The 110291-nt window shown below is 58.3% G+C and carries 123 protein-coding genes and 1 pseudogene; 82 read left to right on the top strand and 42 right to left on the bottom strand.

Features of this window, described 5'->3' with window-relative positions:
- The first annotated feature begins 427 nt into the window (after nt 1-427).
- Genes ACZ6ZO_RS02080 through ACZ6ZO_RS02070 form a run of 3 tightly spaced genes read left to right on the top strand, consistent with a single transcriptional unit; the run spans nt 428 to nt 1523 of the window.
- A complete protein-coding gene (locus ACZ6ZO_RS02080; protein WP_465290164.1) occupies nt 428-853 on the top strand; it encodes a hypothetical protein in 426 nt (141 codons plus the stop codon).
- The gene (locus tag ACZ6ZO_RS02075) at nt 850-1137 is read left to right on the top strand and encodes a hypothetical protein (protein WP_465290162.1); all 288 of its coding nucleotides are present in this window, start codon (nt 850-852) and stop codon (nt 1135-1137) included. The genes ACZ6ZO_RS02080 and ACZ6ZO_RS02075 overlap by 4 nt, the downstream gene beginning before the upstream one ends.
- Nucleotides 1134-1523, top strand: coding sequence for a hypothetical protein (locus ACZ6ZO_RS02070; protein WP_465290160.1), 390 nt, complete (start codon nt 1134-1136; stop codon nt 1521-1523). Before ACZ6ZO_RS02075 ends, ACZ6ZO_RS02070 begins: the two co-directional genes overlap by 4 nt.
- Nucleotides 1524-1587: 64 nt before the next feature.
- Here the strand turns inward: ACZ6ZO_RS02070 and ACZ6ZO_RS02065 are convergent, their stop codons facing one another.
- Complete coding sequence (locus ACZ6ZO_RS02065) at nt 1588-1809, bottom strand: hypothetical protein (protein WP_465290158.1); 222 nt, start codon at nt 1807-1809, stop codon at nt 1588-1590.
- Between the two features lie 49 nt (nt 1810-1858).
- Between ACZ6ZO_RS02065 and ACZ6ZO_RS02060 the strand changes: the two genes are divergently transcribed.
- The 7 genes from ACZ6ZO_RS02060 to ACZ6ZO_RS02030 all read left to right on the top strand — a co-directional run bounded on the left by ACZ6ZO_RS02060 (nt 1859) and on the right by ACZ6ZO_RS02030 (nt 7896).
- A complete protein-coding gene (locus tag ACZ6ZO_RS02060; RefSeq protein WP_465290156.1) occupies nt 1859-2308 on the top strand; it encodes a hypothetical protein in 450 nt (149 codons plus the stop codon).
- Nucleotides 2309-2412: 104 nt separating this feature from the next.
- A complete protein-coding gene (locus ACZ6ZO_RS02055) occupies nt 2413-4896 on the top strand; it encodes a virulence-associated E family protein (RefSeq protein ID WP_465290155.1) in 2484 nt (827 codons plus the stop codon).
- Between the two features lie 289 nt (nt 4897-5185).
- Nucleotides 5186-5461, top strand: a complete 276-nt coding sequence (locus ACZ6ZO_RS02050; protein ID WP_465290153.1) for a VRR-NUC domain-containing protein — start codon at nt 5186-5188, stop codon at nt 5459-5461.
- Nucleotides 5442-6791: an SNF2-related protein gene (locus ACZ6ZO_RS02045; RefSeq protein WP_465290151.1), complete on the top strand. Its 1350-nt coding sequence runs from the start codon at nt 5442-5444 to the stop codon at nt 6789-6791. Before ACZ6ZO_RS02050 ends, ACZ6ZO_RS02045 begins: the two co-directional genes overlap by 20 nt.
- A 76-nt stretch (nt 6792-6867) precedes the next feature.
- On the top strand, nt 6868-7038 hold the full coding sequence (locus tag ACZ6ZO_RS02040; RefSeq protein WP_465290448.1) for a WhiB family transcriptional regulator: 171 nt from the start codon (nt 6868-6870) through the stop codon (nt 7036-7038).
- Nucleotides 7035-7316 carry a glutaredoxin domain-containing protein gene (locus ACZ6ZO_RS02035; RefSeq protein ID WP_465290149.1) on the top strand — a complete coding sequence of 94 codons (282 nt, stop codon included), beginning with the start codon at nt 7035-7037 and terminating at the stop codon, nt 7314-7316. The genes ACZ6ZO_RS02040 and ACZ6ZO_RS02035 overlap by 4 nt, the downstream gene beginning before the upstream one ends.
- Entirely contained in the window at nt 7309-7896 is a 588-nt protein-coding gene (locus ACZ6ZO_RS02030) for a hypothetical protein (RefSeq protein WP_465290147.1), read from the top strand. Before ACZ6ZO_RS02035 ends, ACZ6ZO_RS02030 begins: the two co-directional genes overlap by 8 nt.
- A 244-nt stretch (nt 7897-8140) precedes the next feature.
- Here ACZ6ZO_RS02030 and ACZ6ZO_RS02025 read toward each other — a convergent pair whose 3' ends face one another.
- Nucleotides 8141-8278 carry a hypothetical protein gene (locus tag ACZ6ZO_RS02025; protein WP_465290145.1) on the bottom strand — a complete coding sequence of 46 codons (138 nt, stop codon included), beginning with the start codon at nt 8276-8278 and terminating at the stop codon, nt 8141-8143.
- A gap of 188 nt (nt 8279-8466) precedes the next feature.
- Between ACZ6ZO_RS02025 and ACZ6ZO_RS02020 the strand changes: the two genes are divergently transcribed.
- From ACZ6ZO_RS02020 to ACZ6ZO_RS01890, 27 genes are all read left to right on the top strand, one after another.
- Nucleotides 8467-8775, top strand: a complete 309-nt coding sequence (locus ACZ6ZO_RS02020; protein WP_465290143.1) for a terminase — start codon at nt 8467-8469, stop codon at nt 8773-8775.
- A 15-nt stretch (nt 8776-8790) separates the two neighbouring features.
- Nucleotides 8791-10332, top strand: a complete 1542-nt coding sequence (locus ACZ6ZO_RS02015; protein ID WP_465290141.1) for a terminase large subunit domain-containing protein — start codon at nt 8791-8793, stop codon at nt 10330-10332.
- Nucleotides 10333-10344: 12 nt separating this feature from the next.
- Nucleotides 10345-11748, top strand: a complete 1404-nt coding sequence (locus tag ACZ6ZO_RS02010; RefSeq protein ID WP_465290139.1) for a phage portal protein family protein — start codon at nt 10345-10347, stop codon at nt 11746-11748.
- On the top strand, nt 11745-13094 hold the full coding sequence (locus ACZ6ZO_RS02005) for a head maturation protease, ClpP-related (RefSeq protein ID WP_465290137.1): 1350 nt from the start codon (nt 11745-11747) through the stop codon (nt 13092-13094). The genes ACZ6ZO_RS02010 and ACZ6ZO_RS02005 overlap by 4 nt, the downstream gene beginning before the upstream one ends.
- 21 nt (nt 13095-13115) lie before the next feature.
- On the top strand, nt 13116-13568 hold the full coding sequence (locus tag ACZ6ZO_RS02000) for a hypothetical protein (protein WP_465290135.1): 453 nt from the start codon (nt 13116-13118) through the stop codon (nt 13566-13568).
- Nucleotides 13569-13601: 33 nt separating this feature from the next.
- Nucleotides 13602-14534, top strand: coding sequence for a phage major capsid protein (locus ACZ6ZO_RS01995; RefSeq protein ID WP_465290133.1), 933 nt, complete (start codon nt 13602-13604; stop codon nt 14532-14534).
- 87 nt (nt 14535-14621) lie between these two features.
- Nucleotides 14622-14885: a hypothetical protein gene (locus ACZ6ZO_RS01990; RefSeq protein ID WP_465290131.1), complete on the top strand. Its 264-nt coding sequence runs from the start codon at nt 14622-14624 to the stop codon at nt 14883-14885.
- Between the two features lie 22 nt (nt 14886-14907).
- On the top strand, nt 14908-15354 hold the full coding sequence (locus ACZ6ZO_RS01985) for a Gp19/Gp15/Gp42 family protein (RefSeq protein WP_465290446.1): 447 nt from the start codon (nt 14908-14910) through the stop codon (nt 15352-15354).
- The gene (locus ACZ6ZO_RS01980; protein ID WP_465290129.1) at nt 15342-15668 is read left to right on the top strand and encodes a hypothetical protein; all 327 of its coding nucleotides are present in this window, start codon (nt 15342-15344) and stop codon (nt 15666-15668) included. Before ACZ6ZO_RS01985 ends, ACZ6ZO_RS01980 begins: the two co-directional genes overlap by 13 nt.
- The gene (locus ACZ6ZO_RS01975) at nt 15665-15931 is read left to right on the top strand and encodes a hypothetical protein (RefSeq protein WP_465290127.1); all 267 of its coding nucleotides are present in this window, start codon (nt 15665-15667) and stop codon (nt 15929-15931) included. The genes ACZ6ZO_RS01980 and ACZ6ZO_RS01975 overlap by 4 nt, the downstream gene beginning before the upstream one ends.
- 5 nt (nt 15932-15936) lie before the next feature.
- The gene (locus ACZ6ZO_RS01970) at nt 15937-16323 is read left to right on the top strand and encodes a hypothetical protein (RefSeq protein WP_465290125.1); all 387 of its coding nucleotides are present in this window, start codon (nt 15937-15939) and stop codon (nt 16321-16323) included.
- Nucleotides 16320-16976 (top strand): hypothetical protein, encoded by a 657-nt coding sequence (locus ACZ6ZO_RS01965; RefSeq protein WP_465290123.1) that lies wholly within the window; start codon nt 16320-16322, stop codon nt 16974-16976. The genes ACZ6ZO_RS01970 and ACZ6ZO_RS01965 overlap by 4 nt, the downstream gene beginning before the upstream one ends.
- A gap of 89 nt (nt 16977-17065) precedes the next feature.
- A complete protein-coding gene (locus tag ACZ6ZO_RS01960; protein ID WP_465290121.1) occupies nt 17066-17317 on the top strand; it encodes a hypothetical protein in 252 nt (83 codons plus the stop codon).
- 113 nt (nt 17318-17430) lie between these two features.
- Nucleotides 17431-17721: a hypothetical protein gene (locus tag ACZ6ZO_RS01955; RefSeq protein ID WP_465290119.1), complete on the top strand. Its 291-nt coding sequence runs from the start codon at nt 17431-17433 to the stop codon at nt 17719-17721.
- Between the two features lie 35 nt (nt 17722-17756).
- Nucleotides 17757-18089, top strand: a complete 333-nt coding sequence (locus ACZ6ZO_RS01950; protein ID WP_465290117.1) for a hypothetical protein — start codon at nt 17757-17759, stop codon at nt 18087-18089.
- A gap of 11 nt (nt 18090-18100) precedes the next feature.
- Nucleotides 18101-23509, top strand: coding sequence for a phage tail tape measure protein (locus ACZ6ZO_RS01945; protein ID WP_465290115.1), 5409 nt, complete (start codon nt 18101-18103; stop codon nt 23507-23509).
- A gap of 24 nt (nt 23510-23533) precedes the next feature.
- Complete coding sequence (locus ACZ6ZO_RS01940) at nt 23534-24316, top strand: hypothetical protein (RefSeq protein ID WP_465290113.1); 783 nt, start codon at nt 23534-23536, stop codon at nt 24314-24316.
- A 3-nt stretch (nt 24317-24319) separates the two neighbouring features.
- Nucleotides 24320-25168 carry a hypothetical protein gene (locus ACZ6ZO_RS01935; RefSeq protein ID WP_465290111.1) on the top strand — a complete coding sequence of 283 codons (849 nt, stop codon included), beginning with the start codon at nt 24320-24322 and terminating at the stop codon, nt 25166-25168.
- Entirely contained in the window at nt 25165-26454 is a 1290-nt protein-coding gene (locus tag ACZ6ZO_RS01930; protein WP_465290109.1) for a hypothetical protein, read from the top strand. Before ACZ6ZO_RS01935 ends, ACZ6ZO_RS01930 begins: the two co-directional genes overlap by 4 nt.
- 17 nt (nt 26455-26471) lie before the next feature.
- Complete coding sequence (locus tag ACZ6ZO_RS01925) at nt 26472-27767, top strand: collagen-like domain-containing protein (RefSeq protein WP_465290107.1); 1296 nt, start codon at nt 26472-26474, stop codon at nt 27765-27767.
- Nucleotides 27767-28078 (top strand): carbohydrate-binding protein, encoded by a 312-nt coding sequence (locus ACZ6ZO_RS01920; RefSeq protein WP_465290105.1) that lies wholly within the window; start codon nt 27767-27769, stop codon nt 28076-28078. The genes ACZ6ZO_RS01925 and ACZ6ZO_RS01920 overlap by 1 nt, the downstream gene beginning before the upstream one ends.
- Nucleotides 28079-28085: 7 nt before the next feature.
- The gene (locus ACZ6ZO_RS01915) at nt 28086-28220 is read left to right on the top strand and encodes a carbohydrate-binding protein (protein WP_465290103.1); all 135 of its coding nucleotides are present in this window, start codon (nt 28086-28088) and stop codon (nt 28218-28220) included.
- A gap of 24 nt (nt 28221-28244) precedes the next feature.
- Nucleotides 28245-28832: a carbohydrate-binding protein gene (locus ACZ6ZO_RS01910; RefSeq protein ID WP_465290101.1), complete on the top strand. Its 588-nt coding sequence runs from the start codon at nt 28245-28247 to the stop codon at nt 28830-28832.
- 70 nt (nt 28833-28902) lie between these two features.
- Nucleotides 28903-30369: a GH25 family lysozyme gene (locus ACZ6ZO_RS01905; protein ID WP_465290099.1), complete on the top strand. Its 1467-nt coding sequence runs from the start codon at nt 28903-28905 to the stop codon at nt 30367-30369.
- On the top strand, nt 30369-30626 hold the full coding sequence (locus ACZ6ZO_RS01900) for a hypothetical protein (protein WP_465290097.1): 258 nt from the start codon (nt 30369-30371) through the stop codon (nt 30624-30626). The genes ACZ6ZO_RS01905 and ACZ6ZO_RS01900 overlap by 1 nt, the downstream gene beginning before the upstream one ends.
- 32 nt (nt 30627-30658) lie before the next feature.
- Nucleotides 30659-31033, top strand: coding sequence for a hypothetical protein (locus tag ACZ6ZO_RS01895; RefSeq protein WP_465290095.1), 375 nt, complete (start codon nt 30659-30661; stop codon nt 31031-31033).
- Between the two features lies 1 nt (nt 31034).
- Nucleotides 31035-31412 (top strand): hypothetical protein, encoded by a 378-nt coding sequence (locus ACZ6ZO_RS01890; protein ID WP_465290093.1) that lies wholly within the window; start codon nt 31035-31037, stop codon nt 31410-31412.
- A gap of 345 nt (nt 31413-31757) precedes the next feature.
- On the opposite strand, the gene ACZ6ZO_RS01885 is transcribed toward ACZ6ZO_RS01890, so the two are convergent.
- From ACZ6ZO_RS01885 to ACZ6ZO_RS01870, 4 genes are all read right to left on the bottom strand, one after another.
- Nucleotides 31758-32168: a helix-turn-helix domain-containing protein gene (locus ACZ6ZO_RS01885; protein ID WP_465290091.1), complete on the bottom strand. Its 411-nt coding sequence runs from the start codon at nt 32166-32168 to the stop codon at nt 31758-31760.
- 55 nt (nt 32169-32223) lie between these two features.
- Nucleotides 32224-32541, bottom strand: a complete 318-nt coding sequence (locus tag ACZ6ZO_RS01880) for a hypothetical protein (RefSeq protein WP_465290089.1) — start codon at nt 32539-32541, stop codon at nt 32224-32226.
- Between the two features lie 26 nt (nt 32542-32567).
- Nucleotides 32568-32789, bottom strand: a complete 222-nt coding sequence (locus tag ACZ6ZO_RS01875; protein ID WP_465290087.1) for a hypothetical protein — start codon at nt 32787-32789, stop codon at nt 32568-32570.
- A gap of 324 nt (nt 32790-33113) precedes the next feature.
- Nucleotides 33114-33521, bottom strand: coding sequence for a hypothetical protein (locus tag ACZ6ZO_RS01870; RefSeq protein WP_465290085.1), 408 nt, complete (start codon nt 33519-33521; stop codon nt 33114-33116).
- A gap of 161 nt (nt 33522-33682) precedes the next feature.
- On the opposite strand from ACZ6ZO_RS01870, the gene ACZ6ZO_RS01865 reads away from it, so the two are divergent.
- Nucleotides 33683-34504 (top strand): Bax inhibitor-1/YccA family protein, encoded by an 822-nt coding sequence (locus ACZ6ZO_RS01865; protein ID WP_182386534.1) that lies wholly within the window; start codon nt 33683-33685, stop codon nt 34502-34504.
- A gap of 165 nt (nt 34505-34669) precedes the next feature.
- Here the strand turns inward: ACZ6ZO_RS01865 and ACZ6ZO_RS01860 are convergent, their stop codons facing one another.
- The 3 genes from ACZ6ZO_RS01860 to ACZ6ZO_RS01850 form a co-directional block, all read right to left on the bottom strand.
- Complete coding sequence (locus ACZ6ZO_RS01860; protein ID WP_465290083.1) at nt 34670-35044, bottom strand: hypothetical protein; 375 nt, start codon at nt 35042-35044, stop codon at nt 34670-34672.
- 1 nt (nt 35045) lies between these two features.
- A complete protein-coding gene (gene greA, locus ACZ6ZO_RS01855) occupies nt 35046-35576 on the bottom strand; it encodes a transcription elongation factor GreA (protein ID WP_182386532.1) in 531 nt (176 codons plus the stop codon).
- A gap of 61 nt (nt 35577-35637) precedes the next feature.
- Entirely contained in the window at nt 35638-36066 is a 429-nt protein-coding gene (locus tag ACZ6ZO_RS01850) for a DUF4307 domain-containing protein (RefSeq protein WP_182386531.1), read from the bottom strand.
- A gap of 95 nt (nt 36067-36161) precedes the next feature.
- Between ACZ6ZO_RS01850 and mca the strand changes: the two genes are divergently transcribed.
- From mca to ACZ6ZO_RS01825, 5 genes are all read left to right on the top strand, one after another.
- A complete protein-coding gene (gene mca / locus ACZ6ZO_RS01845) occupies nt 36162-37025 on the top strand; it encodes a mycothiol conjugate amidase Mca (RefSeq protein WP_465290080.1) in 864 nt (287 codons plus the stop codon).
- 27 nt (nt 37026-37052) lie between these two features.
- On the top strand, nt 37053-37304 hold the full coding sequence (locus ACZ6ZO_RS01840) for a hypothetical protein (RefSeq protein ID WP_465290444.1): 252 nt from the start codon (nt 37053-37055) through the stop codon (nt 37302-37304).
- Between the two features lie 228 nt (nt 37305-37532).
- A complete protein-coding gene (locus tag ACZ6ZO_RS01835) occupies nt 37533-38627 on the top strand; it encodes a 3-deoxy-7-phosphoheptulonate synthase (protein ID WP_182386529.1) in 1095 nt (364 codons plus the stop codon).
- 44 nt (nt 38628-38671) lie between these two features.
- A complete protein-coding gene (locus tag ACZ6ZO_RS01830; RefSeq protein WP_232843362.1) occupies nt 38672-39412 on the top strand; it encodes an isoprenyl transferase in 741 nt (246 codons plus the stop codon).
- A 19-nt stretch (nt 39413-39431) separates the two neighbouring features.
- Complete coding sequence (locus ACZ6ZO_RS01825) at nt 39432-39929, top strand: flavodoxin domain-containing protein (protein WP_182386527.1); 498 nt, start codon at nt 39432-39434, stop codon at nt 39927-39929.
- On the opposite strand, the gene coaA is transcribed toward ACZ6ZO_RS01825, so the two are convergent.
- Nucleotides 39926-40870: a type I pantothenate kinase gene (coaA, locus tag ACZ6ZO_RS01820; RefSeq protein ID WP_407926266.1), complete on the bottom strand. Its 945-nt coding sequence runs from the start codon at nt 40868-40870 to the stop codon at nt 39926-39928. The two genes, ACZ6ZO_RS01825 and coaA, sit on opposite strands and share 4 nt — an antisense overlap.
- 143 nt (nt 40871-41013) lie before the next feature.
- Here coaA and glyA point away from each other — a divergent pair, with 143 nt between their 5' ends.
- A complete protein-coding gene (gene glyA, locus ACZ6ZO_RS01815) occupies nt 41014-42312 on the top strand; it encodes a serine hydroxymethyltransferase (RefSeq protein ID WP_182386525.1) in 1299 nt (432 codons plus the stop codon).
- Nucleotides 42313-42552: 240 nt separating this feature from the next.
- On the opposite strand, the gene ACZ6ZO_RS01810 is transcribed toward glyA, so the two are convergent.
- Complete coding sequence (locus ACZ6ZO_RS01810) at nt 42553-42873, bottom strand: DUF5997 family protein (RefSeq protein WP_465290442.1); 321 nt, start codon at nt 42871-42873, stop codon at nt 42553-42555.
- 60 nt (nt 42874-42933) lie between these two features.
- Here ACZ6ZO_RS01810 and ACZ6ZO_RS01805 point away from each other — a divergent pair, with 60 nt between their 5' ends.
- From ACZ6ZO_RS01805 to ACZ6ZO_RS01785, 5 genes are all read left to right on the top strand, one after another.
- Entirely contained in the window at nt 42934-43563 is a 630-nt protein-coding gene (locus ACZ6ZO_RS01805) for a LysR family transcriptional regulator substrate-binding protein (protein WP_182386524.1), read from the top strand.
- Between the two features lie 218 nt (nt 43564-43781).
- Complete coding sequence (locus ACZ6ZO_RS01800) at nt 43782-45149, top strand: PhoH family protein (RefSeq protein WP_465290076.1); 1368 nt, start codon at nt 43782-43784, stop codon at nt 45147-45149.
- A gap of 154 nt (nt 45150-45303) precedes the next feature.
- A complete protein-coding gene (locus ACZ6ZO_RS01795; RefSeq protein WP_465290074.1) occupies nt 45304-46878 on the top strand; it encodes an efflux RND transporter periplasmic adaptor subunit in 1575 nt (524 codons plus the stop codon).
- A gap of 1 nt (nt 46879) precedes the next feature.
- Nucleotides 46880-47566, top strand: a complete 687-nt coding sequence (locus ACZ6ZO_RS01790) for an ABC transporter ATP-binding protein (RefSeq protein WP_182386521.1) — start codon at nt 46880-46882, stop codon at nt 47564-47566.
- Entirely contained in the window at nt 47566-48867 is a 1302-nt protein-coding gene (locus ACZ6ZO_RS01785) for an ABC transporter permease (RefSeq protein ID WP_182386520.1), read from the top strand. The genes ACZ6ZO_RS01790 and ACZ6ZO_RS01785 overlap by 1 nt, the downstream gene beginning before the upstream one ends.
- A gap of 2 nt (nt 48868-48869) precedes the next feature.
- Here the strand turns inward: ACZ6ZO_RS01785 and ACZ6ZO_RS01780 are convergent, their stop codons facing one another.
- From ACZ6ZO_RS01780 to ACZ6ZO_RS01755, 6 genes are all read right to left on the bottom strand, one after another.
- Nucleotides 48870-50393, bottom strand: coding sequence for an MDR family MFS transporter (locus tag ACZ6ZO_RS01780; protein WP_465290071.1), 1524 nt, complete (start codon nt 50391-50393; stop codon nt 48870-48872).
- Nucleotides 50386-51036, bottom strand: coding sequence for a TetR/AcrR family transcriptional regulator (locus ACZ6ZO_RS01775; protein ID WP_182386519.1), 651 nt, complete (start codon nt 51034-51036; stop codon nt 50386-50388). Before ACZ6ZO_RS01775 ends, ACZ6ZO_RS01780 begins: the two co-directional genes overlap by 8 nt.
- A gap of 91 nt (nt 51037-51127) precedes the next feature.
- A complete protein-coding gene (locus ACZ6ZO_RS01770; RefSeq protein ID WP_465290440.1) occupies nt 51128-51976 on the bottom strand; it encodes a 5-oxoprolinase subunit C family protein in 849 nt (282 codons plus the stop codon).
- A gap of 20 nt (nt 51977-51996) precedes the next feature.
- Nucleotides 51997-52662, bottom strand: a complete 666-nt coding sequence (locus tag ACZ6ZO_RS01765; protein ID WP_465290069.1) for a 5-oxoprolinase subunit B family protein — start codon at nt 52660-52662, stop codon at nt 51997-51999.
- Nucleotides 52652-53404 (bottom strand): LamB/YcsF family protein, encoded by a 753-nt coding sequence (locus tag ACZ6ZO_RS01760; RefSeq protein ID WP_465290067.1) that lies wholly within the window; start codon nt 53402-53404, stop codon nt 52652-52654. Before ACZ6ZO_RS01760 ends, ACZ6ZO_RS01765 begins: the two co-directional genes overlap by 11 nt.
- A 20-nt stretch (nt 53405-53424) precedes the next feature.
- Entirely contained in the window at nt 53425-54648 is a 1224-nt protein-coding gene (locus ACZ6ZO_RS01755; RefSeq protein WP_465290065.1) for an NRAMP family divalent metal transporter, read from the bottom strand.
- Between the two features lie 141 nt (nt 54649-54789).
- Between ACZ6ZO_RS01755 and ACZ6ZO_RS01750 the strand changes: the two genes are divergently transcribed.
- On the top strand, nt 54790-55455 hold the full coding sequence (locus ACZ6ZO_RS01750) for a GntR family transcriptional regulator (protein WP_208769030.1): 666 nt from the start codon (nt 54790-54792) through the stop codon (nt 55453-55455).
- A 47-nt stretch (nt 55456-55502) separates the two neighbouring features.
- Here the strand turns inward: ACZ6ZO_RS01750 and ACZ6ZO_RS01745 are convergent, their stop codons facing one another.
- Nucleotides 55503-56909, bottom strand: a complete 1407-nt coding sequence (locus ACZ6ZO_RS01745) for a class II fumarate hydratase (RefSeq protein ID WP_343159535.1) — start codon at nt 56907-56909, stop codon at nt 55503-55505.
- A gap of 553 nt (nt 56910-57462) precedes the next feature.
- Nucleotides 57463-58458, bottom strand: coding sequence for a class II fructose-bisphosphatase (gene glpX / locus ACZ6ZO_RS01740; RefSeq protein WP_465290062.1), 996 nt, complete (start codon nt 58456-58458; stop codon nt 57463-57465).
- A gap of 218 nt (nt 58459-58676) precedes the next feature.
- Here glpX and ACZ6ZO_RS01735 point away from each other — a divergent pair, with 218 nt between their 5' ends.
- Nucleotides 58677-59255 carry a DUF4245 domain-containing protein gene (locus ACZ6ZO_RS01735; RefSeq protein WP_182386512.1) on the top strand — a complete coding sequence of 193 codons (579 nt, stop codon included), beginning with the start codon at nt 58677-58679 and terminating at the stop codon, nt 59253-59255.
- Here the strand turns inward: ACZ6ZO_RS01735 and ACZ6ZO_RS01730 are convergent.
- Nucleotides 59252-59500, bottom strand: coding sequence for an exodeoxyribonuclease VII small subunit (locus tag ACZ6ZO_RS01730; RefSeq protein ID WP_182386511.1), 249 nt, complete (start codon nt 59498-59500; stop codon nt 59252-59254). The two genes, ACZ6ZO_RS01735 and ACZ6ZO_RS01730, sit on opposite strands and share 4 nt — an antisense overlap.
- A 12-nt stretch (nt 59501-59512) precedes the next feature.
- Nucleotides 59513-60751 (bottom strand): exodeoxyribonuclease VII large subunit, encoded by a 1239-nt coding sequence (gene xseA, locus ACZ6ZO_RS01725; protein ID WP_465290060.1) that lies wholly within the window; start codon nt 60749-60751, stop codon nt 59513-59515.
- Between the two features lie 84 nt (nt 60752-60835).
- On the opposite strand from xseA, the gene ACZ6ZO_RS01720 reads away from it, so the two are divergent.
- Complete coding sequence (locus ACZ6ZO_RS01720; RefSeq protein WP_465290058.1) at nt 60836-61798, top strand: 4-hydroxy-3-methylbut-2-enyl diphosphate reductase; 963 nt, start codon at nt 60836-60838, stop codon at nt 61796-61798.
- Here ACZ6ZO_RS01720 and ACZ6ZO_RS01715 read toward each other — a convergent pair whose 3' ends face one another.
- From ACZ6ZO_RS01715 to ACZ6ZO_RS01705, 3 genes are all read right to left on the bottom strand, one after another.
- Nucleotides 61799-62602 (bottom strand): DUF6542 domain-containing protein, encoded by an 804-nt coding sequence (locus ACZ6ZO_RS01715; protein ID WP_465290056.1) that lies wholly within the window; start codon nt 62600-62602, stop codon nt 61799-61801.
- Nucleotides 62603-62677: 75 nt separating this feature from the next.
- A complete protein-coding gene (locus ACZ6ZO_RS01710; RefSeq protein WP_465290054.1) occupies nt 62678-63757 on the bottom strand; it encodes a DNA recombination protein RmuC in 1080 nt (359 codons plus the stop codon).
- A 33-nt stretch (nt 63758-63790) separates the two neighbouring features.
- Nucleotides 63791-65182: an AI-2E family transporter gene (locus ACZ6ZO_RS01705; RefSeq protein ID WP_465290052.1), complete on the bottom strand. Its 1392-nt coding sequence runs from the start codon at nt 65180-65182 to the stop codon at nt 63791-63793.
- 106 nt (nt 65183-65288) lie between these two features.
- Here ACZ6ZO_RS01705 and ychF point away from each other — a divergent pair, with 106 nt between their 5' ends.
- Nucleotides 65289-66374: a redox-regulated ATPase YchF gene (gene ychF, locus ACZ6ZO_RS01700; protein ID WP_182386505.1), complete on the top strand. Its 1086-nt coding sequence runs from the start codon at nt 65289-65291 to the stop codon at nt 66372-66374.
- A gap of 1021 nt (nt 66375-67395) precedes the next feature.
- Here the strand turns inward: ychF and ACZ6ZO_RS01695 are convergent.
- Entirely contained in the window at nt 67396-67941 is a 546-nt protein-coding gene (locus tag ACZ6ZO_RS01695; protein ID WP_465290050.1) for a hypothetical protein, read from the bottom strand.
- 126 nt (nt 67942-68067) lie between these two features.
- A complete protein-coding gene (locus ACZ6ZO_RS01690) occupies nt 68068-68481 on the bottom strand; it encodes a hypothetical protein (RefSeq protein WP_465290048.1) in 414 nt (137 codons plus the stop codon).
- A gap of 210 nt (nt 68482-68691) precedes the next feature.
- Here ACZ6ZO_RS01690 and ACZ6ZO_RS01685 point away from each other — a divergent pair.
- Nucleotides 68692-69392 (top strand): annotated as a pseudogene (locus tag ACZ6ZO_RS01685) (ZIP family metal transporter).
- Between the two features lie 7 nt (nt 69393-69399).
- On the opposite strand, the gene ACZ6ZO_RS01680 reads toward ACZ6ZO_RS01685, so the two are convergent.
- Nucleotides 69400-70311: a DUF808 domain-containing protein gene (locus ACZ6ZO_RS01680; RefSeq protein ID WP_465290046.1), complete on the bottom strand. Its 912-nt coding sequence runs from the start codon at nt 70309-70311 to the stop codon at nt 69400-69402.
- Between the two features lie 143 nt (nt 70312-70454).
- Here ACZ6ZO_RS01680 and ACZ6ZO_RS01675 point away from each other — a divergent pair, with 143 nt between their 5' ends.
- From ACZ6ZO_RS01675 to ACZ6ZO_RS01635, 9 genes are all read left to right on the top strand, one after another.
- Complete coding sequence (locus tag ACZ6ZO_RS01675) at nt 70455-70844, top strand: DUF2218 domain-containing protein (protein WP_465290044.1); 390 nt, start codon at nt 70455-70457, stop codon at nt 70842-70844.
- A 106-nt stretch (nt 70845-70950) separates the two neighbouring features.
- Complete coding sequence (locus tag ACZ6ZO_RS01670; RefSeq protein WP_182386499.1) at nt 70951-71556, top strand: ECF transporter S component; 606 nt, start codon at nt 70951-70953, stop codon at nt 71554-71556.
- 7 nt (nt 71557-71563) lie between these two features.
- The gene (locus ACZ6ZO_RS01665; protein WP_465290438.1) at nt 71564-73024 is read left to right on the top strand and encodes an ABC transporter ATP-binding protein; all 1461 of its coding nucleotides are present in this window, start codon (nt 71564-71566) and stop codon (nt 73022-73024) included.
- Nucleotides 73021-73776, top strand: coding sequence for an energy-coupling factor transporter transmembrane component T family protein (locus ACZ6ZO_RS01660; protein WP_465290042.1), 756 nt, complete (start codon nt 73021-73023; stop codon nt 73774-73776). The genes ACZ6ZO_RS01665 and ACZ6ZO_RS01660 overlap by 4 nt, the downstream gene beginning before the upstream one ends.
- Nucleotides 73777-74256: a nucleoside/nucleotide kinase family protein gene (locus ACZ6ZO_RS01655; RefSeq protein ID WP_465290040.1), complete on the top strand. Its 480-nt coding sequence runs from the start codon at nt 73777-73779 to the stop codon at nt 74254-74256.
- Between the two features lie 349 nt (nt 74257-74605).
- The gene (locus ACZ6ZO_RS01650) at nt 74606-76186 is read left to right on the top strand and encodes a peptide ABC transporter substrate-binding protein (RefSeq protein ID WP_343159544.1); all 1581 of its coding nucleotides are present in this window, start codon (nt 74606-74608) and stop codon (nt 76184-76186) included.
- 150 nt (nt 76187-76336) lie between these two features.
- Entirely contained in the window at nt 76337-77263 is a 927-nt protein-coding gene (locus ACZ6ZO_RS01645; protein WP_465290038.1) for an ABC transporter permease, read from the top strand.
- Nucleotides 77256-78221, top strand: coding sequence for an ABC transporter permease (locus ACZ6ZO_RS01640; protein ID WP_208769044.1), 966 nt, complete (start codon nt 77256-77258; stop codon nt 78219-78221). The genes ACZ6ZO_RS01645 and ACZ6ZO_RS01640 overlap by 8 nt, the downstream gene beginning before the upstream one ends.
- Nucleotides 78222-78227: 6 nt before the next feature.
- A complete protein-coding gene (locus tag ACZ6ZO_RS01635) occupies nt 78228-79907 on the top strand; it encodes an ABC transporter ATP-binding protein (RefSeq protein WP_465290036.1) in 1680 nt (559 codons plus the stop codon).
- Between the two features lie 71 nt (nt 79908-79978).
- Here the strand turns inward: ACZ6ZO_RS01635 and arsC are convergent, their stop codons facing one another.
- Genes arsC through ACZ6ZO_RS01620 form a run of 3 tightly spaced genes read right to left on the bottom strand, consistent with a single transcriptional unit; the run spans nt 79979 to nt 81562 of the window.
- Nucleotides 79979-80323 (bottom strand): arsenate reductase (glutaredoxin), encoded by a 345-nt coding sequence (gene arsC / locus ACZ6ZO_RS01630; RefSeq protein ID WP_208769046.1) that lies wholly within the window; start codon nt 80321-80323, stop codon nt 79979-79981.
- Nucleotides 80324-80332: 9 nt separating this feature from the next.
- Nucleotides 80333-80866 (bottom strand): ribonuclease FAU-1 family protein, encoded by a 534-nt coding sequence (locus ACZ6ZO_RS01625; RefSeq protein WP_182386492.1) that lies wholly within the window; start codon nt 80864-80866, stop codon nt 80333-80335.
- A gap of 18 nt (nt 80867-80884) precedes the next feature.
- Nucleotides 80885-81562: an Rv1157c family protein gene (locus tag ACZ6ZO_RS01620; protein WP_465290033.1), complete on the bottom strand. Its 678-nt coding sequence runs from the start codon at nt 81560-81562 to the stop codon at nt 80885-80887.
- Nucleotides 81563-81857: 295 nt separating this feature from the next.
- Here ACZ6ZO_RS01620 and typA point away from each other — a divergent pair, with 295 nt between their 5' ends.
- Nucleotides 81858-83768, top strand: coding sequence for a translational GTPase TypA (gene typA, locus ACZ6ZO_RS01615; protein ID WP_182386490.1), 1911 nt, complete (start codon nt 81858-81860; stop codon nt 83766-83768).
- Nucleotides 83769-84326: 558 nt separating this feature from the next.
- On the opposite strand, the gene metS is transcribed toward typA, so the two are convergent.
- Nucleotides 84327-84500, bottom strand: a complete 174-nt coding sequence (gene metS, locus ACZ6ZO_RS01610) for a methionine/alanine import NSS transporter subunit MetS (protein WP_182386489.1) — start codon at nt 84498-84500, stop codon at nt 84327-84329.
- An 11-nt stretch (nt 84501-84511) separates the two neighbouring features.
- Nucleotides 84512-86125, bottom strand: coding sequence for a sodium-dependent transporter (locus ACZ6ZO_RS01605; RefSeq protein WP_465290030.1), 1614 nt, complete (start codon nt 86123-86125; stop codon nt 84512-84514).
- A 220-nt stretch (nt 86126-86345) separates the two neighbouring features.
- On the opposite strand from ACZ6ZO_RS01605, the gene ACZ6ZO_RS01600 reads away from it, so the two are divergent.
- From ACZ6ZO_RS01600 to ACZ6ZO_RS01565, 8 genes are read left to right on the top strand one after another with little or no spacing between them, the layout of a single operon-like run.
- A complete protein-coding gene (locus tag ACZ6ZO_RS01600) occupies nt 86346-87503 on the top strand; it encodes an MFS transporter (RefSeq protein WP_465290028.1) in 1158 nt (385 codons plus the stop codon).
- 3 nt (nt 87504-87506) lie between these two features.
- Complete coding sequence (locus tag ACZ6ZO_RS01595) at nt 87507-89084, top strand: ABC transporter family substrate-binding protein (protein WP_465290436.1); 1578 nt, start codon at nt 87507-87509, stop codon at nt 89082-89084.
- Entirely contained in the window at nt 89084-89977 is an 894-nt protein-coding gene (gene mshB, locus ACZ6ZO_RS01590; protein ID WP_465290434.1) for an N-acetyl-1-D-myo-inositol-2-amino-2-deoxy-alpha-D-glucopyranoside deacetylase, read from the top strand. Before ACZ6ZO_RS01595 ends, mshB begins: the two co-directional genes overlap by 1 nt.
- A 32-nt stretch (nt 89978-90009) precedes the next feature.
- Complete coding sequence (locus ACZ6ZO_RS01585; protein ID WP_208769052.1) at nt 90010-90378, top strand: hypothetical protein; 369 nt, start codon at nt 90010-90012, stop codon at nt 90376-90378.
- Between the two features lie 60 nt (nt 90379-90438).
- Nucleotides 90439-90762, top strand: coding sequence for a ferredoxin (gene fdxA, locus ACZ6ZO_RS01580; protein ID WP_182386485.1), 324 nt, complete (start codon nt 90439-90441; stop codon nt 90760-90762).
- Nucleotides 90762-91877 carry a succinyldiaminopimelate transaminase gene (gene dapC, locus ACZ6ZO_RS01575; RefSeq protein ID WP_465290026.1) on the top strand — a complete coding sequence of 372 codons (1116 nt, stop codon included), beginning with the start codon at nt 90762-90764 and terminating at the stop codon, nt 91875-91877. Before fdxA ends, dapC begins: the two co-directional genes overlap by 1 nt.
- Complete coding sequence (locus ACZ6ZO_RS01570; protein ID WP_465290024.1) at nt 91849-92730, top strand: pseudouridine synthase; 882 nt, start codon at nt 91849-91851, stop codon at nt 92728-92730. The genes dapC and ACZ6ZO_RS01570 overlap by 29 nt, the downstream gene beginning before the upstream one ends.
- Nucleotides 92731-92774: 44 nt before the next feature.
- Nucleotides 92775-93323, top strand: coding sequence for a GtrA family protein (locus tag ACZ6ZO_RS01565; RefSeq protein ID WP_465290022.1), 549 nt, complete (start codon nt 92775-92777; stop codon nt 93321-93323).
- A 77-nt stretch (nt 93324-93400) separates the two neighbouring features.
- Here ACZ6ZO_RS01565 and ACZ6ZO_RS01560 read toward each other — a convergent pair whose 3' ends face one another.
- The 5 genes from ACZ6ZO_RS01560 to ACZ6ZO_RS01540 all read right to left on the bottom strand — a co-directional run bounded on the left by ACZ6ZO_RS01560 (nt 93401) and on the right by ACZ6ZO_RS01540 (nt 98242).
- On the bottom strand, nt 93401-93883 hold the full coding sequence (locus ACZ6ZO_RS01560) for a hypothetical protein (protein WP_465290020.1): 483 nt from the start codon (nt 93881-93883) through the stop codon (nt 93401-93403).
- A 2-nt stretch (nt 93884-93885) separates the two neighbouring features.
- On the bottom strand, nt 93886-94104 hold the full coding sequence (locus ACZ6ZO_RS01555; protein WP_208769149.1) for a helix-turn-helix transcriptional regulator: 219 nt from the start codon (nt 94102-94104) through the stop codon (nt 93886-93888).
- Between the two features lie 179 nt (nt 94105-94283).
- Nucleotides 94284-95660, bottom strand: a complete 1377-nt coding sequence (locus ACZ6ZO_RS01550) for an amino acid permease (protein ID WP_465290017.1) — start codon at nt 95658-95660, stop codon at nt 94284-94286.
- 134 nt (nt 95661-95794) lie between these two features.
- Nucleotides 95795-97165 carry an amino acid permease gene (locus ACZ6ZO_RS01545; RefSeq protein ID WP_465290015.1) on the bottom strand — a complete coding sequence of 457 codons (1371 nt, stop codon included), beginning with the start codon at nt 97163-97165 and terminating at the stop codon, nt 95795-95797.
- A 138-nt stretch (nt 97166-97303) separates the two neighbouring features.
- Entirely contained in the window at nt 97304-98242 is a 939-nt protein-coding gene (locus tag ACZ6ZO_RS01540; protein ID WP_208769057.1) for a DapH/DapD/GlmU-related protein, read from the bottom strand.
- 136 nt (nt 98243-98378) lie between these two features.
- Between ACZ6ZO_RS01540 and ACZ6ZO_RS01535 the strand changes: the two genes are divergently transcribed.
- The 6 genes from ACZ6ZO_RS01535 (at nt 98379) to ACZ6ZO_RS01510 (ending at nt 102426) form a co-directional block, all read left to right on the top strand.
- Nucleotides 98379-99206, top strand: coding sequence for an LOG family protein (locus tag ACZ6ZO_RS01535; protein WP_208769058.1), 828 nt, complete (start codon nt 98379-98381; stop codon nt 99204-99206).
- Nucleotides 99207-100079: a dihydropteroate synthase gene (gene folP / locus ACZ6ZO_RS01530; RefSeq protein WP_465290013.1), complete on the top strand. Its 873-nt coding sequence runs from the start codon at nt 99207-99209 to the stop codon at nt 100077-100079.
- A complete protein-coding gene (locus ACZ6ZO_RS01525) occupies nt 100076-100846 on the top strand; it encodes a glucosyl-3-phosphoglycerate synthase (protein WP_465290011.1) in 771 nt (256 codons plus the stop codon). Before folP ends, ACZ6ZO_RS01525 begins: the two co-directional genes overlap by 4 nt.
- 36 nt (nt 100847-100882) lie before the next feature.
- A complete protein-coding gene (locus tag ACZ6ZO_RS01520) occupies nt 100883-101185 on the top strand; it encodes a DivIVA domain-containing protein (protein WP_182386476.1) in 303 nt (100 codons plus the stop codon).
- A gap of 131 nt (nt 101186-101316) precedes the next feature.
- A complete protein-coding gene (locus ACZ6ZO_RS01515) occupies nt 101317-101484 on the top strand; it encodes a DUF3117 domain-containing protein (RefSeq protein ID WP_182386475.1) in 168 nt (55 codons plus the stop codon).
- 75 nt (nt 101485-101559) lie between these two features.
- On the top strand, nt 101560-102426 hold the full coding sequence (locus ACZ6ZO_RS01510) for a methyltransferase domain-containing protein (protein ID WP_208769062.1): 867 nt from the start codon (nt 101560-101562) through the stop codon (nt 102424-102426).
- A gap of 11 nt (nt 102427-102437) precedes the next feature.
- On the opposite strand, the gene ACZ6ZO_RS01505 is transcribed toward ACZ6ZO_RS01510, so the two are convergent.
- On the bottom strand, nt 102438-103907 hold the full coding sequence (locus ACZ6ZO_RS01505; RefSeq protein WP_465290008.1) for a GH32 C-terminal domain-containing protein: 1470 nt from the start codon (nt 103905-103907) through the stop codon (nt 102438-102440).
- Between the two features lie 181 nt (nt 103908-104088).
- Nucleotides 104089-105261 carry a glycogen synthase gene (glgA, locus tag ACZ6ZO_RS01500; protein WP_465290006.1) on the bottom strand — a complete coding sequence of 391 codons (1173 nt, stop codon included), beginning with the start codon at nt 105259-105261 and terminating at the stop codon, nt 104089-104091.
- Nucleotides 105262-105454: 193 nt separating this feature from the next.
- On the opposite strand from glgA, the gene glgC reads away from it, so the two are divergent.
- A complete protein-coding gene (gene glgC / locus ACZ6ZO_RS01495) occupies nt 105455-106672 on the top strand; it encodes a glucose-1-phosphate adenylyltransferase (RefSeq protein WP_407926292.1) in 1218 nt (405 codons plus the stop codon).
- A gap of 598 nt (nt 106673-107270) precedes the next feature.
- Here the strand turns inward: glgC and ACZ6ZO_RS01490 are convergent.
- Nucleotides 107271-107900 (bottom strand): O-methyltransferase, encoded by a 630-nt coding sequence (locus ACZ6ZO_RS01490; protein ID WP_208769151.1) that lies wholly within the window; start codon nt 107898-107900, stop codon nt 107271-107273.
- A gap of 260 nt (nt 107901-108160) precedes the next feature.
- Between ACZ6ZO_RS01490 and sigE the strand changes: the two genes are divergently transcribed.
- Genes sigE through tatB form a run of 3 tightly spaced genes read left to right on the top strand, consistent with a single transcriptional unit; the run spans nt 108161 to nt 109783 of the window.
- Complete coding sequence (gene sigE / locus ACZ6ZO_RS01485) at nt 108161-108796, top strand: RNA polymerase sigma factor SigE (RefSeq protein ID WP_182386471.1); 636 nt, start codon at nt 108161-108163, stop codon at nt 108794-108796.
- A 60-nt stretch (nt 108797-108856) separates the two neighbouring features.
- On the top strand, nt 108857-109276 hold the full coding sequence (locus tag ACZ6ZO_RS01480) for an anti-sigma factor family protein (protein ID WP_420839187.1): 420 nt from the start codon (nt 108857-108859) through the stop codon (nt 109274-109276).
- Between the two features lie 45 nt (nt 109277-109321).
- Nucleotides 109322-109783 (top strand): Sec-independent protein translocase protein TatB, encoded by a 462-nt coding sequence (tatB, locus tag ACZ6ZO_RS01475; protein WP_208769066.1) that lies wholly within the window; start codon nt 109322-109324, stop codon nt 109781-109783.
- Here tatB and ACZ6ZO_RS01470 read toward each other — a convergent pair.
- Both ACZ6ZO_RS01470 and ACZ6ZO_RS01465 read right to left on the bottom strand, forming a co-directional pair.
- On the bottom strand, nt 109780-110088 hold the full coding sequence (locus ACZ6ZO_RS01470) for a hypothetical protein (RefSeq protein WP_465290003.1): 309 nt from the start codon (nt 110086-110088) through the stop codon (nt 109780-109782). The genes tatB and ACZ6ZO_RS01470 overlap by 4 nt on opposite strands.
- Nucleotides 110089-110123: 35 nt before the next feature.
- A partial coding sequence (locus tag ACZ6ZO_RS01465) for a transposase (protein ID WP_465290431.1) occupies nt 110124-110291 on the bottom strand: 168 nt, incomplete at its 5' end.

Genomic DNA, 110291 nt, shown 5'->3' with positions numbered 1-110291 from the left:
GATTGTGTCATCATCCCCACAGGTGACGGGAAATGCTTCCTCATCCACCTCCCCACATGGACAAAACTGTACCGGGATCGCATAGAATACCGCGACCTTTACCGGGGTATGAGTCGGCCCCGCGTCCCATCCGACAAAAACAAGACCTTCACCCCACGTAAAGGCCATGGTTGGAATGATGTGCACTACCAGCTGTTCACGGTGGAACAGGCCGAAAGAGTTGCTGAGGATATTGCGTGTGGTGACCCGCTGCCAGCGGTAACACTCCCCTTGTCGCACCATGACCTTACGCAGGTGTGGCCGTTCTTGAGTGATCTTTTAGGAGATTTGATTATATGAACTGCGAATACGAGTTTTTCAACAACGAAACCCCAACCAGCCTCGCAAGCATCGCCGACGAACTCGACGAAACAATAGGAGAACACCAATGACCAACATTCCGCAGACCAGCGTCCACCTGTCCAAAGAAGGGCTCTTCATCAACGGGCAAAAAGTCCTCGCAGGAACCGACGTCACACTAGCTCCATGCGGCGACCACACCCATGTCACCTGCACCATCTTCGCCAGGGAGTTCACCTGCGACGGCCTCCCCAAGGGCGCGAACATCACAGACTTGCGCAATATCGGCCCGCTTCCAGCACCGACTATCACGAGCATCAAGGGCTACCACACCGCCCACCCCTGGGCTGAATGGAACACCGACCACCGTGGTGTCGCGGTCAACCGCTTCGGAGAAATCATCATCCGTGACGACAGCAACGGCACAGGCCTCATCTTCAACCCCGACGACATAGACACCCTAATCAGCTACCTGCAAGCAGCAAAACAATGGTGGAAGGAGAACCCCCAATGACACCAGAAGAAGCAGAGCACTGGCACGACCACCTAGTGAAGATGGGGCACACCGAGGGGAACCCAGAACGACGCGCGTTCCACACCATCGCGGGCCTGGAATGGGAATACGGCTTCCAGTGGCTGGATATTTTCGGCGGGTGGGTGCAATTCACCCAATGGCACAAAAACCTCGCGGTAGTGGAACATGCAGCAAACCTGAAAGCACAAAACACCACAAAAGGCAAAACCCGGATTGTCCGCCGGTTGGTCAGCAAACCCAAGCCGATAGGAGGCAACCAATGAAAAAATGGCGCGTGAGGAAAAAATTTGTCGCGTGGTTCGACGACAGTCACCACGGAGTTCAATCCGGCTGGCGGTGGTGCGTCTACTCACCACACGGCGTGTCCTGGGGTAGCTACCCCACCTGGGAAGAAGCCATGGCAAAAGCCGACAGGGAGTCCCGCACCGTGACTGTCACGCTCCCGCGAGTCGGTGAGGAAGTGACAATTCCAAGCCAGTATGACGCGAAAGATGAACCACCCCTACAGGTCAGGTTCACTAACCGCATGACCTGGATATACCAACACGGCTACAAAACAGAAAGCAGTTTCATCGTCCTAGACGTTGACCAACTCGAACCCCTCGCCCTCGCACTACTCGCATACGGAACAAAAAATGGGCGCTGCTAAACGAACCAAACGCACCGTCATATGCATCCGGTGCCAAAACCTCAAACGCCACGAAGCACACGGTCTATGCAAATGCTGCTACAACCGCGTCCGCGAAGGCCGGGCCGGGGCCGAAACACTCGACCTGTACCGCGGGGGAAACATCACAATACGCGACCGCTACGACCAAATCACAGGCCAACGCAAAACAGGCCTCGTCGATCCCATCTCCAAACTCGCCGCAGGACGAGGCGGGAACCTCGTCTGCGGTCGGCGAATTAAGGACACACCCCACCACATGAGCCACGCAGAACACCTAGCACAACGCATCAGAAACACCAAAATAAGAGAACTCAATGCCCAGAACCGACACTGAAAAACAAGCCGAACAAACCGCCATAGCCAGAAAATACCAAGCAGACACCGCGAAGAAGCGAGGTCAGCGTGACGGTGTCGTCGTCACACCTGTGGAAATTGTGGACTTCCAAGTCCGGGCGGTAATGGACATGCTCGCCAAACAGGGCAAGACACTAGCAGACCCACAGGTAACGATCACCGACCCATTCGGCGGAACAGGGATATACTGCGCCCGACTCATGCAACTATCCAACCTCACCCCAAGCCAACTCGCAGACCTGTACCACCACCGAATGCGCATCATCGAAATCGACAAAGATGCCGCTGAAGTAGCAGCAAAAAACCTAGCCAACGTCTTCCTCGAAGAAACCGGACTGCTGCCACTAGGCACACCCGTCATCTGCACAGACACATTCGCACTACTCACACACGCAAAGAACACACCATGACCAACCCACTCCACGCCGCAGCCGAATAACCACCCACCCCAAGGCCCCGCCACACCAGCGGGGGCTTCACCAATCACACCACCTGGAAAGGAGCAAACACCACCATGGCCAACCGCGAACTCACCATCGCCACCGCCACCACCCGAAACACCACCAGGTGGACCAACACCCACACAACGAAACAAGACCTCACCGCCAAAGCCTACGACCCCATCACCATCGACACCACACCCGAGCAGTACACCGCCATGACCAAGGCGCAGCGCGACGAAGTTAAAGACGTCGGAGGCTACGTCGCAGGGCACCTCAAAGACGGCAGGCGCCGCAAAGGCCACGTCCACAACCGCTCGATGATCACCCTCGACATCGACAACCTCCCCGCAGACGTAGACCTCCCACAGGTGCTAGAGGAGCGCCTGGACTGCGCCTGGCTCGCACACACCACCCTCAGCCACACCAACGCCCGCCCACGCTGGCGGCTCTGGATCTGGATCACCCACAACGTCACCCCAGACGAATACGAAGCCATCGCCCGCCGAATCGCCCAAGACCTCAACCCCGGGCTCGCATGGTTCGACGCCACCACATTCCAGCCCGAGCGCTTCATGTACCAACCCTCCACCCTCAACGGCGGACAATATGAGGTCGAAGTCAGCCACGGCAAACCAGAACTAGAACCAGATGATGTGCTAGCGCGCTACGACGCATGGACCGACCTCACCACCTGGCCAGGCATCACACCCAACACCCACCCCAAAACCAACGGGAAACTCGACGACCCGAGGAACAAGCCCGGCATCATCGGCGCCTTCAACCGCGCCTACACGATCGACACCGCGATCAAAACCTTCATCCCCAACACCTACAAACCAGGCACAGTCAAAAACCGCTGGACATACACCGAAGGCACCAGCTCCAATGGCCTCATCGTCTACGACGGTGGCACACGCTGCTACTCCCAGCACGCCACCGACCCAGCCAACGACGGCCACACCCACTCACCATTCGACCTGGTGCGGATCCACAAGTACGGCGACCTCGACAACGACACCGCAGACACAATGCCGGCCAACAAAAAGCCGTCTTATTTGGCCATGCTCGCCCACGCCGAAGCCGACCCAAAAAACCGCAAGGAGAACGCCAAGCAAACCGCCACAGCTATCAACGAAGCATTCACCATCATCCCCCAGGAAGAAGCGGCTCCGGAGCCAACTGAGACGGGGAAAGGGAGAGCAGACGAGGATCCGCTCGCATGGCTCCAACACCTCGAGCCCAAACGAGGCGGCGGCTTCGCAGAAACACTCAACAACTACGAAACAATCTTCACCAATGACCCAAACCTCAACCACATCGGCTGGAACCAACACTCCAACACCATCGAAGCCCAAGACCCCACAGCACTCCCATGGCACCAACTCAAAAAAGGATGGACCGACAACGACGACGCCCAACTCAAAACCTATCTAGCACGCACCTACCAAGGCCTCTACAGCCCCACAAAAATGCACGACGCACTCCTATCAACCGCCAGCACCCGCGCATTCCACCCCGTCCGCGACTACTTCCACACCCTCCCACCATGGGACGGCATACCAAGACTCGACACACTCCTCATCGACACCCTAGGAGCCACCGACAACGAATACACCCGCGCAGTCACAAGAAAAACACTCGTCGCAGCCATCAGACGAACCTTCCACCCAGGCACCAAATTCGACACCGTCCTCACCCTCGTCGGACCACAAGGCATCGGCAAATCCACCATCTGGGCACGACTCGCAGGCCAATGGTTCTCAGATAACCTCGCCATCCACGACATGAAAGACCCAAAAACCGGCGCAGAAAAACTCGCCGGAAACCTCATCGTCGAAATCAGCGAACTCGCAGGCATGCGAAAAACCGACGCCGAACTCGTCAAAGCGTTCATCACCAGAACTGAAGACAAATACCGGCCAGCCTACGGACGCACCGTCGAAACCTACCCACGCCAAGGCATCATCGTCGCCACCACCAACGCCCAAGACGGCTTCCTCCGCGACATCACCGGGGGCCGTAGATGGTGGCCCGTCCCAGTCGAAGGAAACGCACCACTACCCGCGTACGAGCTCGACCCACACACCATCGACCAAATCTGGGCAGAAGCCCTCAAATATGAGAAGGAAGGAGAAAAACTCTACCTCGAAGGCCAGCTCCTAGCCCAAGCCCAAGCCATGCAGAAGGACAGCGTTGAAGCAGACGACCGCGTCGGAATCGTCCAAGACTACTTAGACACGCGCCTGCCACAGAACTGGGACATCATCCCGCTCGGACCACGACGCATCTTCCTTGACGGAGGAGGACTCACCGAAGGCTACCGCAGCTTTGGCGTCGGCGACATATACACCGAACGCAATAGCGTCTCAAAAATCGAGATCTGGACGGAATGCTTCGGTAGAGACATAGAAGACTTCGACCGCAGAGCATCCTACGAGGTCAGCGCGATCATGCAGCAAGTCGAAGGATGGGAAGACACCAACACTAGAGAACGCCTACCGATCTACGGCAGGCAACGTGTCTACACTCGCTCAAAAATTCGAGCCGAAAAATAAGTGGGACAAGCCGGGACAAGCGCAAGCAAACGAGCTTGTCCCACCGGGACAAGCGGGACAAGAAAAAACACTTGTCCCAAAGCTTGTCCCAGGCAAAAACTAAGCGCAAGCAGCAAAAACATCATTTTGGGACAAGCGGGACAAGAAAATTACTAGAGAACTTTAAATAGAGATTAGAGGGCAAAACACAACAAATAGCCACACAAACGCCTAATCCAGACACCTAACTAGAAAACCACGTCCGCTTGTCCCACCAACCCCCGGAAAATATCAAATTATGCTCGAAAAAATGATCGAGAAACGCTTCAACACCTCCGTCAAACAAGCCGGAGGAATGACCATCAAACTCACCGACGAACAACAAGCCGGACTGCCAGACAGACTCATCCTCATGCCCCACGGCAAACACGCCTTCATCGAATTCAAAGCCCCAGGCAAAAAACCACGACCACTCCAACAACGCCGCATTGCTCAGCTCACCACGCTAGGACACACGTGCTACGTCATCGACACAGACGACCCCACCGAACACACCAAGGTACTCAATGAAATTCTCACCGCATGACTACCAACGATTCGCGATCGACTACATCCTCGAGCACAAGCAAGCAGCAATTTTTCTTGGCTGCGGCATGGGCAAAACCATCATCACCCTCACCGCCATCGACCAACTCATCTACGACTGCTTCACCGTCCGCCGCATCCTCATCATCGCCCCGCTGCGAGTCGCCCGCGACACCTGGCCAGCCGAACTCGAGAAGTGGGATCACCTCTCCGGGCTCAGCATGGCTGTTTGCGTCGGCACACCCAAAGCCCGCGAAGCAGCCCTAGCGGAGAACGCTGACATTACCGTCATCAACCGCGAAAACATCCCATGGCTCGTCGAGAAGATTGGCAAGGACTGGCCGTTCGACATGGTCGTCATCGACGAACTATCCAGCTTCAAGTCCAACAGCGCCAAACGCTTCAAAGCCCTCAAAGCAGTCAGGCCACGAATCAACCGCATCGTCGGACTCACCGGAACACCTGCCCCCAACAGCCTCGAAGACCTGTGGGCGCCCTTCCGGCTCCTCGACCAGGGTGAGCGCCTCGGCAAATACATCACCCACTACCGACAGCGGTACTTCGACCCCGACAAACGCAACGGACACCGCATTTTCACCTGGAAGCTCAAACCCGGCGCGGAAGACGCCATCTACAAACGGATTGGAGACATGACCGTGAGCATGAAAACCACCGACCATTTGAAACTCCCGGAACTGACCACCACCACACGGCGCGTGCACCTCGATACACGAGAACGCAAGCACTATGACCGACTCAAGCGGGACATGGTCACAGCGATCGGAGATGACATCATCGACGCCGGATCCGCAGCTGTCCTGTCCGGCAAGCTCATGCAGCTCGCCTCCGGCAGCATCTACACCGACGATGAACAAAACTATGTCATAGTGCATGACAAGAAGCTCGACGCCCTCGAGGACATCATCGAAGCCGCCAGCGGACACACAGTGTTGGTGGCGTTTTGGTACAGGCATGAGCTAGAAAGACTCAGAGCACGGTTTCCTGATGGGCGGGAACTAGCCACATCACAAGACATGAGCGACTGGAATGCAGGCACCATTCCGGTCGCTTTTTTGCACCCCGCCTCGGCAGGGCACGGCCTGAACCTCCAAGACGGCGGGCACATCCTGGTGTGGCTTACCACACCATGGTCGTTGGAGCTGGTGGAGCAGACTAACGCTCGGCTCTTCCGACAAGGGCAGTCTGAGCCGGTGAGCATCATCCATTTGGCTGCGGCTGGCACCATCGACGACCGTGTCCTGCAGGCACTGAAGGCGAAAGACACTACGCAGGCGTCGCTCATCCACGCAGTGAGGGCGGCGATCAAGTAGTCATGGCTACCTGGGCTGATGACGCGGTGTGTGCGGAGGTTGACCCTGAGCTGTTTTTTCCTAGGGCGCGGGTGAGATCACCCAGACCACAGCAGCGATCAGCGCGTGTGCTTCGTGCCCGGTGAAAACCCCATGCCTGAGCTACGCCATGAGACACGACATCCAGCATGGGGTGTGGGGTGGCACGACCCCAATGGACAGAGTCCGAATCCAGATTCAACAAGCTAAGAGAGGTATCACAGCATGATCAAAGCGATCATCTACACCAGTCCCGGCTGCATGAAATGCCACATGACCCGCACCCGCCTCGCGAAAGCAGGCATGCCCGTCGAAACACGGCAAGTCAGCGACTACCCGCAGATCGTGGAAGCTTTGCGCGAAGTCGGGCAGCTCACCCTCCCATACGTGCAAATCATCGACGAAGAACCCTGGGACACCGACCTGGCCACCCGTGGCCTCGACTCCTGGCATGACTTCCGCAGCACCAAAATCAAACACTGGGAGGAGTACCTGCAGAATGCTTGACCCCACCCGGCTGCGCGCACTCGTACACCACCTCAAACTGTGTCTGGGGGAAACGCAAGCCGCGAAAGACCGACGCCGACCCCCGCCCGAGATCCGCACCGGACACCTCGGCAGGCTCGGCCCCACCGACCCACACCTGAACCCCGCAGCGTTCAGCGACTATGAGCAGATTCGGCGGGAACTTTACCGCTGGTGCTGCACATGGCGTGATGTAGCGTGCCCCACAGCCATAGCCGTCAGCAAGGAGTGGACAGGGCAGCAGTATTGCGCCTGGCTCATCGACAATGCCGTGATGATCGCAGCCCACCCAGATGCAGAACTCTTCGCCCAAGAACTCGAAGACTATGCCGGTATGCTGCTGCGATACCTTCCCGACCGACCAGTCGGCAAGGGGGAAACTCGGCAGCTCGCCGGAGCGATAATCCAGAAGCTGGAAAAAGATGGGATCACTGTGACCCGCAAAGACCTCTACAACCTGACCGAGCGAGGCCACATCACCTCTGTGAAACGTGCAGGACGGGCAACGTACCTGCTCAGCGAGGTTATTAGGTGGGCCGTGCACGCACGGCGTGACAACTGAGTAAAACCGGTGTATAATCGACGTGATGATACCTCCTACCCAACATCGGGTAAGGAGGTTTTTCTTATGCCCGAAAGCAGGTGAGTTTGTGGCCAACCGAGGAAACACCACCCAACGAGGCTACGGCCACACACACCAAAAAAACCGGCGGAAACTGCTGGCTAACCACACGGACGGTACACCCTGCCCACACTGTGGCCAACCGATGTACAAAGACCCCCAAAGGAACTTCGACCACGCACCGCTAGAGGCCGACCACGGGCAAGGCAAAGAGCAAGCCCGCATGAAAACCACACACGAAAAGCGACAGAATCACGCCACCAGGCTTTTGCACCGGCGTTGCAACCGCCAACTCGGCGCTCAACTCCGGAACGAAATCCACGGTCACACCCCGCACAAACATAACAAACCTGCATTTCAATGGGCATAAACACCACCCCCTAAGAAAATCTTAAGGGGGTAACCTGCCTGACTCACCCCGCTCGTCTGGAGTCAGGCTTTCTCTCTCTCTCTTGGGGTTTTGTGTGTTTGTGCAGGTTGCTGGGTGTATCTGTTAGGAGGTTCGGTTAGGTGGATGTGAAAGCGTTCAAAGAGTGTCTGGATATGGACATGGATCAGCTTTCTGCTATTGATCGTCAGGCGGTGGACACGGTTGTGGGGCTTGTGGATCAGATCGAGTCGGCGCGGATTGTGCTGCGCGATCTGGGTGCGGTGCTTGTGGATGATTCTGGTGGGGTGAAGGAGAACCCTGCGGCTCGTGTGGAGCGTGCTGCGTCTGCTGAGCTTCGTGGGTGGGTGAAGGATCGCCCGGATCTGTTTGGCGCTCGTAAGGCGGATCGCCCGAAGCGTGAGAGGTTTACGGGGTTTAAGGCTGTTTGATTGTGAGGTGCGGCTGTGACGTTGCTCGGTGTGCAGGAACCACGCCTTAAGTCTGTGCCTGATGGTGATACGGCCCGTGGGGATGATGCGGTGGCCTTTGCTCGTTGGGCCGGTATGACGCTGTTTCCGTGGCAGGAAGAGTTGCTGCGGGATATGTGCCGCACGGACGCTAAGGGGCGTTGGGCTGCCCGTGAGGTTGTGGTATCGCTTGCTCGCCAGAACGGCAAAGGCGAGGTGCTGGTAGCTCGTGAGCTTGCCGGGATCTATTTGTTTGGCGAGAGGGGTATTTTCCACAGCGCGCACTTCATGGATACTGCGATCGATGCGCAGAAGCGGTTGTGGGAGGTCATTGAGAGCAACGATAACCTCTTGTATTGGTGGGAGGATCACCCTGAGTATCCTGGGGTTCCTCACATGGGTAAGACTAACGGCAAGGAGAATATCACTTTCCCTAATGGGGCGATTGTGTATTTCCGCACTAGGACGAAAAAAACTGGCCGTGGTTTGTCGATTGATTTGCTGATTTTTGATGAGTGTTTTGATTTGCCGAAAGAGACGTATTCGGCGATGTCGAAGCTTATTCGTGCTCGGTCAAGGGCGCAGGCGGTTTATATTAGTTCGCCGGTGAACCGCGAGGAGCATTTTCATGGGGCTATTTTTTCGGCGAAGCGGTGGGCTGGGGTGGATGGTGCTAAGCGGGTGTTGTTTAAGGAGTGGTCGCCTGATGATGGTGATGATCCGTTTGAGACTGCGACGTGGGCGAAGTGTAATCCGTCGATGGTTGATGATGGGCCGGGGGCGCAGCTCGAGGATATTCAGGCTGATGCGGTAGCGGCTCAGAATTCCAGTGCCCTGTTGGACGCGTTTTTGATTGAGACGTTGGGTCAGGGTAAGTGGGTTCCGCGTGATTCGGACGCTGATAGTGATTTCGTGCCTATTTTTGAGCTTTCGGAGTGGGGTAAGTATGCGTTGTCGGTGCCTCCGAAGTATTCGGATGTTGCTTTGGCGGTGGAGGCTACCCCGGACGGTACGGCGTGTTCTACGGTCGCGGTTTTGCGTTGCGGGGATAGGTTCTTTTTGTCTCTGCACCCGATCACGGTGTTTGATCGTGATGAGCTTGTGGGGACGGTGTGTCGGAATGTGGAGTCGCATGACCCGGTGGCGGTTGCTGGTGATCCGTCTGGGGCGGTGTCGACGCTCATTGATCCGCTGGAGAAGCGTGGAGTTGAGTTGACCCAGTTGACTGGTGGTCAGGTGTCGCGTGCTTACGAGTTGTTTGTGACTTTGTTTCGTGAGGGCAGGATCCTTCATGACGGTGATCCGAGGTGGGTTGCGGCTTTGGAGATCGCTGAGGAGCGATCGCGTAATGGCCGGTACCGGTCGTTGGAACGATTTGTCGGTGATGTGACGTGTCTTGTGGCTGCGTCGATTGGGGTGTGGTCACTACAGGAGTTTGCGATTCCTGAGGTGGCCCCTGATGTGAAGCGTAAGAGGCGGTTTGTTGGCAGTGCTCGGCCGGTGCTGTCGGATGGTCGTGCTAGGCAGATGGCGTTTTAGGGAGGTGTGTTCGTGGCTGAGGTTGTGAAACTTCGTGAGGTTGGTCGTGCTCGTGTGGGCCGTCGCGGTTTTGTGGATGAGGACAATTGGGATTTGCGTTTTCCGCAGTCCGTCCGTGTGTTTGCGAAGATGGCCCGTGAGGATTCTCAGGTCGCTTCGGTGTTGAAGGCGGTGTGTTTGCCGATTCAGCGCGCGGGGTGGCAGCTTGACCCGAACGGTGCTGCTCCTGAGGTTGTGTCGGTGGTGTCTGAGGATTTGCGTCTGCCTGTTCTCGGGGATGATCCGAACAAGCCGGTGGCTTCGCGGGCGGGCCGAGTGTCGTGGTCGGAGCATTTGCAGCAGGCGCTGTTGGCGTTGACGTTTGGGCACATGTTTTTTGAGCAGGTGTATGAGGAACGTGACGGCCGGTTGCGGCTTCGGAAGCTTGCGCCTCGGTTCCCTGGGACGGTGCAGAAAATCCTTGTGGCTGATGATGGTGGTCTTGAGGGGATTGTGCAGCGTGGTGTTGGGTCGCTGGGTGAGGTGACGATCCCGGTGGATCGGATTGTGGCGTATTGTCATGATCCGCGTGATGCGTCGTGGGTGGGTACGAGTGTGCTACGGCCCGCGTATAAGCATTGGATGCTGCGGGATGAGCTTTTGCGTCTTGAGGCGCAGGTTCTGGACCGTAATGGTATGGGGGTGCCGGTTTATACGGGTAGTGATTTGGCTGCGGATGTTGAGTCTGATTTGGCTCATGGTCAGGCGATTGCTGAGGCTATGCGGTCTGGTGAGACGGCTGGTGCTGCGATCCCTGCGGGGGCGAAGCTCACGCTTGTTGGTGTATCGGGTCAGCTCGTGTCACCGCGTGAGGCGATCGCCTATCACGATTCTATGATCGCGCGTGTCGTGTTGGCGCACTTCCTCAACCTGGAGGGCAAGGGCGGCTCATATGCGCTTGCTGAAACCCAGTCTGATCTATTTATCCAGTCGCTGCAGACGATCGCTGAATGGATCGCTGAGACAGCGACGCAGCATATTGTTGAGGATTTGGTACGTGCAGCGTTCCCCGAGTACGCAGGGTTGTGCCCTCGTGTGACGTTTGATCCCATCGCCTCGAAGAAGGAGATCACCGCTACTGAATTGGTGCAGTTGGCGCAGGCTGGTTTGGTGGTGAAGGATAAGCCGCTTAAGGAGGATGTGCGTCGTCGTTGGTCACTTCCTGCGATGGAGTCGTGGGAGGAGACGAAGGCGCGTAATCCGGAGGCTGGGAAGAAGTCTCCGGAGGATTTGGCGAAGCTTGTGGAGACTGCGGGGCAGTTGGCTGATCGTGGTGTGGAGTTTGGTTCTGCGTTGGAGGCTGTTGGGCTTAATCCTGCGGTTGCTGACGGGGCGCCGGCCCCGGTGGAGAATCGTCGAAAGGGTTTGTTTACGTGACTGAGATTCTTATCTATGGCGACATTGGCTTTGAGGCAACTCCGGCTGGTGTCGTGGAGCAGTTAAAGGCCGCCGAGGGTGATGTGCTGGTGCATATTAATTCCCCTGGTGGGGATGTGTATGACGGTCTTGCGATTATGAATGCGTTGCGTGCGCATGATGGTCGGGTCACTGTGGTGGTTGAGGGTATTGCTGCCTCGGCTGCGTCGTTCATTGCCGTGGGTGGTGCTGACCACCTCATCGCTCGTCCTACTGCTGAGATCATGATTCACGACGCGTGGACGTTCGCTGACGGTAACGCCGAGACCCTGACGAAGACGGTGGCGAACCTTGAGCGAATGTCGGAGACCCTGGCTGGTATCTACGCAGAGAAAGCCGGTGGAACTGCTGATGAGTGGCGGGAGCGGATGCGCGCGGAGACCTGGTTTAGTGCCGAGGAGGCGTTGGAGGCCGGGTTGGTTGATGCGTTGGAGGATTCGCGGGCGAAGTCGCCTGTGAGCGCTGCGCATCGTTCGCGTGTGTTGGCGAAGTTCAAGTACGAGGGCAGGCGTGCCGCGCCTGACCCAGTGTTGGGCAGGCAGGAAGGAGTAAACATGTCTGCGTTTGATTCACTTCTCGCTAAGTTTGGTGAGGAGAAGCTTGTGGCCGCGTTTGAGCGTGTGCTGAATGAGGAGGTCACTGTGAATGTGACTGTTGAGATGGCGTATGAGCCGGTTGAGGTCGTCCCGACTGACAAGGTTGTGGTGACCCCGACGGGTGAGGTGCCTGCCGGGGTCACTTTCACGGCCGGTGAGGTGCCTGAGGGCTGGGGGGTTGAGGTCGCCGAGGACACGGGTGTTCTGACTGTGACGGCCCCGGCTGGTGTTGAACCTGGTGATGAGGTTGATATCCCTGTCACGGTCACGGGTGGTGACACGGAGGTTGAGCTGGTCGCGAAGGTTGTTGTGAAGGCTGCTGCGCCTGAGGATGAGGGTGAGGCTAGTGCCCCGGATCTTGAGGCCCCGGAGGACGGTGTTGCGGCACCTGAGACTGTGACCTTGGATATGGACACCTACAACGCCCTGAAGGATGCTGCTGCCCGTGGTTGGGAGGCGAAGGCGAAGGCTGATGATGCTGCGCTGGTCGCTGAGGTTGATCAGTGGGTAGCAGATGGGCGGATTAATCCGCAGACCCGCGCTAAGGCCCTGGGGCTGATGCGTGAGGATGCTGCTGCTGCTCGGGGCCTGTATGGGGCGATTCCGAAGAATACGATTCCGGTTCGTGAGATTGGTCATGGCCGTGATGAGGAAGTGTCTGCCAATAAGATTTCCGGCGCGGTGAACCCGTTCGCGTCGGTTCGCTACTAGAGGATTTAGGAGGCATTTGCTGTGACTAATGCTGTTTTTACGACCGGGCCGATTACTAAGGAAGTGGCTGAGAAGGTCGAGAAGTTCCGATTCGTCATGCTGGATGGGTCGGGGAAGGTGAAGCACGCTGACGGTGAGGGACTGCCGTATGGGTATGTGCGTCAGGCTGCTGCGCCTGTGGGTAAGCGTAAGGATCAGGATGTGTCTTATGGTCTCCCGCATCTGGTCGCGGTTGTGACGCATCAGGCGGTGGTTGATGTGGAGATCGACGCTGAGGGTGATCATTTGGAGCTGGAGTCTGGGGGGCCGAAGTTTAAGCCGGGCGTTCTGGTGTATGTCGGCAAGGCTGGTAAGGCTGCGGCGAAGAAGGGTGAGGGCCCTGCTGTTGGTTATGCGGAGCGTTCTGAGCAGAATGGTCGCGTGCGTGTTCACATGTTCCATCCGGCTGCGCTTGCAGTTAAGGCTGAGATGTAGTTCGGCTCTGTAGAAGGTTTTGGAGAAAAAACTATGACTGTTACTGGTGCTTTTTCGGGTGAGACTCTTACCGTCGATGCGATGGTGAAGGACCCGACGTTTATCAAGGAGCGTATCCTTGAGGATCTGGATAAGTCGTTCCTTGAGGAGGCTCTGTTCCGTAACGCGGGGCCGAATGACGGTATCGTCGCCTATGCTGAGGCAGTCGCCCCGTTCCTGAACGACGATGCTGAGGCTGTTGCCGAGTACGCCGAGATTCCTATCTCGAATCTTGATCACGGCAAGGTGAAGTCTCTGATCGGGAATAAGGTCGCTCTGGGTGTGTCTGTATCTTTTGAGCAGCGTCGGTCTAATCGGATTGATCCGGTGGCTCAGCAGGTGAGTGCGCTGAAGAACACGATGGTTCGGTCGAGTGTTCGTGCGTCGCTGGCTGCGTTTAGTGCTGCTGAGGTTCCTACCCTCAAGGTGGGTAACAAGTGGGATAGCAAGGAGGCTAACCCGCTGGGTGATATTCGTGCTGCTAAGCGCATGATTTCCCAGGCGAAGCCGAAGGATAACGATAAGGCGCTGTTCGGCTACAAGCCGGACACGCTGGTTATTGCTGAGTCGACGCTTGAGGCTGCGCTGGAGCATGAGAACACTCAGAAGTTCTTTGTTGGCAATATGGCGAATGAGAACCCGGTGTTTAAGGGTATTCTGCCGTCTGGTCTCGCTCAGCTGCGTATCGTCACCTCTTCCTGGCTTGAGGAGGATGAGATTTATGTGATGGAGGCTCAGACTGCTGGGTTCTACTCGGATTCGATTCCGCTGACGGTGACTGACCTGTACTCGCCGTACGGTGATAATGGCTACGGTGGTACTACTCAGTCTTGGCGTGTGGATGCGTTCCGTACTCGTGTTATCGCGGTTGATAATCCGAAGGCGGTTGTGAAGATCACGGGTGCGCTTGGGGATAAGGAAGAATAGAAGATGAGGGTGCGTGTTGTTGAGCCGTTCACATATCGGAATGTGGACGGTTTTTTTCGTGCCTACCTTCACCCCGGGGTTGTGTCTGTGTCCGATGAGGATGGCAGGGTGATGTTGGAGCGGGGGTTGGTGGTTGACCCGGACACTCCGGTCGTCCCGGCCCCCGCACCTGCCACTGACCCCGCGCCTGCCGTGTCGGAGCCTGAGCCGGTGGGGGACACCCCCACTGTGTCTGACCGGCCTCGTATGAGTGCCCCGCTGGCTGCGTGGCAGGGCTATGCCCGCGCCCAGGGCATTGATGTTAAGGGGCTGAAGAAGGCGGAGATTATCGCCGCTGTTGACTCCCTCTAGCTAAGGATTGGAGGCCGTGCCAATGAATGTGCTTGGCTTGGGGTCTGATGATGTGACATCTCGGCTTGCTGTCCCTGTCCCGCCTGGGGGCGAAAAGCGTGTCGAGGTGTTGCTTGAGGATGCGGAGGCGCTGATTGTTGAAGCGTTTGCGCGTCGTGGGCGTGATTTTGAGGTCGAAGCGCAGTCTTCGTCGTGGCTGTTGTCTGCTGCGCGTCGTGTGGCGTTGGAGATGGTTGCAGCCGCTGTCCTGGTGGGTGGCAGTGTTGGTCAGCGGTCTGCGTCGTCGACTACTGGCCCACAGTCTGATTCTGTGACGTGGGCTGATGTTGGTTCGGTGTCGTGGGCTGGTGTGAAGCTTACTGATGAGCACTTGTTGGCGTTGGGGCTTGTTGGTGGTGTGGCTCGTGGCCGGTTCCGCCCGCCGCTTCGTTGGCCTGAGAGGGTGGTGAGGTCGGCGTGGAGATGGTGATTCGTCGTGTCGCCCCGGTGTTTGAGAATGGCTACCCGGTTGAGGCTGTGGAGGAGTCGTTTTTTGCTGTGGTGTCGCCGGTAGGGGCTGATAGCTTTGATGACTCATCTAACGGTGTGGTTGGGGGTAATGCTCGCCAGGTGCAGGTGTTGGCCCCGGCTGGGACTGTGGTTGATGAAGGTGATGAGCTTGTGATCCGAGGTTTGACGTTCCGTGTGATTCATATTCCGTGGGATTGGTCGGTGGGGCGAACCCCTGTGCTTGCGTCTCATCGTCCGCGCATGCAGATTATTGCGGAGCGGGGTGAGGCATGAAAATCAAGTTTGATGATGGGGCGATCATGGAGCTTGTTCGTAAGTATCACTCTAAGACGATCCAGAAGGTTACCCGTGAGGTTGCGTCTAATATCCCTGATGGGGTTGAGGTGCTGACCGAAACTGGTGTGAATGAAACCGGCAGGCCTTATGGGTTGGTGACTATTGCTGAGGCTAAGGGGCTTGCTATGCAGGCGAAGCATGGGACGTTGACGCGGGCTGCGTCGGCTGCGGGGCTTACTGTGCGCCCGTATGAGGGGTGATGCGCGTGTGGCTTTATCGTGATGGTGCTGGTGCTGTCCGCGCTCGATTGGTGAAGCATTTCACCCCTGGTGAGTTGTTTTGTGAGGAGCTGCCTGCGAAGTGGACACCGCGTGATGGCCCGAAGGTGGTGGTGGTGTCGGATGGTGTGCCTGTGTCGTCCCGTGGGTGGACGCGGGAAGCGGTGAGGATCACTGTGCACTGTGGTGACAAGGTCACCGCGAACAAAATTCTACGGCTGATTGACGGCCATTTGATGAAGCCTACGCCTAGTGCGTGGGCTTTTGCTGTTAAGCCTGCCACGTCGCTGATTGTGCGCCCGGATTCCCGGCTTGGGGGTTGGGTCGCGTCGGCGGTTTATAACGTTGTCTTGAATAGAAAGAAGGTCGGATGATGTCTGATTTGGATGGCAAGAAGGGCACGATTGAGCGGAACCCGGAGAACGTGTACCCGCTGATCGATGGTCAGGTGCTGGTGTCTTTTGAGGAGGATCCGAAGATCGGCCAGGATGGGTCTTTCAATGAGGATTGGGAGACCGTCGGTATTTTGGCTGACGGATCGAAGATTGAGATCACGAAGGCTGTGGAGAAGTCCAAGGTGAAGGGTTGGGGCTACGGTGTCCTGACCACAAACCTGAAGCCTGGTGATTTGATGGCTAAGTGCTCTGTTCTGGAGCGCAATGCGACGGTGGATAAGATCGCGTGGCCGGACAAGGAAGATAAGTCGGAGGAGATTGAGTCGGCTCGGTCTGCTGCGATCCTGTTTGGTGGCGCGAAGGCTGCACTGTGCCACGTCGCGATGGTGACGACCCGCCAGGATGGCGTGATGGAGATTATGGCGACTCGCTATAAGTCGATCGCGTCGATGGAGAACATTGGCTATGGGGAGGATCCGGAGGGACGTGAGATCACGTTTGATTTCAAGCTTGGCCGTTTGAAGGACGTGTTTGATCGCCTTGAGCTGAACGCCGGTAAGGCTGCTGCTCGCAAGGTCGATCTGATTCGCTTCTCTGAGGAGGCGAATGAGGGGAAGAAGGCGGAAAAATAGATAGCCTGCCAGAAGATCATGACCGGGAACGTGAGCGTGAGCGTGAGCTCGAGCGGGATGATCATTCTGGTGGGCTGAACACGTACACGGTGAAGCTCCTTGAGGGTGTGTCATTCACCCTCGCTGTCGACGGGAAGTCGACGCGTGAGCTGGATCGTGGTGCTGGTGCTGAGGCTGTGCAGGAGGCTCTGAACGCCCTTGAGGGCGTGGAGGGTGTGACTGTGTCTGGTGATGGCTCCGAGGGCTACACCATCAAGGGTGTGCCTGGTGAGCTTACCGGTGAGGGCACCAGTTTGTTGGGTGAGTCCACGGTGGTCACCGTGGAGAAAACCCAGACTTAACCCGCTTTACCGTTTCTTAATGGCCCCGCGTTTTGTTTGGCAGACCGGCGCGGGGCCACACCAACAAGGTCTGCCAATAAGCTTTTCACACAATTCAAGAAGGAAGGTCTGCCATGACTGCCAAGAAAACCCCCGCACAGGTCGAAGCTACCGAGCTGGAGCGCGTCACCCTTAACGTCACAATCAAGGGCAAAGATGTTGAGGTCACTGCACTCACCACCCTAGATGACGCACCGATCGACGCCGCTCTTGCGTGGGAAGCTGAAAAATACACCACCGCTTTCACCTACCTGCTCGGCGATAAGCAGATGGCGAAGCTACGCGGCCTCGGCATGACCGTGCGTGACCTCATCGAGATCATCATGCCCGCATACAATGAGGCGACTGGGCTGGGGGAAGACTAGCGCTTTTTCGTCTCATTCGCTCCCGCGAGGATCTTGTGGAGTTGGATTTCGCTGACCGGGGTTGGGACTTCCGTGATTTTTACCGCCCCGGTGGTGGCGACTCCCGCATGACCTTGCGCCGTCTGCTGCTCCTGGTCGATGGGTTGGATCGGGACTCGTCGCGTTTTTGGGCGGATGTGAACGGGGTGGATAGGTTCACGAAGCTGGAGCTGATCACCATGACGGTCTATAACCTGTTCGCGGAGAAAACTCACCCACTACTCACAGCCCGTGAGGATGCGGAAAAGAAAGCGGAGTTTGAGGCGAGGAAGCAACAAATCATTGCTGCCGAGAGAGCAAGAAAGAAAGCACTCGGTGTAGAAGAATAGGGGATTTTGTCGTGTCTGCTGTTGGGTATGCATCGCTGCCGATTTCGGTTGATCTGCGTGGGATTCAGAAAAATATTCGGTCTCAGGTGCAAGGCCCGATGGAAGCCGCGTCAAAGAAGGCCGGTGATACGCTGGCGAAGGGCTTCGCGTCTGGTGTTGATGCTGCCGGGCGTGAAGTGAAACGCTTGGAGGCTTTGGAGAAAAAGGCCGCCGAGACGGTTATCTCGCAGCAGAAGAAAGTGGCTCAGGCTAAGGCTGAGGTTGAGGCCAGGGTTAAGAGCGTTGAGGCTGCTGAGAAGGCTCTTGAGGCTGCGCGTGCTGGTGGGGATGCGAAGGTTAAGGCTGCTGAGCAGGCGCTTATTAAGTTGCGTGAGTCTGGCACGGCGTCGGTTGCTGACCTTGAGCAGGCTGAGTTGAAGCTGGCTCAGGTGCGCGCGTCGGCGGATTCGTCTGTGCTGTCTAAAGAGGCGTCGCTGGAGAAGGCGAAGCAGGCGGCTACTAAGGCTGCCGAGAAGCAGGCGGATGCTGAGAAGAAGCTTGCGGAGAATCAGAAGTTCGCCACTGGGGTCAGTGGTGATTTGCTGGCTGCGACGAAGCGTCTGGATAAGGCGACGGATGAGGCTGGGCGTGGTGTTGGCCGGTTCGGTGGCGCGTTTTCTGCTTTGAAGGAGAAGGGCAGTAGTGCGCTTGAGTCTTTGAAAACCCAGATGAAGGGTTTGCCTGGTGTCGCGGTGGGTGCGGCGGCTGGGTTTGCGTCGTTCGCTGCGGTCAAGTCCACGATTATTGATGTTGGTCGTGAGTTTGAGGAGACGTATAACACTATTCGCTCCGGTACTGGTGCGTCTGGCGAGGCGTTTGAGGGGCTGAAGGATTCTCTGCGGAATGTGGCCGGGTCGGTGTCTGCTGAGGGCGGTCTTGCTGAGATTGGCACCACGTTGGCGGATCTTAATACGCGGCTTGGGGTGACCGGTGAGCCGTTGGAGGAGCTTGGTCGTCAGTTTCAGAATCTGAAGAATATTGGGTTTGAGGCTGACATTACGACTGCGTCTAAAGCGCTTAATGCTTTTGGTGTTGAGGCTAAGGACATGCCTGCTGCGATGGATGACCTTATGCGTGTCTCGCAGGCCACGGGTGTGTCTATGGATGATTTGGCTAAGGGCGCTGCTGTTGGTGGCCCGCAGCTGAAGCAGTTTGGGTTTGATCTTGGTGAGTCGGCGGCGCTGATCGGTAAGTTGGATAAGGCCGGTTTGGAGGCCGAGTCCACTATTGGGGCGATGTCGAAGGCGATGGTCACGTTCGCTAAGGATGGGCGTGATCCGCAGCAGGCGTTGTTTGAGACGACTCGTGAGATTGAGAACCTGCTTGCTGTTGGTGATGACCAGCGTGCCATTGAGCTGTCGGGGAAAATCTTCGGCACTAAGGGCGCGGGCAAGTTCATTGAGGCTGTGAAGACTGGCGCGCTGTCGGTTGATGATTTGCAGGGCAATATTGGTGTCACGACGGATACGATTAATGGGCTTGCTGCTGAGCTGGAGACCACGGGGCAGAAGTGGGGGCGGTTCAAGGACACTGCGAAGGTAGCTATTGAGCCTGTCGCGGTTGCTGTGCAGGATTTTTCTAAGCAGGCACTCGATGGGTTGATTGATGCTATTCCTCGTGTGTCGGAGTTTTTCACCGGCACTCTGATCCCGGCTTTGCAGTCAGTGGGGGACGCTTTTCAGAAAACCTCACAGTGGGCCGAGGACAACAAGGGCAAGCTGATCGCTGCTGGTACGGTGACCGCTGCTGTGCTCTCCCCACTGATTGTTGGGCTTGGTGTGAAGTGGACTCAGGCCGGGGTCAAGTCTTTGGCTGGTGCTGCGATGCACGGCAAGGCGTGGCTGATCGCCCGCCGTGACGCGGTGAAAGGCTCTCTGGCGTCGGTGAAAGCTACCGCTACGCTTGGCCTGTCGTGGATGAAGGCCGGGGCTAAAGCGCTTGCTGGTGCTGCGAAAATGGCAGCTGCGTGGGTGATTGGCTTGGGGCCTGTTGGTCTTGTTATCGCCGGTATCACTGCTGTTGGTGTGGCCCTGTGGGCGTTTTTCACCAAGACCGAGACCGGTAAGAAACTGTGGGCCGGATTCGTGGACGCGATGAAAGCCGGGTGGGAAGGCTTCACTGGCTTTTTCACAGGTGCTGTCGAGACGGTGAAGAACAAGCTCACGGAGTGGATGGATCGCTTCGAGCTGCTTAAAGTCCATGTGGAGACTAACCTTGCGCTGATCAAGGCGATTTTCACCGGTAATTGGGGTGAAATCCCGAAGATTATCGGTGACGCGTGGGAGCGCATCAAGGGTATTTTCGGTGAGGCGTTCGAGAACATCAAAACCCGGCTCGTTGAGTGGGGGCAGGGTGTCGTTGAGCGGTTCGAGGCCATGCGCGTGGGTGTTGGTGAGAAGGTCACCAACATGGTTGAGGCCACGAAGAAAAACTTTGCGGATATGAAGGACCGCGCCATTGGTATTGTGCAGGAGTTGCCTGGCAAGATTAAGGGTATTTTTGCTGATGCTGGCCGGTGGTTGGTTGATTCCGGTAAGCGGATCATCACAGGCTTGATTGACGGTATTAAGTCGATGGCTGGGCGTGTGGGTGATGCGATTCGTTGGGTGTTGCCTGACCCTGTGGAGCGGTTTGTTCCTGGTCTGAGTGTTGGTGGTGTGCTGCCTGGCTATGCGTCTGGTGGTGTGTTGCCTGATATTCCTGGTGTTCCTCGTTCGGTGCGTGACCCGATTATTGGGGTTAATTCTGGTGGTGTCCCTATCGCTAGGGTGGAGCCTGGTGAGTTCATTGTGAACCGTGAGGCCACCGCTAAGCACCTGCCGCTGTTGGCTGCTATTAACGGTGGCCGACTCAACGGAAAGCAGGGTGATCTTGGTTTGCCTCGCTACGCCGATGGTGGCCTGGTGACGGCTGATGAGCTGCTTCGGTTCTTTAAGGGTGAGCGGGTTAATGGCCAGCAGGCCTCCCGTTCACTTGAGGGGGCCACGTACGCATATGGTGGCTCTAACTGGGGTGACTGCTCGTCTACGCAGGGGCAGGGCGCACTGTTTGCGGTGGGGAAACCGGCGACGAATGGTCGTTATATGGCGACGATGGACGCTGAGCAGAAGCTGTCCGCGATCGGGTTCAAGCCTGGTCTAGGTAGTGGCCCTCGTTTTGCTGTTGGTTGGTTTAATGGTGGCCCGTGGGGTGGGCACACGTCCGGCACGATCGATTTCGGTAACGGAAAAACCATCAACGTTGAGATGGGCGGAGGCCGTGGTAATGGTCAGATCGGTGGTGGCGCAGCACCTGCTAGTCACTCCCAGTACACTGGCCACAAGCACCTGCCACTGGCTGGTGCGAGCGTGGTCAAGCCTGAGGCGATCAAGTCCACCAGTGTCGACGGTGTCACCTACCGCGACTCTAGTGGCGTGACCAGAACTGACCCACAGTTCGGTGCTGCCCAGTCCCTGTGGGAGGCCTCCAAGCGCTCCCTAGGCCTGTACGATAACGGCGGATGGCTACCTCACGGTGGTATCGCCGTGAACCTATCGGGCAAGCCTGAACGTGTGCTTGCAGCCCCTGAGCTGGCCGGTCTGAACAAGATCGGTGACGCTCTAGGTAAGCTGGTGAAGCCGTGGGAGCAGGTCGCAGCGACCACGCTTAAGGATTCCGCGATCAACCTCGGTGGCGGGTTCCTGGGACGCACTAAACTGGTGGCCGATGCTGAGAAGGGGCTTGCTGAGGTTCGTGCCCAGGTCGCAGCTGATCTGGAGGCCATCGGCAAGGCCGAGGCTGATTTGGCGAAGGCCCGCGAAGCGGGTGACCCGGAGCAGATCAAGCAGGCCGAGGCTGCGTTAGCGAAGGCCCGCGAGCATGGTGACACGGCTGCGAAGCGGATTGAAGCCGCCGAGCGTACTGTTGCTGCTGCCCGTATCCAGGCTGCTGGTGAGATTGCCCAGAAAGTCTTTGAGGGGCTTTCGCAAGCATTCCAGCAGGTGGCTGGTTTTTTGGGGCAGGTTGCCCAGTTCGCTGAGGCTGCCGAGAATACCCGCGAGGAAATCAGCAAGCTGCACCAACAGCAGGTGATGCTCCGGATTGAGGGCATCAAGGCGACTAATGATTTGCGGGTCGCTGAGTGGGATGTGGCGAAGGTTCGTCTTAAAGGTCTGCTTGCGGTTGCTAAGGCTGAGGATGAGCTGGCGAAGGCCCGTAAGGGGCACCTGGTGTTGTCCCGGTCTGGCGTGGACGGTTTGTCCCGTGCGGTGAACCGGTTCCGGATCACTGGTGCGCAGTCGATGGAGGCTTTGGGGGCGACGTTTGTCGCTAACGCTGCTGAGGTGGAGGCCGCTGAGTGGTCTTTGCAGGCTGTTCGGGCGCAGGCGAACCTGGATAACCTGGATGCTGAGTATGCTGCGAATGCTGCCCGGTTGAAGGTTGCTGAGGCGACGTTGGCGCAGGCCCAGGCTGCTGAGCTGCTTCAATTGCAGGTGTTGAAGCTGCAGGATCAGACCCAACGCCTGTATGGTATGACCTCGGGGCAGGCTCAGGGCGCGCAGGGGTTCGTTAACGGCATCGGCGGTATTTTTGGTGGCTTGGCGAAGATCATTGGCGGTTTGGCTGCTGGTGGTGCTGCGCTCGCTACCGGGAATATTCTCGGTGCCGTAACCGCTGGCGCCGGTGCGCTTGGTGGTATCCAGTCCCTCGTTGGTGGGATTGGTCAAGTCCGCGCTAATAAGGATGATTTCAAGCAGGCGTGGTCTAATGCGACCCCTGGCGCGAAGCTCGGTATGGGCCTGGGTGTCGCTGGCGGTGTCCTTGGTGGCGCTGTCGGTATTGGTGGCACGCTGGCGACCGGTAATGCTGAGTGGGCTAATGCTGGTGCGCAGCTGGGCGGTGCTTTCACCGGTGCCACTATGGGCTCGATGATGGATTACCAGAAGGCGTTTGCTGAGGCTGATGCGCGTCGAGCTGCTGAGCGTGAGCGCGAGGCACAGCTGCGTCATTCGATGGAGAATGCGCGTCTTGCTGCTGAGCGGGCCGCGCTGGATGCGAAGTACGCGATCAAGAAACAAGCGCTGGCTTCCGAGTTGGATGTGGCTGAGGTTAATAAGGCGTTGGCCGCGTCTGAGGAGGGTTCGCGTCAGCGTCAGGTGCTCGTTGAGGCTGCGCGGACTGCTGCTGAGCGTCGTGATTCGCTGGTGGCTGAGGCGAAGCGGGCTAATGATCTGCTTGGTGGGTCGAAGCAGACGGTGAATATCACTATTGATTCGTCTGATTCGTCGCAGGCTGCGACGTTGCAGCTTATTCGTGAGCTGCAGGATCGTGTGGATTCTGTGGAGTTCAATGTGACGGATAAGTCTAATTCTGCGCAGGATTATGTTGGTGCGCGCCGATAAGTGGCGTGTGGTTAGGAGGCTGATGTGTTGGAGAGTGGGCGGGCTTTGCCCCGCGTGTGGGAGGTTCGTCTGCTGTCCCCGACGGGTGATGTTTTTGAGTTGACCGATCCGGATTCGGATGTGTGGTTGGCTGATGGTGGTGTGCAGGGTTTGGTGAGCACGGTCCAGTCTCAGGCTTTTTCTGGGGTTGGTGTCATTGGTCAGGTGTTTTCCGGTCTGGTGGTGGAGCCGCTTGTGGGGTCGCTGTCTTTGCATGTGCGTGATGCTGTGGCGTTGGCGCGGTTGCGGGCTGGGTTGTCGGCGCGTGTGGAGTCGTCGTTGGTGGTGCATTCTCCTGGGTTTGGGATGTGGTCGTGTGGGGTTCGTTTGTCGGCTCCTATTGGTGCTCCTGCTCGTGATCCGTTGGATGATGGGTGGTTTGGGGTGTCGGTGGAGTTGGTTGGTGATGGTGGGGTGTGGTGGTCGCCTGTTGTGGAGGTCACCACACCCACTGTCACAGTGACGAATTTCGGCGATGTTCCAGTACACCCAAAAATCAGGTGGAAGGGGGCCGGTGGGGTAGTGAAACTCCCTTCCGGCGCGTCGTTCACCCTCCCACCCGCTAAACAGACTCGTGTGCTCGATTTGCACTCTACTGAGATGCTCGCGGTGCGTGACGAGAAGGGCACCCTTGACCGTGAGCTCTGGCTAAAGATACGAGGCCAGGTGTTACCGGAGGGGGTGCCGGTTGACGAGTCCCGCACCTTCACTATCCCTAAAGGCGCAGCCCTTGTGTGGCGCGTCGGAGTATTCGACCCTTGGAGGTAACTAGTGGCCGAGTTTGATTGGGCATCACACCGCAAGCACCGTGAGCAGGTGGCCCGCGACACAGGGGAGTGGATCGGCCTGCTGGACGAGAACGGCCAACCGATCTGTGACTGCCCCCCGGTGGAGAAAATTAACGCCCCGGCCACCCGCATGAACCCCGAGTCCTTCGAGGCCACATTCCTCGTCGCTAGCGGGGGTGTGGTGCACCAGATCATGGATGAGCTGGTGGCCGAGGGGTTGGGGGCTGTGGATGATGAGGGGCGATTGGTTCCTGCTAATGGCCCGGCTCGTTTTATCGCGGTGGAGCGCCCCGGCTTGCGTCGTCGTGTGTACCGGGTGACCCACGTGGTGGCCTCCGGTGGTGAGATGGCCCCGGATAAACTCACTGTTCATGCCACTGACATGCTCACAACGTTGATGTTTCTGCCGTGCTGGTCGATCCCCGGCCAGGTGGAGACACGGTTCACTCGCGCGGTGGGTGATTTCGGATCGCAGTTTTCCAAGCCCCGCTACTTGGCGAAGGTGAAGATGGCTGCGGTGGCGGACGGGTTCACGGTGGAGGGGCCTGCCGAGTCCACGATCCGCGACCTGATCAGGGACTCGCTAGCTGCGACGTTTAAAGCGTTTAGCGTGGTGGATCATCCGGTGCAGGTGTCCACCAGGTCGAGCGGTAAACCGTCCCCGCATGTGCTGATCCGGCCGACCGACCAGTCGATCTGGGATGAGGTGAATGCCCCGGCTGCGATGTGTGGGTGTGTGGTGGTGGCGTTCATGTGGCTGCCGGGTGACCGGATGCCGCAGGGGTTGAGACTTAGCCGGCCGACGATAGTTGTGGAGGTGGTGCAGCAATGACCGACATTGTTTTGCGGGCTGATGGTGGTCAGATGACCGTCGGTAGGAGGGTCGCTGGGTTCGTGTGGGGCCGGTGGGATGTGAACCTCCCCAACGAGGTCGAGCTGGAAAACGAGATTGATAAACGCATGGCCGAGGGGTTTCTGTACCGCCCCGAGGGCATGGGGGTGGGCCGGTTTGATCTGCTTGGTGTGCGGGCTGATTCCTCACAAACCATGGCAGTGAAAACCAACGGTGACCTTGATTATGAGCTTGGGTCGTCGAACACTGAGCAGGTGCTGGACGCTGCGGAAAAACGCGTCGACGGGGATGTGTTTTTTGAAAAAGACATCACCGCTGCTGGGCTTGGCCCTTATGTTCCTGGTGTGGATTTTCAGGAAGATGACCTGGTGGATGTGGTGATTTGGGGTAAGCGGATCACGGGGCCTGTGACTGCGATTAACGTGGTGCGTGAGCGTGGTAGCGCGGATTCGTGGCTGGTGCATTTTGGTGGCCAGCCGATTGCTGACGCTGAGAAACTGCGGTCGTCGAATGATCAGATTTGGGCTGTGATTGCGTCGGAGCGTCGGGAGGCTGCGGAGCGTATTCAGTCGGTGGAGGCGCATTCTCGTGAGACCCGTGCGGGGCTTACTGGGTCGCCTACGGGTGATTTGGAGGCGGCTGTTCGTGACCGGTCGACGCTGCTGGGTCGTCTGAAGGGCTGGTCTGATGATGCTATGCGGGCTGCGTTGTTGGCGCAGGAGAAGGTCGCGTCGTCGGCGAAGGAGTTGGCTGGGGATATTTCTCAGCTGGTGTCTAGTGCTGATTTTCGGGAGTATTCTCAGTCGCTGCAGGAGCGTTTGTGGGGTGCTCAGGGTGAGCTGAATAAGCTGAATGCGGATTTTCAGGAGCAGCAGGTGCAGATCAATGCGGCTCAGGAGCAGGTGAATGAGCAGAATCGGCGTATTACGTCGGTGCAGTCGGAGGCATTGTCCCGGATTCAGTCGCAGCAGCTGACACTGACCGGGGCGACGGAGACGCTGCAGCGGCGGGTACCGGCGGTTTTGGCCGTGTCTGGTGATTACGGCGGTAACGAATATTTAAGTTACGAGAAGTCGGGTAATGATTTGATGGTCACGGCTAAGCCTGGCTGGTCGGGTGTGTTTGTGGCGTCGATTCGGGTGTCGGCGCTGGCATCGTTTTCGGTGCACCTATCGGGCCAGGTGGGGCCTCAGCGTAGTTTTTCGTTTAGTGTCGGTGCGTTTGAGAGGTTTTCGGGCGGGTTTATTTTGATTTTGCCGTCTTAGGAAAAAAGGGGTTTGTTGTGCCTGAGTTGTTGGGTTCTTTGCGGACGGTGACGGATTCGCCGTCGTCGGTGCGTGAGGTGTGGTTGCGTGCGCCGGTGTCTCGCCCTGTGGGTGGGAGGCTTGTGTTGTCGGAGCCGGTGCGTGTGCCGGTGGGTGAGGGGGGTGATTTTCGTGTGTCGGTTGTGCCTGGCCCGGCGGTGTTGGTTTTGGTGGGGCATGATTTTTTGGCGCGTGAGTCGATCCCGCTTTTGGTGGCTGAGGACACGAAAACGGTGGCTGAGGCTGTGGGGTTGGCTGAGGATTTCACCCCGGATGATCGGGATAGGATCGCTGAGTTGGCTTCGGAGGCGTTGAAGGCTGTTGAGGAGGCTTCGGCTGCTGGTCGTGACGCTGTGAAGGCGCAGGGGCTGGCTGAGTCTGCGCGTGATGGTGCTGGTGTGGCGCAGAAAGCTGCTGAGTCGGCGCGGGATGAGGCCAAGGGTCACGCGGGTTCGGCGGGTGAGGCCCAGCGGGCTGCCGAGAAAGCACGTGATGAGGCTTCTGGTCGCGCTTCTGCTGCTCAGGAGGCCCAGAAGATGGCGGAGGCTGCTCGTGATGTGGCTTCTGGTCATGCTGATACCGCCACGCGGGCGGTGGCTGAGTTTAAGTCCTTGCCTGACACGGTGTGGTGGGATGGTGACCGGCTCACGGTCGGGGGTAAGCAGTCTGGGTCTTTGCGTGGGCCTCAGGGCGATCCTGGCAAGGACGGTAAGGTCACTTTTGAGGCGTTGTCGCCGGAGCAGAAAGCGCAGCTGAAGGGTGATAAGGGTGACCCAGGCCCGGCGGGTAAGCAGGGTGAGCCGGGTAAGGACGGTGTGCAGGGACCTCCCGGCCCGGCGGGTGAGCGGGGTAAGGAAGGAGCGCCTGGAAAGGATGGGCGCACCCCTGTGGTGTCTTTGCAGGGTGACCGGTTGACTGTGGATGGTGAGCCGGTGGGTGAGTCTTTGCGAGGGCCTCAGGGTGAGCCTGGCAAGGACGGTGCCCGTGGCCCTGCTGGCCCTCCCGGCCCTGCTGGAAAAGATGGGTCACTTGCTGAGATCAAGGGCATTTCGGATGTGCCGGGGCTTGAGACGGCGCTGGGTGAGAAGGCTGATAAGTCCCATTCGCATGAGCTGCGTGATTTTGTGGGTTTAGTGGAGGCTCTGATGGATAAGGCACCGAAGTCGGAGCTGCGGGAGTTGCAGTCTCAGGTGAATTCGGCCCCGAAGATTCAGGTGGTGTCGTCCCTGCCGTATTCCCCTGACCGGTCGACGATTTATGTGGTGACTGGCTGATGGCGGAGTTGAAGGTTGGGGGTGTGTCCCCGAGCAAGATTTTTTATGGTTCGACCCCGGTGACTGCGGTGTATTACGGTGCGACGAAGATTTGGCCTCCGGCTCCGAAGTATCCTGAGTGGTCGGAGTCTGGCTCTTATCGGGTGGGGGATATTGTGACCTACCAGGGCAAGAATTACGAGCTTATGAGACGAATTCCCGGTTTTGTCAGAGACTCTTCCCCTGGCGCGGTTAATGCGTATTTGTTTTGGCGGGAGGTCTCCCCCCCCGGTAGTACCAGCCCCAGCCCCGGAGCCGGGTGGGGGTGGTGAGCCGTGGGTGTCGGGTAAGACCTACCGTGTCGGCGACGTGGTGGCCCACAAGGGTCAGCGCTGGCGGTGCGAGCGTGAACATGTTGCGTCGCAGATCACGGAGCCGGGAGGGTTCCTGGTGTCTGAGTGGAAGCAGATATAAACAGATTAAAATAGGAGTATTTTTATGAGTGTTGAGACACTAAAACAGCAAGTGCAGGCCCTCACCCCGGCAGAATGGGGAGAGTTTTTCGGCTGGTGTGGAACCGTCGAGCACGCCAGGCGGCAAGCTCAACCACTCGTCGATCAAGCACAAGCGCAGGTGGTAGCAGAACTCCAGGACGCGGGTAAGCTCCCCAAGCCTGACGCTTTGACTGACCCCGAAAAGCTGCCGGAGGACACCTCGGACATTCCCGCGTGGGCCAACCCCCACACTGACCACAGTGCCATGTACCGGCAGGGTGATATTGTCACCCACAAAAAGCGCGTGTGGGTGTCGAATCACCCCGGCCTGAACCACTGGGAGCCAGGGGCTATGGGTGTGGACTCCCGTATCTGGGAGGACATCACCCCCAAGCCAGAACCGGAGCCGGACGACATGGGTGAGGATGAGCCATTCGAGGGGCCAGTCACCACACACTGGCAGGCAGGCCTAGAACTCAAGAAAGGCGACACCGTGACCTTCGAGGGCGCCACCTACCAGGTGTTGCAGGATCACACCAGTGCGGAGCATTGGCCACCAGACCAAGCCCACAGCCTCTACAAGGCCGAGTAAACCCTCACCAACTATGCCCTCACCGCACCATAGGTGGGGGTATTTTTCATGCCCAAAGGAGGGCAACGATTTGACAATCTTCGGTATTGACGTGTCCAGCTGGCAGGGCAACTTGGGCGCGAGTGCCTTGGCTGGTGAGGGCATCGCGTTTGGGGTGGTGAAAGCCACCCAAGGCACCACCTATGTGAACCCGTATATGGGCCAGCAAACCCAAGCGCTGCGTGACGCGGGGGCGCTCGTGGCGCAGTATCACTTCCTGGAGCTTGGCGACCCGGTGGCGCAGGCGGAGCACTATTTGCGCACCGCTGACCTGACCGTCCCGTGCGCGGTGGATGTGGAGAAAAACCCCAGCACGGGCACTATGCCCACCTGGGATGACGTGATCGCATTCCGTGACCACGTCGCCGGGCGTGTCCCCACGGTGGGCCTGTACATCAGCCCCAGCGATTACCGGGCGCTCGGTGCCCCCGACCTTACAGGGTGGGGGTGGGTGTGGGTCGCGAACTACCCCTACGCCCGCACCAACACCCCCAAGGCCCTGTACGAGATGGCACCGAAGTGGGGCTGGAAACCCCTCGGCGGGCGCACCCCTGACCTGTGGCAGTTCACTGACCGTGCGAGCGTGGCCGGCCAGAACATGGACGCCAACGCGTTTAGGGGCACGCGCGATCAGCTCGCCGCACTGTGGGGCACAAAACAGACCAGAAAGGAAACCCCAGCTGTGACAGAAAAAGTCCTTGACTACGACCGGCAATATGTCACCCAAGACACCTACTATTTTTGTGGCCCCGCGTCCTGCCAGACCATCATCGGTGAGGAAACCGGCCACTACCCGCCGGAGCACGACCTCGCCCGCGAATTGGGCACACACACGGGTGGCACTGACTGGATTGGGCAATTCCCCGCCGTCCTCAACAAACACATCCCAGGGGCCGGGTATGTGAGCGTGGAGATGCCCAGCGATCCACCAACGCACGAGCAGAAAGAACGGCTGTGGCGGGACGTGACCAGCTCTATTGACGCTGGTCTTGGTGTCGTCGCGAACATCGTCGCCCCACCATCCAACTACCCGAAAGCTGTGGCACCGTCGACTGAGTCCCCGGCCTACGCCGGTGGCACCGTCTACCACTACCTCGTCATCGCAGGCTACGCAGAAGACGCAGCGGGCCGCCGGTTCTGGGTCGCAGACAGCGGGTTCCGCCCCTACGGCTACTGGTGCTCTTTTGAGCAAATGGCCACCCTCATCCCACCCAAAGGCTACTGCTACGCCACCAGGCAAAATGAAGGAGACAATGACATGACCCCAGAACAAGGTGCTGCCCTCCATGACGCGAAAATCGCAGCACAAACCGCACACGACCGCCTCGACACCCTCGAGCGCAAAATTGATCTAATCCTGGATCAATTGGTCGGCCCAGAACGCAAAGCGGACGGCATGCCCGCGTTCACCGGCTGGAAACCAAACGGCGCGTTCCCCGGCACCCGAGGCCTACCCCTCGTCGACTACCTCACCCGAACCCTGGAAGGAAAAAAGTAATGCTAGAGAATTTGAAGCAGCCCTGGATCATTAGGCGCGCCATCTACGGCCTCGTCTCATTCATCCTTGCAGTCCTAGCCGTCGCCGGGATCATGGACGAAGCCACCATAGAAAGCGTCACCCAGCAGGCGGATAAGATCATCCCCGCCATTGTGATGCTCCTGGCGTACACGAAGACCACCCCGGCAGCAGACAAGCCAGCGCCCGTATCTGAGGCGCCGACGGGGGGCCTCGCAGACCACTACCGCGCCCCATGAGCTGGGCCGCACTCACCCACCTCCACAGGTGGGTGCCTAGGATCACCGCCCTGGTGTGGGCGGGGTTCACCACCAGCACCGCATGGGCCTACCACGGCAAGATTCCAGCACAGCTGCACGACATCGAAGCCCTTACCCCCATGCCCCTATGGGGGCTTTGGGCCACCGCCAGTGTGCTACTCATCCTCGGCGGGATAGCCCCCACCCGCCCGTACACCCGCCAGCACGACATCGCCCGCTACATGCGATCCGCCGGAATCGCCCTCGCAGCAGGCCTTCTCATGCTCTGGTCGCTCACATATTTCGACGGGGACGGGCGGTATTGGGTATCCGGCAAAAACTACCTCATGCTATCAATACTCGGCCTATTGAACGCATGGACAATCGGGAAAGACGAGGTGACCTAACATGGACTCGGCGATCATCGCAGCCATCATCGCCGGGGCCGTCACCCTCGCCGGAGGTATCCTCACCCGGCTAGGCAAAAAAGACGAAGTCGCAGCCACCCGCACATCCTCCCTCGTCGCCGCCATGGAAGCCCGGCTGCAGGGCTACGAAAAAAGGTTGGACCACGCGGAGCAGCGCATCGACTCACTCAAGGCAGAGCTGTGGCGGTTCCAAACCCACACCAACGCCCTCCGCCACGCGTTGTCCAGCGCCCTCGTCTGGATCGCCGACGCCGTCGAATGGATCAACTCCGACCACACGACCACACCCCCAACCCCACCAGACTCCGCCGCATGGACAGCCCTCGTGAAAGGCGCCTCAACCGATCTGGACAACTAACACCCCCTAGCCATGACAGGCTAGGGGGCCATTTTTTGTGCCTAACCCACCAATCGGCAAGATCATTCCGATTCTGGCTCACCCGTGCGCCACACCTGCACACTCGGCCGATCGTCAACCTCCGCACCCCGCGCCCCCGCCGTATGCGGCTGAATAAAAACAGGCTTCCTAAGCTTCCGACCCTTGCCCCAAGCCTGCTGCCTCCAATGCCCCGCACCGCCACAACAGCATCATCTAGCGCATCATCCCGCGCATCAATCGCGGCCTGAAACCCCTCAGCAAGCTCCACATACCCGGTGTGGGCCTTCTCCACAATGAACGGCAAATCGTGTGGCGTCCAGGGCATTAGTCCACCCACCTCGCAGTGACCGTAGGGGCCTGAATCATCGCATGACCCACCACCACCCGCCACCAAGACGCAGGCAGAACCCGCCCCGACCGGGTGACATGCCACCCGTGATGCCACACATCCACCGGCCCCGGCGCGTCCATGATCCTGTCCACCCACTCCACCGACTCGGTGATCACAGCATCCAGCTCGATCATCGCCCATGTGGGTGCCTCGTGCGCCTCCCACCGCTGCACCGTCCGAAGATTAATCCACAGGTAATTGGCGAAGTCTTTTGCTGATAGTCCAAGGGCTTCCCGCCTGACCCGCAGCAGGACACCTGGGTGTGTGCCGCCATCGTCCGGGGTGAGTCTGTCCCCTGTGCGTGGTGTGGGGGTGGTGGTGTGTGGGGGTGGGGTAAAGCTCATGATAAATCTCCTAGAGATGGGTGTGCCCCGCCGTAGTGCGGGGCTGGTGTGGTGGCTAGTTGTCTTCGTCGGCCTCTGCAAGCTCGGCTTCGGCTTCCTCCGTGAGGTCTGCCAAGAATGCTTGCCACTGTGCCCGCCCGAAAGCAGCGTCCAGGGCCGGCCAATCCTGCGTGGTGGTGGAATCAGCCCAAGGGCCGGTTGAGGTGTCACCCAAGGCGATGGAGGCCTTCCTGGCGTTGAGGCTGTATCCGGCGATGATCTGGCGGCCGTCCTCCAGGTCAGCGACGATGAGGCCCATCATGCTGCCGGACTGGTCGAAACCGTGTGGGGCTGGGGTGAAGGTGATGGTGTTGAGGTCAATCTTGGTGGACATTGTGGGTTTTCCTTTTCTGGTGGTTGTTAGAAGTTGCTTGGCAGCCAGGTGAACTTTGCGCCGTCGATCGCTTCGGAAACTGCCGCGTCGTATGGGGCGGTGTCTTCGCTGGATTCGACCAGGATGGTGTCGAATTCTTCGCCGTTGCGGTAGATGGTGATTTCGTCGTGTGTGGTTGGTTCGGTGGCGTTTGGTGCCATGAGGTTGATGTCGGTGGAGGTGATCTCTGCGGTGAAGTTGGTGGTCATTTTCGGCCTCCTTGCCGGTTGGGGATCGAATTTTTCCGATCCGGTTGCTGTCTTTCTGACACTTCTTATATTAGGCGATGTCGTAAGGGTGCGCAAGCGCGGGGGTGAAGTGTGGGGGTAGCGGTGGCTTATGGTGAGCGGGTGACAGTGTGTGCCAGAGGCGACTACAAATCGACTACATTGGCCGCTGACACCGACTGACACACGCGTATTTCCGCAGGTCGCGAACACACCCAAAAACCCACCAATAACCCACATAATGCCTGGTAGAACCACAAAACCGCCCACCCAAGTCGTCGGTTCGAGTCCGACTGGGGGCACCAGTTATGCCATGAGGGGGCGCCCGAACATTGGTGGTGGGCGAAAGCCTGGGTGAGCTGGGGGAATATCGCGACGAAGCAGTAAGCCAGGTTGGGGGAGAGCCAGGTAGATGTCCTGGGAAGTGGGGGACAGCTTAGTCATTGCAGCTCTGACGAACGGGACGCGCCCACTAGCGATAATGGCAAGAATCTCGGGGAGATACTGAAGCGCGCGGTAGGCGGACAAGTAACCGATGCATTGACCGCGGAACCTGACGCTGACCGCGTGTGAATCCTCCGGATGGTCAGGTTCTGGGATCAGAGCTACCCAGAACTGATCGGACTGGATCAGGCTCACGGTTTCAGCGCAAAACTCGTCACCGACGATGATTACTTCAAAGCGGTCTGACTGATTGACCTGATAGATATGCATGGTGTCCTCGAAAACGGAAAAGCTGTCTTAACTTCAGCGTACCCAGTGGCTAAATTTCCCGTGGCGATGGGAACTTTTCATGCAAGGTGTGCGTTGAACATTTCGAGTGCTCCAACAACACGGGGCAACGAAGCTAGAAAAGATGTGAAAGGGCTGGGAGAGTGCGTAGCAGTAATCCAGTTTTTAGTTCCCTGACCAAGACCAAGAACTCAGCTGGCCGTGGGTACGCTCAGGCTGGGTATGATCAGGCTGGCTTTGGCCAGCCCGGCTATGGTGCACCGTACGGTGGATACGGCGCCCCAGCTACTGCTGAACGAGCAATGACGGTTGACGATGTGGTCTCCAAGACCGGCATTGTCCTCGGCATCATTATGGGCCTTGGCGCATTGGTGTATGCCGCTAGCTTGCTGGTCAACCCAGCTATCGGCGGTTTGGCATTGATCGTCGGCGCGATCGGTGGTCTGATCACCGTTCTCATCGCCACCTTTGGCAAGAAGTATGGTTCCGCGCCGGTCACGATCGTTTATGCGGTGTTTGAGGGCCTGTTCGTCGGTGGTGTCTCCTTTGCTTTCGCGGGATTTAATAGTGGCATCATCGGCCAGGCTGTGATCGCCACCATTGGTGTGTTCGTCGGTATGCTCTGGGTCTACAAGGCCGGCGTTATCCGGGTGACCCCGAAGTTCACCCGTTTCATCACTGCCGCGATCGTCGGCGTGCTGTTCCTTGCCGTGGGCAACCTGATCAGCGCTCTCGTGTTCGGCTTCAACCCGCTGCGTGGTGACGGCCCCATGGCCATCGGATTTTCCATCGTCTGCATCATCCTGGCATCCCTGAGCTTCCTCCAGGACTTCGACTCCGCCGACCAGCTCGTCCGCGCTGGTGCACCAGCGAAGATGGCGTGGGGCGTGGCCCTCGGCCTGGCAGTTACCCTGGTGTGGCTGTACACCGAAATCCTCCGCCTGCTCAGCATCCTGCGCGACTAGCACCCTGCAGCTTCACGACGCCCTTCCCCATCGGGAGGGCGTCTTTTGGGTTCGCGATAGCGATGAGGTTCGTGAAACAAAAACCTACGCCTTTCGTTGCTGATGACCAGCAGGTTTAGTGCGGGAAAGCGAAGGGATTTCTCGGGCCGAACAAATCGCTATCAATTAGGGCAATACTGGCTGCCCTGCCACCGTCAGATCGGTGAAGACGCCTTCGATGGGGGAGGATAGCTCCACGGAGACGTTTGGGGTCGTGGTGAAGGCGTCGATAAGCGTGCCTGTCCCAACTGCGCGGCTTTCAGACCAATACTCCCAGGAAATGTCTTCTAACCGGGGGATACTGGTTACACAATCTAAGGACAGGGAAGAGGGCTGCTTAGTGGGGATGCCGAAACAGTCGATGTAACCGGGGATGACGTTCCGGGAAATCGCGCCACTTGGCGTATTGACCTTAATTGCGGAATCCTGCTGCAAAGCAGGTGTACAAGCAGAAAGCGCCACCGCGGAACAAACCGCGATGGCACTGAGAAAACGCTTCACCCTAGCTGTCGGCCTTAACTTCGCGGAGTCGGGCAGCCTTTTCGGAATTGTAAGGCTCAGCGGAGACCAGCGTGACGGAAATGGTAGCGCCGTTCGGAGCCTGGTACTCGCGGGTCTCGCCCTCATGGGCCCCCAGAATGGTGGCGCCGAGCGGAGACTGCTCGGAGTAGGTCTCCAAGTCAGGGTTCTCAGAGGCAGCGGCGCGAGTACCGATCAGGAAGGTTTCCTTTTCGTTCTGGTCGCCGTTGTAGTAAACGTGCACAACCGAACCGACGTGGGCGACGCCTTCTTCGATGCCTGCGCGCTCGGTGGTGGAATTTGCCAGGATCTCGGAGATCTGCTTAATGCGGGCTTCTTCCTGGTCCTGCATTTCGCGGGCTGCGTCGTAGCCAGCGTTTTCCTTAAGGTCGCCTTCCTCACGACGCTCGTTAATTTCAGCGGCAACCACTGGGCGGTGAGCGATCAGTGCATTGAGCTCTTCCTCAAGCTTCGCCTTCGTCTCCGGAGTGATGTACTGCTTGTTTTCAGCCATAGTGAGATAGCCCTTTCCAGTGGCTTTACAGATATTAGTGCCCGAATTCTAGCACAGCGGACTATTGCGCCAGGTGAGCAGGTAGCTTATCGGAGCAGCCGTACACTTTGGCGGCCACTGGGATGTCGCGAGATGGAATATCCACCTGCATACGCTGCGTTTTTTCGCCGCCAGGGCTGATAATGAACTCGCGACGACCGACCTCGGCCTTGTCGTAATTCATCGAGGTAACAATGCAGTAGGAAGGCACAGACACGTCATCACGGGAGACATCCACGTTGACGCGTAGGGTTTTGTCATCCACTTGCTCGAAGCCAGCGGTGGTCGCGGACACTGTCACCGCGTTGATCTTCTGGAAATACTGGAACACCACCACGCCAAGGGCAATAACGAACAGGACTGCGCCGATGGCGATGATAGGGCCGACAACCCCACGCTTTTCAGTTTCTTTAGGGCCGTAGGACGCGGTAGGAGTAGCAGATGAAGTCACATCACTAGACTACCCGGGCAGCTGCACCCTTTTCGAATCTAGGGGACTACGATTAAACGAGGACAAGACCACAAACCAACTGAGGAAGATCAAACATGAGTGGACTGAGGCTGCTGGCAATTCACGCTCACCCCGATGACGAGGCAAGCAAAGGCGCTGCCACGATGGCGCGCTATGTAGCTGAGGGGCACGACGTCATGGTGCTCACTTGCACCGGCGGGGAGCGGGGCAGCATCTTGAATCCTGCGATGGAAAAACCAGGAGTCCTGGAAAACCTGTCAGTGGTGCGGAAAGAAGAGATGGCCGCCGCCATGCGAGCTTTAGGCACCCAGCACCGCTGGCTCGGTTATGTTGATTCTGGTCTGCCTGAAGGAGACCCGTTGCCACCGCTGCCGGAAGGTAGCTTCGCGCTGGCGAATACGGATCAGGTCACTAAAGACGTGGTGAGCGTCATTCGGGAGTTCAAACCTCACGTCATCATTACTTACGATGAAAACGGCGGATATCCTCACCCCGATCACCTGAAGGTACACGAGGTGTCGATGGCTGCGTGGGAGAAAGCGGGCGATCCCTCGTTCCATCCAGAGGTGGGGGAGCCGTGGGAGCCGCTGAAGCTTTACTACACCCACGGTTTCATCCGTCAGCGCATGCTAATGTTCCATGATTTGCTGATATTAGAGGGCAAGCCGAGTCCCTACGGCAAGTTTTTGGAAAGGCTGAAAGCCCACCAGGGAGATATAATGCTGCGCGTGACGACGCAGGTCCGTTGCGAGGAGTACTTCGAGCAACGGGATCAGGCACTGCTCGCCCACGCCACCCAGATTGATCCTGCCGGCACATTTTTTGGCACTCCGATCGAGGTGCAGCGTAAGCTGTGGCCGACGGAAGAATTTGAATTGGCGCAGACGCGAGTCAAAACCTCAATTCCAGAAGATGACCTGTTCGCAGGCATTGTTTAAGGAGTAATCACTGTGGACCTTCTCATTATGGCGCAGCAGCAGACCACCCCGATTGGGCCGGAGTTCGGCAAAGCGTCCCCTATTGGCCTGCTCATCATCGTGTTGCTGCTGGTAGCGGTCATTTACCTGGGTTGGGCATTCGCGCGACGGCAACGACGCCTGGTGCGCCGACAGGCCTTCGCGGAGGCTCGGGGCCTGGATGTCTTTGACGAAAGGAAGATTGACGAGGCTATGGCAGCGGAAGGTCTCTTGGGCAACGATAAGAAGCATCTCCTCTAACCCCCAAATTTGGGATACTCCTCCCAAAGTGTGGTACGGTGCTAACCATGTTCATGTGGCGATTTTATTTTGACAAGGCTTGCGGAGGTTTCCCGCACGACCTGTGATGTCGTGATCGCTATGTGAACCCAAGGAAATCACCGTAAGCCTGAAGCAGTCCCGCTTTTTATGACGAAAAGCGCCGGGGCTGCTTTTTTGTTACCTAAGTTAGTTACGAAAGGCCCACCCATGAGTGCACCAGTATCTTTGACCAACGCGGCATCGACCAGCAACAGGCGTGTTGTTGCGTTCCATGACCTGCCCACGCCCGCGCAGCTGCTTGACTTATTGCCGCTGGCTCCGGAAATAGCGACGAAAGTGGAGCACGATAGGCAGGAAATCGCTGACATTTTCTCCGGGGAGGACGATCGACTGGTCGTCGTCGTCGGCCCGTGCTCTGTGCATGACCCGAAGGCCGCGCTCGATTACGCCTGCCGCTTGGCACCGCTCGCTGAGCGCCTTAACGACGACCTGAAGGTTGTGATGCGGGTGTACTTCGAAAAGCCCCGCACCACCGTCGGCTGGAAGGGCCTCATCAATGACCCACACCTCGATGGCTCTTTCGATATTGCCCATGGCTTGGAAGTTGCCCGCAACGTCCTGCTGGAGGTGCTGGCCACTGGGCTGCCCGTCGGTTGCGAATTCCTCGAGCCCAATAGCCCGCAGTACTACGCTGACGCTGTCGCCTGGGGCGCGATCGGCGCACGCACCACCGAATCCCAGGTGCACCGCCAGTTGGCTTCGGGCCTGTCCATGCCGATCGGGTTCAAAAACGGCACGGACGGCAGCGTGCAAGTAGCCGTCGATGCAGTCGAGGCAGCATCCCACCCGCACTTCTTCTTCGGCACCTCCGATGATGGCCAGCCTGCCGTCGTCGAAACTGCGGGCAACGAAAACTGCCACATTATTCTCCGCGGTGGCAGCAGCGGGCCAAACTACAGCGCCGAGCACATTGCCGACGCCCTGACCCGCAATCAGGGGGCACGGCTCATGATCGATGCCTCCCACGCCAACTCCAACAAGGACGATGCCCGCCAGCTCGAGGTCATCCAAGAAATTGCAGCGCAGATCGCGTCTGGCAACGACGCCATCTCCGGCATCATGATTGAATCGTTCCTCGTGGCCGGTGCACAGAAGCTAGATCCGGAAAAGCTGCGCCGTAATGGTGGCGAAGGTCTGGTCTACGGGCAGTCCGTGACTGACAAATGTATCGGTATTGATGACACGATCGATGTATTGGCCGTGTTGGCCGCTGCGGTTCGTGCCCGACGCACAGGGCAATAGCTACACTAGGACGTGTGAAGATACTGCCAAGTTTGCTGTACCCGATGTACGAGTACCACCTACGTCGGGAGCTGCGCGGGCGTAAACAACCCCGCCACGTGGCCATTATGTGCGACGGTAACCGTCGCTGGGCTCGTGAAGCGGGGTTCACCGATGTCAGTCACGGGCATCGCGTCGGTGCTAAGAAAATTGGCGAAATGGTGGGGTGGTGCCGGGACACCGAGGTCGAACTGGTGACGGTGTACCTGTTATCAACCGAAAACCTGGGGCGCGAAAGCAGCGAACTGCAATTGCTGTTTGACATCATCAGCGATGTGGTCGAAGAGCTTGCCACCCCCGAACTCGATTGCCGAGTTCGGCTCGTGGGGCACCTTGACTTGCTGCCAGAGCAGGTAGCGCAGCGCCTTCGAGCAGCCGCCGAAGGAACAGAGAACAACAGTGGTGTGGCAGTTAATGTGGCAGTCGGGTACGGCGGGCGCCAAGAGATTGTCGACGCGGTCCAAGAATTCATTCGGGAACAGATCGCCCAGGGCGTAGCGCCGGAAGACATTGCCGAGCAAGTGTGCGTCGATTCCATCTCCCAGCACCTGTACACCTCGGGGCAACCAGACCCAGATCTTGTGATCCGTACCTCGGGCGAGCAGCGCCTATCCGGATTCCTCCTGTGGCAGGCCGCCTACTCCGAAATCTGGTTTACGGACACCTACTGGCCGGCTTTTAGGCGCATCGACTTTCTGCGCGCGCTGCGCGACTACTCCTCCAGAACCCGCCGATTCGGCAAATGACAGGAAAAGAAAGGCCATCATGTCCCTGATTGTCGCCTACAATTCCCACTACGGTTCCACGCAGCAGTACGCCGAGGAATTCGCCCGGCGGCATGGCGTCGTGGCGGAACCACTATCGGATGTGACCCCAGGGGAGATCATGGTGGTGTTCTCGCCAAACTACGCCGGGACCTGCGAGGGCGTGAAATGGTTGCAGCACCAGGACCTTTCGGGAGCTAAGGTTGCTCTCGCTGTGGTGGGCATGACTCTCACCGAAGAAGTACGCACCAAAGACCCAATGGCGGACGCCCTGGGGGAGAAAGCCACGCAAGTAACGCGGTTCTACCTGCCCGGCCGCCTGGCGTACTCATCACTCACCCGTGTGCACAAAGCAGCAATGTGGGGATTACACAAAATGCTCCAAGCAAAGAAACACCGCTCCCCAAACGAGGAAGCGATGCTGCAGGACTACAATACCGACGTTGACCGAGTGGACTTCAGCGAACTCGATGCCATCGACCAGTGGCTTGAAGGCTAAATTTTCCGCATCCGCACCCGTTCCACCTCGTGGTGGGCGTCCTTGAAGAGCTGCAACGAGGCGCGAACCCGAGTCGGCAGAATATTCTCCACCAAGTTCGGCAAGTTCACAGATTGCCAAATCTCCCTGGCTTCGGCGCTCGCGATGTCGTCGTCAAGCTGCGCGTAGTGCGAGAAGTGCGCGCCGGGCTTGCTAAACGACGTCTTCCGCAGCGCCAAGAACCTATCGATATACCACTGCTCAATATGCTCGGTGCGGGCATGGACATACACGCTAAAATCAAACAAATCCGACACCATCAGGGTGGGTCCAGTCTGCAACACGTTGAGGCCCTCGAGGATCAGAATGTCGGGTTTGTCTACCACGATGTACTCGTCAGGGACACGGTCGTACAAGGTGTGCGAATACACCGGCGCCTTGACCTCGCGCTTTCCTGACTTGACGTCGGTGACAAAGCGCATCAACGCGCGCTGGTCGTAGCTTTCTGGGAACCCTTTGCGGTTCATGATGCGGCGGCGGTTCAGCTCATCACTGGGGAACAAAAACCCATCCGTGGTGACCAGATCGACCGTCGGGCTGGATTCCCAACGCTGGAGGAGCACCTGCAGCAGGCGCGCGGTCGTCGACTTTCCCACTGCCACCGAACCAGCAATGCCAATAATGAACGGAACGTTTTCCGCAGGAGACTTAAGGAAGGTTTCGGTGGCCGCCATCAACCCCTTACGGGCTTTAACCTGCAAATAGATAAGGCGCGACAGGGGAAGATATACCTCTTCCACTTCCTTCAGATCGACGCTTTCACCCAAACCGCGCAGCTTCACTACTTCCTCCGCGGTGAGGACCTGGGGCATATTGTTTCTCAAGTTGCGCCACTCTGTGCGATCGAACTCAAGATATGGGCTGTTATCCATCGTGCCCTGCGACCTAACCATGTGTTCCATTGTGCACCCAGCGCCCGCAAGCTGTGAAATCTGACACGCTCAATGTAGGGTGGCGAGCTAAGTCATTTTCGGCCTTACACATTGTGACGTAAACTTGTGCCATCCGATGAACGACCCCGTGTGAAAGGTTATCCGGCGTAGCTATGACCGAAGTTTCAGACAATGTAATGACCCAGCCACTCGATCAGCTCGACCCAGAGGTAGCGGCAGCCATCGCCGCTGAACTCGGCCGTCAGCGTGGCACCCTGGAAATGATTGCCTCCGAGAACTTCGTGCCACGAGCAGTACTGCAGGCACAAGGCTCCGTGCTCACCAACAAGTACGCAGAAGGCTACCCAGGTCGCCGCTACTACGGTGGCTGCGAGCACGTTGACGTTATCGAAGACCTCGCACGTGACCGCGCGAAGGAAGTGTTCGGCGCAGAGTTCGTCAACGTCCAACCACACGCAGGCGCCCAGGCGAACGCCGCGGTGCTCATGTCGCTGGCTAACCCAGGCGACAAGATCATGGGTCTTTCCCTGGCACACGGTGGACACCTCACCCATGGAATGAAGCTCAACTTCTCCGGCAAGCTTTACGAAGTTGCAGCCTACGGCGTTGAAGACGACACCATGCGGATCGATATGGACCGCGTCCGTGAGACGGCGCTTGCAGAGAAACCACAGGTCATCATCGCCGGCTGGTCCGCATACCCACGCCACCTGGACTTTGCTGCCTTCCGCTCCATCGCTGACGAAGTTGGTGCGAAATTGTGGGTAGATATGGCCCACTTCGCTGGCCTCGTTGCTGCTGGTCTCCACCCATCTCCAGTGCCACACTCGCACGTCGTTTCTACCACTGTGCACAAGACGCTGGGTGGTCCACGCTCCGGCATGATCCTGGCCAAGGAGGAGTTCGCTAAGAAAATCAACTCGTCCGTATTCCCAGGCCAGCAAGGCGGTCCTTTGATGCACGCGATTGCAGCGAAGGCGACCGCGATGAAGATCGCCGGTTCTGAAATGTTTAAGGAACGTCAGCAGCGCACCCTGGAGGGAGCTGCGATCCTCGCGGAGCGTCTGATGGCCGAGGACTGTAAGGCTGCAGGCGTGTCCGTTCTGACCGGTGGCACCGACGTGCACCTGGTACTCGCTGATCTGCGTAACTCTCAGATGGACGGGCAACAAGCAGAGGACCTCCTGCATGAGGTCGGCATCACCGTCAACCGCAATGCCGTGCCAAACGACCCACGCCCACCGATGGTCACTTCTGGCCTGCGTATTGGCACCCCAGCACTGGCAACCCGTGGCTTTGACACGGCTGCTTTCACTGAGGTGGCAGACATCATCGGTACGGCGCTGGCTGCCGGCCAGTCTGCGGATGTCGCTGCGCTGCGCGCCCGGGTAGACAAGCTTGCGGCAGATTACCCACTGTACGAAGGCCTTGAAGAGTGGAAGCTCGCCTAGCCGGTTAACTGACTTCGCAGGTCTTTGACAAAATAGAAGCTCCCCGTTAGTTAGACTGTTCAACTGGCGGGGAGCTCTTTCATTGGGGCTGTTGTTGAAGGGGGTGGAAAACCCGGGAAGCATTTCCCGGATCTCGGGCGAAAAACAGCAAAATAGCACAAATGCAGCACGAAAAAGTGCCCATACCCGGGAAACGCTTCCCGGGAATGTCGCAATGGGAACTTCTGGGTGGTGCGTTCCCTACTCCGCGGAGCGCTGCTCGGCCAGCGAGGTGCGCGCTGCCCGGAGCCATTCTGGCTGGTCGGCGAGTAGGGCCTTGATCTCAGCAGTGGTAAGTGGCTTATCCATGCCATTCTTTTTCAGCGCGGTAATGGTGATTCCGAGCTTGCGGGCGACTTCTGGGCGTGGATGAGGGCCGTTGCGGCGCAATTCGGCAAGCCATTCCGGGGGATTGCTTTGTAACTCGACATATTCTTCGTGAGTCAGCGCGTTGTTTTGGAACTCATCAGGGGTGGCCGGGAGGAAAATTCCAAGTTTCTTGGCAGCTGTTGCGGGTTTCATCGCACGGGAGGACGGGGCACGGTTCATCTCATTCACATGAGTCACGGTAGCATTTAGCGCATGATTAACGCACAGCCACTGGCTATTGCCTTTGTCAAGGGCACTGCGCCAGGTAAGTGGTTTGACCGCTTCAACGAGCGCACCGATTACCCTGACTTAATCACGATCGAGTCAGATGACGCTTTTGCTGCGCTTATCGACGGCCGTGCCACCCTCGCCCTCATCCGCCTCCCGGAACCCCGGCTCACCGATGACTTTCATAAAGTGGACCTTTATGAGGAAACCCCGGGAATTACTGTGCCGAAAGACAGCGAGCTCACGCTGCTGGAGCGGATTTCGCGGGCTGACATCTCGGATGAAATTGTCAACTATGAGCCAGGGGATCAGGTTGATATTCAGGCTGTACGCGATGCGGTGCAGGTGGTGGCTGCCAATGTGGGAGTGGTCATTGCGCCACGTCCGCTGCTGCGCAGTATAAGTTCAAAACAGACGGAACATCGTGAGTTTAGTGATGGCACCCCGACCCAGGTTTCGCTGGTGTGGCGCAAGGCCGATGACTGCGACATGGTTCAGGACTTCGTGGGGATCACGAAAGGGCGAAAGGCGACGTCGTCACGGCAAAGCCAGCAGGCTGGCAAACCGAAACGGAAACCGATGGCGAAAAAGCGACCTGTGAGACGGCGTCGATAAGCAAGTGGCGGTTGATGCGAACGTTTACCGAGGATTCATCTCACAACCATGTAAGTTACACCTTGGCTCGTTAGCCTGAGGGGGACTGGTCAGGAGGGAAACTGGCCGGCCACCGCCTTCCGGTCGCTGGTACCGGCATCACACCGGCAGGGGTGCCATCATCGCATGTCACAGCCCGCTCGGGTACCCGGCGGGAGGTGAAGGGAGCCCTCACAGTTATGCGGAACAACGTTGCCGTATCCGCCATCGATCCAGCCCTCGATGGACACCAGCCCACACCCACCCGGACGTACGTGATTGATACGTCTGTTTTGCTGTCCGACCCGTGGGCATTAAGAAAATTTGCCGAACACCACATCGTCCTGCCACTGGTTGTAGTCAGCGAATTGGAAGGCAAACGGTTCCACCCGGAACTTGGGTGGTTTGCGCGGGAAGCACTGCGTTACCTCGAGGACCTGCGCCAGACGTATGGTCGCCTGGATAAACCAGTGCCGGTTAACACTGATGGCGGTACCGTCCAGATCGAGCTGAATCATTCTGATATGACAGTGCTCCCCGTCGCTTTTCAGGACTCCATTAGCGATCACCGCATTCTGGCCTGCGCTCTGAACTTTCAACGGGAAGGCCGGGAGACCGTCCTAGTCACGAAAGATATTCCGTTACGGGTGAAGGCCGGGTCAGTGGGACTGCCGGCGGACGAATACCACGCGCAAGACGTGGTGCTGACCGGGTACACCGGTATGGAACAGCTCGAGATTGATTCCACCAGCATCGATGAGTTGTATCGCGATGGAGAAGTGGACCTGTCAGGTGAACTCACTCGTCGGGGAGTGGCTATCGAAGATCTCCCAGTGCACTGCGGGCTCACGCTCACGTCGCCATCCCAGTCAGCTCTGGCACGCGTGCGGGCCGACGGCGTGGTTTCCTTGGTGCGGGGGGATCGCAATGCCTTTGGAGTGCAAGGACGATCTGCTGAGCAACGCATCGCGCTAGAGCTCCTGTTGGATCCAGAAGTCGGTATTGTTTCCATCGGCGGGCGCGCCGGGACTGGCAAATCAGCCCTGGCCCTGTGTGCAGGCCTGGAGGCAGTATTGGAACGTGGTGAACACAAACGGATCGTAGTGTTCCGTCCGCTTTACGCCGTGGGCGGGCAAGACCTAGGTTATTTGCCAGGCTCGGAATCTGAAAAGATGAATCCCTGGGCGCAAGCGGTATATGACACCTTGGAGGGCTTGGTCAGTGACAATGTCATGGAGGAAGTCATGGCACGCGAGCTCATCGAGGTGTTGCCTCTCACGCACATTCGTGGTCGTTCGTTGCACGACTCCTTTGTGATCGTGGACGAAGCGCAGTCCCTGGAACGCAACGTGTTGCTTACTGTGTTGTCGCGCTTGGGGAAGAATTCCCGGGTTGTCCTTACCCATGATGTTGCGCAGCGTGACAATCTCAGGGTAGGGCGTCACGATGGCGTGCAGGCGGTCATTGAAAAGCTAAAGGGAAATGACCTGTTTGCGCATGTTACTCTGCAACGCTCCGAGCGTTCCCGAATAGCAGAGTTGGTAACCAGTCTGCTGGAAACTCAATAGCTGGGATTTGAAGCTCAGGGGTTGTCGGGGTGGGTCAGGGTTTTCCCTGACCCTGGATTAGGCCCCTGCTCTAACGGTACTTGCAGCCATTAATTGAAGTTTTGTACGTTTGAAGCGAAAACCTCACAAGATCCCACAGGAAGCTACACAAAGCATGAAAATTCAGAAACGCACGGCTGCAATTACTGCAGCATCACTCCTCGGTATTGCAGCAATTGGTGGTGGCTCCTACGCGTTTCTGAGTCCTAAGGAACGCACGCCTGTCATCATGGCATCCGACGTGCGTGAGATCCAAGAACAAGATGTCGTGGAGAAAGTGCATGCTGAAGGTGGATTGGAGGCAACTCGCACCACCTCCATTACTTCCACGCTCACTGGCCCCGTGAAAGACCTACAGGTCAAGCTAGGCGATCGGGTGGCGGATGACCAACTTCTAGCAGTGATGGACACTACTGCTATCGAGCGACAGCTTGAGGCAGAGCGAGCAAATCGCGCTTCGCAGGACACCGCGAACAACAACCAACTTCTGACGGCACAGCAGCAGTACCAGCAGCTGCACGAAAAATATGACCACGGACTGAATCCGGAGATGAATGCAGCTGCTGCCGCTGAAAGGCAAGCTGCGTCCGCACTGGAAACTGCGCAACGGGCATTTGAAAACAAAAAGAAAGACACCAAAGCGGGCACGGATCCGACCGTCACCGAACAACAAAAGGCGTTGACAGCTGCTCGCGATGAGCAACGAGATGCGGCCCTTAACTTGCTGCGTGTCAATGCCGGCACCATCTTCAACGTCATCACCACGGAAGCCGGTAGCCCGGACATGATGGCTGATTCAGTACAAACCCAGGATCGCTTGAACCGTGCTGACCGTGACTTGGCTGTGAAGGAAAAGGAGTACCAGCAAACCCTGGTAGCAATCGACCGTGAACTTGCTACGCTCGCAGCTCAGGTCCGTGACGCTAGCGCTGCACACCGTGAAGCAGTGGTAGGTGTGGAAAGCGCTCGGTTGGCAGCACTGCACCAGATTGATGCGCAGCGTGCAGCCGTGGAACAAGCGCAGGCTGCCGTCAACAGCGGAAGCCTGGCATCGGAAGTGACGCAGCGTCATCTGACCATCGATGTGGCCAAGGCGGAAGTGCATAGCCCTCATGGCGGGATTATCACTGAGCTGAACGCAAAGGTTGGTGCCCCTTCCGAAGGGGTCCTTATGACCGTTGCTGATGACTCCGCGCTCAAAATCACCACGCTGGTGAAGGAATCGGAAATCGGAAAGGTTAAGCCCGGCGACGAGGTCACGTTCACCACGGCGGTGACGAAAGACAAAAAGTTCACCGGCAACGTGATCAATGTTGCCTCTGCGGCAAAGACCAATCCGGATGGCGCCTCCAAGAAGGTGGAATTCCCGGTTGAGATCGCCGTGAAGGGTAACACGGAAGGACTGCGCATCGGGTCCACCTCCAAGTTGGAGATTGTGGTTAATAAGCAAAAGGGAGCGCTGTCTGTGCCTCGCGAGGCAGTGCTGAAAGACGGAGACAATCACGCGGTTATCGCGTTGATCGAGGACAATGGCAAGTACATCGTCAAGAAGATTCCAGTGCAGGTGAAAGCGCAAACTGACTTTGATGCTGCTATCGCCTCCCCTGAGCTGAGCCCGGGCACCAAGATCGCTTCGGACCCTAGCAAGTACATCGAGGACGTCGACAAGCGCGTGCGAGTGGAGCACTAACATGACAGCTCTTATCGAGCTCGCTGGAATTACACGAACCTTTAACCAAGGCCAGCCGAGCGAATTGACCGTGCTCAAAGGGATAGATATGACGATTGATCGAGGTGAGTTTGTCTCGGTCATCGGTGCCTCAGGTTCCGGCAAGTCAACCCTGATGAATATCATGGGGCTCCTTGACCGCCCCACGCAGGGAACGTACCTGCTCGACGGCGTGGACGTCCTCGATAGCTCAGACGATGAACTTGCTTCCTACCGCAGTACCCGAATCGGATTCGTGTTTCAGAACTTCAATCTGATTGCTCGCATCGACGCCATCCGCAATGTAGAGATGCCGATGATGTACGCCGGAGTTCCCGCGAAGGAACGCAAAGAGCGGGCCATCGAACTGTTGAACCTGGTGGGGATGGGGGAGCGCTTGCACCACCAGCCCAACGAACTATCAGGCGGCCAGAAGCAGCGCGTGGCTATTGCACGCGCCCTGGCCAACAAACCAGACCTCATCCTTGCCGACGAGCCCACCGGCGCCCTGGACACCGAGACTGGACGAATGGTCATGGACTTGTTCCACCGACTCAACAATGAACAAGGCGCCACAATCGCGTTGATTACCCACAACCCGGAGCTCGCGGCTGAAACAACTCGCGTTGTCACCATGCGAGACGGACTCATCACGGAAGGAGGCTTGTGATGCGACTGAGAGAAGCGCTTGAGCTCGCACTGGGCAGTATGAAGACCGGAAAAATGAGGTCGATGCTGACCCTGCTCGGTATCATCATCGGCATTATGTCCGTGATTACCATTCTGACGCTTGGACATGCCCTAAAAACCCAAACTCTCGGCAGTCTCGATTCGCTGGGCCTCAATAACCTGCAGGTTCAAGTACAAAACCGCAAAGCGGCTGAAGACTCGCAAAGTGACTATTTCTTCGGCGGTGCAGAAGTAAAGGATGCAGATGCACTCATCACTGCTTCGCAGGTGTCGGGGGTCAAAGAACGCTTCGGGGACAAAATTACCGGAGTGAGCTACAGTGGCTACGCCGGTGGGCTCGGGGATGTGGAAACCTCCATGGACACCTTGGCTCCGCCTACTGTGAAAGCTGCCGTGAGCCCTGTGAATGAGGACTACCTGCGACTTTCTGGCATCCAGATCACCTCGGGGCGAGGGCTCACTGAGCAAGACGTGACCGAGGGGCGACACGTTGCGATCATTTCCCCGAAGCTGCTCTCTGACCTTTTTAAAGATGACGTTGACCGAGCACTTGGATCTGAAGTTCGGTTCCGGAACGACGCCGGAACCGCGTCCTTCATTGTGATCGGTGTCTCCGGAGAACAAAAGGGTGGCCTTTTGGTGGGTAGTTCAAAGCAGGCGACGGTGTACGTACCTTACCCGATCCAACAGCTTTTCCCTCGGGACGATGGCGTGCCGTCAGTTGAGAACGCCTACTCCGAAGTAAGTTTCCGGGTTGCGCAAGGCGTGGACAAGGAAGCCGTGAGGGACGAGCTGCAGACCTACTTTGATCGTGCTTACCAAGGCAACAATCAATACATGGCTAAGGTTGTCGACAACAAAAAGGACATGGAATCGATCAACCAAGTTCTCAACAGCATCAGCCTTGCGGTTGCGGCGATTGGCGGAATTTCCCTCCTAGTCGGCGGTATTGGCGTCATGAACGTCATGCTCATCACCGTGACCGAGCGAACCCGTGAAATCGGTGTTCGCAAGGCGCTCGGGGCACGTCGCCGTGATATCAAGGTCCAATTCATCATTGAGGCGATGATTGTCTGCCTCATCGGTGGCCTCATCGGCGTCGTTCTTGGTGCGGTATTCGGCATGATCGGCGCCACCATGCTCGGTCAGTTCGTGTTCCCGCCACCAGCAGCCGTGATCATTTCCTTGCTATTCTGCATGGGAATCGGCTTGTTCTTCGGGTACTACCCAGCGGCCAAAGCCGCCAAGATGAACCCCATCGAAGCCCTGCGGTACGAATAGCCTTACACCGTTTCCCTCAGTTTCTCCTCGCGCACGAACACCACGATCAGTGCTGCCACCACAGCCAGTGGCATGAGGAGGAAGAATACCGGGGTCAGGGCATCGTTGTAGGCAACCTGGATGGCGACCTTCAGGGCGTCGGGAAGCTGCGTCACGGCGGCGGGGGTGAGGCGCTGGTTCTCGGTGCCCGTCGCAAACGCCTCGGCGAATGGAGCGCCGGTCGGCCCCATGCTCTGCAAAGCAGTAGGGATAGCCGTGTGCAGGGAATCGCTGAGCTTACCGGTGAAGATACCGCCGACGAGTGCAGCCCCAAGGGAACCACCGATCTGCCGGAAGAAGTTCGTCGCACCTGTTGCCGTACCGACCTGGGAAATCGGGAAGGAATTCTGCACGATCAGCACCAGGATCTGCATAGCGCAGCCAAGCCCCACACCGAAAACGAAGAAATAACCGCCCACGGTGACCAGGGGCGAGTCTGCGTGCAACGTGGAAAGCAGATACAGGCCGAGCGCCACAATCAGCAACCCGATGATGGGGTAATTCTTGTACTTCCCCGTGCGGGAGACCCAGTTGCCCACCGCGATGGAGGTGCCCGTGAGGCCAACCATCATCGGAATCATCATCAGACCAGCATTGGTTGGGGTGAGTTCATGCACCATTTGCAGGTAAGTCGGTAGGTAGCCAAGCGCCCCGAACATGAACACACCAATGCCCAGACCCGAGAGGGTGGTGAGGACGAAGTTGCGGTTCCGGAACAGCTGAATCGGCACGATCGGCTCGGCTACCTTCAGCTCGACGAGAACAAACAAGGCGCCAAAAACGACGGTTCCCGCGATCAGTCCCAGGATGAGCGGTGATCCCCACTCGTACTCGTTTCCGCCCCAGGTGACAAACAAAATGAGGCAAGTGGTGGCGATCATCATCACCAGCGAGCCGAGGAAATCAAACCGGCCCGAGGGGTGGCGTTTAGGCAACCGAAGGTAGAAAATCGCTCCGAGCAGTGCGAACAGGCCCAGTGGGATGTTGAGCCAGAGGCCCCAGCGCCACCCCGGCCCATCAGTGAACCAACCTCCGAGGACGGGGCCGAGCACGGAGGAAAGCCCAAAAACGCTGCCCATAACGCCCATATACTTACCGCGATCACGCGCACTGACGATCTCTGCGGTGATGGCCTGGGACAGGATCATGAGGCCACCACCAGCGACACCCTGGAGGGCGCGGGCCAAGATAAGAACGCTCATCGAGGTAGCGAGGCCACCAATGAGGGAGCCGACCATGAACAACACCACAACAAAGAGGTAGAGCCCTTTTCGTCCGATTTGGTCGCCTAACTTACCGAAAATCGGCAGCGCAATCGTCTGCCCCAGCAAAAACGCCGTGATCACCCAAGACATATGGTTGACGCCGCCGAGGTCACCAATGATGGTGGGCAGTGCGGTGGCGAAAATCATCTGGCCGAGGGAACTCATGAGCATGGCTGTCATGAGAGCGCCCATGATGAACTTGATGCGGGGTGCTTCAGTCATGGTGTGCTCCTTTCGAGCGTGCTAGTTGGCGAAAATTGTCCAGCGCGGCATGGCACTGGCGGTGGAGGTCGACGAGCTGAGCGGATGGTTCAGCCATCCATTCTTTGGTCCCAATGTGGAGGGCGGCGTGGACGATGCCGACGATGGTGCGGGCCTCTGCAACAGGCGTGAGATGCGGGAGGCGGCGGGCGTCGTCGTAGCGCTCGAGATAGCTGGCTGCGGTCCGCACGAGGCTGTCATGGATCAGGCCGAAGGCGGCCAACCTGTTGACTGACAGTTCGGGAGTGGTACGCAATATTGCTTTACGACGCCGTAGTAGCTCACCCGGCGACACGGAATTTGTTACCTGCGTGGTGAACATTCGATAGCTGACATCAAGCAGCGCGCGGGTGAGGTCCTCATGGCGTTGTGAGATAAACTCTTCCGACTCGGCATCGGTGAGTGGGACGGGGTAGCTGCCGAGCACAGCGGCTTCTTTGGAGTCGACATAGTTGAAGAAGGTGCGACGAGAGATGTTCGCCGCTGCGCAGATATCTTCGATGGTGACGTCGTGGTATCCGCGTGCGGATACCAGGGAAGTTGCGTGCTCTTCGATTGCGGCGAGGGTTGCTCGGCGCTTTTGTTCTCGAAGATTAGTTGTCATAGCTACAAATCTAGACGCTTAGTTGCACTGAGTAAAGATTTGCATTCGGTGAACTTAACGTGTGTGTCTCGATCTAGTGACCCGGGCCACGCTATGTGGCACGTTGAAACCGAACGGACTCGCCCGGAGCGATTTGACCGGAGTAATCAGAAGAACGTCGGGTCAACACCCCAATCACTGGGTAACCCCCGGTTACTGGATGGTCAGGCCCAAAAATAACGGGCATTCCATTCGGAGGAACCTGGATGGAGCCACGTACCATGCCCTCGCTGGACAATTCTCTGGAGACGGCGCGGGTCAATGGCGTGCTGCCTTCCAACCGGATACCAATCCGATTGGACTGCGGGCTCACCTGGTAGGTCTGGCTGAAAAAATCGGTGATCGAATCTTCGGTGAACCAATCAGCGCGTGGCCCCAGGATCACGGATAAGGTGTGTACTTCTTCCAACGGCCACAGGGTGGGGAGCTGGCGCAGCGTCGGCCACCACGCCGGTTCCGCGATGAGTGAATCTGCCAACAGAACGTCGCCTGCCTTCACCGGTGCAGGACCGAGTCCGGACATGATATCCGTGGCGCGGGAACCAAGGACGGATTCGGCAGCAAAGCCTCCGCGAATGGCAAGATAGCCGCGCATGCCCGACTCCGCAGTGCCGATGTCGAGCCGTTCCCCGGCCTCTAGATCAATGATGGTGTTGGAGTAGCTCTGCCGAACCCGGCCGTCCACGCCAGAAATAACAATGGGGCAGCGCACCCCGCAAACAATAAATTGAGTGGCCTGCAGCGCTTCCAACACAAGGCCACCGACTAAACACTCAAGCACCGTGGCTCGTGGGTCGTTGCCCATAGCGTGGTTGGCGCGGGCGGCACTCATTCGATCAAAACTGCCCGAAGGGCATACTCCTGTGCCCGCAAGTCCATGCCTGCCCGCATCTTGAAACACTGTATGGGCGCCCGGATTAATCACTTTGAACACGGGGTGACCTCCACGAATTTGACCGTATCGCCAGGGCAAATTGCTGCAGGCCTGTCCTTCCTGTGGGGATCCCACATAACGTTGTCCGTCGTGCCAATCAACTGCCAGCCACCAGGGGACGCTTGGGGATAAACACCGGAAAACTCACCGGCCAGTCCCACTGCGCCAGCAGGGATCGACGCACGAGGCGACTCAAGACGTGGCACCGTAGGCCAGACAGCATCGGGTACGAGGTACATGAAACCAGGGGAAAAGCCGCCGAATGCGGCTGTCCAATGCGTCTCTGTGTGGCGGCGCACCAGCTCTTCCGGGGACCAGCCCAAAGTCTCAGCTAGCGAATGCAGGTCTGCGCCGTCGTAACGCATTGGCACGGTCACGTCTTGGCTACTGCGAGCTGTTGCTGCGGGGGCTGCTGTGATGTCGCATTCCAGCAGCATGCGCTTCATGTCCGTCGGGAGCAGCCGTGAGGTATCGAGCATGATCAGCAGTGTCTGCGAGGCTGGGACCAAGTCCATAACCCCAGGCGTGCGCCACGATGCCACGATGTCGTGCAAGCGTAGGACAGTGCGCAACAGGCTGAGCCCGGTAGCCTCGGCGTCGTCTTCGGTGACATCGACGATCAGGGCCTGATCGCCACACGGTTTAATCAGCATGGCCAACCTCAATGCCTTCGGCAGCCAGCGCCGCCCGGATTTCCTGGATCAGGAGCAGCGCCGTGGGATTATCCCCATGGACGCACAGAGATTCTGCCGCCACGAGGATCCTCGAGCCATCGATGGCGGTGATGGGTTCCCCCAGAGCCAGGTTGACGGCCTGGTTCGCGGCAGCTTGGGCGTCGTGAAGGACGGCGCCGGGCGTCGAGCGCGGGACCAACGTTCCGTCCGCAGTGTAAGCTCGGTCCGCAAACGCCTCTGCGATGACCCCAAGCCCAGCCTCCTGCGCCCAGCGGAGGACACTGGACCCAGCCAGCCCCATCAGCTTCAGCGAGGGATCTGCGTCCTTAATGCCCTGAATAACTGCGCTGGCCTGCACGCTGTCATGAGCGATGCGGTTATATAACGCGCCATGAGGTTTCACATACGTCACCGCAGTACCTTGCGCCCGCGCGATCGCTTGGAGCGCTCCGATTTGGTACGTCGTCTCTGCGGCGAGCAGCCCAGGATCGTACTCCATCTCGCGTCGGCCGAACCCCGCGAGGTCACGGTAACCCACATGCGCCCCCACACGCACGCCCTTATCGACGGCCATTGCCACCGTTTGCGCCATCACCAACGGATCCCCGGCGTGGAAGCCGGTAGCAACATTGGCGCTCGATACCAGGTCAAGAACTTGAGCATCACCGCCAATGGTGTAAGCACCGAAACTTTCTCCCAGATCGCTATTGAGATCAAACACTGTTAACGCTCCTCAATCCGCTAAAACAACAGGGCAAAGGCCTTGTCGGCAGACACCCAAGCCAAATACCACGCGATAGCCAATCCGGCGAGCCCCACCACGATGAGCCACGTGGGGTAGCGGTACCCGTGGAGTAGATCCTGCTTGCGAAACAACGCCACAAACAACACCACGCTGAAGCCGACAGGGAGGACCAACCCGTTGAAAGCGCCCGCGAAGACCATGAGGGTGGCCGGGGCGGTGCCCAGAATGACAAAAGCTGTGCAGCTGAGCAAGATGAACACGATGGTGATGATGTTTTGTGTGCGGCGACTGTCGGCCCCACCTTTAACGAGGAACGTGGCAGATGTGTAGCTTGCGCCGATAATGGACGATAGTGCCGCAGCCCAAAGCACGACACCGAAGAACCGCAGCCCGAGTTCCCCGGCAGCGATCTCAAATGCCTGACCGGCAGGGTTGTTCTTCGTATCCAGCACCGCGCCACCAGCAACTACCCCTAACACCGCGAGGAACAGCAGCACGCGCATCACGCCGGTAAGCAAGATGCCGGTGATAGACGACTTGGCCACATCATGCACATGTTCCACCCCAGAATTGCCGGAATCCAGCATGCGGTGCGCTCCTGCGAAAGTGATGTACCCTCCCACCGTGCCACCAACCAGGGTCGTGATGGTGAGCATGCTGACCTCTTCCGGAAGCACCGAGTTCTTCAGAGCTTGGCCCACCGGGGGATGGGAAACAATCGCGACGTATAGCGTCAGTGTCATCATGACGAGCCCGAGGAGGACCAACAGTTTGTCCAGCCCCGCGCCGAGCCGTTTGACCAGGAAGATCGTGATGGCCAAGACCGCGGTGATGGTGCCGCCGGTCTTTGGGTTAGCCCCAAATATGGCGTTGGTGCCCAGACCAGCGCCAGCAATATTGCCGATATTAAAGACCAAGCCACCAATGGCGATGCACGCAGCGAGCACCCACCCCAAACCGGGCACTACCCGGTTACCTAGCTCTTGGGCGCGCAAACCACTGACGCCGATAACGCGCCACACATTCATCTGCACCGCAACGTCGATAATGATCGACACCAGGATGGCAAAGGCGAAAGCCGCCCCGTGCTGAGCGGTAAAAACCGCGGTCTGGGTGAGGAAACCCGGGCCGATGGCACTCGTGGCCATGAGGAAGATGGCGCCCAGGATGGCGCTTCGGGTGGTGGCACTCGCGGCCGATTGTGCTAAAGATGGGCTCATCACTACCGATCCCCTTCCTCTTGTTGAACAAATTGGCGTCATTATAGCTCGAGTGTGGCGTAGGGCACAATAGGAAACGGGGGGCGAACAATTTAATGCAACTCGTGTGACGAACGTCGCAAAATTGTTTAACATAGAGCCATGACAGCGACCCCGATCCAGCTGGCGCAGCGTATCACCGACAAGATTCTCTCTGGCGAGTTCTCTCCGGGTGGAAAAATCCTGGAGATCCCACTCGCCACCGAGCTTGGCGTGTCGCGCAACACACTTCGGGAAGCGTTCCGCCTCCTTGCGCGCGACGGCCTCATCGAACAAATCCCGCACCGGGGCGTATTCGTCAGGTCTCTTAGTGCCCGCGATATCGTTGAGCTCTTCGCCTATCGACGCTTCATCGAACTCGGTGCCTTGCAGTATTTCGGTCTCGATGTGTCCCGCACTGAAGCGGCACTTCGTGGCATGAACCAAGCCATCACTGCGGCGGAACAAGCAGCTCGCGCCGGGCACTGGGCGCAGGTTGGCACCCATAACAACAGCTTTCACCACCACCTGGTCTCGCTCGCGGGCATTCCTCGGCTTAATGACAACCTCACCTTGGTCATGGCGCATGCCCGCCTAGCATTCTTGGCAGCTGCCAGCGTTGAAGAAATGCACCGTCCCTTCATCGAGCGTAATCGGGAGATCCTTTCTGCCCTCGTGAAAGGAAACGTGGACAAGGCAACCACGGTGCTGACGCGCTACCTCAAAGAATCAGAGGCGAAGATCCTGGCTGAAATGACCTTTGGGGTCACAGCAGACCACAAAAAATAACAATGCCGGATACGCACTGAGCGCATCCGACATTAGTTGTGTGGGACTTAGAAGTTATCGCGGTCCGTGTTTGCCATTGCGAGGACGTCCAGACGCTTGTCCAGTTCTTCCTCGGTCAGCTTCTCGCCGTCAACGAAACCGAGATCGATCACGGTCTGGCGGATGGTCTTGCCTTCCTTGAGCGCAGTCTTGGCGACCTTCGCAGCAGCCTCGTAGCCGATCGCAGAGTTCAGCGGGGTAACGATGGATGGGGAAGACTCAGCCAGGGTGCGCATGCGCTCCACATTTGGCTCGATGCCGTCGACGAGGCGCTCTGCGAACACACGAGAGGTGTTAGCCAGCAGGCGTGCAGACTCGAGGACGTTACGTGCCATCAGCGGAATGAAAACGTTCAGCTCGAACGCGCCCTGGGAACCACCGAAGACCACAGCGGCGTCGTTACCAACAACCTGAGCTGCGACCTGGGTTGCGGTCTCACAGAGAACTGGGTTGACCTTACCCGGCATGATGGAGGAACCAGGCTGCAGGTCTGGGAGGTGAATCTCGCCCAGGCCGGTCAGCGGGCCGGAACCCATCCAGCGGATGTCGTTAGCGATCTTGTTCAGGGATACCGCGATGGTACGCATCGCGCCGGAGAACTCGACGAGCGCATCGCGGTTAGCCTGTGCCTCGAAGTGGTTCTTGGCCTCACGCAGCTCTTGCACACCCGTGAGCTTCTTCAGCTCTTCGGTGACCAGCGCACCGAAGTCAGCAGGGGTGTTCAGGCCGGTGCCCACTGCGGTGCCACCAATTGGCAGCTCGCCCAGACGCGGGAGGGTGGCCTCAACGCGCTCGATGCCAGCCTCGATCTGACGTGCGTAACCAGCGAACTCCTGGCCCAAGGTCACAGGAACGGCATCCATCAGGTGGGTGCGGCCGGACTTAACGACGTCCTTCCATTCCTTCGCCTTGTTCAGCAGGGAAGCGTGCAGCACCTTCAGGCCTGGGATCAGGTCATTGACGGCAGCTTCGGTGGCAGCCACGTGGGTGGCGGTAGGGAAGGTGTCGTTGGAAGACTGGCCCATGTTGACGTGGTCGTTCGGGTGGATCTCCACGCCGTTTGCCTTCGCGATCGAAGCGATGACCTCGTTGGTGTTCATGTTGGAGGAGGTGCCGGAACCGGTCTGGAAGACATCGATCGGGAACTCAGCGTTGTGCTTACCCTCTGCGATTTCCTTACCAGCGGCGATGATGGCATCCGCGAACTCATCAGACAGCAGGCCCTTGTCCTTGTTTACCTGCGCGCAAGCGGCCTTCAGCAGACCCATAGCGCGGATCTGCTGTGCCTCCAGGCCACGGCCGGAGATTGGGAAGTTCTCCACTGCGCGCTGGGTCTGGGCGCGCCACAGAGCGTTGACAGGGACCTTGACCTCGCCCATGGTGTCGTGTTCGATGCGGAATTCCTGCTCAGTCATATATTTCACCTTTTGTCGATGGATATAACACATGGATATAACATCTGGCCGGACACGTGCGTATCCAAGCCACTTCCTCTAGTATGACTCAAAACCTCAGCCGGTGTGGACGAGTGGGGTATTAATTTGCAATTATGACCGGGGTCTCAGTTTTTGGAGTGGAAATGGCCTCGGCTAACAGGGGTAACGGGTGGCAACAAACCTGATGCGCCGATGAAGCGTCGCAGTATTGGGGAGCCCTATGGGACTGCGGAACAATCTGGGGTTAAGGGGCAAATTGTGTTACGTAACCCTGCAAAACCCGGGAAGCGTTCCCCGGGTTTCGGTGATTTTTAAGGCTGCACACCTGCTGTTTCACTGTTTTTGGCCCGAGATCCGGGGAATGCTTCCCGGGTTTTAGTAAGAAACTTCAGGGGCCGTGGCCAAAGACCCAGGAGTGAAGTAACAACACAAAATGCACGCCGGCCAGACACACATTTTGTCCCTTAACCCCAGATAGTCAAAGAAACTAAAAACCCGTCACCGAAGTGACGGGTTTAAGCAAGAGCTCGGCTTAGCGGGTGTAATCCACCACAGAGTATTCCTGCAGCTTCTGGAGTTGGTGGACGGACTCGATGAAGCGGATCGTGCCGGACTTGGAACGCATGACCAAAGAACGGGTGGTTGCGCCGTTAGCGCGGTAGGACACGCCACGCAGCATGTCGCCGTTGGTCACACCGGTAGCGACGAAGTAGCAGTTGTCGGAAGAGACAAGGTCATTGGTGAACAGGACTCGATTAAGGTCATGTCCAGCAGCGATAGCCTTATCTCGCTCTGCGTCGTCCTTCGGTGCCAGCATGCCTTGGATCTCGCCACCCATGCACTTCATGGCGCAGGCGGTGATAATGCCCTCTGGGGTGCCGCCGGTGCCCATCATGATGTCCACAGAGTTAGAGTTCTGGGCGGCGGCGACGGCACCAGCCACATCACCGTCAGAAATCAGGCGGACTTTCGCGCCAGCTTCGCGGATTTCCTTGATGAGGTCGACGTGACGGGGACGGTCGAGAACCACCACGGTGACATCGGACTTTGCAATGCCCTTTGCCTTGGCCACAACCTCAATGTTGTGCAGCGCAGGAGCGGTGATGTCAATCTTGCCGGCGGCCTCCGGGCCAACGGCAATCTTCTTCATGTAAAAGACTGCCGATGGGTCGTACATCGTGCCACGCTCAGCAGCGGCCAACACGGAGATAGCGTTCGGGCGACCTTCTGCCATCAGCGTGGTGCCGTCCACAGGGTCAACAGCGATGTCCACCTCAGCGCCGAAGCCGGTACCGACTTCTTCGCCATTGAACAACATTGGGGCCTCGTCCTTTTCGCCCTCACCAATGACGACGACACCCTTCATATTCACCGAGTTAATCAGCTGGCGCATAGCGTCGACAGCCGCGCCATCGCCCTCGTTTTTCATACCGCGACCGACCCAGCGGCCAGAGGCCAATGCTGCAGCCTCCGTGACACGGACGAGCTCCATGGCTAGGTTACGATCTGGGATTTCCGGGTTATTCATACTGACAAGGCCTCCACGTGGCTTATTTGGATGTAGATGCAGTCTTTTGCTAAACACCAGTGCTGCTAGATGTCATAACAAACGGCTATGTGTCTATTCTTCCAAAGTTTTCGGCGTCTGTGTTTGGTTTCCACCACCTTATGAGGGGAGTCGTGCATCACGTTAGGTGGGTGGACACGGTTCACCATCGTGGTTGTCGATCTGCCATACTGTTTTCCGTGGCTGATCAGAAACCTCGTATTTTTCAAGATTCTCGCGACATCGTGGTGTCGTTGCTGGTGGTTGTCGGATTGATGGTGCCGATGGTGGCCTTCACCGGGATGTGTAGCTTCGACCGTGGGACGCCGGAAAACGGCCCGGTTCAGAAGGTGGATGCCACGCAGATTTTCAGTATGGAAGCACGCGCGATGAATTTTCCGTTGCGCCTGCCGGAGACTCCGGAGGGGTGGACTACGAACTCCGCACGTCGCACCACGGTGAACAAGCAACCGGCGACCGTGGTCGGTTGGGTTACCCAGGAGGGGGCTTATCTGCAGCTCATGCAGACTGACCAGCCGCTGGACAAGGCGGTGCAGGACGTGGACGAGCACGGACGTACGGAGCAGCAGGCGCAGCTTATCGACGGCCAGGAGTTCCGAATCTATACCTCCCAGGAAAAGAACGTGCGTGACGTTTGGGCTGCTGACCTAGGCGATGTCCGGCTCATTTTTTCGGGAACAGCAGGCCCCGCTGAATTCGAGACTATCGCCCGGAATACCCTGCAAGCAGAGCCACTGCCTGGCAAAGGCAGCAACTAGTTTTCTACGTTCCCAAGCGCCGCTTCAACGCGTCGTGATGCGCCCGCGAGATGTTCCTCGCAGCGCTTGGCTAGCGCCTCGCCACGTTCCCAGTACTTGAGAGACTCATCTAGCCCCATCTGTCCGAGTTCAAGAATCTTGACCGTCTCAATGAGTTCATCACGAGCAGCTTCATAGCTCAGCGATTCCACGGGCGGAAAAGCGTTGTTACCTGCGGCACCAGAGCCAATAACGTCAGTATTCATGCGAGTTTTCTCCTAATTTGATTTCTGTGCAGACATTGCAGCGGCGACGATGGCACCATCACCGACCCGGATCCGGAGTTGGCTGCCCGGGGGAGACTGCTCCACCGTGGTGACGACCTCGGCTGGGGACCCATCACGCGGCACCACCTGCACTACGGCATAGCCTCGTGCCAAGGTAGCCGCTGGGCCGAGCGTGCTGATCTGGGCACGCAGCGCGGCAGTTTCGTTTTTGGCGGACTTGAGCGCCGTGGTGATTTCTCGTCGCAGATACTTCACAGCCCGCGCGATTTCTTCTGCTCGCACTTCAATAAGGGAGTGCGGGTTGGCCAGCACCGGGCGGCTGCGAATATTCGCTAAACCTCGCGACTCTCGCTCTACCCAGCCACGGAGCGCGGCGCGACTTCGAGACCTCAGCTCGGCAACGAGTTGGCGCTCAGCGGCCACGTCAGGAACCACTTTCTTCGCAGCATCCGTTGGGGTGGCCGCGCGCAGATCTGCCACGTTATCGAGCACCGGGTTATCCGGCTCGTGTCCAATAGCGGATACCACCGGAGTGGTTACCTGAGCGACTGCCCGCTGCAGTGCTTCCTCGGAAAACGGAAGCAGGTCCTCCACGGAACCGCCACCTCGGGCAATAATGATCACATCCACAGCAGGGTTGGCATCCAGCTTCTCCAACGCTTCAATGATCTCCGGAACTGCACTGGCCCCCTGCACCGCCGTGTTTATGACCTCAAACTGCACCTCGGGCCAACGAGATTGCGATACCGCCAGCACATCGCGTTCCGCGGCAGAACCACGGCCAGTGATGAGGCCCACCCGATTCGGGAGGAAGGGGAGCGGCTTCTTGCGATCGGCGTCGAAAAGCCCCTCGCTCGCGAGTTGCTGCCGCAACCGTTCGATACGCGCGAGCAGCTCGCCGACGCCCACCGCGCGGATATCCGTCACCCACAGGGAAAACGAACCGCGCCCAGCATAAAACGCGGGCTTGCCATAGACCACCACACGGTCGCCATCCTTCAGCGGACTAGGGAAGCCCTGGATCAAGCTGGTGGGGCAGGTCACCTGCACACTCGCCTCAGCCTCCGGATCCCGAAGCGTCAAATAGGAAAGCTTCCACGTCGGCTTCACATTAACCTGGGTGAGCTGACCCTCCACCCAAATATGGCCCAGCTTCTCAATCCACGCCTTCACCTTGGCGTTCACTTCCCGCACCGGCCACGGGCTATCCGGTGTCGTTGCCGCGCTCATTATCCCCCTCAAACGTTATGCGAAACATACACAATTAAGTGCAATTCTAGGCCTTTTCTGCCATAGCTGGGTACGCTAGGCAGCATGACGCAAACCTTGACCAAAAAAGTGTTGCTGGCGGCTCCTCGCGGCTACTGCGCGGGAGTGGACCGCGCAGTAGAAACAGTGGAGCGTGCGCTGGATAAATACGGCGCACCGGTATACGTCCGCAAAGAAATTGTGCACAACCGCTATGTTGTGGATACCTTGGCCGAGCGAGGCGCGATTTTCGTCGATGAGACCACCGAAGTACCAGAGGGTGCGCACCTGGTATTTTCTGCTCACGGCGTAAGCCCTGCGGTCCACGAAGAGGCCCGTCAGCTCAACCTGAATACACTCGATGCCACCTGCCCACTAGTGACCAAGGTGCACAACGAGGTCAAGCGATTTGCGCGCGACGGCTTCCAAATCCTGCTCATTGGGCATGAAGGGCACGAGGAAGTAGAAGGCACCGCGGGAGAAGCTCCTGACGTTGTTCACCTAGTCGACGGGGTGGAAGGCGTGGACAAGCTTTCCTTCGGAGAAGACGAAAAGCTGGTGTGGCTGTCCCAGACCACACTTTCCGTGGATGAAACTATGGAGATCGTCACCAAGCTGAAGGAAAAATTCCCGAACCTCATCGATCCGCCTAGCGACGACATTTGCTACGCCACCCAAAACCGCCAAGTTGCGGTGAAAGCCATCGCTCCGAAGTGTGAGCTCGTCATCGTGGTGGGTTCCCAGAACTCCTCCAACTCCAAGCGCCTGGTGGAAGTCGCCCTGCAAAATGGTGCGCAAGCCTCCTACCTGGTCGACTATGCCTCGCAAATTGAAGAGCAGTGGCTGGACGGGGTCACCACCGTCGGCATTACGTCCGGCGCTTCCGTCCCCGAAATCCTGGTGCGTGACGTACTGGAGCACCTGGAGAAGTTCGGTTTCCACGATAGGGAAGAAGTAGTCACCGCTGCCGAGAAAATCGTTTTCTCGCTGCCACGTGATCTGCGGCCAGCTAATCGTGAGAAGCGCTAACTAGCTGTAGAGGTCGTCACTAAGCGACCGATGTGCCGGCTTCTGCTCGGGGCGAGAGCCTCGTCGCGGGGCCGGCCGTTCTGTTTTCGGCACACCTGAGGCCGCTGGATTATTGCGTCGCGTTGGACGGTCAGTGCGGGCCGTTTCCGTAAGTGGTGCTCGGCGTAGTGGACGACGTCGCTCTGAGCGCTTGTCGACGTCCTTGATCAGATCGGAGAACGGGATTCGCTCCTCAGGGGCCAACTCGCTGCGCCGTGGGCGACTAGCCACCCGGCGGACACGCGTGGTGGTCTCCCGATTATGGCGTTCACTGCGTGCAGCGATCCTCCGCTGCCGCTGCAGCTGCGCCATCCTGGCTTGGTATTTCTTCATCGCTGTGTAAAGGCGCCATAGGGCTATGAGCACGGTTACGGCGGTGATGGCCAGGAGCGCCGGGAACTGTTCAGCGAGAGGATAAATCGATGACAGCAGCATCGTCCTGGAGAACTGATCCGAATCACCGGCCAGGTCACTACGCGCGATAAGCCAGGAAGTGAGGGGAGTGATGATACCGAACAACAAAGGCTGAGAAGCCACGTTGAGGTACAGCGCGCTGTGCTTCACAAATGCCGTGGTGCCGATAGCACCCACTCCAAAGCAAGCCAAATGTATCCAGGAGATTTCTCCCGCGCTCAAACTGAGCAGTAGCCCGGTGAGCAGGCATGCGATCGAGAGAGACAGCGCCGTCCATAGCGACAACCCACGGGACGCTGACGACTGGGCGGAGCGGCGAACGCGTGGCGTAGCTGTGGAAAGGTGAGACACGGGAGATAAGTCTACCGACTCGCACTGTCAAAGAGCGAAAACAACGCGGGCTGCTCCTAGCGAAAACGTCACTTTTTACTCTTGCGTTTGACGTGGTTCACGCGCTCGCATGTCTACAAAGGGCAGTGTGGGAGGCTGCTTCCCGCTGTTTGGCAACGCATCGAGTTCGTGAAGTTTACGTGCGGTGACAAAAACACGACTGTCCAGAGAGGCAACGGTTTGGTTGAAAACCTCGACGGATTTGTTTAGGGAAGTGCCGAGCTTATGGAGATGTTCTGCCGATGTGCCCAACCGTCGGTAGAGCTCACTGCCTAGTTTCTGGATTTCCGCAGCGGTATCACTCAGTGCGCTGTGTTGCCACCCCAACCCGACGGTTCTGAGCAACGCGACCAAGGTGGTGGGGGTGGCAAGCACAACGTTTCGTGAAAAGGCATACTCCAGTAGCTCGTTGTCGATTGAGAGCGCAGCGTCTAGGAAAGGATCGGCGGGGACGAACAACACGATGAACTCAGGGGTGGGTTGAAAATGGCGCACGTAGTTTTTCCCCGACAACTGCGTAATATGCGTCCGGAGGTGATTGGCATGCCTGCGAAGGTGGGCCTGGTGCTCTTCGGGATCTGTGGTGTCCAGCGCGTCTAGGTAGGCGAGAAAAGGGACTTTCGCATCGACCACAATGTTGCGGCCATCCGACATCCGGATCACCATATCGGGGCGAACGGCGTTGTCGGCAGTGCTGACCTGGGTGTCGAAGTCGCAATGCTTAACCATCCCGGAAAGCTCCACCACCCGTTCCAGTTGCATCTCGCCCCACCGTCCCCTGACTTGTGGGGCGCGCAATGCGGTGACCAGTTTATCGGTTCGGTCCGAAAGCATCAGGGACGTTCGGTTCATGGCCTGAACCTGCGCAGACAGCTGGGCAAAAGTTTCTGCACGTTCAATTTCCATGTCGCGAACCTGGCCACTCAGCGTTCCCATTGCCTTCTCTAATGGCGTAAGTGATTTGGAAATGCTGTCTATGTTGCCGTCCCGGACGAGAGCAGACAGGAGCTGCTGGTCGCGCTCCGATGGTCGTGAGCTGCGCAGAGCCCAGCCTAAAACTATGCCGATCCCGAGGCCAAGAAGGAGAAAGATGAACAGCGCCATGGTGGAAGTCATGTTTTCACCATGGCACACCGCCCGGACACGGAACTATTTTCGCCCTATTTTAGGGAACATACGTGCGATAGATGTCGTTATTTTCCCAGCTCGCCCTAAGATTGTGGAGTCCTCCTCCGATTCTGCCCCCGCAGGCCTGTTCGGCTCTGCGGGTTGCCGTGGCACGAGCATGCGCGGCAACCCGCCATCGCGGAACAACCGGCCAAACTCCGCGCTCCACTTCACCTGCATAGCGTGATCTTGGGTGGCAAATTCGATTTCGGAAGTGGTCTTTTCCCCAGCGCGCAGCGCAATAATGTCATTCAAGTAGCGGAAGAATACCGCGATCATGGCAGCCACAGGAACCGCCAAGAACGCGCCGATGATGCCGAATAAACTGCCACCGAGCGTCACTGACACCAGGACGATCACGGGATGGAGGTTCATCGCTTTGGACTGCAGCATCGGAGACAAGATGTTGCCCTCCAGCTGCTGGACAGCAACGACAAGTACCAGCACAATGACCGCCTTGGTCAGCCCCAAGGACACCAGCGCAATGAGTACGGCCAAGGCGCCAGCCACGAAAGCACCAACGATAGGAATAAAGCCGGCGAAGAAGGTCAGGGTTGCCAGAGCCAGGGCCATAGGAACCCCGATGATGAGCAGCCCGGCTCCGATGCAGATGGCGTCGACAAGCGAGACAATGGCTTGAGCGCGAATGAAGCCGGACAAGGTCTGCCACATGCGTGACAGTAACTCTGTGAGGTGCAGGCCAGCGCGCTCGCCGGAGATGTTGCGCAGCCAGGGCAGGAACTTATCGCCGTCTTTCAAGAAGAAGAAGGTAAGCACTAGGACCACGCCGAGCGTGACGAGCACGACTGACATAGTGCCGAGGCCGGAAAACACCTCGGTAGCAATCTGGCCGGAGCGTTGTTGCAGCCAGGTGACGGCGCTGTTGAACAGATCGTTCAGGTCGTCGTATTCCAAATTGAACGGCGGTCCTTGAAGCGTGAGCTGGGCGCGTAGCAACAACTCATAGGTCTGCAGGTATAGCGTCTGGGATTGCCGACCGATGCTCGGGGCCATCGCCGCGATAACCGCGCCGAAGATGGCGAGGGTGGACAGTATCGTCGTTAACGCCGCCACGCCTGCTGGGAGGCCGATTTGGCGCAACCTTCGCGTCGGGGGCCAGAGGACGGAACAGACGATGATGGCGAAAGTGACCGGTAGAAGACCCTGCCACACCTGCTTGCCAATGAACCACGTCACGTAGGTGGCTGCTGCGATGATGAGCAGTCGCAGGCACCAACTAGCGAATTCCTTGAGTCCCTCAGCGATGATCAGCGAGCGATCGATGTGATCGCCAGAGGAGAGTTCGTCAAAGGTCCAGGAGGTGTCCTCAACGGGTGGCAAACCTGAATCATCGTGGTGCTCATCCGGGCTCACGTGACTCTCCTTTAGCTAAGTCGTAGCACTTCTCACTCGAAACTCTAGCGGATTATGGTCGGCAGGTAGCCGGGGCGCACGTGAAGGCTTGCTAGGATGAGTAGCCGTGAGCCTTACTCTTGGAATCGTCGGTTTGCCCAACGTCGGCAAGTCCACTCTTTTTAATGCCCTTACTCGTAACGATGTGCTGGCAGCGAACTACCCATTCGCCACCATCGAGCCGAATGTCGGCCTAGTCGAGCTTCCGGATCATCGCCTGACCCGGCTTGCTGAGATTTTCGGATCGGAACGAATCCTTCCAGCAACCGTTTCCTTCGTAGATATTGCCGGCATCGTCAAGGGTGCGTCCGAGGGAGAAGGCATGGGTAATGCTTTCCTGGCGAACATTCGTGAAGCTGATGCGATTTGCCAGGTTGTGCGGGCATTTTCCGACGACAACGTTATTCACGTGGACGGTCGCGTCGATCCTTCCACGGATATTTCCGTCATTAATACAGAGCTTATTCTCGCGGACTTGCAGACGATTGAGAAGGCGTTGCCACGCCTAGAGAAGGAAGCGAAGAAGGACAAGTCGCTGGCCGACAATGTCGCTGCTGCGAAGACCGCGCAGGAGATTCTGGAAGACGACCGCACCCTGTTCGCTGCAGCCAAGAACGGCGAGATTGACCTCACTCTTGTCCGCGATCTACACTTGATGACCGCGAAGCCGTTCCTTTACGTGTTCAACTCTGATGAGGAAGTCCTCACGGATGAAGCGCGTAAGGACGAACTGCGTGCCCTCGTTGCGCCAGCGGAAGCCGTGTTCCTGGATGCGAAAACTGAAACGGACTTGCTGGAACTAGACGAGGAAGAAGCGCTGGAGCTGCTGGAATCCGTTGGGCAGACCGAGCCGGGCCTGGCTACTTTAGCCAAAGCTGGATTTGCCACCCTTGGGCTGCAAACCTACCTGACCGCGGGGCCGAAGGAATCCCGTGCGTGGACCATCAAACAAGGTTCCCACGCGCCACAGGCTGCTGGTGTTATCCACACGGACTTTGAAAAGAAGTTCATCAAGGCTGAGATCGTTTCCTTCGATGACTTGGACGCGTGTGGCTCGCTCGCCGAGGCGAAAGCACAGGGCAAGATGCGTATGGAAGGTAAAGACTACGTCATGCAGGATGGCGATGTCTGCGACTTCAAGATCGGTGGCTAACAGCCCAAAGCTCACCGAGTTGCGGTAGTCCGCCGCAGGATTCCCGAAGGTTGCTCCCGCATTGGAATTTCCAGTGAGGAGAAACCGTCGGTGTCAGGGAAGTCTGCTGTGGCTTATCGACGAACTGGACCATCAATCCCAATTGGTTTATCGGTCTCGGTGAATTGGGAGCAGTTATTAGCCACGTACTAGCAGACGATCTGAGGATCCACTGCTAGTTGGCCTGTACTGTGATTTTTCCGGTAAACAGGTCCTGACCCGCTGGTGGAACCATCGGTGCCCGTGGTCAGGCTGTCCAAGTGTCCGCTTAAGGTTTGGTTGCAAAAGTTTCCAGGGCTAGGTGAGTTCAATCGCTGATGCGACTGAGGTTTCGATGCATGAGAAATGCGGGTTAGGTAGCAGAAAGTGTGTCTGTTGTCCGCGATAGGTCCTGGTCAAGGTATGCAAATGCATGTTTTATATTGCTTGAGGTCTTATAAACGCACAATCCTTGTTCAATACCGCGAGTGATACCGCACCTGTGCTAACAGGTGCGGTTACCTAACTCCGGTGACCAAAAACCGACCCCGATGCCCCGTCTGCCTGGGACAAAAGCAAAAACAACGGCGCTACTAGGTGGCGCTTCGGCCACCAAAACCAAAGCTGATCACACACACGCAGCAACCTTCCGGGCCTTCCATGCTTATGTTGTCAGCTCAACCGCAATGACCGATACTGCAGGCTCGTGAGGTATCTCCGGAAGGAGTCTGAACCGCAGGTTCGCACCCTTGTGCTGCTTAACTCCGCAAAACCCGGGAAGCGTTCCCCGGGTCTCGGTGATCTTTTAGGCTTCACACCTGCTATTTCACTGATTCCGGCCCGAGATCCGGGGAATGCTTCCCGGGTTTTAGTAAGAAACTTCAGGGGCCGTGATCAGAGCCCCCAGAAGTGAAGCAGCAATGCCGACCGGACACACATTTTGCTACTTAACCCAGAAACGCGACGCCCAAAAGACGTCGCGGACTGGGAAACAGCTGGGTGGTTAGCCGAAATACTCGGCGCTAATGAAGTTGTTTTCGAAATCGAATTCCAGTAGGCGGACCTTGTCCACGCCCTTTGGTTTCCAGCCTTTGATCTTGGTGCGAACTTCATCCAGACGTTCTGCCGGAACGTCCTTTGGTACGTCATTGACCTTGTAGTTGGTGATCGAAGTAAGTTCGCCAGTGGTTTTATCGAAGTGTAAAGTGCCTGACGCGCGATCGGTCTTCGGATTGGTGAGGTCTGGCTCGAGCAGAGCTTCCAGCGCGCCCCGTAGCTTGGCATCCATTTTCTCCGTAGTTGGCGTCGGCTGTGGAGTGGACGCTCGGGACGTGGGTTCTTTGGAAGATGATGTCTTCGGCGTGGAGGTTCTAGTGGGGGTACTCTTTGTCGTGCTTGGCTGGTTGGTGGGGGATGGGGCGGCAGCGGCGGTGGTTTCCTCGGTCTTCTTTTCCTTGCCGGGGATGGGCAGACTGTCCAGTGGGTTGCATCCGGCTAGTAGTAGCATGGCGGCAGAGCTGACCACCAATGCGGCGAAGGTGCGCTTCATAAAATGTCCTTGAAATGTTAGGTAAAACGGATTGAAGGAATGCTAGCCGCTGATCACAACTTCGGCTCGCTGAGAGCGAACCCATCTGGAGTCTGTTGCACAACCGTTATCGTTTAAAGGTGGAATTTACTCTGGGTATTTCATGTTCGTCTGCAGGCGCCCGCCGCTAAAGTTGAAAGAAATAGCAGTGAACTTCTGGTCAGCAGGCATCTGACTCAGTGGCACGAGCAGCTTGTTTGCTCGATTGATAGTTTCTAAGGTCGTTTGAACTGGAATATCGTTCCGGACGAGATTGTTGACCGCAGACACGCGCAGGTGACCGTCGAAAGTGATGTGTCCGTGAATCGCGTCAGTTTCTGGCCCCTCAACAACATCGCGGAGTATTTCAATGATCGCTGGGTTTACGCAATCGTTTATAACGAACATCGGGTCGAGGGGTGGATTTTCCGGTGCAGCTGGGGATCTCGCTGGGGTTTGATCAGCAGTGGTCTGGGCCTTTTCCAAACCGAGGGACTTTTTGATGGAAGAGGAGAAATTCATGAGGGTGAAGATACCTGGAAGAGCTTCCCGCTGCAGGTTAAGCGATAAATCAACTGTTTTTATATTGTTGAACGATGCTTCCTGCGAGAGGGTGTGTCTCTAGAAAACGAGACTTTAGTAAGCCATGACGGCAGCCAGCTGATTATCGTGGCTACCCATATCAAAAATGAAGTTGCGTACCATTATTGCTCTCTGCCTTCATGTGAAGGCATTATGGCAACTCAGCTCCTCATCGCGTTTGCGCTCACCCTAGCCGCGGGCTTATCGACGGCCATCGGTGGACTCGTCGTGCTCAAAAAGAAGCAGCTTTCCGATCGCTTTCTGGCCACGTCCCTCGGTTTCTCGGCTGGCGTGATGCTGTGGGTATCCTTCGCGGAGATTGTGCCAAAAGCGACGCAGAATTTGTCTGAGGCTTTTGGTGACAGGGGAGAGGCTGCTGCAGTGGCAGCGTTTTTCGGCGGTGTCCTGCTCATTGCCCTGATTGACCGCCTTGTGCCGGATGTTGTTAACCCCCTGAGCAGCATGAAGCCGGTGGGGTGGATGTGCGGAAGCTCCGGAATATGGGCATTATGACTGCCGCCGCTATTGCCCTTCACAACATCCCGGAGGGTATCGCTGTGGCGATCCAGATGTGGCAGGCGACGGGTTCCCGCAAACGCGCATTTACTTGGGCGGCGCTTACAGGATTGGCAGAGCCCATCGGCGCGCTGGTGGGATTCCTGCTGCTGTTGCCGCTGCTCGGACCGATGACGCTAGGGATTGCTTTTGGTGCCGTGGCGGGAATCATGGTGTTCATCTCAATAGATGAACTGCTCCCCACTGCCGTTGCGACGGGGCGCCACCACGCTGCTATTTATGGGTTGATCGTCGGGATGGCGATCATGGACATCAGCCTGCTGCTCTTTGCCTAGGGGGCAATTAGTGGGATCGCTTGAGTGGGGTGACATGGACAATCCCGGCGATGATACCGCCCCACACCGCGCCCAGGATCAACGAGAAAAAGGTGTTAACGCACCAAGCGAGGAAGCCTGCGGGAACCATGGTTTCCAGGTGGTGGACGAAGCCATAAAGCGGTGTCCATCCCAGCTCTGCGAGGCCAACAAGCACAATGTGCCCACCGACCCACAGCATGGCAAAGGTGCCGATCACAGCGATAGCGGTGAGGAGTTTGGGCATGGCGTCGACAAGCGCGCGGCCCATTTTCTGCGAGCCGGCATCCTCCCGCGCTGCCATCCGCAGGCCGATATCGTCCATCTTCACCAGCAGCCCCACCGCCCCATATACCAGGAGGGTGATGCCGATGGCGACCAAGACGAGTACGGCGGTGCGCATAGGGAAGCTGAGATCAGTGACGGCATTGAGGGAAATCACCATGATTTCTGCGGACAAAATGAGGTCGGTGGTGATGGCGCTGCGCACCAACTTGTTTTCATCCTGCGGCTCTGTTTGTACAGAAGTGGCATGCGAGTGATCTCCGGAGAACTTCTCGATGACCTTTTCCATGCCTTCAAAGCACAGGAAGGAGCCACCAAGCATCAAAATCGGGGTCAGCGCCCACGGCGCCCACACGCTCAGCGCGAGCGCTACCGGCAGGATGAACACCAACTTGTTCACCAGAGAACCCTTGGCGATCCGCCAAATGATCGGAATTTCCCGGGCGGGTGTCACCCCACTCACATACTGCGGAGTGACAGCGGCGTCGTCAACAACCACGCCAGCGGCCTTCGCGCTGGTCTTCGCAGCATTGACCGCGACATCATCGACGTTGGCGGCGGCAACTTTAGCAATCGCAGCGACATCATCAAGCAAAGCAGCGAGTCCGCCAGCCATCACACGTCCCTTTCATCGGTAACAAAAACCAAACGCAGATTTTACCCTGGCTGGCAGCGATTCGTGTGGTTAATCAGGAGGAAACAATGAGCCTACCACCCGATAATTAGGGTTAGGTTACCCAAACCTACTACACTGTGTGCATGACTGGAGAAGTACACGCAACGACGACAGCACGGGTAGCAACCGCACGCCCAGCACGCTACGCCAAGCAATTAGTGTCGCACTTCAGTGCAACCAATGAAGGCCACTGGAGCAGCGACGACGGTCGCGGAAACATCACGTTCATCGGTGAAGGGGCAGAGGCCGACAATCCCAAGAAGGCTTTCGACGGTCGCATTCAGGTCAGTCTTGTTGCCGCCGAATGCACCCTCCTTATCCACATTGAGGCCCCGGAACCGTTGATCCCCCGCTTCGAGAAAGTAGTGGGATCGCACCTGGTGCGATTCGGCGCGAAAGACGAGCTGGTCGTGACATGGCGTCGCAGTGACGGGGAACCCGGGAGCGAACAATACGCTGCTTCCCAAGACTGATAGAGTAATTTTCGCATAAAAGTGAACTACACGGGTGCCTGAGCGCAATCGCGCGACGAAGGCTGAGATACACGAAACGTGTGAACCGTAGCACCTGATCCGGGTAATGCCGGCGAGAGGGAGGAAAGACGTGGCTAAGTGGCGCGTTGTTGATATTTTGGTGGCCGTTGTACTGGGCGTGGCCTGCGGCCTCATTTTCTTCGTATGGAACTCAGCAGGATATGCCTGGTACGAGGCGATGAATGCGCTGACTCCGGGATTTGGTGGCGTTGCGGTAGGTATTTGGTTGCTGGGCGGTGTGCTCGGCGGACTGATCATTCGCAAGGCTGGTGCCGCAGTTTTTGTTGAGGTTCTGGCCGCCATCGTCTCGGCATTGCTGGGCAACCAGTGGGGAATTGAGACACTCTGGTCAGGACTCGCGCAGGGCTTGGGAGCTGAGCTGGTGTTCCTGATCTTCGCGTACCGACACTTCAATATTGTTAACTCAATTTCCGCTGGTATCGGTGCTGCGTGGGGTGCGTTCGTGATTGAGTTGTTGGTGTTCGGCAACCTAGCTAAGGGCGCGACGTTCAACTTGATCTACCTGATTTCCCTCACTATTTCCGGTGCGATCCTCGCCGGTGTGGTCGGGTTTATTCTGATGCGAGCTTTGGCGGCTACTGGCGCCCTTGATCGCTTTGCGGCAGGACGCGAACAGCGAAAACTGGTTTAACGTCGCTATGCGTGGCGCAGGTGTGATGGCGCGTGGCTTTGGGTGGCGTCACGCTAGCCGGAAAAAGCCCGCGCTGCACGATATAAGTTTTGAGATCGCGCCGGGGGAGCGCGTGCTGCTTATGGGTGAGTCGGGCGCGGGGAAGTCGACGTTGCTGACCGCGATTGCCGGCGTGCTGGGCGGGGACGACGAAGGTGATTTTTATGGCTCTTTGACCGTCGATGGCCTGGATGTTCGGGATCCGGCGGCTCGTGGCCTGGTGGGGATGGTGCTCCAGGACCCGGATTCTCAGGTGATTGCCTCCCGCGTGGGGGATGATGTGGCGTTTGGCTGCGAGAATCTCGGTGTCAGCCGCGAGGAGATCTGGCGGCGAGTACCGAAAGCACTTCAGCTGGTTGGTCTGGATCTGCCATTGGACCACCCGACCGCACAGTTATCCGGCGGGCAGAAGCAGCGTCTGGCGTTGGCTGGTGTGATCGCGATGGGGGCTCGGCTCATCGTTCTGGATGAACCGACGGCGAATCTGGACCCCGAGGGAGTTCGGGACGTACAGCTGGCCATCGCGGATGTGGTTACGGAGACTGGTGCCACACTGATTGTGGTGGAGCATCAAGTTTCGACGTGGCTGGATGTGGCAACGCGGGGGGTGGTGATCAGCAAGGAGGGCACGATGCTTTACGACGCCCCACTGCCCGAACTCTTTGACCGCCACGGCACCGAGTTGGCCGAGGCGGGTATGTGGGTGCCGGAAAAGTACTTGGCAGAGCCCCTGACTGGATCGCTGGTGCCCCCTGGCTCTCCCGCGCTACGTACTCAAGACCTCGTGGTGGGATGGTCCACTCCGGTTGGCGCGCCCCATTCGGTGGTACTGCCGGAAGGAGCGTCGACGGTGATCACCGGTGCAAATGGGGCCGGGAAGAGCACCCTGGCTTTGACGATGGCGGGGTTGTTGCCACCGCTGTCGGGAGAAGTGACGGTGACCGGTTTTAACGGCCTGCCGCATAAGTGGAGTTCGGCGACGCTCGCGCAGCGGATTGGGTTTGTATTCCAGGACCCAGAACACCAATTTCTGACCAGCTCGGTGGAGCAGGAGATGCTGCTTGCTGCCCGGGCGCGCGGTGCTGGGCGTAGGTGGCCCTGGTCCTCGCTGCCTCCTGCACCCCAAGACGCTAAAGATAAAGCCGGTGAGCTGCTGGAGCGGCTAGGACTGGCACATTTGGCTGCCGCGAATCCGTTTACGCTCTCGGGTGGGCAGAAACGTCGGCTTTCTGTCGCGACGGCGTTGGTGAGCACTCCGCGGGTGCTCATTTTGGATGAACCGACGTTTGGTCAAGACCGGCGGACCTTCTTGCAGCTGGTGCAGTTGCTTCGCGAACTGACAGCTAGCGGAACTGCTGTCGCCGCGATTACTCACGATGACTTATACATTCGGCTGCTCGGTGATCATAGGATCGAGGTGCGCAAGTGAACGTCCTGGCAAACACTAATCCCGTGACTCGGCTGGGGGCGTTGCTGCTGTTCACCACACCGTTGTTGCTGAGCGTGGACTGGGTGTCGGCCACGGTGGCGCTGGCCCTCATCTTGGTCTGTGCGCCCCTGTGCGGCATGAGCTGGTGGGTGTTGCTTAAGCGCGCTGTGCCTATTTTCGTTGCCACTCCGATCGCGGGGCTATCGATGGCGCTGTACGGTCGCCCGGAGGGCCACGAGTATTTTTCCTTCGCGTTCGCCCATGTCACGGACAATTCCTTGCAGTTGGCTGTTGCGATCATGCTCCGCATTCTCGCGGTCGCCCTGCCGGTGATCGTGTTGACTCGCGGGATCGATCCAACGGAACTCGGTGACGGTCTGGCGCAGGTATGGAAACTTCCCGAACGCTTTGTGATCGGCAGCGTGGCAGGGGTTCGGCTCATGACTCTCTTCCAGCGTGACTGGGCGGCATTGGCACGGGCGCGTCGCGCGAGGGGAGTGGCAGACGTGGGACGTATCCGGGGCGCTCTGGGAATGGCTTTTTCGCTGCTGGTGCTCGCGATTCGGCGTGGCACCAAGCTGGCCACGGCGATGGAAGCACGCGGTTTCGGTGGGGAAACGCCACGGTCGCATGCGCGCGTATCGACGCTCTCTTTCATCGATTGGGTGGTGCTTGCAGTGGCCTTATGCTGCGGAATCTTATCGATCGTGGTGGCTGTGTATGTAGGCGAGTTCCGTTTCCTGGGGGCTTAAATGGTAGCTCCTACTATTTTGGTCGATGGTCGCTCGGGATCGGGAAAGACGACGTATGCCACTGAACTGGGCTGCAAACTGGGCTGGCGTGTCGTGCACATGGATGACTTCTATCCGGGCTGGTGGGGCCTTGCTGCGGGGGCGCAGATAGTGGCGCGCGATGTGCTGCGTTTGGATCAGCCAGGTTTTCGACGCTGGAATTGGGAGCTTTCAGAGCCCGGCCAGTGGGTGTCGTTAGATCCCGGGGAGCCGTTAATCGTGGAAGGCGTCGGGGCGGTTACTGCGGCATCGGTAGCTGCGGCTCGGCTGCGTGGCCCTGCCCTTAGCGTACGGATCGATTGCGCTGCGCACATACGCAAGCGTCGGGCGCTGTCTCGTGATCCAGATTTCGCGGAGTGGTGGGACATGTGGGCGGTGCAAGAGGAGGAGTTCCTTTCGCAATCGGTCCCAGTAGACCTCAGAATTTCAGCTGATTGTTGAACAGTTGACTGGCCAGCGGGGGTGAATATTATGCGGTCGTCATTGTTGATTTGTCATGGTGTTTTGCCGGTGAAAGTCTGGATTTCCGCTGGCAAAGGTTGGAAAGTTCTAGGTGCACCCTGAAGCTAAGAAAAGAATTAATTCAACTAAAGTGTATTTAACCAGGTTGCATATGCAGAGCGCAGTGTGGCAAAGTTCAGGGAAGAAGTTGTGTTGCATGAGTTAATTCTGTAAACAGGTATGAACTACGTCACGTTTGGCGTAGGTAGCTGATTTAGTGGACCCGCTCATGTAATCGGCTCGGTCTGGCTCTTGAACCCGGGAGCCATGTCACCATGGAGGAAAGTTCATGATTTTGAAGAAGTCCCTGGCTGCAGTGTCTGCGGCAGCCCTCGCATTCGGCCTGGCAGCATGTGGCTCCGGCGACTCTGGCTCTGGTTCCGGTGGCGGCCTCGTGCTTACCAACGGCTCCGAACCACAGAACCCGCTGATTCCTGCCAACACCACCGAAACTGGTGGCGGTCGCGTCATTGATATGATCTTCGCAGGTCTGGTGTACTACGACACCGACGGCAAGGTTCACAACGAGCTGGCCGAGAAGATTGAAAAGATCGACGACACTAACTACAAAATCACCCTGAAGGCAGACCAGAAGTTCTCTGACGGTTCTACGGTTAAGGCCGAGAACTTTGTCAAGGCCTGGAACTACGCCATGGAGAACTCGCTGCAGAGCGCTTACTTCTTCGAACCCATCAAGGGTTTTGAAGAGGGCAAGAAGGAAATGGAAGGCCTGAAGGTTGTCGACGACAAGACCTTCACCGTCGAACTCGCTGAACCAACCTCCGACTTCGAGCTGCGCCTCGGGTACTCCGCATTCTTCCCACTGCCTGATTCCGCTTTCGATGACATGGAGAAGCAGGGCGAGATGCCAGTCTCCAACGGCCCATACAAGCTGGAGAGCTGGGAGCACAACAGCTCCATCACCATCGTTCCTAACGAGAACTACGCTGGCGACCGCAAGGCTAAGAACGACGGCGTGAAGTTCACCTTCTACCCGAAGCAGGATGCTGCTTACGCCGACCTGCTCTCCGGCAACCTTGATGTTCTGGACGCAGTTCCAGACTCCGCCTTCTCCCAGTTCGAGACCGAGCTCGACGGCCGTGGCGTGAATCAGGCTGCAGCTATCTTCCAGTCCTTCACCATCCCAGAGAAGCTTGAGCACTTCTCCGGTGAGGAAGGCAAGCTGCGTCGTCAGGCGATCTCCCTCGCTATCAACCGCGAAGAGATCACCGACAAGATCTTTGAAGGCACCCGTACTCCCGCCACGGACTTCACCTCCCCAGTGATCGATGGCCACTCCGACACCCTCAAGGGCGCGTCAGTGCTGAAGTACGACCCAGCGAAGGCAAAGGAGCTCTGGGCCAAGGCTGACGAGATCTCTCCATGGACCGGCAAGTTCGCCATTGCCTACAACGCTGACGGCGGCCACCAGGCATGGGCAGACGCCACCGCTAACTCCATCAAGAACACCCTGGGCATTGATGCCGAAGGCGCACCTTACCCAGACTTCAAGTCCCTCCGTGACGAAGTGACCAACCGTACCATCGCCACCGCGTTCCGTACTGGCTGGCAGGCAGACTACCCAGGTCTGAACAACTTCCTGACCCCGCTGTACGCTACGGGCGCCTCCTCCAACGATGGCGACTACTCCAACCCTGAGGTGGATAAGCTGCTGAAGGAAGCTGCTGCAGCGGCGTCTGTTGAGGAAGCAAACGAGAAGTACAACCAGATTCAGGAGATCCTGTTTACTGACCTGCCTTCCATCCCACTGTGGTACTCCAACGTCACCGGCGGTTACGGTGAGAACGTTGACAACGTGAAGTTCAACTGGAAGTCCGTTCCGGAATACCAGAACATCACCAAGAAGTAATATTTCGCCTCAGTGAACCCACCATCTTGAGCCCCGAGTGATGCTCCGCAGCAGAACTCGGGGCTCGTGGTATTTTTAGTGAAGTGTTGGAATATAGTGATTAGCTTCGCTTAATTTTGCGAACTTGCCCCCTTTACCCAAGGAAACCTTATGTTGCGTTATGTCGGGCGACGTTTGCTCCAGATGATCCCGGTCTTCTTCGGAGCAACATTGCTTATTTACGCCCTCGTCTTTTTGATGCCTGGTGACCCAGTCCAGGCCCTCGGCGGCGATCGTGGTCTTTCCGAGGCAGCTGCTGCCAAAATCCGCGCGGATTACAACCTCGATAAACCGTTCCTCGTTCAATATCTGCTCTACATCAAGGGCATTTTCATGCTGGACTTCGGCACCACATTCTCCGGACGTCCCGTCGCAGAAGCGATGGCAAATGCCTTCCCAGTCACCATCAAACTTGCTGTGATGGCCCTGATCTTTGAAGCCGTGTTAGGCATCGGTTTCGGTGTGATCGCAGGTATGCGTCGCGGAGGCTTTTTCGACTCCACCGTGTTGGTGCTGTCCCTGCTGGTTATTGCAGTGCCATCCTTCGTCATTGGCTTCGTATTCCAGTTCATCGTGGGCGTGAAGCTCAAATGGCTACCGACCACCGTGGGATCGCGGGAGGATGTCGTTTCACTACTGATGCCCGCGATCGTTTTGGGCGCCGTGTCTTTCGCCTATGTGCTACGCCTGACGCGCCAATCGGTGTCCGAGAACCTCGACGCAGATTACGTGCGCACCGCTCGTGCAAAAGGCCTGAAGAGCAGTGATGTGACTCGTCGCCACGTGCTGCGTAACTCGTTGATCCCTGTCGCCACCTTCCTGGGCGCTGACCTGGGCGCTTTGATGGGTGGCGCGATTATCACCGAAGGCATCTTCGGCATCAATGGCGTTGGTGGCACGATCTACCAGGCCATTGTGAAGGGTGAGCCTGCCACCGTGGTTTCGTTCACTACGGTGTTGGTGATTGTCTACATTTTCGCCAACCTTGTCGTTGACCTGATCTACGCCATTTTGGACCCGAGGATTCGCTATGTCTAACACCGACAACACCTTTTTTGCGGCCCGACCTGGCCAAGAACACTTCATCGCTGAAACCGACGAAACCGGCCTCGGCGCCGTCGACGCCGTTGCGGACGAATCTGCACCTTCTTCCGTCTGGGGCGAAGCGTGGCGTCAGCTCCGCCGTCGCCCACTGTTTTGGGTATCTGCAGCACTGATCTTCATCGCGGTTGCGCTAGCTGTGGTGCCACAGCTGTTCACCACGACTGACCCTGGCATGTGCGAGCTCAGCAAATCCCTAAATGGCCCTGAATCCGGCCACCCCTTCGGCTTTGATCGCCAGGGCTGCGATATTTACTCCCGCATGATTTACGGCGCCCGGGCGTCGGTAAGCGTGGGCGTGTTGACCACCTTGCTGGTGGTGCTGATCGGCACCGTCATCGGCGCGCTCGCCGGTTACTTTGGCGGATTCCTGGACACGCTGCTGTCTCGCGTCACCGATATTTTCTACGCGATCCCGCTGGTGCTCGCTGCCATTGTGGTTATGCAGATGTTCAAGGAACACCGCACGATCTTCACCGTGGTGGCCGTCCTGGCCCTGTTTGGCTGGACCAATATCGCACGTATCACCCGTGGCGCTGTGATGAGCGTGAAGAACGAAGAGTTCGTCACTGCTGCCCGGGCGGTGGGGGCCTCGCGCTGGAAGATCCTGACGAGCCACGTGCTACCGAATGCCGCTGCGCCGATCATCGTGTACGCCACCGTGGCGCTCGGCACCTTCATTGTGGCTGAGGCAACGCTGTCCTTCCTGGGCATTGGTCTGCCACCGAGCATCGTCTCTTGGGGCGGCGATATCTCCAAGGCGCAGTCCTCGCTGCGTACCCAGCCCATGGTGCTGTTCTGGCCCGCGATGGGTCTGGCACTGACCGTACTGAGCTTCATCATGATGGGCGATGTTGTCCGCGATGCGCTCGATCCGAAGAACCGCAAGAAGTAGGGTGACATGACTGAACGAAACACTGATGCTCCGTTGTTGGAGCTGAAGGACCTCCAGATCTCCTTCACCTCTTCCACCGGTACCGTCGACGCCGTGCGTGGCGTTAACCTGACGATTTATCCCGGCCAGTCCGTGGCTATCGTGGGCGAATCCGGTTCCGGTAAATCCACCACCGCTATGTCCATCATCGGGCTGCTCCCCGGAACAGGGCGAGTAACCGGCGGACAGATCCTCTTCGAAGGCAAAGACCTCGCTGGGCTGTCCAGCAAGCAGATGGAAACCCACCGCGGCTCAGACATCGGCCTGGTGCCCCAGGACCCAATGTCCAACCTGAACCCAGTGTGGAAGATCGGTACCCAAATCAAGGAATCCCTCAAGGCCAACAACGTGGTCCCGGGGTCTGAGATGGAGGGGCGCGTCACCGAGCTGCTCGAGGAGGCAGGGCTTCCCGATGCCGAGCGCCGCTCAAAGCAGTACCCACACGAGTTCTCGGGTGGTATGCGCCAGCGCGCCCTGATCGCCATCGGCATGGCAGCGCGCCCGAAGCTGCTGATCGCAGACGAGCCGACCTCCGCGTTGGACGTCACGGTGCAAAAGCGCATCTTGGATCACCTGGAAGGGCTCACCAAGGAGCTGGGTACCGCGGTACTGTTCATTACGCACGACCTCGGCCTTGCTGCTGAGCGCGCGGAACACCTCGTGGTGATGCACCGCGGGCGCGTCGTAGAGTCTGGCCCGTCGCTGCAGATTCTGCGAAACCCCCAGCACCCCTACACCAAGCGGTTGGTGAAGGCGGCACCGTCGCTGGCGTCTGCCCGCATTCGTTCTGCCCAGGAACACGGCATCGAGTCGGAGGAACTGCTTGCCCCGCACGTAGCCACCGATGAAGTGGTGATCCGGGTGGAGAACCTGACCAAGGAATTCGATGTTCGAGGTGCGAAGGGAGACAAGAAGAAGTTCAAGGCCGTCGACGACGTCACCTTCGATCTGCGCAAAGGCACCACGCTGGCGCTGGTGGGTGAATCCGGCTCCGGCAAGTCCACGGTGGCCAACATGGTGTTGAACCTGCTGCCGGTAACTTCCGGAAAAGTGCTGTACAAAGGCACTGACCTCACCTCGCTGAACTCCAAGGAGCTCTTTGACATGCGGCGCAAGCTGCAGGTGGTGTTCCAAAACCCGTACGGCTCTCTGGACCCGATGTATTCGATCTTCCGCTGCATCGAGGAGCCACTGGCCGTTCACGGCGTTGGGTCGCGTAAGGAGCGGGAAAAGCGCGTTGCGGAGCTGCTGGACATGGTGGCGATGCCGCGGTCTACGATGCGTCGCTACCCGAACGAGCTATCCGGTGGCCAGCGCCAACGCATCGCGGTTGCGCGTGCCCTCGCGCTGAACCCTGAGGTGATCATCCTCGATGAGGCCGTGTCGGCGCTAGACGTGCTGGTGCAGAACCAGATCCTGAAGCTCCTGTCCAGTCTCCAGGAAGAACTGGGACTTAGCTATCTGTTCATCACCCACGACCTCGCGGTGGTCCGCCAGACCGCCGATGACGTGGCCGTGATGAAGCAGGGCAAGCTGGTCGAGCTCGGCACTGCCGATGAGATCTTTGCTAATCCGCAAGAGGACTACACCCGCAACCTCATTGACTCCGTGCCAGGTCTCGGCATCGAGTTGGGGACGTCTGTGTAACTTCACACGCATAACGCCCGGGCCCTTGTGAAGGTCCGGGCTTTTTGCGCGCTCGTTCCAGCACACAGGGGTTACAAAATTTCGTCGATCACTTCGGTCGGTCGGGCGATCCGGACGCCTTTCGGAGTGGCGACGATGGGGCGTTCGATGAGCTTCGGGTGTGCGACCATGGCGTCGATAAGCTCGGCGGGCGGGGTGGTGGGGCTGAGGCCTAACTCTTTGTATTCGGCTTCGCGGGTGCGGATTGCGTCGTGGGGGCTGAGGCCGGCGCGGTCCAGCAGTTCGCTGAGTTCAGCGGCGGTCAGCGGCGTTTTGAGATATTCGACCACGTTACAGTCGAGCCCACGTTCGGCGAGGTAGGCCAGCGCGGAGCGGGATTTAGAGCAGCGGGTGTTGTGGTAAACGGTGATATCCATGTGGCTAGTTTAGCCAGCAGGCATCAGATCCACGGTGGAGGCCCAAGTGAGGTTCATGCCCTTTGCGGCGAGCCAGGCCATGGCGTCGTCACCATTGCGGGTGATGCCGTCGACCGCGACGAGGGTGGTCTCAATGGCCTTTTCTGCTTCTTCGGCGGTGATAATTCCGGCGGAAGTAGCGGCGGCCAGTTCATCGATGTCCACCACTTCGACCGGGGTGCCGGTGGTGGAAACGAGGTCGATGTAGAAGTCGCGGGTGGTCCACACCCCCTCTGCCGTGTCGATAGCGGCGACGTCGAAGTAGAAGTCCTGCGGTCGTTCGTGGCCGGGGCGGAAGTGGAATTTGCTCACTCGCAGGCTTAACGACGGCAAAAGCCAGCTTTCCAGGTAGCCAAACTGGGGATGGTCTGCACCCCGGGCCATATAAAGCCCAAAATCTGTTTCGGTGTAGACATCGACCTGCCGGAGGAAACCCTTGGGATCCGTGTTCACGGAGGCGGACACATCAAAGGTTTCTTTCTTCACGGGGTGCAGGTCAGTCATGTCGATATCCTTTTTGGGTTAGCTCACGAAGAAAGAAGTAGCGGTCGGGGCGAAGTTGCAGGAGTTAGTGGTGTTGCCTTGTTCGCCTGCGAGGGCGACGGATCCGTCGAGCCAGGCGATGATGTGGCCGTGGCCGGTGTCGGCAACCCCTGAAACGGTGGCAGGTCCTTGCGGGTTGATGCCGGTGTTTTCCAGCTTGGTAGCGCCAAATTTAAGGGTGTTAACGTTGAGCCAGTGCACAAACATGCCAGGTTGCTCTTTGGCCGCGGGGCTCGTGCCGAGTGCGGTGAAGAGGAATGCGGTTTGACCTGGTGCGGCACCGGGCAGTGGGAGCTCTGCTGGACCTGGCACAGCGATTGCCGTACCAGTTGATGCAAGTTCTCCGCCGATGCAGTTGGCGGACACGGTAGGCCAGACGAACTGGTTGAACACCGGTGCTCCTTCAGGGAGAGCGACACCGCCTTTGCCGTCACCCCGGTAGAAGGCCACGATCGCGAGAATGATGTTGCGTGTGTCTTCCGGAACCCATTTTTGGGAGGCGAAGCCTTCCATTTGCTGCAGGATATGCGGAGCTGGTCGGCCGAGATGGTCGATGGGGGAGGCAGACAGTTCTGCAGCGTGTGTTGGGATGGCCATGCCGACGCTCAGGAGTCCAGTGAGCACAACTGGTGCCAATCTCCGGGTCAGTGCACGCACGTAAAACAGTCTCGCTTTCCTGGGTGTTGAAGAAACTTGGGGACGCGACCACATCCGTCGCAACAGTCACAACAAGAACAATAGCAACGAAAGCCTTGTTTTGTCACACGAATTGGGTGCATTCCTTGGTTCGTCTATGTACTACGTCGCCTGACGGAACAATTTTGTTACCCACACGCACCCAAAAACCGAAAAGGTGCGCACAAGGGGTAGAGGGGAGTACGCTAGATACCCGTCATAAGTGCCCCTACATCAGGTGAGGGGTGCTTCCCATGATTTCAGGAGATTTTCCCTAGTGACCCACACTGAGTTTCGTAACGTAGCCATCGTCGCGCACGTTGACCACGGCAAGACCACCCTTGTTAATGCACTGCTTGAGCAGTCCGGCGTGTTCGGTGACCACGGCGAAGTTACGGACCGCGTCATGGACTCCGGTGACCTGGAGCGTGAAAAGGGCATCACCATCCTGGCTAAGAACACCGCTATCCGTCGCGCCGGTGCCGGCAAAGACGGCCAGGACCTCATCATCAACGTGATCGACACCCCAGGCCACGCCGACTTTGGTGGCGAGGTTGAGCGCGCACTGTCCATGGTCGACGGTGTGGTGCTGCTTGTCGACGCCTCCGAAGGCCCACTGCCACAAACCCGCTTCGTGCTGGGCAAGGCCCTGGCAGCCAAGATGCCAGTGATCATCTGCGTGAACAAGACCGACCGTCCAGACGCCCGTATTGATGAGGTTGTGGAAGAATCCCAGGACCTCCTCCTTGAACTCGCTTCCACCCTCGAGGATGAAGAAGCCGCTCTGGCAGCTGAGCAACTCCTGGACCTACCAGTGCTGTTCGCATCTGGTCGCGAAGGCAAGTGCTCCACCGAAAACCCAGGCAACGGCAACGCTCCCGAGGCCGAGAACATGGATGCTCTGGTTGACGTCATCTACAACGTACTGCCGGAGCCATCCGCAGAGATCGACGCGCCGCTGCAGGCCCACGTCACCAACCTGGACTCCTCGTCCTTCCTCGGCCGCATCGGCCTGGTCCGCATCTTCAAGGGCAAGCTGAAGAAGGGCCAGCAGGTCGCCTGGATCCACTACGACTCCGAAGGAAACCAGCACACCAAGACCGCAAAGATCGCTGAGCTGCTGCGCACCGTCGGCGTGACCCGTGTTCCGGCCGAGGAAGTCATCGCCGGCGACATCGCGGCGATTTCCGGAATCGACGAGATCATGATTGGCGATACCCTCGCGGATGTTGAAAACCCGGTTGCACTGCCACGCATCACCGTCGACGAGCCAGCGATCTCCATGACCATTGGCGTAAACACCTCTCCGATGGCCGGTAGGGGAGGTGGCGATAAGCTCACAGCTCGCGTCGTCAAGGCGCGCCTTGACCAGGAGCTCATCGGTAACGTTTCCCTGCGCGTTTTGCCGACCGACCGCCCAGATGCGTGGGAGGTACAAGGCCGTGGCGAAATGGCACTGTCCATTCTGGTGGAGACCATGCGCCGCGAAGGTTTCGAGCTGACCGTGGGCAAGCCACAGGTCGTGCCAAAGATCATCGACGGCAAGACCTACGAGCCATACGAGCACATGGTGATCGACACCCCAGCAGAGCACCAGGGCGCCATCACCCAGCTCATGGCAGCGCGCAAGGGACAGATGCTGTCCATGGACAACACCGGCTCCGACTGGGTCCGCATGGAATACAAGGTTCCAGCCCGTGGCCTCATCGGATTCCGTACTGTCTTCATGACCGAAACCCGCGGCACCGGCATCGCCAACCACTACTCCGAAGGCTACGAGCCATGGGCCGGCGAAATCAAGGACCGCGCCACCGGCTCCCTCGTTGCCGACCGCTCCGGCCAGATCACCGCCTACGCACTCCAGCAGCTCGCGGACCGTGGCCAATTCTTTGTCGAGCCAGGTACCGAAGCTTACGAAGGTATGGTGGTAGGCGCCAACAACCGTGATGAAGACATGGACATCAACATCACGCGCGAAAAGAAGCTCACCAACATGCGCTCCGCCACCGCTGATGCCACCGTCACTTTGGCCAAGGCTCGCACCTTGTCTCTGGAAGAGGCAATGGAATTCTGTGGCGCCGACGAATGTGTGGAGGTCACCCCGAACATCATCCGCGTCCGTAAAGTGATCTTGAACGCCACCGAGCGTGCCCGTGCCCGCTCCCGCGCGAAGCAAATGAACAAGTAACCTGTTTTTCTCCTCACCCCGCGCCCCGGTTCCTAATGGAGCGCGGGGTGTTGTGTTTTGCTGGCCAAGCAATGTGTGGCTAGTTCATGGTGCCCTTTGGGGATCCCGATGTTGTGCTAGCACTCGGGTGTGCGGAGCTGAACTTTGGCGGTGCAGCGGCACTACATCGGCGTAGGGCCGGTTGGTGGAGATTGGTTGGTAGAGAGTTCGAGAGGAAGTCGCGTCAAAAGGGGGTCGAGGTTGATTTCTACTCGAACTCTCTACCAACCGTTCTCGACCAACCGTTTTTGATATCGCTCACCTGTGGGGAAAGCGTGTCGGCTGCCGGACCCCGACATTTTCCCAAAATGTGTCCGGGGACACCGCGCAAACAACGTGACAGGCCCGTATCTGATGTATGGGCAGCGAGTAATGTGCCCCATGTTAGGAACAGTGCGGGCTATTCCACCTGGGGGTTTGTGATAGCAAATGACCTACCGTGGGGCAGATTAAGGCTTCATGGCCCCAGATACCCAAAAAACTCCCTCTTGAGCATTCAAGAGGGAGTATGAAAATTTGCTAGCTTTCTTCCAGCTCGTGCCCGATGAGGACTTCGTCGGTGGCGTGTTCGGATGGGCCGAGGACTCCGACCTGGTCGTCAGGAGCGCGACGTAGGGCTGCGATGGAGGCGGCCAGGCCACCCCAGATGATGACGATGAACAGAACCATCATCATGATTGCGGATCCACTCATGGCGTTATCCTTTACTGTTCGGCAGCGAAGCCTGCGTGGCGTTCGCGGTCTGGGTTGAACTTACGTGGGCGGTGGTAAGGGCGCTCTGGGTCGGGTTCGACACCGAAGTCGGACCCTGGCGGGCCGTCAATGCGACTGATACCACGCCATGGGATGACGGACATCATGAAGGCGAAGGCCGCAATCAGTGCGAGAACACCCCAACCGAAGAGAATCAACTGGGAGGAAGAGTAGCCTTCGTATGGTTCCTTGATCAGGTTGATCAGTTCCTGGACCAGGGTGAATCCGAGGACGATGGTGCTGATGTTCACCACGCAAATGCGCCAGATGGTGCTGACCCGGAAGGAGGAGACAGCGTTGAGGTGCAGCCCGAATTCGTCGATGCGTCGCAGGATCCAGTCGATCACGATCACGGAGATCAGCGCGATGCCGACGATGCCGATGTTGTTGGTGAACTTGTCCATGATGTCCAGCGTGGACAGTGCAGAAGTGGTGGAGAACAGTCCCAGGGAGATCAGCGCCATGAACACGCCGATACCGACGGCTGCGGTCTTGCGGGGCAGGTTCAGCTTGTCCTTGAATGCGGACACCACCACTTCCAGGAGGGAGAACAAGGAGGTGAAACCGGCGATGGTGAGACTGCCGAAGAACAGGGTGCCAAACACCGGCCCTAAAGGCATTTCGTTGATGATGGTTGGGAAAGCGATAAATGCCAGGCCAATACCACTCTTAGCGACCTCACTCACCTCCACGCCCTGTTGGGTTGCCATGAAGCCCAGCGCCGCGAACACACCAATACCCGCCAAAACCTCGAAGGAGGAGTTTGCGAAGCCGGTAACCAAACCGGTACCAGTCAAGTTGGTGCGTGGCTTGAGGTACGAGGAATACGTGAGCATGATGCCGAAGCACACCGACAGGGAGAAGAAAATCTGGCCGTACGCTGCGATCCACACTGTCGGGTCGCTCAGAGCGGACCAGTCCGGCGTGAAGAAGGCGTTCAGACCCTTTGCAGCACCTGGGAGGAACAGAGCCTGGATCACCACGATAATGAACAGCACAGTGAGCAGCGGCATGAAGATCTTTGCGGTCTTGCCAATACCTTCGTCCACTCCCGCAGCCAGGACAATAATGGCAACGACCCACACCAGGGCCAGGGCAATTGCGATCTGCGGCACGATGTGGGTGGACACGGTGGCGCTGGTATCGGCTTGTAGGAACGTTTCCCCAAAGTAGTCCCCAGGGCTATCGCCCCAGGCCTTGTTGAAGGATTTCACCGTGTAAAGCCCAGCCCAGCCGATGATGGCGGCGTAGTAGATGGTGATAAAGAAGGAAATACCCACCTGGATCCAGCCGACTGGTTCGGCCCAGCCCTTGATGCGTCGGAAAGCCAGTGGGGCGGAGCCACGGTAACGGTGGCCGATAGCGAAGTCGAGGAAGAGCAGTGGGATGCCTGCAGTCAGCAATGCCACGAGGTACGGAACGAGGAATGCGCCACCTCCGTTGTCGTAAGCAACATATGGGAAACGCCAAATGTTACCTAGGCCAACTGCGGAAGAGATAGCAGCGAGGATGAAGACGAACCGGGTGGAAAATACCTCACGGCGTTCGGAATTTTGAGTAGCCAATGGTCGGCCTTTCAGTAATCAACGTAAAAGGTCGCGCTTTCGCACTTCCTTGGTGATGAAGTACGATCGCCCGTTGAAGCGGCTCAAAAGGGTGATTTGAACCACACAATTGCTGTAAGTGTGCACATCGTATCACTAGGTGAGATGGCCTGTCAGCAACTTCGGAGATTGTTGGCATATCTATTGTAGATTCTGGGAAAAACCTGACTACGCTGGGGGCGTGTTTTACCTAAAGTGGCGTCCCATCATTGGTACTGGATTGATGTTTGCCAGCAACGGCGCACTGTTTGCGAGCCTGTTGCCCTGGTATCCCACCCTGATGCGCAGTTGGGGGCTAGCTGAGGCCACCTTTGGCCTGGTCGTGGCCTGTTTCCCGCTTGGCTCGATCCTCTCCGCCGCGGTCCCTGCGCCGATTGTGAAGCGGTTCGGTCCCCGGGCAACTGTAGTGGCCGGCACCATCCTGATGGCAGCGATTCTCACCGCAGGTGGTGGCGTGAGCTCGGGGTGGGCGCTCGCGGGGCTGCTTTTGGTCCTTGGATTCTTGGACCCCATCGTGGACGTGGCACAAAATGTGACGGCCGTGCGGGTGCAGGACGCGGTCGGTTTCTCCGTTATGTCGAGCGTGCATGCGGCATGGAGTCTGGGGGCGGCGTCGGGTGGTGCGTTAGCGACGATGGCCGTCGGTAAGCTGCCCATGGCGTTGCACCTGGGGCTCGCCGCGACTGCGGTGACCGCCGTGGCACTGCTGGGGACGACGCTCGTAGGCCCCGTTCCCGCTCCCGAAGAGGACACTGATCAGCAGCAATCCACTTCGACTAAGCGGGCAATCCTGTCGGTCATCCCCATCGTGGCGATCGCAATCGGCGGGGCCGTGGTGGAAGAGGTGGCAAGCAACTGGGCGGCGCTCGCGGCCCATCAGCTCGCTGGGGTGCCGCTGTCCGCGACGGGCATTGCGCTATCCCTGATGCTCACTGCGCAATGCGTCGGCAGGTTCGCGGGAGACCCAATGATTAACCGGTGGGGCAGGGTAGCGGTGGCACGCGTAGGGGGCGTCCTCATCGCGGTAGGCGGCATCATCGCTATCAGTAGCACCGCGCCCCTGCCGTTGTTTGCTGGTTTCATACTTGCTGGTTTTGGCTGCGCCACCATCGTCCCCAGCGCGTTTGTGGCCGCTGCGAGGATCCCGGGGATTTCGGAAGGGGCGGGGCTCACGATGGTGTCCTGGCTGATGCGGATCGGTTTCTTGACGGCGAGCCCGGTGATTGGGGCGGTGGCGTCGGCAAGCTCGCTGCGGGTCGCACTCGGAATTGTCGTGCTGGGCGGGGTCACTATTATGGCGCTCAGCCCACAACTCGCAGGCAGTGGTAAAGATAGATAGGTGATGATTCGACGTAGCGCAGCCCTGGCCCTTGCGATGATGCTGGCCGGGTGTTCCGCGCAGCCAGGCCCCGCCCCGGTGCAACCCGAGGATGAGACCACGGGCAGCGTCACCGTGGTGCCCGAAGTACCGGTGGAAAAGAAGAACCGCAACGAAATCATCGTTGGGATTGACCCCATCCACAATGGGCTGAACCCGCACCTTGTTTCCGACGATTCTGCCTTCGTGCAGTCCCTGGCCCGGCTGGTGCTGCCCAGCGCATTTAACGACGGCGCCATGAACCGCGATCTCCTAGAAAGCGCGCGGGAAATCCCTGCCATCGGTGGCGCAGCACAAACCGTCGAATACCGCATCGCTCCGGAGGCCCAATGGTCCGACGGCTCCCCCATCACCGGTGCAGACTTTCAGTACTTGTGGCACAACCTGGCACACCAACCCGGTGTCATCAACCGGGCCGGCTACCAGCAGATTAAGGAAATCACCACCGCGGAAGGCGGGAAATTGGTGACGGTTTCTTTCAGCAATAAGGTCGAGGACTGGCAAAGCCTGTTCACCAACTTGCTGCCGAGCCACCTGTTTTCCGTCGGCACGGAATCTTTCGATCGGGTGCTCGCCACCACCGTTCCCGCATCGGCCGGACGGTACATGGTTCGTAGTGTGGACCGACGCCGGGGAGTGATCGAGCTGGCGCGAAATGACAGGTTTTGGGGCGAACGCCCAGCCGACGTGGAATTGCTTACCTTCCGGGAAATCGGTTCGGTGTCCAATATCATTGAAATGATGCGCAATAAGCAGCTTAGCTTCGCACACATCACCCCAGCAGAAACCACGATGGACGCGCTCACCTTAGCCGGAGGAGTGCAAACCAGGGTGGTAGATCGGGATTCTTACCTCACGGCAACCTTTAACTCGGTGGCCCTGCCTGATGCAGCGGACCGAAAGGCTGTGGCGTCTCTACTGGATGTGCCCCTGCTCGCTCGTCTCGCTGCTGGCCGTTCCGCCGATCTCGGTGTGGCAGAAGGACAGCCGAAACCAGCCGGTGACCCGGAGAAACTTCGGGAGCTAGGGCGCCCGATTCGTATCGCGGTGGACCCAGCAGACGAAACCGCCCGATCCGCAGCCTCTGCTATTGCCGACATGCTTCGCTCCCATTCCATCCCCGCGGACTTGGTGCAAAGCGACATGGCTGACATCTCGGCAAAGAAAGTTCCTGCTGGTGAGGTAGACGTCGTGGTCTCGTGGCAGCGGAAGAAAACCGACGTGGCCACTGTGGCGAGCACCTACCTCTGCCCAGGGCCGGACGCGATCGCACGAGCAACGCTCACCGGCTGGTGTGATGCCGGGACCGACGCCGAACTGCTCGCAGGCTTGGCCGGGCAACGATCCAAGGAAGGTATCCTCCAGCTCGCCGGTCAGCTGAATGAGGAGCAGCTCCTCGAGGTGCCCATCCTGGTGGATCGTAGGGTAGACATTCTGGGGTCCGGAATTGTGGGGCCTGCCCCGCGACTGGAAGAATGGCCCACGATGCCGGCGGCGTCCGTTATCGCGACCGCGCACGAGTGGAAAGACGACAAACAATGATCCGTGACTTGGTAGGGCTGCGCGTTGTAGCAGTACACGCGCACCCCGACGATGAAGCCATTTGGACTGGTGGGGCGCTCGCCGAGCTGAGCCAGCGCGGCGCCGACGTCACTGTGGTGACCTGCACCTTGGGTGAACAAGGCGAGGTCATCGGCGAACCCTTCGCCCAGCTGGTAGCAGATCAGGCAGATCAGCTGGGCGGCTTCCGCGTTGCCGAGCTAGCCGCCTCCCTCGCCGCGCTCGGGGTGCGCGGACACTTCCTTGGTGGCGCTGCGCGATGGCGCGATTCCGGCATGATCGGGGACCCAGCCAACGACGACCCCCGCGCGTTCCTCCATTCCGGCGAACAATCGCAGCAGCAGCTCACCACACTTTTCGACGCCCTTCGCCCCCACCTCGTGCTCACCTACGGGCCCGATGGTGGCTACGGCCACCCGGACCACATTCGCGCCCACGAGATTACCCACGGGGCGGCCGCGCAATGCCAGGTGCCACCGCAGCGGATCATGTGGGCTGTGACCAGCTGGGAGCCGTTGACTGCGGGGCTGGCGGACATCGCCTCCATCCCACCAGGCTGGCGGCGGGCTGTGGACGGTGAGCTCGCGTGCGTCGATAAGCATGACGTTGAGCTGCAGCTTTCCGACGCCACCTACGCGGCCAAGGCGTCGGCAATGCGGGCCCACCCCACGCAGCTGTGGCTTGCCGACGGCACCGTCTCCCCAGTCAACCCCGTAGCGGCGCACGCCACGTTGGAGTCAACGGATCGGGCAGGCCTGGTCTTTGCACTCAGCAACCTGATCGCCCAACCATTGTTGCGCACTGAGCACTACCAGTTAGGGTTTGGCACAGAGATCACCGATCGGTCCGACATGACAGCGGGGCTCACGTGGTAGAACAACAAGGTTTCACCTACACTGACCACTCTATGGGGGAGAAGATTTTCGGGCTGTTCTGGCTCAGTCTCGGTGCGCTACTCAGCGTAGTACTGGAAGTGGTGTACCTCGGCACCTGGATCACCCTGCCCGACGGCAGCGCGGTGGCGTTCCCGTACCCGATTCTTATAGCCTTCTTGTTTAACGGAGTTCTCACCAAGACCGCCCGCCTCTGGACCGCCAACATGGGGGGATACCTCGTTCCCCTGACCGTGTGGATCCTCGGTTTTCTCGCCCTGACTTTCTGGGTAAGCATTTCTGGGGATACTCTAGTGGGGGCGAATCCTCGGAGCCTCGGGCTGCTCGCAGCCGGACTCGCCGGGGGCTTGTGGCCACTCATGCGACCCCAAGTGGCACAATAGAGCACATTGATTACCTCCCCACACTGGGTGGGGACCATCGTCGAAGGAATTTAGAACCCGATGACTTACACCATTGCGCAACCTTGCGTCGACGTCATGGACAAAGCATGCGTCGAAGAATGCCCAGTTGACTGCATCTACGAAGGCAAGCGCTCCCTGTACATCCACCCTGACGAGTGCGTTGACTGCGGTGCCTGCGAACCAGTGTGCCCAGTGGAAGCAATCTTCTACGAGGACGACGTGCCAGACGAGTGGATCGACTACAACGACGCCAACGCCGCCTTCTTCGATGAACTCGGCTCCCCAGGCGGCGCCGCCAAGCTCGGCCCACAAGACTTCGACGCTGAGCTCGTCGCTAAGCTCCCACCGCAGGTCAACGACTAATGCCAACCCGCCCGCGTGATGTCCTAGGCAGCCGACTGCCCGAGTTCCCTTGGGATACGCTTTCCGCCGCCCGTGAGCGCGCGTCCCAGCACCCCGAGGGCCTCATCGACCTGTCCATCGGCACCCCGATCGATGACGTCGCGCCGGGTATCCAATTGGCCCTCGTCGGTGCCGCCGCTTACCCCGGATACCCGCCCACCGAGGGGATTGCTGGGTTGCGGGAAGAGATCGCCTCTTGGCTGGACCGTCGCTACGGTGTGTCTGGGCTCGGCCCGGATCATGTCCAGCCGGTGGTGGGAACCAAGGAAGCTGTGGCCCTCACCCCGCTGATGCTGGGTATTGGCGCTGGCCACACTGTGGTCATTCCCGAGGTGGCGTACCCAACCTATGAGGTGGCCGCCCTCACCGCGGGTGCCGAGGCCGTGCGGGCAGATTCCCTGACGAAGCTGGGGCCGATGACGCCGTCGCTCATCTACCTCAACACGCCTGCCAACCCGACCGGTAAAGTGCTCGGACTCGAACACCTGAAAAAAGTAGTGTCCTGGGCCCAGGAACGTGGCGTGATCGTAGTATCCGACGAGTGCTACATCGGTCTCGGCTGGGATGATGACAACCCGCCGGTATCGATCTTGGATCCGCGCGTCAACAAGGGGAACCTCACTGGGCTTCTCGCGTTGCATTCGCTGTCGAAATCCTCGAACCTCGCGTCCTACCGATTCGGTTTCTTCGCCGGGGACCCCGCACTCATCGCTGAGTTGCGCCTCGCCCGCAAGCACCTGGGCCTGATGGTGTCGCACGCTGTTCAGCACGCGGCGCTCGCTGCGCTGCGTGACGACGAGCAAGAAGCCCTCCAAAAGCTGCGCTACGCCAAGCGTCGCGCGAAGCTGATGCGCGCGCTTATCGACGCCGGCTGTACCATCACCGATTCCGAAGCCGGACTCTACCTGTGGGCAACGCGCGGCGAACCCGGGCGAGACACCGTCGCATGGCTCGCCGAACACGGCATTTTGGTGGCGCCGGGCGAATTTTACGGCCCCAAGGGAAACGATTACGTGCGCGTCGCACTGACCGGCTCAGACGAAGCCATTGACGCCGCCTGCGCACGCCTTGGCTAAGGTTCCCATCCCGGCGCGAGACGGGATTTCACCGCTGCGTGTAGTGCTGCGCTCAGTGGTGCCCTCCGATCGCACTTACTACGCCGGTGCTTCCGGGGACAGCGGGTTTGCATTCGGATCCGTGCTGGAACCGGGTACTGTGCTGCCAAAACCGACCCCTGCCTGGTATCACGAAGAAGTCCCGCCCGAGGATCCCATTCCGTTCCAGGAAATTCCGGTATTTCAGGGGTGTGGCCTTATGGTCGTCGATAAGCCCGCGTTTGTACCAAGCACCCCCAACGGCCGGATCGTGCGGGAAACCGTGCAAACCCGACAGCGCGTAGCCACCGGAAATGATGACATCGTGGCCGTGCATCGCCTCGACCGCCTCACGTGCGGGCTGCTGGCGCTGTCCACATCTGCTGAAACCCGCGGGTTCTACCAACAGCAATTCGCTCAGCGACATGCCAAGAAACGCTATCGGGCGGTGGTATCCGGCAACCTGCCCTTGGGGACAGAATGGCAGACCTTCGAACTGCCAATGCTGAAAGTGAAAGGGGAGCGGCAAGTGCGCGTGGACACCCGTGGGAAAAAGACCGTGACGAGGGCGCGGCTGTTGCAGAACAGCCTGGTGGAACTTGAACCACTGACCGGACATACCCATCAACTGCGGGTGCTGTGCTCGCATCTAGGGGCACCGATCGACGGGGACGATACCTATCCGATAGACAAAGGGCTGCAACTTGATAACTTTTCAGACACGCTCAAACTCTGCGCCACCCACCTTGAACTGGACTTATGGGGCGGTGTGGGGCGCGGGGTGTGGACTTCGCCACGTCTTGTCGAATCGGGTTTCTGGGCAAGCACCGAGTAAGATTGTGCAGATTAGCCCTGTCAACAAATTAGAAGAGTTACGTTGTGCTTAGTGAACGTCTGAGGACGAATACTCGTCAGTTCATCAAATTCGGCATCGTCGGCGGCTCAGGAGTACCCGTCAACCTACTGGTGGCGTACCTCGCCCTGAAAATCTCCGTATTCTCTGGCGGGCCGGACTACCACGAAGCCGTGCTCGGGATCCCCTGCACCCCCTTCAATATCCGTGGCTTCCACGTATTTCAAGCCATCGCCTTCCTCGTAGCCAACATGTGGAACTACCAGCTCAACCGCACATGGACATTTGGCGGACTGGAAAAACGCAGCTGGCTACGCGGGTTCTTCCCCTTCCTCACCACAGGGCTGCTCGCCCTGCTCGTGCAAATGGCAGTCTCCACACTCATGCTCAACCCAACGTCACCACTGGCACTCCCAGACTTCCTCGATGACTCCTCAGGGCTGAAAAACCGGTTCTACTGGGCACAAGCGATCTCCATCCTGGTGGCCATGCCGGTGAACTTCATCATCAACAAGCTATGGGCGTTCCGGACAAAGAAACCGACGCATGTAGTCATCGAAGCCGATCCTAGATAGGGGCGTGCTGGATTTGGTAATGCAAAATGACTTTTTCGGGGGATTTTCGTCAGTTTGAATTACCAGATTCGGCATCGCTAGTCTTCTAGTTCACTCTCGATACGCCGCTGATCGCGCTTTCGCAGCCATCCTGTATACAGCGGGGTGATGAGCATTACGGCCACAAATCCAGCAATTGCGCCGGTGACCGTGCCGTTGGCGTAGAAGGGTGTGCCAGCGTTGTTTGAGATGAGCGCGGCAATCCACGCCACGACGACGGCCACTATGAAGGCCCATTCCCAACCCCAGAGGTGCCTAAAGTTGCTGAGTTTAGGGTGTGGGACTGTTCGGCTGAGCCACTTAGTGCTGGTGAAGGTGCCAATTGAGATGGGGATTAACGCGAGGAATGAGAGATAGGCCTGTCGGCCGTCGAGAAGCCAGGCGAGCAGTGGCGCCATGGCCAGGCTGAGGTAGTTGGTCCAGTACATGCCTGCCGTGGCGGATTTGTGCAGTTGGGCGCGCTCAAACTCGTCTGTGTAGAAGCTTTCGGCGCGGGCGATAATGCGGTCATTGATTGTCATTTTTAGCTCCTTTCCTGTTCGCGTCCAAAGACGCGTTCAACTGTTTCACCAAGTACGTGGCAGATATCAAGAGCTAGGTGTACGGAAGGGGAGTAGTTGCCTCTCTCAATATTGGCGATTGTTTGTCTGGATACTCCCACCTGTTTCGCAAGTTCCGCTTGTGATAGCTCGTTCCAGCGGCGGAGTTTGCGAACCATGTTGGAGTTAAGTTCTTCTCCCATAATGGCTCCTTTCGTTTTCTTAGTGTAAATAAAACTAGACATTATGGCAAGGGGGTAGGCGTAAAAAAAATCCTCCCCAGAGAGGGAGGAGAGGAGGGTTGGGCTGCGGAAATCGAGCGTACGGATGGGACTTTTAAGCGCTGAAAAATCCCATACGTACGCTCGATTTCGCACCCTAACTATTTACGGGCCCACGGTGACGCGCCCTGCACCTTGGCATTGACGACCGATGCGATAAAGAGGCCGGTGAACATGATTGCGGCAGAGGTTAGCTGGACGCGGGCAGTGGCGTCGCTAAGCATCAGCGCAGCAAGTGCGGCCAGCGCAAGTAGCGTGACCCACGTCAGCCACGGGTATGCCCACATGCGCACCTTCAAATCGAAGCGCCGTTCAAGCTCAGGGCGCAGTCGCAGCTGGGACACAGCGATAAAAGCCCACACGATGAGCAATGACGCGCCCGCAGAGTTCAGCATGAACCCGAGCAACCAGCCCGTATCGATGTAATTCAGCACCACCATCACGACGCTCAGCACAATAGACAAAATGATGGCAGGAAGCGGGACGTTGGCGCCAGAAGTGCGCGCAAAAAGCTCCGGAGCCTCGCCCCGCTTCGCCAGCGAGTACAGCATGCGTGAGCTGGCGAAAATCTGGGCGTTAAACGCGGACAGCAACGCCAGGACGATCACCACATCCATCACCATCGCGATCCCGGGGATGCCCGCCAGCTCCAGCACCTGCGTGAACGGGCTTTCCGCAGCTCCTTCCGCCGCGCCTAAGGACGACCATGGCAGCAAAAATGTAATGACCAGAACAGATCCGAGATAAAACACCGAGATTCGGGTAATAGTCGTTTTCACGGCATTGACGAGCGAGTGCTCGGGGTCCTCGGACTCGGCAGCTGCAATAGCGACGACCTCAATACCGCCAAACGCAAACGCTACCGCCAGGATTGCCGTGGCGACGCCGCCGATGCCGTTGGGAAGAAAACCATCTGCCAAAAAGACCTGCGTGCCCACCATTTCGTTGCCGGGAATGATGTGGAGGATCAAGCCAAGACCAATCGTTAAGAACACCACCAGCACGGCCACCTTAATAAAAGCGAACCAGAACTCGAACTCGCCGAACGCGCGCACACGCAGCAGATTGATGACCGCAAAAAACACCACAAACACAGTCGCCGGGATCCAAGGCTCCACCCCGAACCAGGAACCAACCAGGGCGGAGGCGCCGGTTAACTCCGCGCCAAGCACGGCAATGGTGGCGAGCCAATAAATCCACCCTTGTACGAATCCAGCCCAGCGCCCGATTCCCATCTCTGCATATTCGGAAAAACTACCGGAAGCTGGCACAACCGAACCGATTTCACCGAGCATGCGCATGACCAGCACAGCGAGCGAACCAGCGAACATGTAAGCAAGTAGCACGGCTGGACCGGCAGCCTTAATCCCTACGCCCGAGCCAAGGAACAATCCTGCACCAATGGTGGAGCCAAGGCCCATCATGGTGAGGTGCCGGACTTTCAGCCCGTTGCCTAGGGATGACGCAGAAGAGTGCATAGTTCGCTAACTTTCATGATCGCGGGGACGTGGGGTGATGTGGCACCACAACTGCAGTGTAAAGGGTGAGCTTCGGGCACGAAAAAGCGGGTCCAACATGTAAAACTGTTGGACCCGCGAAGTGGGGAGAAGATCTAAATCTTGTTCTTGTTGCGCGTGGTGAAGCTCAATGCCACCAACACCAAAGTCACGATGGTGACGGAGGTGATTTGGCCACGTGCGGACTCATCAAACAACATCAACACGGTCAGGCCGATCAGTGCGATGACGGTCAGCCATGGCAGGACTGGGAAACCCCACATCCGCACGCTGAGCTCGCCGTTGGCTTCCATCTCGCGGTGCAACCGCAGGTGGCTAAAGCAAATCATGAGCCAGATGACGATCAAGCAGCCGCCAACAGCATTCAGAAGGAACGTGAGCAGACCAGCTGGGTTCCAGTACTGCAGGCCAACAGACGCGAAGGCAAAGACCATGGAGAGCAACACGGCGTTGTTGGGAACCTTTGCGGCGTTGAGCTTGGCGAAGAACGCCGGAGCATCCTTCTTCTCTGCCAAGGCGTACACCAGGCGGGAGGTGGCGTAGATCTGAGCATTGAATGCCGAGAGCAGCGCCAGGACGATGACGGCTTCCATGATCTGAGCGATACCAGGAATGCCAGCCTGCCCCAGGATTATAGTGAATGGGGACTCCGCAGCGGTCTTTGCGCCGCCGATTTCGTCGTACGGTAGCAGGAAGCAAATCGCGAGCACAGAGCCGAGGTAGAACAGGGAGATACGCCAGATCACGGAACGCACCGCGGTGCCGATTGCTGCAGAAGGGTTTTCGGATTCCGCAGCGGCGATGGTGACAATTTCGATACCGCCGAATGCGAAGGCAACTGCCAGCAGGCCAGCGGCAACACCGGTGATGCCGTTCGGCATGAAGCCGTTGTCACCAATGAAGTTCTTGGTTCCCACAAACTCGGTGCCTGGGAGGAGCCCGAAAATCATCAAGACCGAGATCGCCAGGAACACGATAATGACGGCGACCTTGATAAAAGCGAACCAGAACTCAAACTCGCCGAAGCCGCGCACCTGCATGAGGTTCACGACGGCGAAACCCACCACGCAGACCAGGGCGGGAATCCACGGGTCAACGCCGAACCAGCTACTCATGATGGCGGCAGCTCCGGTCATTTCGGCGCCCATCACCATCACAAGCATGAACCAGTACAGCCAGCCGAGGGTAAAGCCAGCCCAGTGGCCGAAGGCCATTTCGGCGTAGGTGGAAAAGGATCCGGATGCTGGGCGTGCCGCGGCCATTTCACCGAGCATCTGCATCACGAAGATAACGATGATGCCTGCTGCAATGTATGCAAGCAAGACTGCAGGGCCGGCAAGTTGAATGCCCACGCCGGTGCCCAAAAACAGGCCGGCGCCAATCGCCGAGCCGAGGCCCATCATTGTGAGGTGGCGGGTCTTTAGCCCGTGACCCAAGTCAGTTTTAGTGCGTTCCGCAATTGTCATGTCTCAACTATTCCGTGCGTGCATAACATTCACCAACTTGAGTATTAAAAACCCGCGAAAAACGAGACAAACTGTCCCAGTTTCCCCAAATTTAGGGGTGATGGGCGCGCAGAAGCGAAAACCAGGGTATTAGAGCAGTTAAGAAGTTATTTGGCGAGCAACTGGTTCTGGGTGGTGCGCTTCCCTGAGGATCATCCAATTATCCTGGCCAGCGATGCTGCTGGCCGGAGCGATGGAATCAGTGTCTGGGAAGTACAGGCTGGTATCCGGTTCGATGATCAGGTTCGTGCCGATATGACAGTTATTGCCCAGGTCAACACCGATTACGCCACTAGCCACCCCGAACGTGCAGGCCTTACCTACCCGGAGAGGATGGCGTTTGCCATCCTTGCCCTTCAATCCCATCAACACTGCGCTCAGCTCGATGGTGCAGTCCTCGTCAATAACAACCGACGACGACACACGGCCCTCGATGCGCGCAGGCCCCAGCGAACCCGCGTTAAAGGAGACGAAACCTTCGCGCAGTACCGAGGTGCCCGGCGCGAGGTAAGCACCCAGTCGGACACGCTCAGCTTCCGCGATACGGATCCCAGACGGAACCACATAATCGACCATGCGAGGAAGCCTGTCCACGGCGTAAACGTGAATCAAGCCACGGGACCGCAGCGCGCGACGGACGTATTCAAAGTTCGTGGGAAGGCAAGGCCCCTTGTTTGTCCACACCACGGTAGCCAAAATCCGCAGCGAGCCTTCCATGTTCATCTTTCCGGGTTCCACCAGTCGGTGGGAGAGCAGATGAAGGCGGAGGTACACGTCATGAGCATCTACCGGGGGCTGCGTGAGATCTGCGATCCGGGTACGAACAGCAACCTGCTCCACCATGCGGTCTTCATCTATTCCCACCAGAGACAGCATCTTTGGTGTGAGATCCTGAGCGCCGAGGCGAACGGTGTCCGATTCTGGCACATTATTTTTTGGCCAACGCTTCAGCTGGGGTGCCGGGTACCAGGTATCAAGAACCGTACCGTCGGCTGCGATGTTTGCAATTCCGTCTGCCAATGCGCCCACAATCGTCATACGTCCAGTCTAAAGGGTATTGCGCAAAAGCATGTACCGAGAGCGATGAATGGTGATTCGGCAAGCAAAGGATGCTGAAAACCACTAGCGTCGAATACTGACAAAGTGAACAACGATGCACTGAAAGAGGTTCATAGTGGCGCCCAGCAAGACCCCGAATGAGGATAAGAAGCGTATGCTGCGCGGCCCGGTGTTGTTGCGGCATGCTGGGCCTCAGGAAAGTACTACGGACCAGCGTTTGCTGGACCAGCAGCACAATATTGACTGGCTGCACACCGACCCTTGGCGAGTGCTGCGTATTCAAAGCGAGTTCGTGAGCGGTTTCGGTGCGTTGGCTGAGATGCCGCTGGCTGTGACTGTGTTCGGTTCGGCCCGCATTAAGGAAGATCACCCGTACTACGAGCAGGGGCAGCGCCTGGGTGAGGAGTTGGTCAAGGCTGGCTACGCAGTCATCACCGGTGGTGGACCAGGATTGATGGAGGCTCCGAACCGTGGTGCTTCGGAAGCGGATGGGCTATCGGTGGGCCTGGGCATTGAGCTTCCGCATGAGCAGGCTCTTAACGCCTGGGTGGATCTGGGCTTAAACTTTCGGTACTTCTTCGTCCGTAAGACGATGTTCCTGAAGTACTCGCAGGCGTTCGTGTGCTTGCCGGGCGGTTTTGGCACGCTCGACGAGCTGTTTGAAGCGCTGTGTATGGTGCAGACCGGCAAGATCACTAACTATCCCATCGTGCTGATCGGCACCGATTTCTGGGGCGGACTAGTGGAATGGATCAAGGATCGCCTGATCGGTGAAGGAATGATCAGCGACAAGGACACGGACTTGTTTATGGTGACGGATTCCGTGGAGGAAGCCATCGAGTACATCGTCGATGAGCATGAGCACTTGCGACAGGGAGAGCCGGCCGCGGGCGGGCAGGCCCCCGAGGCCTCAGAGGTCGCTGCGGGGATGAGCAACGTTTAGATGAAGCCTCAGGTGAGATCCGGGTTCGCTGATCCCGCACACCCGGAGTTAGCGGTGGTCATGGCGATCGTGAATAGAACCCCCGATTCCTTTTACGACAAGGGGGCGACGTTTGCCGTCGATAAGGCAGTGCAAGCGGCGGTGGCGGCGGCCGAGCAGGGCGCGCGCATCATTGACATCGGCGGGGTGAAGGCGGGGCCAGGGCCACTTGTCGACGCCGCAGCGGAAATCGATCGAGTTGTCCCCTTGATCTCAGAGCTGCATCAGCGCTGCCCAGGGGTAGCGATCTCTGTGGATACTTGGCGCAGTGAGGTTGCGGACCGCGCCATCGCTGCGGGCGCCACGCTGGTCAATGACACGTGGGCTGGGCACGACCCAGAACTGGTAGCAGTGGCGGGGCAACACCGAGTGGGGTACGTCTGTTCGCACACCGGTGGCGCGATCCCACGCACCCGCCCGTACCGCGTGCATTACGACGACGTGGTGGCCGACGTGATTGCGGAAACTACCCGCCAGGCCGAACGTGCCGTGGCCTGTGGCGTGCCCGAAAACCTGGTGTTTATCGATCCCACCCACGATTTTGGCAAGAACACGTTCCATGGCCTGGAGTTACTGCGGCGCATCGACGAGATCGTAGCTACTGGGTGGCCTGTGTTGATGGCGCTGTCGAACAAGGACTTTGTGGGTGAGACTGTGGGACGGGACGTGAGCCAGCGGGTCCCCGGGACTCTCGCGGCTACCGCCTGGTCAGCAGCCCGTGGCGTGGCGGCGTTCCGGGCGCATCAAGTAACGGAAACCATTGACGTGATTCATATGACCGGCGCCATCGCTGGGATTGTGCCCCCGAAGCGCACCATCCGAGGTCTGGTGTGAACGAACTTCTGGCGCGCACGAGCGTGGTCATTCCAGCGCTGAATGAAGAAGCGACGGTGGGGGAGGTGGTAGCTTCCGTTCGTGCCGACGATCCCTGTGAGGTACTCGTGATCGACTCCGATTCCACCGACCGCACAGCACACGTAGCAGCGCAGGCGGGGGCCACGGTGCTGAATTGGCGCGACATCCTGCCCCAGATCCCACCGGTTCCGGGAAAAGGAGAGGCGCTTTGGCGAGGCGTAGCGGCGGCGCGCGGCGAGTTCATCGCATTTGTGGACGCTGACTTGATCCAGCCACGTGCCCACCTGGTGCGTGACCTGGTACAGCCCTTCGCCAATCCCGAAATCCAGCTGGTGAAAGCCCGTTACGAGCGCGGGTTTCATGGCGCCCGAACTGGCGGCGGCCGGGTCACCGAACTGGCCGCCAAGCCCTTGCTCCGGCAGCTGTTTCCGGAGTTGGCTGGCATTGCCCAACCCCTATCTGGGGAATATGCGATTAGGCGGGACATCGCCAGGCAGCTGCCGTTCACCGCAGGTTATGGCGTGGAGGTGGGGATCCTACTGGACGTCGCGCAGCTGCGCGGGGTAGCGGCAATAGCTCAGGTTGATTTGGGAGCCCGGCACCACCGGAATCGGCCCCTTGCTGAGTTGGCGCCCATGGCGGACGTGGTGGTGGCCACGGTGCTGTCACGGGTGCCCGGTCTGCGTGAGGGAGTGCTCACACCTGCTCAGTGCCCCGAGCAGCGCCCGCCCCTTGCTACGCTATGACGAATAGCTGTTGTCGGACTGTGGAAGGTCGCCGTCGTGCTCGTGTGGATGTCGTACTTGGTGGGCTTGGCTGTTGTGGTCGCCGTGCTCACGGTGGTGTTCGGTAAGGCCTTTGGTCGGGGGGAAATCATGCCACCGTTGGTGGATAACCTTGACCTGCAAGAACTCAACAGAGAGGCCGTGGCCCAGCAGCAATATGATGTGGTGCGCTTCGATACTGTCCTGCGCGGGTACCGCCAGGACCAGGTTGACGCCGTATTGGAGCAGCTCATTACCCAACTAGATGAGGCACGGGCCGAGCTTGCCACAGCGACTAAAAAACCAGGGATTGTGCCATAGTTTTAAATTCCGTGAGTGATAATAGGGCAGGGACCTGGTGTTTTTAATTTCACCTAACTCACGGCAGTGTGTTTTGAACTAGGATGGTCAGTTAAGGACACACGCTTTTAAAGAATAGGAGCTGACTCATCGTGGCAGCCATGAAGCCAAGGACAGGCAACGGTCCGATGGAAGCGGTCGAAGAAGGCCGGAAGATCGTAATGCGTATTCCAACTGACGGTGGCGGCCGCCTGGTGGTCGAACTTAACAAGGAAGAGGCAGCCGAGCTTGGTGCGTTGCTCGTAGAGGCTTCCAGCTAACTTTTCCCTGTCGTGACACCACGCCTGTTTTCGTGGTGTCTTTTTTATTCCCATGCTTTAACGAAAGGTGCGCAGATGCTGCGTGACATCATCGACATTCTTGCCGACCCTTCCGACGGCACCGACCTGCAGCTTACCGACGACGATCGCCGCGTCATCTCGACCAGCGGCCATAGCTTTGATGTTGCCCGCCAAGGGTACGTGTCGTTGATTGCGGGCGAGGGCCTGAAACATACCGGTGATGATGCAGCGATGGTTCAGTCGCGGGAAACGTTCCTGTCTCGGGGGCACTTTGCCCCCTTCGTGGAAGCTGTCTCCGAGCATATCCACCAGGTGCTTGACGAGGCAGGAGTATCGGATGACCACCCCCCGGTGATTGTCGAAATTGGTGCCGGTACAGGCTACTACCTAGCGCATGCCCTGGATGATGTGGCGGATTCGCGTGGCGTCGGCATCGACGTTTCCGTACCTGCAGCAAAGCACCTGGCTAAGTGTCACCCACGCGTGGGGGCCGTGGTTGCTGATGCGTGGCAGCGCCTTCCGATCCGGGACAACTCAGTTGATGTCATTACTGTTATTTTCGCGCCGCGCAATCCGCAGGAGTTTGCCCGGATCCTCCGCGAAAACGGCGAGGTGATCGTGCTGACCGCTCATCCCGGCCACCTGGATGAGCTGCGCGAGCCACTGGGGATCATTGGCGTGGAAGCAGGCAAAATTGACCACTTGCTGGAGAAGTCCCAGGGGTTCCTGACCCGGGTGGGGGAGGACACCCTCATTGAATTCCCCATGGAGCTGGACCGTGACTCCATTGCGGCGCAGATCGGCATGAGCCCTTCTGCGCGCCACATTGAAAAGGAGGAACTGGCCCGCAGGATCGCGAAGCTGCCGGACAAGATGACTGTGACGGCCAAAGCGCAGATCACCCGCCTGCGCAGGGCCTAGGGGCATACGAGTTAGTTGTCCTCGCCGGGGAAGGCTGGCTCAATGCCGTGAATCTTCGGTGCTTCGAGCGGGAAGATTGCTGCCTCCTGCTCGATGATCGCCTCGCCTACGGTCGTGACCTGGAAATCGACGATGGGGGACTGCGCGTAGAGGCGACTTGCCATGGTCATCGCTCCGCCGTCGGCGTACACCTCCACGGCTGAACCGTCCACGATGATGGTTAGCGCATCGGTGTCTGCGGCGATCAGTGGACCTTCTGCGATGTGATCCCCGGTGTGGTGGGGATTCATTGACCGGTCAAAAGTAAGCAGGTCCCCCTGATGCGCAATGACCGCGGCGGTGCGGCCTTGGTCGTCGATAAGCGCGACGCGTACCTCAGCATTGGTGGCGGAGGTATCGATGAGGCCGGTGTACATGCAGGCGCGATCGGAGCTGCGAATGGCAGTCGGTAGGCCTGGGGTGGGAGTTTGATAAATCAGTCCGTCCTGCAGGGTGGCTACGCGTGGCAGGGTGAGGCAGTTGGCCCAGCCCTCTTCGGTGAGGCTGAGGTGTTGGCTCGGGTCGTCGTAGCGCCCGATTCCGTTCATCAGCCCGAAAAGGTGCGCGGAGGTGTAGTCGGGGGTTTCAGGGATGTCCGGCAAGGCAATGTTGGTATTGCGTGGCCGGGTGAAATCGTGGCCGAAATCCAGGCGCGTGAACGGGGTTTTTACCTGGAAGGTTGTGCCCTTGAGTCGGCCAATGAGGTAGCCGGAAATGTCAATGCCTTCGTGCTCGATAGTGACGAGGAGAGCGTCGTACACCGTGCCGTCGACTTCGTCCTGCAAGCGGATGATACGTGGGCTGACTAGTCGCTCTACCGCCTCCAGGCCGGAGGTACCGTCGAAGGTCAGTGGTCCCCGCAAATTCCAGTCCCGGCGGTCGTAAGAATCCAGCACAACCAACTGAGGATGATCTTGATGACCCGTCACAGCGAGCATCAGCCATCCCTTCAAGGGCTCTCCGGACACCTCATCGAAGTCCCACCGCGGGACAACGCACGGGGAGCGGAAATCATTGAACTCACCCTGGTTGCCAACGACCTGCCCCACGCGACGCACGTGCTTGTCGACGGCCAAAGCGTCATCCGAGATGTCTTCCAGGGTATCGTCGATATCCTCAATGACCGCTGCGTGAATGGAGGTTCCCGTTGGGGTGATCGAGGTGAAGTACAGCTCCACCGCGCCACTGCGGGTACCGATGACAGCTCCCGCGCGCAGCTGCACTTCCCCCTCTTCCGGTGCGAGGGCGTCATCGCAGATGTCCCAATCGAACGGCAACCGGTCCGCAAACTGGTGCGCCCACCGTGCCGGAGCATCCAATTGTGGTTGGTACTGGTGGAACATGTGCCAATGGTCACCGCTGCGGAGCACACCAGCAGGGGCGTTCAAAATGCCCTGCTCAGCGGTGATGTGCAGTTCTGGACGGTGGGTGTAGTAAGTCATTGGCTTTCCTTCGATTGCCGGGGGAGGGATTGCACGTGAAGCAGCTAGATTGTGTGACGCCACTTGCTAGACACAACCAGCGTACCGATTTCTCCATCGGAGGGGCGGGTAGCGACAAGTGGCGACAGCATAAACCGGCCGGATTGAAAGGATCCGACCGGAAATGGAGGCGCGATGCGTCTTACATCAGTGACTTGTACACATCCACGGTCTGCTGGGCGATGGTGGCCCAAGAGAAATCATTGACAGCGCGGTCACGACCGGCCTGTCCCATCTTCTGGGCGTTGTCGCGATCAGCAACCATCTTGTTCACAGCCTCTGCGATGCCGCGCTCGAAACCATCCGGGTCAGACTCGTCGTAGTGGACCAGCGTGCCGGTGGTGCCATCGACCACAACCTCCGGAATACCTCCAACATCGGAAGCCACCACAGCAGTGCCACAGGCCATAGCCTCCAGGTTCACGATGCCGAGCGGTTCGTAAATGGAAGGGCAGACGAAAGTATCAGCGGCGGTGAGGATCTCCTGGATCTTGTCCTTCGGCAGGAACTCTTGAACCCAGAAAATGCCGTCGCGCTGTGCTTGGAGTTCTTCGACCAACGCCTTCGTTTCTGCAGCAATCTCCGGGGTATCCGGTGCGCCGGCGCAGAGAACAAGCTGGACACCGTCGTCGAAAAGCTTAGCGGCCTTCACCAGGTGCCCCACGCCCTTCTGCCTGGTGATACGGCCGACGAATGCGACAATCGGACGTTCAGGATCCACACCCAGCTCCTTGAGAACAGACTGTGGGTTCTCTTCGAACGTCGGGCGAGGCTGCCACAACTGCGTATCAATGCCGTTGAGCACGATTCGGACCTTGCCGGGCTCGATACGAGGGTAGGCGTCGAGGATCGCGTCCTTCATGCGGGCCGACACCGCGATCACTGCGTCGGCGTACTCCATCGCATTCTTCTCCGACCACGAGGACACCTCGTAGCCACCGCCGAGCTGCTCACGCTTCCACGGGCGATGTGGCTCCAACGAGTGCGCAGTGGCAATATGCGGGATGTCGTACAAACGTGCAGCCAAGTGGCCACCAAGCCCCGCGTACCAGGTGTGGGAGTGAACAACGTCCACATTGCTTGCAGCATTAGCCATCCGCAGGCCAGTAGACAAGGTCTGAATGGATGCGTTGGCATCCTTAAGTTCCGGGTCAACGCCGTGAACGAAAACGTTCGCCTCATCACGGGGAGCCCCCATGCAATGCACATCCACCTCGGTGATCTCACGCATGTAGCGGGTGAGCTCAGCAATATGTACACCCGCACCGCCGTAAATCTCCGGTGGGTATTCCTTGGTCATCATTCCAACTCGCATACTTTCGAATGTAGCCATTTGCCCGGTTACCCGCAGCATGTGAGATTTGGGGACTCCAAATGGGGGCGATAACCCCACATTAGGCCGAATGAATAATTAAATATGAAATCATTTTCCCTGCTCAGGGGGTTTTGTGGGGAAAAACTTCTCTGTGCCACTGCAGAAGGTGGTGAATGTAGATACGTTGGAATATGTGAGAACTCAACCCCATGTTTTAGCAATCGTTCTCGCTGGTGGCGAGGGCAAACGTCTGTTTCCGCTCACTGCGGACCGAGCAAAGCCGGCAGTACCATTTGGTGGCACCTACCGACTCATCGATTTCGTACTGTCCAACCTGGTCAACGCAGGATTTATGCAAATCTGCGTCCTGACCCAGTACAAGTCGCATTCCCTTGACCGGCACATCTCCCAATCCTGGCAGCTGTCCGGACTTACCGGCCAATACATCACCCCAGTACCTGCACAGCAGCGCCTGGGCAAGCGCTGGTACACCGGCTCGGCCGACGCTATCCTGCAGTCGCTGAACCTGATCTACGACGAAAACCCGGATTACGTCATCGTGTTCGGTGCCGATCACGTCTACCGCATGGATCCGCGTCAGATGCTCGATGACCACATCAAGTCTGGCAAGTCCGTCACCGTCGCCGGTATTCGCGTGCCACGCGAAGAAGCAACGGCCTTCGGCTGCATTCAGTCCGACGAAGACGGCAACATCACCGAATTTCTGGAAAAGCCTGCTGACCCACCAGGCACCCCGGATGACCCAACCATGACGTACGCGTCCATGGGAAACTACATCTTCACCACGGATGCCCTCATCGCGGCGCTCACCGCCGACGAAGACAACGAGGACTCCGACCACGACATGGGTGGCGACATCATCCCGTACTTCGTGGACAAGGGCGAAGCGAACGTTTATGACTTCTCCGCCAACGCCGTCCCAGGCTCCTCTGACCGTGACAAGGGCTACTGGCGTGACGTAGGTACCATCGACGCCTTCTACGAGGCGCATATGGACCTCATCTCCGTGCACCCGGTGTTCAACCTGTACAACCGCAAGTGGCCTATCCACTGCACGGAAGACGGTAACTTCCCACCAGCGAAGTTCGTCCAAGGCGGCATCGCTCAGTCCTCCATGGTTGCCTCCGGCTGTATCATTTCTGGCGGCACGGTGCGCAATTCGGTGCTGTCGAACAACGTCATCGTGGAGGAAGGCGCCACCGTGGAAGGTGCCGTTCTCATGCCAGGCGTGCGCGTGGGCAAGGGAGCTGTGGTTCGCCACGCCATCCTGGACAAGAACGTGGTGGTCTCCGAAGGCGAATTCATCGGCGTTGATCTTGAGCGCGATGCTTCCCGCTTCACTATCTCCGCTGGCGGAGTGGTCTGTGTCGGAAAGAACCAGCGCGTCTAGAATTCTCACACTTACGCAGCGCCACCCCATTCTTTGCAGTGGGTGGCGCTGTTTTTAGGGTCAAGGGGCAGGATGTGTGTCCGGGCACACATTGTGTTGCTTACCCCTGCAAAACCCGGGAAGCGTTCCCCGGGTTTCGGTGAATTTTTTAGGCTTCACACCTGCTATTTCGCTGTTTTGGGCCCGAGATCCGGGGAATGCTTCCCGGGTTTTAGTAAAACTCCAGGGGCCGTGATCAAAGCCCCCAGAGGTGAATTAACAACCGACACACATTTTGTCCCTTAACCCAAAAAGTGTGTCCGACCGACGTGTGGTTGGCGGGACACCATTGTTTCGATCGGTTCTGGTTCCGTTGTAGGGCTGGTACGTGGTTCGGGGAGTGTTTTAAAGGGGCGAACTTTCCAGGTGGAACAGGTCGCACCATCGGCTGTGGATCGGTTAGTAGAGAATTTGAAAAGGAAGTGGCGCTACTACAGGGGCGAGGCTGGTTTTGCTCGAACTTCCTACCAAATGTTTTAGCTGGCGCTCGCCCTGAGAAGTGGGGAGCAAAAGCTGTGTTGCCAGCCAGTAACCGTGACGTGGCTACCAGCTAACATGGCTAGCGCTTGGTAACGATAGTCAGCCCAGCGCCCAGCGGGAGACGAGTAACCAGGGCGCCTGGCATCTCGCGTAGGTAAGCGTCAGTCTCCCGCGCTGCGACGGTGTCGCGATCGGTGCGGGTGGCGTCGGCAAGCGTGCCGTCGAGCAAGGAATCCGCGAGCACCAGGACGCCACCTGAAGCGAGGAGTGGCCAGGCAGCGTCAACGAAGGCGCGCTGATCGACGGGCGCTACATCTCCGTACACGAATTGGTAGGAGTCGTTGGCTAGCCTGCCCATCACTTCGAGTGGGCGGGAGGGGAGGAAACGGAAGCTGGAGGACTTGTAGCCGGCTTCCTGGAAGCACGACTTTGCGTGGCGCTGGTGCTCCGATTCGGGGTCGATGCAGGTCAGGTGACCGCTGTCGCCTAGTCCTTTCAGGAGGTACAAACCGATGACGCTGGCAGCTGGGGTGACCGCGATGGCTCCGGACGCAGCAGGGGTTGCGGCTCCTGCTGCAAGGGTGGCTAACAAAGAGCCAGTGATTGCATCGGGAACCCGAAGTCCAAACTCCTCAGCGTGTTGGAGGGCAGTTTCCAATGCTGGGGTGGATTCGGTGGTGTCGAAGATGTAGGTTCGGAGGGCTTCCATCGCAGTTTCAGTCACGATGCTCAGTGTAGGTCGCCGTGACCTGGTCGTGCGTGATTTTCGGGGCGTGTAACCACAAGTTGTGACAGTAGTAAATGGAAGTGGTGGAAGGGGAGATGTTGCGAAGCCGTGACCGTTCCTTCAGAGGTTTCTCAACTGAAACGGAACAAACTTTCACCTCAGGCGGTTATACATAATGACAGACACACCACCGTGAAACCACAAATTGGTGTTATGACAGAAAGATCAGGCACAATACTTCTATGAGCTCATTCGATTCCCCGGAGCTGCCCGGCGCAGCACACACCGAGGAACCCGCACAGTTGACGGGCACCGCAGCGTTCGATGCTGGACACGCGGACATGCCAACATGGGCGGAACTGGTTGCGGAACACGCAGACAGCGTTTATCGCCTCGCGTTCCGGCTTTCCGGTAACCAACATGACGCGGAAGACCTCACTCAAGAAACCTTCATGCGTGTCTTCCGCTCGCTGAAGAGCTACCAACCAGGAACGTTCGAGGGCTGGCTGCACCGCATCACCACCAACCTGTTTTTGGATATGGTCCGGCACCGGAGCAAAATCCGGATGGAGGCCTTGCCGGAGGACTACGAACGGGTGCCAGGCACGGACCTCACTCCGGAGCAGGCATACTCCGTTTCTAACCTGGATCCAGTTCTGCAGGCAGCGCTGGACCAGCTGAGTCCCGAGTTCCGCGTGGCGGTTGTGCTGTGTGACATGCTGGGGCTTTCTTACGACGAGATAGCCGATACCCTCGGCGTGAAGCTGGGAACTGTCCGCTCGCGGATCCACCGAGGGCGTTCGCAAATCCGAGCGTACCTCGAGCACGCGGCGATCACTGACGAAAATGCACAGCTGCTGTTGCCTGCGCACGTCTAGTATTGACACTAAACGCAACAATCAGTTCTGTCAGGCGAGGAAGGAGGCGTTTTTCCTATGATTTCTCGCGCCTCACGGCCTCACAGGCGGTCCGGTGACAGCGCTGACAAAGCCTCGGAAAAAGCAGCTGAGAAGCCACGCGAGTTCGCATCCGTCGAGCACTTGAGCCCCGAGGCCGTAGCCGGGTTTGTTGACAATGAATTGAGCCCGGTGGCGATGAATCGGGCCCGGATTCACCTCGTGCACTGCCCGGAGTGCCGGGCCGAGGTGATGCAGCAGCGACGGGCGGCGCAGCGCCTCCGGGAAGTTGCTGATGAGGACATTTCAGTGCCCTCCACATTGATGGCGAAACTGACGTTGATCGCGCAAAGCTGCCCCGACGGTCCGGACGCAAAGGACACTGTGCACCCTAAGGGGGCGACGATCCTAGATCGCGTGGAATTTTTCTACCGCGCGGTGCGTCGCAATCAACGCGGTTAGCAGCATGACACGACTTTTGGGTGAAAGCAGACTAAGGTTATAACAGTGTTTACCGATGTTGGCTGGGGCGAAATTTTCGTCATTTTTGTGATTGGTTTGATCGTGATCGGGCCGGAACGGCTCCCCAAGGTCATTCAGGATCTGCGCGCCGCGCTGTTGGCCGCCCGCACCGCAATCAACAATGCCAAGCAGGGGCTCAATGAAGAATTCGGCCCCGAATTTGATGATTTCCGAAAGCCGGTCCAAGAACTCGCCACGCTCACCCGGATGGGGCCACGCGCAGCACTGACCAAAACACTTCTCGAAGGCGACGATTCTTTCTTCGACTCCTTCGACCCAAAGAAAGTCATGGGAGAGGACACCGCCGGCAAAACTGAGCGAGCCCGGGCAGCGCTCTACAACACTGATCCCACACAGCAGACCACCCCGGAAACCACAAAAATTCAGCGCCCAGACCAGGACGAAGACCCCAAAGCCGGCGGGTTCTCCTGGGCGGATATCACCTAAGCTTGCTCCATAATGTCCTTAGCTGCAGCCCGAGCGTAAGGACTTACCCCGAGGATCGTGTCTGCAGCTGGCCCAACCCAATCGCCGTAACCCACCACATGCATTCCCGGTGCGCCGACCACAGCGGTCCCGTTAAGCTCTAAGCGATAACCCCTTAGGTGGCGGAGAGCCGGCCGAAAACCCGTGCACCAAATAACCGCGTCTAGTTCGGTTTCGTGCCCATCGGCCCACACCGCGCTTGACGACGTCAGCCGCGCAAACATCTCGGTTGCCTGCAGCTTGCCCTGGTCCCGGGCTTCCTTCACGGCGGGCACCATGACGATATCCGGCTCTTCCGGTTTTAGAGTGCGTTGATCTTGTCCTGTAGTTGTCCGGAGTGGATCAGGCACCGCAAGATGTAGTGGTTGAGGTTTCGGAATCCCAGGGCGATCCCCCGTAGGTGCTCGAGCCTGCCGTTGATGGCCTCGACCGGCCCGTTGGACGCCCCGATATCGAAGTAGGCGAGCAC

This window comes from Corynebacterium sp. NPDC104732, assembly GCF_055583565.1.
The sequence above is the reverse complement of the archived record's forward strand: the minus strand, read 5'-3'. Positions and strand labels throughout refer to the sequence as shown.

What these genes read in the sequence shown, in the direction of transcription:
- ACZ6ZO_RS02080 (WP_465290164.1), top strand. Translation starts at nt 428, where the DNA reads ATGACCAACATTCCGCAGACCAGCGTCCACCTGTCCAAAGAAGGGCTC.
- ACZ6ZO_RS02075 (WP_465290162.1), top strand. Translation starts at nt 850, where the DNA reads ATGACACCAGAAGAAGCAGAGCACTGGCACGACCACCTAGTGAAGATG.
- ACZ6ZO_RS02070 (WP_465290160.1), top strand. Translation starts at nt 1,134, where the DNA reads ATGAAAAAATGGCGCGTGAGGAAAAAATTTGTCGCGTGGTTCGACGAC.
- ACZ6ZO_RS02060 (WP_465290156.1), top strand. Translation starts at nt 1,859, where the DNA reads ATGCCCAGAACCGACACTGAAAAACAAGCCGAACAAACCGCCATAGCC.
- ACZ6ZO_RS02055 (WP_465290155.1), top strand. Translation starts at nt 2,413, where the DNA reads ATGGCCAACCGCGAACTCACCATCGCCACCGCCACCACCCGAAACACC.
- ACZ6ZO_RS02050 (WP_465290153.1), top strand. Translation starts at nt 5,186, where the DNA reads ATGATCGAGAAACGCTTCAACACCTCCGTCAAACAAGCCGGAGGAATG.
- ACZ6ZO_RS02045 (WP_465290151.1), top strand. Translation starts at nt 5,442, where the DNA reads ATGAAATTCTCACCGCATGACTACCAACGATTCGCGATCGACTACATC.
- ACZ6ZO_RS02035 (WP_465290149.1), top strand. Translation starts at nt 7,035, where the DNA reads ATGATCAAAGCGATCATCTACACCAGTCCCGGCTGCATGAAATGCCAC.
- ACZ6ZO_RS02030 (WP_465290147.1), top strand. Translation starts at nt 7,309, where the DNA reads ATGCTTGACCCCACCCGGCTGCGCGCACTCGTACACCACCTCAAACTG.
- ACZ6ZO_RS01995 (WP_465290133.1), top strand. Translation starts at nt 13,602, where the DNA reads ATGACTGTTACTGGTGCTTTTTCGGGTGAGACTCTTACCGTCGATGCG.
- ACZ6ZO_RS01985 (WP_465290446.1), top strand. Translation starts at nt 14,908, where the DNA reads ATGAATGTGCTTGGCTTGGGGTCTGATGATGTGACATCTCGGCTTGCT.
- ACZ6ZO_RS01975 (WP_465290127.1), top strand. Translation starts at nt 15,665, where the DNA reads ATGAAAATCAAGTTTGATGATGGGGCGATCATGGAGCTTGTTCGTAAG.
- ACZ6ZO_RS01965 (WP_465290123.1), top strand. Translation starts at nt 16,320, where the DNA reads ATGATGTCTGATTTGGATGGCAAGAAGGGCACGATTGAGCGGAACCCG.
- ACZ6ZO_RS01955 (WP_465290119.1), top strand. Translation starts at nt 17,431, where the DNA reads ATGACTGCCAAGAAAACCCCCGCACAGGTCGAAGCTACCGAGCTGGAG.
- ACZ6ZO_RS01930 (WP_465290109.1), top strand. Translation starts at nt 25,165, where the DNA reads ATGACCGACATTGTTTTGCGGGCTGATGGTGGTCAGATGACCGTCGGT.
- ACZ6ZO_RS01920 (WP_465290105.1), top strand. Translation starts at nt 27,767, where the DNA reads ATGGCGGAGTTGAAGGTTGGGGGTGTGTCCCCGAGCAAGATTTTTTAT.
- ACZ6ZO_RS01910 (WP_465290101.1), top strand. Translation starts at nt 28,245, where the DNA reads ATGAGTGTTGAGACACTAAAACAGCAAGTGCAGGCCCTCACCCCGGCA.
- ACZ6ZO_RS01900 (WP_465290097.1), top strand. Translation starts at nt 30,369, where the DNA reads ATGCTAGAGAATTTGAAGCAGCCCTGGATCATTAGGCGCGCCATCTAC.
- ACZ6ZO_RS01890 (WP_465290093.1), top strand. Translation starts at nt 31,035, where the DNA reads ATGGACTCGGCGATCATCGCAGCCATCATCGCCGGGGCCGTCACCCTC.
- ACZ6ZO_RS01885 (WP_465290091.1), bottom strand. Translation starts at nt 32,168, where the DNA reads ATGAGCTTTACCCCACCCCCACACACCACCACCCCCACACCACGCACA.
- ACZ6ZO_RS01880 (WP_465290089.1), bottom strand. Translation starts at nt 32,541, where the DNA reads ATGTCCACCAAGATTGACCTCAACACCATCACCTTCACCCCAGCCCCA.
- ACZ6ZO_RS01875 (WP_465290087.1), bottom strand. Translation starts at nt 32,789, where the DNA reads ATGACCACCAACTTCACCGCAGAGATCACCTCCACCGACATCAACCTC.
- ACZ6ZO_RS01870 (WP_465290085.1), bottom strand. Translation starts at nt 33,521, where the DNA reads ATGCATATCTATCAGGTCAATCAGTCAGACCGCTTTGAAGTAATCATC.
- greA (WP_182386532.1), bottom strand. Translation starts at nt 35,576, where the DNA reads ATGGCTGAAAACAAGCAGTACATCACTCCGGAGACGAAGGCGAAGCTT.
- mca (WP_465290080.1), top strand. Translation starts at nt 36,162, where the DNA reads ATGAGTGGACTGAGGCTGCTGGCAATTCACGCTCACCCCGATGACGAG.
- ACZ6ZO_RS01840 (WP_465290444.1), top strand. Translation starts at nt 37,053, where the DNA reads ATGGCGCAGCAGCAGACCACCCCGATTGGGCCGGAGTTCGGCAAAGCG.
- ACZ6ZO_RS01835 (WP_182386529.1), top strand. Translation starts at nt 37,533, where the DNA reads ATGAGTGCACCAGTATCTTTGACCAACGCGGCATCGACCAGCAACAGG.
- ACZ6ZO_RS01830 (WP_232843362.1), top strand. Translation starts at nt 38,672, where the DNA reads ATGTACGAGTACCACCTACGTCGGGAGCTGCGCGGGCGTAAACAACCC.
- ACZ6ZO_RS01825 (WP_182386527.1), top strand. Translation starts at nt 39,432, where the DNA reads ATGTCCCTGATTGTCGCCTACAATTCCCACTACGGTTCCACGCAGCAG.
- coaA (WP_407926266.1), bottom strand. Translation starts at nt 40,870, where the DNA reads ATGGAACACATGGTTAGGTCGCAGGGCACGATGGATAACAGCCCATAT.
- glyA (WP_182386525.1), top strand. Translation starts at nt 41,014, where the DNA reads ATGACCGAAGTTTCAGACAATGTAATGACCCAGCCACTCGATCAGCTC.
- ACZ6ZO_RS01810 (WP_465290442.1), bottom strand. Translation starts at nt 42,873, where the DNA reads ATGAAACCCGCAACAGCTGCCAAGAAACTTGGAATTTTCCTCCCGGCC.
- ACZ6ZO_RS01805 (WP_182386524.1), top strand. Translation starts at nt 42,934, where the DNA reads ATGATTAACGCACAGCCACTGGCTATTGCCTTTGTCAAGGGCACTGCG.
- ACZ6ZO_RS01800 (WP_465290076.1), top strand. Translation starts at nt 43,782, where the DNA reads ATGCGGAACAACGTTGCCGTATCCGCCATCGATCCAGCCCTCGATGGA.
- ACZ6ZO_RS01795 (WP_465290074.1), top strand. Translation starts at nt 45,304, where the DNA reads ATGAAAATTCAGAAACGCACGGCTGCAATTACTGCAGCATCACTCCTC.
- ACZ6ZO_RS01790 (WP_182386521.1), top strand. Translation starts at nt 46,880, where the DNA reads ATGACAGCTCTTATCGAGCTCGCTGGAATTACACGAACCTTTAACCAA.
- ACZ6ZO_RS01785 (WP_182386520.1), top strand. Translation starts at nt 47,566, where the DNA reads ATGCGACTGAGAGAAGCGCTTGAGCTCGCACTGGGCAGTATGAAGACC.
- ACZ6ZO_RS01780 (WP_465290071.1), bottom strand. Translation starts at nt 50,393, where the DNA reads ATGACTGAAGCACCCCGCATCAAGTTCATCATGGGCGCTCTCATGACA.
- ACZ6ZO_RS01775 (WP_182386519.1), bottom strand. Translation starts at nt 51,036, where the DNA reads ATGACAACTAATCTTCGAGAACAAAAGCGCCGAGCAACCCTCGCCGCA.
- ACZ6ZO_RS01765 (WP_465290069.1), bottom strand. Translation starts at nt 52,662, where the DNA reads ATGCTGATTAAACCGTGTGGCGATCAGGCCCTGATCGTCGATGTCACC.
- ACZ6ZO_RS01755 (WP_465290065.1), bottom strand. Translation starts at nt 54,648, where the DNA reads ATGAGCCCATCTTTAGCACAATCGGCCGCGAGTGCCACCACCCGAAGC.
- ACZ6ZO_RS01750 (WP_208769030.1), top strand. Translation starts at nt 54,790, where the DNA reads ATGACAGCGACCCCGATCCAGCTGGCGCAGCGTATCACCGACAAGATT.
- ACZ6ZO_RS01745 (WP_343159535.1), bottom strand. Translation starts at nt 56,909, where the DNA reads ATGACTGAGCAGGAATTCCGCATCGAACACGACACCATGGGCGAGGTC.
- glpX (WP_465290062.1), bottom strand. Translation starts at nt 58,458, where the DNA reads ATGAATAACCCGGAAATCCCAGATCGTAACCTAGCCATGGAGCTCGTC.
- ACZ6ZO_RS01730 (WP_182386511.1), bottom strand. Translation starts at nt 59,500, where the DNA reads ATGAATACTGACGTTATTGGCTCTGGTGCCGCAGGTAACAACGCTTTT.
- xseA (WP_465290060.1), bottom strand. Translation starts at nt 60,751, where the DNA reads ATGAGCGCGGCAACGACACCGGATAGCCCGTGGCCGGTGCGGGAAGTG.
- ACZ6ZO_RS01720 (WP_465290058.1), top strand. Translation starts at nt 60,836, where the DNA reads ATGACGCAAACCTTGACCAAAAAAGTGTTGCTGGCGGCTCCTCGCGGC.
- ACZ6ZO_RS01710 (WP_465290054.1), bottom strand. Translation starts at nt 63,757, where the DNA reads ATGACTTCCACCATGGCGCTGTTCATCTTTCTCCTTCTTGGCCTCGGG.
- ACZ6ZO_RS01695 (WP_465290050.1), bottom strand. Translation starts at nt 67,941, where the DNA reads ATGAAGCGCACCTTCGCCGCATTGGTGGTCAGCTCTGCCGCCATGCTA.
- ACZ6ZO_RS01690 (WP_465290048.1), bottom strand. Translation starts at nt 68,481, where the DNA reads ATGAATTTCTCCTCTTCCATCAAAAAGTCCCTCGGTTTGGAAAAGGCC.
- ACZ6ZO_RS01680 (WP_465290046.1), bottom strand. Translation starts at nt 70,311, where the DNA reads ATGGCTGGCGGACTCGCTGCTTTGCTTGATGATGTCGCTGCGATTGCT.
- ACZ6ZO_RS01675 (WP_465290044.1), top strand. Translation starts at nt 70,455, where the DNA reads ATGACTGGAGAAGTACACGCAACGACGACAGCACGGGTAGCAACCGCA.
- ACZ6ZO_RS01670 (WP_182386499.1), top strand. Translation starts at nt 70,951, where the DNA reads ATGCCGGCGAGAGGGAGGAAAGACGTGGCTAAGTGGCGCGTTGTTGAT.
- ACZ6ZO_RS01665 (WP_465290438.1), top strand. Translation starts at nt 71,564, where the DNA reads ATGCGTGGCGCAGGTGTGATGGCGCGTGGCTTTGGGTGGCGTCACGCT.
- ACZ6ZO_RS01655 (WP_465290040.1), top strand. Translation starts at nt 73,777, where the DNA reads ATGGTAGCTCCTACTATTTTGGTCGATGGTCGCTCGGGATCGGGAAAG.
- ACZ6ZO_RS01650 (WP_343159544.1), top strand. Translation starts at nt 74,606, where the DNA reads ATGATTTTGAAGAAGTCCCTGGCTGCAGTGTCTGCGGCAGCCCTCGCA.
- ACZ6ZO_RS01645 (WP_465290038.1), top strand. Translation starts at nt 76,337, where the DNA reads ATGTTGCGTTATGTCGGGCGACGTTTGCTCCAGATGATCCCGGTCTTC.
- ACZ6ZO_RS01640 (WP_208769044.1), top strand. Translation starts at nt 77,256, where the DNA reads ATGTCTAACACCGACAACACCTTTTTTGCGGCCCGACCTGGCCAAGAA.
- ACZ6ZO_RS01635 (WP_465290036.1), top strand. Translation starts at nt 78,228, where the DNA reads ATGACTGAACGAAACACTGATGCTCCGTTGTTGGAGCTGAAGGACCTC.
- arsC (WP_208769046.1), bottom strand. Translation starts at nt 80,323, where the DNA reads ATGGATATCACCGTTTACCACAACACCCGCTGCTCTAAATCCCGCTCC.
- ACZ6ZO_RS01625 (WP_182386492.1), bottom strand. Translation starts at nt 80,866, where the DNA reads ATGACTGACCTGCACCCCGTGAAGAAAGAAACCTTTGATGTGTCCGCC.
- metS (WP_182386489.1), bottom strand. Translation starts at nt 84,500, where the DNA reads ATGAGTGGATCCGCAATCATGATGATGGTTCTGTTCATCGTCATCATC.
- ACZ6ZO_RS01595 (WP_465290436.1), top strand. Translation starts at nt 87,507, where the DNA reads ATGATTCGACGTAGCGCAGCCCTGGCCCTTGCGATGATGCTGGCCGGG.
- ACZ6ZO_RS01585 (WP_208769052.1), top strand. Translation starts at nt 90,010, where the DNA reads ATGGGGGAGAAGATTTTCGGGCTGTTCTGGCTCAGTCTCGGTGCGCTA.
- fdxA (WP_182386485.1), top strand. Translation starts at nt 90,439, where the DNA reads ATGACTTACACCATTGCGCAACCTTGCGTCGACGTCATGGACAAAGCA.
- dapC (WP_465290026.1), top strand. Translation starts at nt 90,762, where the DNA reads ATGCCAACCCGCCCGCGTGATGTCCTAGGCAGCCGACTGCCCGAGTTC.
- ACZ6ZO_RS01560 (WP_465290020.1), bottom strand. Translation starts at nt 93,883, where the DNA reads ATGACAATCAATGACCGCATTATCGCCCGCGCCGAAAGCTTCTACACA.
- ACZ6ZO_RS01555 (WP_208769149.1), bottom strand. Translation starts at nt 94,104, where the DNA reads ATGGGAGAAGAACTTAACTCCAACATGGTTCGCAAACTCCGCCGCTGG.
- ACZ6ZO_RS01550 (WP_465290017.1), bottom strand. Translation starts at nt 95,660, where the DNA reads ATGCACTCTTCTGCGTCATCCCTAGGCAACGGGCTGAAAGTCCGGCAC.
- ACZ6ZO_RS01545 (WP_465290015.1), bottom strand. Translation starts at nt 97,165, where the DNA reads ATGACAATTGCGGAACGCACTAAAACTGACTTGGGTCACGGGCTAAAG.
- ACZ6ZO_RS01540 (WP_208769057.1), bottom strand. Translation starts at nt 98,242, where the DNA reads ATGACGATTGTGGGCGCATTGGCAGACGGAATTGCAAACATCGCAGCC.
- folP (WP_465290013.1), top strand. Translation starts at nt 99,207, where the DNA reads ATGAAGCCTCAGGTGAGATCCGGGTTCGCTGATCCCGCACACCCGGAG.
- ACZ6ZO_RS01510 (WP_208769062.1), top strand. Translation starts at nt 101,560, where the DNA reads ATGCTGCGTGACATCATCGACATTCTTGCCGACCCTTCCGACGGCACC.
- ACZ6ZO_RS01505 (WP_465290008.1), bottom strand. Translation starts at nt 103,907, where the DNA reads ATGACTTACTACACCCACCGTCCAGAACTGCACATCACCGCTGAGCAG.
- glgA (WP_465290006.1), bottom strand. Translation starts at nt 105,261, where the DNA reads ATGCGAGTTGGAATGATGACCAAGGAATACCCACCGGAGATTTACGGC.
- ACZ6ZO_RS01490 (WP_208769151.1), bottom strand. Translation starts at nt 107,900, where the DNA reads ATGGAAGCCCTCCGAACCTACATCTTCGACACCACCGAATCCACCCCA.
- sigE (WP_182386471.1), top strand. Translation starts at nt 108,161, where the DNA reads ATGAGCTCATTCGATTCCCCGGAGCTGCCCGGCGCAGCACACACCGAG.